Raw genomic sequence first — 112441 nt, 5'->3', positions numbered from 1 at the left:
ACCACCCAGGGTCATGACGCAGCCTCCGGAAACTGCCGCTCCAGTACCTCGCGCAGCATCTCCGCCATGGTCACGCCGCGGTCGAAGGCCGCCAGCTTGATGCGCGTGCGCAGCGCCGGTGTCACGTCCAGCGTCAGCCGCGCGCTGTAGCGCTCGGCCTTGCCATGGTCGACGGCGGCGCCCCGATGTATCCAGGCTTCGGCCTGCGGGTCGGCCAGTGGGCGTGCGCCGATACCGATGCGCTTGCCGCTCATGGCGTCCACCTCAGCAACTCGTCTACCAGGCTGCTGACCTCGCGCGCTGCGGCGCTTTCTGGTGCCAGTTCACACGCCAGGCGACCGGCCGCCACGCTCTCGGCAAAGACGATGCGCTGGCGTACTTCGGTCTGCAGTGCCGGCAGCGGTTGGTCGGCCAAGGCGCCACGTGCCTCCCGGCCGATCACCGTGGTGCTGACGCGGCGGTTGATGGCGAACGCCGCGCGCAGCGTCGGCCTGAACACCTGCGCCTCGCGGATCAGGTTGACCATTTCCTCGCTGGCCCACAGGTCGTAGGGGCTGGGCTGCACCGGGATCAACACGCGATCCGCCGCCAACAATGCCGAGCGGGTGAGGGCGGCGATGCGTGGTGGTCCGTCGATGATGATGTGATCGGCACGACGAGCCAGCTCCGGGGCTTCCTGGTGCAGCGTCTCGCGCGCCAGGCCAACGGCGCTGAACAACCTAGGCAAGCCCTGCTGGCTGCGCCGCTGCGTCCAGTCTAGTGCCGAGCCCTGCGGGTCGGCATCGAGCAGGATGACGTTCTGTCCGCGCAAGGCCAGTTCGCCGGCGACATGGGTGGCCAGGGTGGTCTTGCCCACCCCGCCTTTCTGGTTGAGCAGGGCGACGATCATGGCCGGATCTCCCGGGCCAAACCGCCCCGATCAACACCTGTCCACAATCGAGCGCTGCTCCAATAACAAGTTAGAGCTTTTAAGTTAGTTAAGTTAAGGGAGGCTGGAAGCCCCGCCAGCCGTGGACTGCAGAGGAGCTCGTGCGCCCGATGGCACGAGAGTGATGCGCCTGATAGCACGTGCCCGGTTGCGCCTGATAGCACGACGGCATTCACAGCTTTTCCAGAAGATATCCCCGTGCCGTCTACGGCACGCGCCGGAAGGCCAGCAGCTCGGTCGTTGGGGGCAGGTGAACAACCTGCAGGCGATACCCCGGAAGTGGCTGCCGGGCGACCAGCGCTCGCAGGTCGAGAGCGAAATCCGAGTAGCGCGCCGAGCTGCCGGATTTGCGGTACAGGTGGCGAAAGTCGAACTGCCAGCCGTTCTCCTGCTTGCCACCATGCTTGCGCACCAGGCGATACAGCCAGCGCTCGATGCCGCCGGTGAGGCGGAAATAGGCCGGGTCGATGGTCAGTACCAGGGCCTGATCCAGAACCCCGCTGTAGAACCAGTCCGGCAGGATCAACTCGATACCCAGCGGCCGGCCATCCGCCGCGACCAGCTCCTTCCACTCGTTGATCCAGGAATGGGGTGCAAGGGGTCGAGTGTTCGAATCACTCCGTCCCGACCAAAAAACCCTAGAAAATCCAGTTGCTTAGCGGTGACTGGATTTTTTTATGCCTGATGGTTTCGAGCGATCTTGAGTTTTGTGTCGCCGAGAATGCCTTGCTGAAAAAAGATGTAGTACTACCTACTGCTCAAGGGCGGCCCTGGCTCATGTACGAGGTGCTTCCAGTGGCTGAGGCTTATTTTTGGTTCTTCGCGGACTCTGGGGGAAGAGCGAGTTGACAGTCAGGGAAATGGGTAGATTGGCAGTCGCCAAACACACCAACTCCCAGTCCCTGCTGTCGCCGTGCATCCTATTGATCTTGCCGCTTTCTGGCCAGGCCACGAAGTCGTTGCCTCTCGCTCCGTTGCTGAAAATACCCTGCTGATTGAACTCGAGCCCCAAGCCTCCCGAGTTCCCCTGTGTGGGCGTTGTCAGCAGCCATGTCCGTTGATCCATGAGTGTCGCCTGCGCCAAGTGCGTGACCGTGACCTGCTGGATCAGCGTGTCCTCCTGCAACTGCCTGTGCGCCGCGTCGACTGGCTGACCTGTGGACGCGTGACTGAGCGGATCGACTGGTTGGCAGCGGCCTCACGCCTGACGCGACGCATGCAGACCTGGCTCGAAGGCCTGCTGCAGATCTTGCCGATCAGTCATGTCAGCCGCCTCACCGGGCTGCACTGGCACACCCTCAAAGCCATCGACAAGCGTCGCCTGGAAGCCGCGGTGGGTGCCTTCGAGCCCGGTGACGTGCGGCGCTTGGTGATGGACGAGTTCGCCCTGCACAAAGGCCACCGTTACGCCACGGTGATCATGGATGCCGAACGAACTCGCGTGCTGTGGGTCGGGCACGGCAACAGCCGCGAGGCCATTCGGCCGTTCTTCGAACGGCTCGGCGAGCGCTGCCAGCAGATTGAGGCGGTGGCGATGGACATGAACACCGCCTTCGACCTGGAGGTGAAGCGGCATTGCCCGCAGGCCGAGGTGGTGTACGACCTGTTCCATGTGGTGGCGCGCTACGGCCGCGAGGTGATCGACCGTATCCGCGTGGATCAGGCCAACCTGCTGCGCGAAGATAAACCAGCGCGGCAAGTGGTCAAGCGCAGTCGCTGGTTGCTGCTGCGCAACCGAGCCAACCTCAAGGCCGAGCAGGCGGTGCAGCTGCAGGAGCTGCTGGAAGCCAATCAGTCACTGGCCACCGTCTATCTGCTCAAGGATGCGCTCAAGGACATCTGGTACGCGCCCAGCGTGTGGGAGGGCTGGCGACGTTGGCGGGACTGGCAGCGGCACGCCCGGGACAGTGGCTTGGCGCCGCTGCAGCGCTTCGCCAAAAATCTCAGGCGCTACATCTGCGGCATCCTCGCCAGTGCCCGCTTCCCGATGCACACCAGCCTGCTGGAAGGTGTGAACAACCGCATCAAGGTCATCAAGCGCATGGCCTACGGTTTCAGGGACTCGGACTACTTCTTCCTGAAAATCAAGGCCGCCTTCCCCGGAAAAGCGCGATGAGCCTTACTTTTCGGGGAGCGGCCTGTTGCCTGAGCGGTTGGTCAGCCCCTCAGAGGTGGCATGATCCACCTTGGTTGGGAATTCGACCTTGGTGTACGCATTATTTACACCGGACATCACAGGTAGTCGGCGAAGTAGCTGTCCAGTTCCCCCGCGTACTGGTCGAGCATGTACTGGGTGTCGGCGGCCAGCAGGTCGAGGAGGATCAGGCCGTTGAGGCTGGAGTCTTCCTCGGCCGCGGCGCGCAGCCGCTGCGCGAGGCCCAGGTTGACCTTGCGCAGGTTGCCGTAGATCTCGCGCAGGCCGTCCAGCTTCCAGTCCGGTTCGAGGCCGTGCTGAGCGCGCAGGTACTGCCCCAGCAGGTAGCTGCCGAATACCCGGTAGAGCGTCTCCTCCGAGCCGCAGAACGGCCAGTGGAACCAGGCCATGGCCTTCAGCGGGCGGGTGTGGGGGCAGCCGCTGCAGGCGCTTATCGCGCCCAGCATCGAGCCGGCCGCGCGTTGCAGGGTTGTGTGCTGGCGAATTTCCCGGTCGCGCCAGAACACCTGCACATCCACCTCCTCGTAAGAGACATGCCGCGAAATCAGGCGAACCGGCCTGTGCAGGGCGGCGGCCAGGGGGCACTCCTGCACTTGCTGCGGGTCGAGCGGGCAGTGGGAGCACTGGTGGAAGTCGAGGCGGGTCCACTCCTCCGGAGGCAGCGCCTCCAGTTCGCCCTCGAGGGCGATGCTGTGCTCGGCCTGCTGGCCGTCGGCGAAGGTGAAGCGGTAGCGGATGCTGGCTGGCTTCGAGGCAGATGTCATGGTCTATCCTGAGAGCGCATGGGTGTTTGTGATGGGCGCCGTGATACCGCTCATCCTTGGTGTTCGGCGTCTCGATTCAGTCGTCTTTCCTGCACAGGAGCGTGAGATGGAAAGCACTCCCCCCCAATTACTCACCGCACTGCTCCAGCAGATGGAGCTGGGCGTTCTGGTGCTGGATGCGGACCTGCGCATCGAATACTGGAACGCCTATGTCGAACAGCGTAGCGGACAAAGCCTGGATCGGCTGCGCGGCGCCTCCTTGCTCAAGGCATTTCCCGCCGCGGCGAGTCCCTATTTCACCCAGTTGCTCGAGTGCGTGCGCCAGGGTGAGGGCACCAGCCTGTGGCACTCTGGGCTGGCGCTGCTGCCCCTGCAGCCGGGCGAGGATGCGGCGTTGCAGAGCATCATGCTGGCGCCATTCGAGGTGCCGAACGGCGAGCGCTTCTGTGCTCTGGTCCTGTTCGATGGTGGGCTCATCGCGCTGGCTAATCACCGACTGGAGGAGGAAATGGCCGCGCTGAGCGCCCGCCAGGCCGAGCAGGACCAGGTGCTGCGGCAACTGGATGCGGCCAGCAGCCAGCTGCTGCAGTCGGAGAAGATGGCCGCCATCGGCCAGTTGGCCGCGGGCGTCGCCCACGAGATCAACAACCCGGTGGGCTATGTGTTCTCCAACCTCAAGACGCTGGGCGGCTATGTGCACGACCTGTTGCGCATCATCGATGCGGTCGACAGCGTCGAGACCCTGGAGGAGCTGCGCCAACTCAAGCGCAGCCTGGAGTACGACTACATCCGCAGCGACGCCGCCGTGCTGATCAACGAGTCGGAGGAGGGCATCGACCGGGTCAAGCGCATCATCGGCGCGCTCAAGGACTTCTCCCGCACCGACGAGGAGGAGTTCCGCCTGGCGGACCTGCATCACGGCCTCGATACCACGCTGAATGTGGTGAACAACGAACTGAAGTACAAGGCCGAGGTGGTCCGCGAGTACGGTGAGCTGCCGGAGGTCGAGTGCATTCCCTCGCAGATCAATCAGGTGCTGATGAACCTGCTGGTCAACGCGGCCCAGGCGCTCGAGGAGTTCGGGCGCATCGTCGTGCGCACCGGCTGCGAGGGCGGTTGGGTCTGGGTCGAGGTCGAGGACAGCGGGCACGGCATTCCCCCCGAGCTGCTCAAGCGCATCTTCGAGCCCTTCTTCACCACCAAGCCGGTCGGCAAGGGCACGGGCCTGGGCCTCGCGCTGTCCTACAACATCGTGCAGAAGCACCATGGGCGGCTCGAGGTGGAGAGTACGGTGGGGCGTGGTAGCCGCTTCCGCCTGTGGCTGCCGCTGCAGCAGCCGGCAACGGAGCAGGGTGAGGCATGAACGATATCGCCACGCCGCCGCAGGCCACGCTGCTCCTGGTCGACGACGAGGAGAACGTGCTCAACAGCCTACGCCGTCTGCTGCGCGGCTCCCCCTATCAGGTCCTCACCGCCAGTGGCGGTGAGGCGGCCCTGGAGCTGCTCGAGCGGCAGCATGTCGACCTGATCGTGTCCGACGCGCGCATGCCCGGCATGAATGGCGCCGTGCTGCTGGCCCAGGTGCAGAAGCGCTGGCCGGAGTGCATGCGCATCATGCTCACCGGCTACGCGGACCTCGGCACTACCATTGCGGCGATCAACGAGGGGCAGATCTACCGCTATATCAGCAAGCCCTGGGACGACGAGGAGCTGCGCCTGAGCATCCGCCAGGCCCTGGCCTTCCAGTTCTCCGAGCGCGAGCGCAAACGCCTGGAGCAGCTCACCCGCGAGCAGAACGAGCGCCTGCTGGAGTTCAACGCGACCCTCGAACAGCGGGTGCGCGACCGTACCGCCGAGTTGCAGCAGACGGCCGACATGCTCGACCTGGCCTACGCTGAGCTGCGGCACGGCTACGTCACCGCCACCGAGGTGTTCGCCAACCTGGTCAATAGGCGGGTGAGCAAGGAGCGCCAGACCAACACCCAGGTCATCGCCCTGGTACGCGCCTACGCCGAGCTGCATCAGCTGGGCGGCGCCGAGGCCGACGACATGGCCATGGCCGCGGCGCTGTACAACATCGGCAAGCTGACCTGGGACGACCAGCTGCTTGGCCGCCCGGCCGACCTGCTGTACCGCGACGAGCGCGCCCGCTACCAGCAGTACCCGGCCCTGGGCGAGAGCCTGTTGATGGCGCTGGAGCCGATCAAGGACGCCGGCCGCCTGATCCTTCACCACCAGGAGCGCTGGAACGGCACCGGCTTCCCCGACAAGCTCAAGGGCGAGGCGATTCCCTTCGGCTCGCGCCTGCTCAAGCTGGCGGTCGACTTCATCGAGTTGCAGCGCGGGATGATCCTCGACCGTCGCCTGGGGCGCGTGGAGGCCATGCAGCTGATCGAGAAGTACGCCGGCCGCATCTACGATCCGCAGCTGTGCAAGGATTTCCTGCAGATGTGCCGCGAGCATGCGCCGGACCTGGCCCTGGACGATCCGGACGTGATTCCGCTGGATATCCGCCGCCTGGAGCCCGGCATGATCCTCGCGCGCAACCTGCATGCGGACAACGGCATGCTGCTGCTCAACGAGGGCAAGCAGCTGACCCGCCCGCTGATCGACAAGCTGGCGGCCTTCGAGGCCACCGAAGAGGCCCACTACACGCTGTTCGTGCGCAAACCGGAGCAGCCCGACGAGGTGGAGGTAGGGACGCGATGATCAAGATCCAACTGGTGGACGACGAGCCGCACATCCTCAGCGCCTTGCAGCGCCTGTTGCACCAGCATCGCTGGGAGGTGCACGCCTTCACCGACCCCCATGCGGCGCTGGAGGCGCTGACCGAGCACGAATATGCCGTGATCGTCTCCGATTTCCGGATGCCCAGCTTGGATGGCATCACCTACCTGCAATTCGCCAAGCAGCGCCAGCCGCACGCCATGCGCATGGTGCTCAGCGGCCACGGCGATCGCCAGTCGATGATGCAGGCGATCAACCGCGCCGAGATCTATCGCTTCCTGTCCAAGCCCTGGGAAGACTACGAGATCGAGACGGCGCTGCTGTCCGCCATCGATCTGTACATGCTGCGCCAGGAGAATCAGCGCCTGCTCGACCAGGTCAGGAATCAGCAGAGCACCCTCGATCTGCAGGAGCAGGAGCTGCGCCGGCTCGAGGCGGAACACCCGGGCATCACCCGGGTACGCCGCGACGAAGACGGCTCCGTGCTGCTCGACGAGGAACCGAACTGAGTTTCCCTCCGTGACTGGACGGCGCGCGGTGCTGAGCTAGCGTAAAGGTGAAGAGCTAGCGGCAACTGGATGCCTCTATGGACAGATTCTCAGTGCTGCCCTTTCGGCTAGCTGGGCAGCAGTTGGCGGTACCCTTGGAAAACGTCATCCGGGTGATCCCCGCGTTGAAGTGCACCCCTTTGCCAGGGGCGCCGCAAACCGTACTGGGCTTGGTAAACCTGCGCGGCCAGATGGTGCCGGTCATCGACTTGGCGCGTTGCTTCTCCTGGCCCTCGTCGCCACTTGCCCTGTGGCAGCCCTTCCTCTGGCTGCGCAGCCACCAGCGCGACCTGCTGGCTCCGGTCGATGCGGTGGAGACGGCCTGCGAATGCATCGCCGAGCACCTGTTCGAGGCCGACCGCCCGCAGGTGCCGTCCCAGCGCATACGCGGAGTGCTGCGCACCGACGAAGGCATGCTGTTGATTCAGGATGTCGAGCAGCTGCTTTCCGACGCGGAGGAGCAGCAGCTACAGCTCGCCCTGGAGACGGTGGAGAGCGGCGATGACGACGCTTGAGCCGATCTGCTCGCCGCGCGTGCTGGAGGTCCTGGCCGCCAAGGTGCTCCAGCACCTCGGCCTGGACTTCACCGGCAAGCGCACCACCGACCTGTCGCGGCGCCTGCAGCTGCTGGCCCTGGAGCAGGAGCGCGACCCCGCCGCCTGGATGGAGAGCCTGGCCTTCGGCGACTGGGACGAGACGCTGATGCGGGACCTGATTCCCGCCTTCACGGTCGGCGAGACCTATTTTCGCCGCGACGCCGAGGCCCTCGACTGGCTCGCCAGGCAGCATCTCGGGCCGCTGCTGCAGCGCCGCCGGCAGGCTGGCCATCGCCATCTGCGGTTGTGGAGCGCGGCATGCTGCACGGGTGAGGAGCCCTACAGCCTGCTGTTCCTGCTCGACGAATTGCTCAAGGAGGAGCGCGACGGCTGGAAGCTGGAGTTGATGGCGAGCGATATCAACGACGCCTTCCTCGCCCGCGCGGAGCAGGGCTGCTACGGCCCCAGTGCGTTTCGCGGCAGCGAGGAAGGTTTTCGCCGCCGCTATTTCCAGGCCGAGGGGCGGCTCTGGCGGGTACGCCCCGCCTGGCGCGGGCGCATTCGCTTCCTGCGCCACAACCTGGCCGCCGAGGCCTTGCCGGACCCGGCCAAGGGGCTGGCCGCGCTCGACGTCATCCTGTGCCGCAACGTGCTGATGTACTTCTCGGCCGAACGCGCGGCCGCCACCCTGCGCCGCCTGTTGAGCTGCCTGGCGGAGGATGGCGTCCTGCTGCTCAGCGCGGTCGAGGCCGGCCTCGCCACGCAGGCGGGGTTTAAGGGTTTCTGGGCCGGTAGCAACTACGCGCTGAGCGCGTCCGGGCAGGTCGCGGGGCCGGCGCCATTGCCACCGGCGCCCTGGGGCGAGGTGGCGCGTCCGCGCCCGCAGCCGGTGCGGCGAGCCGCATTGCCCGTCCGCCCCCAGGTGCCGCCACCGGCGCCGGTGCAGCAGGCGCCCGTGGTACCGCCGAGCGGCGATCCGCTCGCCGATATCGAACGCCTGTTGGCCTGTGCCGAGCAGGCGCAGGCGCGTGAGTCGCTGCTCGCCTACCTGGCCTTGCCCGGGCTCGGCATGGCGCAGCGCCTGGATGCCTGCCTGTTGATGGCGCGCAGTTGGGCCGACCAGCAGCGTACGGCGCAGGCCCGGGAGTGGCTGCAGCGTGCGCTGGATATCGACCCGACCGCGCTTGCCGCGCAGTGGCTGCAAGCGCTGCTGGCCAGGCAGGAGGGGGACTCGCAAGCGGCCCTGCAGGCCCTGCGCAAGGTGCTCTATCTCGACCCGGAATGCGCCATGGCGCATTTCCATAGCGGCCTGCTGCTGCGCGCCGGCGGGCGCCGTGAGGACGGCGACAGGGCCCTGCGGCAGTGCCGCCAACTGACGCTGAGGAACCCGGCGGATGCCCTGGTGCCGCTGGGCGACGGCCTCGGCTACGAGCAACTGCGCCAGCTATGCGATCAGCTACTGGAGGGAGCCACATGTCCGAGCCACTGATCGACGACAGCGCCTGGGTGAAGCTGCGCGAGCGCCTCGCCGGCCTGGAGCGGAGCCTGGAGCGCAATGCCCTGGAGGACGACCATGAGGAGCTTCTGCTGCAGCGCACCCGGCAGTGGGCGCGCAGCGAGGCGCGGGGCGACGCGGGCGAGCTGCTGGAGGTGCTGCGCTTCACCCTCGGCGAGGAGCTCTACGCGGTGGAGAGCCGCCACGTCTCGACGGTGATGCCTCTACCGCAGTTCACCCCCCTGCCGGGTACGCCATCCTTCGTGCTGGGCATCGTCAGCGTGCGTGGCCATATCGTCTCGGTGCTGGATCTGCGGGTGCTGTTCGAACTGCCCATCGAGGGCCTCTCCGATCGCAACTATCTGGTGGTGCTGCGCAGCGAGGACATGGAGTTTGGCCTGCTGGCCGACCAGATTCGTGGCATCGGCCAGCTTGCCCAGAGCAATTTGCAGCCGGAGCTGGCCAACCTGAAGGGCATCCGTGCCGACTATCTGCTCGGCGTCACGCTCGACCAGACCACTGTGCTGGACGGCGCGCGCCTGCTCGGCGACCGCAACCTGCGCATTCGCGCCGATGACTGAACAACCGGCAAGGAGGGAGTCATGCTGGCAAATCTGTTGAACCTGCGGATCGGTAGCAAGCTGATGCTGGTGTTCGCGGCGCTGATCCTGGGCTTCGCTGCGCTGCTGTACATCACCCTGGAGCGTTTCGTCGCGCTGCAGCAGCAGGAGGAACAGCAGTTCACCCGGCGCTACGAGCGGGTGAGCGACGTCAAGGATCTGCTGATCAATATCAACCGGCAGCGCATCGGGATTCAGACGGCGCTGAATGGCAAGCTGGACGGCCTGGAGGACAGCATCGACGCCTCCATGCGCAAGAATGACCTGCTACTGGAGCAGTTGGAGGCTCAAGCCCAGGATGAGCAGACGAAGGAGCTGATCGGAGAGATCAAGGGCGTGCGTGCCGCTTACGTCGCCGGCCGTGATAGCGAGCTGCTGCCGCTGCTGCGAGCCGGGCGGATGGATGAGGCTCGCGCCCTGATCGATGGGCCACAGCGCTCGCGGGTCGAGCGTTTGCATGGCTTGGCCGAACAACTGGTCGAGCGAACCAACCAAAGCATCGCCGAGAGCGCGGCACAGTCGCGCCTGGTGCTGGAGAGCCTGCGGCAGGAGATCATGCAGGCCGGTACCGTTCTGGTGTTGGTTGGTGCGCTACTGGCCTGGCTGCTCAGCCGGCATATCGCCCAGCCGCTGGCACGCATGACCGGTCTGGCCGAGCAGATCGGCCGTGGCGAGATTCCCCGCGATCTGGCCGACAATCCCCGCCAGGACGAGGTCGGCCGCCTGAATCAGGCTTTCGTCAACATGAGCCAGTACCTGCGCGAACTGGTCAAGGACCTTAACGAGAGCATCTCTGTGCTGGCCAGCGCCAGCGAGGAGATTCTCGCGGTGACCACCCAGGTGGCCTCCAGCACCCAGGAAACGGCCACGGCGATCAGCGAGATCGCCACCACGGTGGAGGAGGTCAAGCAGGCGGCGGTGCTGTCGGGCAGCCAGTCGCAGGCGGTCAGCGAGAGCACCGAGCGCACGCGCCAGGTGGCGCAGAGCGGGCTGCAGGCGGTGGAGCAGAACCTGCAGGGCATGGGGCAGATTCGCGAGCAGATGCAGGCGGTAGCCGAGAGCATCATGCGCCTGGGCGAGCAGAGCCAGACCATCGGCGAGATCGTGGCCTCGGTCAACGACCTGGCCGAGCAGTCCAACCTGCTGGGGGTCAATGCCTCGATCGAGGCGGTCAAGGCCGGCGAGGCGGGCAAGGGCTTCTCGGTGGTGGCGCAGGAGGTGAAGACCCTGGCCGAGCAGTCCAAGCAGGCCACGGCCCAGGTGCGCGGCATCCTGGGCGACATCCAGAAGGCCATGACCCGCGCGGTGATGCTGGCTGAGGAGGGCAGCAAGTCGGTGGAGGGCGGTTACCAGCGGGCGCAGAGCAGCGGCGAGGCGATCCGCACCCTGGGCAACAGTGTCGAGGAGTCCAGCGAGGTGGCGATGCAGATCGCCGCCAGCAGCCAGCAACAGATGATCGGCATGGAGCAGATCGGCGGCGCCATGGAGAACATCCGCCAGGCCAGCCAGGACAACGTGGCCGGCGCCCGTCAGGTCGATTTGGCGGCGCGCAACCTGCACGAGCTCGGGGTGAAGCTCAAGGGCCTCGCGGCCCGTTTCAAACTCTGAGTTGATACGGAGCGAGGGGAGGAAGCCCATGGGGTTCGATCTGAGCAACTTACGCACCGGCAGCAAGCTGATCCTGACTTTCGGCATGATCATCGTCGGCTTCGCCGGCCTGCTGCTCATGGCCCAGTTCAGCCTGCAGGAGATACAGGCCAAACAGCAGGATCTCTTCGATGGAGCGGTCGCGCGCGAGCTGGACCTGCGCGAACTGCGCAACGGCCTGGACGCCGTCCGCGCTGATCTATTGGCTCTGACCCTGAGCGCCGACCCACAGCAGCGCGCCGATCTGGAGGCGGGCATTCAGCAGCGTGTCACTCAGGACGAGGAACTCTTTCGCCGGCTCATGGCCCAGGCACAGGGCGAGAGTGAGGCGGCAAGCCTGCTGCGCGAGCTGCATGGCCTGTGGCAGGCCTTCAACCAGACCCGCGAGCGCAACATCTTCCCCCTGCTGCGTGCAGGGCAGGTCGATCAGGCCCGCCTCCTGATTCTCGGCATCCAGGCCGAGCGGGTGGTGAAGATCCGCGAGCTGGGGCAGAGGCTCACGGCCCAGATGCAGACGCAAACCAGCGAGCAGTTACGCGACAGCGAGGCCCTGCTGACTCGCCAGAGCGGTCTGTTTCTTGGCGTCGGCGGGCTGCTGGTCGGCCTCACGGTCTTGTTCGCCTGGGCCCTGACCCGCGACCTTGCGCGCCCCCTGGGCCAACTCACCGCCTGGGCCGAGCGGATCAGCCGCGGCGAGATTCCTCGGGAGCTGGGCTTCAGCCGGCGGCTGGACGAGGTGGGCCTGCTGGGCCAGGCCTTCACCCGCATGGGCGAGTATCTCCTGGCGCTAGCGGAAAAGGCCGAGGCGCTGGCCCGCGGCGAGCTGCCCGAGAACGCGCCGTTGTCCGAGCACGACGTGTTGGGCCAGGCCTTCGCCCGTACCGGCCAGTATTTCCAGACCCTGGCCGGCAAGGCCGAGCGCCTGGCGCGCGGTGAGCTGCAGGGTGAGTTGCAGCCCGCTTCCGAGCGCGATGTCCTGGGGCGGGCCTTCGCGGCCATGATCGGAAACCTGCGCAACCTGGTTCAGGAACTGCACGAGAGCATCTCGATGCTGGCCAGCGCCAGCGAGGAGATTCTCGCGGTGACCACCCAGGTGGCCTCCAGCACCCAGGAAACGGCCACGGCGATCAGCGAGATCGCCACCACGGTGGAGGAGGTCAAGCAGGCGGCGGTGCTGTCGGGCAGCCAGTCGCAGGCGGTCAGCGAGAGCACCGAGCGCACGCGCCAGGTGGCGCAGAGCGGGCTGCAGGCGGTGGAGCAGAACCTGCAGGGCATGGGGCAGATTCGCGAGCAGATGCAGGCGGTGGCCGAGAGCATCATGCGCCTGGGCGAGCAGAGCCAGACCATCGGCGAGATTGTGGCTTCGGTCAACGACTTGGCCGAGCAGTCCAACCTGCTGGGGGTCAATGCCTCGATCGAGGCGGTCAAGGCCGGCGAGGCGGGCAAGGGCTTCTCGGTGGTGGCGCAGGAGGTGAAGACCCTGGCCGAGCAGTCCAAGCAGGCCACGGCCCAGGTGCGCGGCATCCTGGGCGACATCCAGAAGGCCATGACCCGCGCGGTGATGCTGGCCGAGGAAGGCAGCAAGTCGGTGGAGGGCGGTTACCAGCGGGCGCAGAGCAGCGGCGAGGCGATTCGTACCCTGGGCAACAGCGTCGAGGAGTCCAGCGAGGTGGCGATGCAGATCGCCGCCAGCAGCCAGCAGCAGATGGTCGGCATGGAGCAGATCGGCGGCGCCATGGAGAGCATCCGCCAGGCCAGCCAGGACAACGTGGCCGGCGCCCGTCAGGTCGATTTGGCGGCGCGCAACCTGCACGAGCTCGGGGTGAAACTCAAGGGCCTTGCGGCCCAGTTCAAGCTGTGAAACGGCATGTTTGCCGAAGGCATCAGCACTGCGCGGATAAGGAGAAGCAAGATGCTGGACAAGCTGGTGAATCTACAGATAGGTAGCAAGCTGATGCTGGCGTTCTGCTTGCTGATTCTGGGCTTCGGTGGTGTGCAGTTCGTGACCCTGGAACGTTTCTCCAACCAGCAGAAGGCCGATGCGCTGCTGTTCCAGCGGACCTACGCGCGCGTATCCGATATCAAGGAGGTGCTGACCAACATCTTGCGCCAGCGTGCCGATCTGCTGCTGGTGATCAGCCAGACCGAGTCGGACCAGCGCCAGGCCTACCTGGATGCCGTCGAGAAGAACTCGCGACGCAACGACCTGCTGCTGCAGCAGCTGCATGCCAGCCTCGGCGATGACGCCGAAATGAGCGCCATCCTGAGTGAGTTGCAGCAGGTGCGGGCAGACTTCGTGCAGACGCGCGATACCCGCATCGCCCCATTGATCCAGGAAGGTCGGATAGACGAGGCGCGCAGCCTGGCCGTGGGCGTTCAGGCCCAGCGGATGGAGCGTATGAATACCCTCGGCGAGCAGCTGGTGGAGCTTAGCGGGCAGCGTGTCGCCGAGTCGGTCGTCCGCTCACAGCAGAACTTGGCTGCCCAGCGTGAGTTCGCCCTGCTGCTGGGGTTGGTCCTGGTCGGGCTGAGCGTGCTGCTGGCCTGGTTGTTCAGCCGGCATATCGCTCACCCGCTGGCGCGCCTGACCGATTGGGCGGAGCAGATCAGCGCTGGAGAAATTCCCCGCGACATCCGCGATGAGACACGGCGCGATGAGGTCGGGCGCCTATCCCTGGCCTTTACACGCATGGGCCACTACCTGCTGGGCCTGGCCGCCAAGGCCGAAAGCCTGGCACAGGGCCAGTTGCACGAGGACATCCAGCCCGTCACCGAGCGCGACGTCCTGGGTCGTGCCTTCACCGCCATGGTGCGCAATCTGCGCAACCTGGTCGGCGAATTGCACGAGGGTATTTCGGTGCTGGCCAGCGCCAGCGAGGAGATTCTCGCGGTGACCACCCAGGTGGCCTCCAGCACCCAGGAGACGGCCACGGCGATCAGCGAGATCGCCACCACGGTGGAGGAGGTCAAGCAGGCGGCGGTGCTGTCGGGCAACCAGTCGCAGGCGGTCAGCGAGAGCACCGAGCGCACCCGTCAGGTGGCGCAGAGCGGGCTGCAGGCGGTGGAGCAGAACCTGCAGGGCATGGGGCAGATTCGCGAGCAGATGCAGGCGGTGGCCGAGAGCATCATGCGCCTGGGCGAGCAGAGCCAGATGATTGGCGAGATCGTGGCCTCGGTCAACGACCTGGCCGAGCAGTCCAACCTGCTGGGGGTCAATGCCTCGATCGAGGCGGTCAAGGCCGGCGAGGCGGGCAAGGGCTTCTCGGTGGTGGCGCAGGAGGTGAAGACCCTGGCCGAGCAGTCCAAGCAGGCCACGGCCCAAGTGCGCGGCATCCTGGGCGACATCCAGAAGGCGATGACCCGCGCGGTGATGCTGGCCGAGGAAGGCAGCAAGGCGGTGGAGGGCGGTTACCAGCGGGCGCAGAGCAGCGGCGAGGCGATCCGCACCCTGGGTGGCAGTGTCGAGGAGTCCAGCGAGGTGGCGATGCAGATCGCCGCCAGCAGCCAGCAGCAGATGATCGGCATGGAGCAGATCGGCGGCGCCATGGAAAGCATCCGCCAGGCCAGCCAGGACAACGTGGCCGGTGCCCGCCAGGTCGACCTGGCGGCGCGCAACCTGCACGAGCTCGGCGTGAAGCTCAAGGGCCTCGCGGCCCAGTTCAAGCTGTGAGGATGCCATGAGCCTGGATCGCGAAGAACTCAGGAGAAGGCTGCTGGAGAGCTTCCGCAGCGAGGTGGCCGAGCGTCTGGCGACGCTGGGCGACACGCTGGCGAACTGGCGCGAGCGCAGCGCCGGCCAGGCCGACATCGAGTCCCTGTTTCGCGAGGTGCACAGCATCAAGGGCGCGGCGCGGGCCGCCGGAGTCGGCGAGATCGAGCAACTCTGCCATGCCTGGGAGGGCCTGCTCAGTGCCGTGCGCCACGGCGAGCTGGAGTTGACCGCGGAGCGTGTGGACCTGTGCCGTGTGGCACTGAAGGCGGTGCAGCGGCTGCATGCCGGGCAGACCCTGGACGGCGGCGAACTGGCCCAGGTGATCGACAGCCTCGGCAACAGCAGCGCGGATCGCGAGGTACGACTGCCCGTGCTGGAGACGGCACTGCCCGAGGCGCAAGCCGACCAAGCCCCGGCCGCCACAGCTGCAGGCACGGTGCGCGTGGCCACCCAGCGCCTGGACGGCCTGCTGTTCCATTGCGAGGTGTTGCTGCAACACAAGCTGGAGGCGGCCGCCCATGCCCGCGGCCTGCAGGAACATGCGCTGGCCTTCGAGGCGCAGCGCAGCAGGCGCAGGATCGGCAACGGCGCCATCAAGCGCCTGCGTGACGGTATCGAGGACTTTCCCGTCGCCGTCCGCGACGACCTCAAGGGGCTGCTCGATCATCTGGACTGGAGCCAGGACCAACTCGACCGCCTGCACTTCGGCGCGGCGCGCCTGGCGCGGGCCGGCAACCATCTGGCGCAGGGCCTGGCGCTGCTGTCCGAGGCGCTGAGCACGGAGATGCAGGGCGTGCTGCTGCTGTCCGGCCGCAGTCTGCTGGAAGGCATGCCGGCCATGGTCCAGGACCTCGCCGCCCAGGCGGGCAAGCGCGTGGAACTGCAGGTGCGCGGCGAGAGTCTGCAGATCGACAAGCGCATCCTCGAGGAGCTGCGGGTGGTGCTCACCCATTTGCTGCGCAACGCGGTGGACCATGGCCTGGAAACGCCGCAGCAGCGCGGCGCCGAGGGCAAGGGGGCCGTCGGCAAGCTGAGTGTCGAACTGCTGCAGGAGTCGGCCGATGCCTTCGAGCTGCGCGTCGCCGACGACGGGCGTGGCCTGGATACCCAGGCTCTGCGCGCCAAGGCGGTGGCCGAGGGGCGGCTGAGCGAGGAGCAGGCCGAGGGCCTGGACGAGCGCGAGGCGCGGGCCCTGATCTTCGCCTCCGGTCTCTCCACCAGCGCGATGATCACCGACATCTCCGGGCGCGGCCTCGGCATGGCCATCGTCCAGGACAGCGTGGAGCGCCTGGGCGGGCGCATCGATCTGGAGTCGAGCCCGGGGCAGGGGACCTGTTTCCATCTGCACCTGCCGCTCAGCCTGTCGACCTTCCGCGCGGTGATAGTGCGCAACGCCGAACGGGTCTTCGCCGTGCCGGCGCTCGCCGTGGAGCGCTGCCTGCGCCTGCCGGCGAGCGTCGTGCGCACCCTGGAGAACCGCCCGTCTGTGGTCTACGAAGGCGAAGTGCTGCCGCTCTGGCCGCTGGGCGACGTGCTCGGCCTAGTGCAGCCGCCGCCCGCCGGCGGCGAGCTGACCCTGTTGCTGCTCAGGGTGCGCGGCGAGCGCTTCCTGCTGCTGGTGGAGGAGTTGCTGGGCGATCAGGAGATAGTCGTCAAGGGCCTGGGGCGCCAGCTGTTGAGGGTGCGCAACCTGATGGGCGCCACGCTGCTGGGTGATGGCCAGCTGGTGCCCATCCTGCACCCCGTCGACCTCTATCACAGCGCCCAGGCGGCGCAGGGCACCAGCCTCGGCCAGCAGGCGCAGGCGCGCAAGACGGAGGCGGCGCAGCGCCTGCTGGTGGCCGAGGACTCCTTCACTTCGCGCGGCCTGCTCAAGGCGATACTCGAGGCGGCCGGCTACCGGGTCACCACCGCCAACGACGGCCTGGAGGCCTGGAATGCGTTGAAGCAGGCGCAGTTCGACCTGCTGGTATCGGACGTGGAGATGCCGCGTCTGGATGGTTTCACCCTCACCAGCCGCATCCGTGCCGACCGCGAACTGGCGGATCTGCCGGTGGTGCTGGTCACCGCGTTGCATTCCGCCGAGGACCGCGCTCGCGGGCTCGAGGCGGGGGCCAACGCCTATCTGGTCAAGAGTGGCTTCGAGCAGGACAGCCTGCTCGAGGTCATTCGCCGGCTCATCTGAGGAGTAGCGAGATGCGCGTACTGATAGTGGATGACTCGTCGGTAAGCCGCATGCTGGTGCGTGCCGTGCTCGAAGGCGAAGGCTACGAGGTGCGCGAGGCCCAGGATGGAGACGAGGCCTTGCGGCTGCTGGCGGCCTACACCCCGGACATCATCACCATGGACGTGCATATGCCGGGCATGGACGGCTACGAGACCACCGCGCGCATCCTCGAACTGTATGCCCTGCCGGTGGTGATTGTCACCGCCAGCGTCGACCACTTCGCCTCGAGCACGGCGATGCGGGCGCTGGAGGCCGGCGCGTTGGCCGTGCTGGAGAAACCGACGTCGCCGACTTCGCTGGACTTCGCCGATTGCGTCGATGAACTGTTGCGCACCCTGCGCAGCATGTCGCAGGTGAAAATCGTCCGCCGCAAGCGCAGAACCCCCGAGGATGTCGGCGAGGCTTCTCCGCTGGTGACCTTCGGCGCGGAGTGCGACCCCCAGCTGGTGGCCATCGCCGCCTCGGCCGGAGGGCCGCTGGCGCTCAAGGCCTTCCTGCAGCGGCTGGAGCCGCAGCCCTGGCCCCTGGTGCTGGTGCAGCACATAGCCCCCGGCTTCCTGCCCAGCTTCCGGGATTGGCTGGCGACCCTGACCGGCATGCAGGTACAGGTGGCCGAGCAGGGCCGGCGCCTGGTGGCGAACAATCTGTATCTGGCGCCCGATGCTCACCATCTGGGCTTTTCCGCCGACCGCCGCGTGGTGCTGGACAGCAGCCCGCCCGAGGAGCATGTGCGACCGGCCGCCAATCACCTGTTTCGCTCGGTGGCCAAGTGCTTCGGCAAGCGGGCGATCGGCATTCAGATGTCCGGCATGGGCCGCGACGGTGCCCAGGGGCTGGCCGAGCTGCATCGCTGCGGCGCCCTGACCCTGGTGCAGGAGCCCTCCAGCGCCGTGATCGATTCCATGCCCAGGGCCGCCATCGCCCTGCAGGCCGCGCGCCAGGTACTGCCACCGGAAGGCATAGCGCAGGTGCTCAACGCCATAGCCGCGCGCATGGTCGCGCCGAACGGAAGCGACAGGAGGGAATGACCATGTTCGCAAACGCAGACATCCTGGTGGTCGAGGACAGTCCGACCCAGGCCACGGAGTTGCAGTACATGCTCGAAACGGTCGGCTGCAAGGTGCGCGTGGCGCACAACGGCCGCGAGGCGCTGGAAATGGTGGCGAAGAGCAAACCGACCATCGTCATCAGCGACATCGTCATGCCGGAGATGGACGGCTACGAGCTGTGCCGCCAGCTCAAGGGCTCGGCCCAGACCGAGAGCATCCCGATCATCCTGGTCACCTCGCTGGCCGATGCCCGCGACGTGGTGCATGGCCTGGCCTCGGGCGCGGACAACTTCATCGTCAAGCCATTCGACGAGAAGTACCTGATGTCGCGCATCCGCTACTTCCTCATCAACCTCGAGCTGCGCACCCATGAGCGCGTGCAGATGGGCGTCGAGGTGGTGCTCGAGGGCGAGCGTCACTTCATCACCGCCGGGCGCCAGCAGATTCTCGACCTGCTGATTTCCACCTACGAGCAGGGCGTGCGCCTGAACCACGAGCTGCAGGCCAAGCACGAGGAGCTGACGCGCACCAACTCGCTGCTCAATTGCCTGTTCCATTTCACCAGCGGCCTGACCGACGCCAAGAGCGAGCGGCATGTCATAGATGCGGCGCTGAAGCGCATCCTCGAGTTCCCCGATGCCGTGGGCGCCTGGCTGCTGCTCGCCGACGCCAAGGACCCCAACGAAGGCGTCAGCGTGAGCGGCGCCTGTGCCCGCGTTTCGAGCTTCCCGCTCGACGCGCTCGGCGACTGCGCCAGCCGTTGTCCCTGTCGGCACGCCTGGTTCAGCGACAATCTCGACCAGCCCTGCAACATCGAGGGCTGCCCGGCGCTGGTCGGCATGTCGGAGGCGGCGGTGCATGCCAGCATCCCGTTGCAGATGGGCAGCGAGATAGTCGGCATGCTCAACGTGGTGCGGCGCGAGGCCAGCCCCTGGTCCAAGGAGGCGCTGGGCGCGTTGGCCTCCATTGGCCGGCAGCTGGCCATGGCGCTGGGCCGCGCGCGCCTGTTCGAGGGTATGGAGCTGCTGGTGGAGCAGCGCACCAAGGCGCTGAGCCAGAGCGAGGCGCTGCTGCGCAAGGTGCTGGACAGCCTGCCGGTGGGGGTGTTCGTCACCGACCAGCAGGGCCGGCTGATCATGAGCAACCCGGAGAGCAGCCTGATCTGGGGTGGCCCGCCGCCCAGCGGCGGGGAAGGCTACGCCCACTATCGCGGCTGGTGGGCCGACAGTGGGGAGCGCGTCACCGAGGATGACTGGTCGATGATGCGTGCCTTGCGCCAGGGCACGATCTCGCGCAACGAGGTCATCGACATCGAGACCTTCACCGGCGAGCGCAAGACCATCCTCAACTCGGCCGTGCCTTTTCATGACATCAACCGGGTGATCCAGGGCGCCATAGTGGTGATCCAGGACATCACCGAGCAGCGCCGCCGCGACCTGGAGAACCGCACCCGCACCCGCGCGGTGGAGGCCAGCGTCAACGCGGTGATCATCACCGACAACGAGCAGCCGGATCAGCCCATCGTCTACGTCAACCCCGCCTTCGAGCGCATCACCGGCTACTCGGCCGATGAGGTGCTGGGGCGCAACTGCCGCTTCCTGCAGGGCGAGGCGCGCGAGCAGGCGGAACTGAACAACATCCGCCGGGCACTGACGGCCCAGGAGGAGGGTGCGGCGCTGCTGCGCAACTATCGCAAGGATGGCTCGGAGTTCTGGAACGATCTGCGCGTGGCGCCGGTGGTCAACGACCGCGGCAAGGTCAGCCACTTCGTCGGCATCCTCCACGACGTGACCGAGAGCAAGCGCTACCAGGAGGAGCTGGAACACCAGGCCAACCACGACAGCCTCACCGGCCTGCCCAATCGTAACCTGCTCAACGACCGCATCGGTCAGGCCATCGTCTTCTCCAGCCGCAGTCGCGGCCAGTTCATCCTGGCCTTCATGGACATCGACCATTTCAAGGTGGTCAACGACAGCCTGGGGCACAGCGCGGGCGACCTGTTGTTGCGGGAGATCGCCGAGCGCCTGCGGGCGAGCGTGCGCGACATCGATACGGTGGCCCGCCTGGGCGGCGACGAGTTCATCGTGCTGCTGGCCGACACCGATCAGCCCAGCGAGCACATCGGCTGGCTGGAACAGCTCAAGGACAGCATCGCCAACCCGCTGATGCTGGAGGGCCAGGAGGTCCAGGTCAGCTGCAGCATAGGCTTCTGCTGCTTCCCCAGCGACGGACAGGACGTCGAGACCCTGTTGCGCAACGCCGACACCGCCATGTACCAGGCCAAGCACCAGGGGCGCAATCGCATCTGCGCCTTCATGCCGGCGATGAACGAGCAGGTGCAGATGCGCCTGGCGATGGAGCGCGAGACCCGCCATGCCCTGCAGAACCAGGAGTTCATCGTCTTCTACCAGCCTCAGCTGGACCTGCAGAGCGGCCGTATGTGCGGTTTCGAGGCGCTGATCCGCTGGAACCGCGGCGGCACCATAGTGCCGCCCGCCGAATTCATTCCCCTGGCCGAGGAGACCGGCTGGATAGTCGCCATCGACTTCTATGTGTTCGAGGTGGTGTGCAAGCAGCTGGCGATCTGGCGGGAGAGCTTCTCCCAGGACCTCTGCGTGGCGGTGAATTTCTCGGCGATCAGCTTCGCCGAGGCGGACTTCACCGAGCGAGTCCTCGCCGTGCTCAAGGCCCAGGGTATTCCACCGACCTGGGTCAAGATCGAGCTGACCGAGACCATCCTGGCCAGCGATGCCGATGTGGTGCAGCAGAAGATGCAGTCGCTGTGCGAACTGGGCGTGCGATTTTCGATCGACGACTTCGGCACCGGCTATTCCTCCCTCGGCTACCTGAAGCGCTTCCCCTTCAGCCAGCTGAAGATCGACCGCAGCTTCATCGCCGACGTGCTCACCGAACCGGACAGCGCCTCGCTGGCCCGCTCGATGATCTCCATCGGCCACAACCTGGGTATCAGGGTCATCGCCGAAGGGGTGGAACTGGCCGAGCAGATGAGCTTCCTGCGCGCCGCCGGCTGCGACGAGCTGCAGGGCTACTACTACTCGCCACCCCTGCCGCCGCAGGCCTGCAAGCAGTTCCTGCAGAGCGGTGGCTCGCTCAAGCTGCCGGAGAACTTGTTCGACGGAGTGGCGCGCCATCTGCTGATCATCGACGACGAGCCGGCCATCCTCAACTCCCTGCGCCGCGCCCTGCGCCTGGAGAACTACCAGATCCTCACTGCCAACTGCAGCGCCGACGCGCTCAACCTGATGGCCACGCACCCGGTCGACGTGGTGCTGAGCGACATGCGCCTGGCCGACATGAGTGGCGTGGATTTCCTGCGCAAGATCAAGATCATCTACCCGGACGCCATCCGCATGGTGCTCAGCGGCACCACCGAAGTCGGCAGCATTCTCAAGGCGGTCAACGAGGGGGTGATCTACCGCTTCATCACCAAGCCCTGGGAGCCCGAGGACCTGCGTAACCAGTTGCGCGAGGCCTTCCAGCAGCGCGAGCTGCACCGGGAGAACAAGCGCCTGCGCGAGCAGTTCGGCGTGGCGCACTGAGCCTTCCGAAGTCGATGGCTTCAGTGGGCGTGGGAATGGCCACGCCCCGGGGAGCCGCTTGCTGTCGCTGTGGCCGCCGCGCCGCCAGCGCGCGCGTAGGAGCGAGCTCTGCTCGCGAAACCCGCGGGTATTGCGAAGTGCCTCCCTGCCTGCGTCTCTCGCCTACTGTGGTGTGGGCGCGGCAGCGCGGCTTGCGCCGAAACGGCAACAGACCCTAAGGTGCCGGCGCGGCAATCGGGGGCAATGAGCATGCGTTGGGACATTTTCTGCAGCGTGGTGGACAACTACGGCGATATCGGCGTGACCTGGCGCCTGGCGCGTCAACTGGCGGCCGAGCACGGCCTGGCGGTGCGCCTGTGGGTGGACGATCTGCGGGCATTCCAGCGCATCCGCCCGCAGTGCGACGCGGCATCCGAGGCGCAGTGGCTGGAGGGCGTGGAGGTCCGTCACTGGTCTCAGCGCCTGCCCGAGGTGGAACCGGCCGATGTGGTGATCGAGGCCTTCGCCTGCACCCTGCCGGAGGCCTTCGTGGCGGCGATGGCGGCGCGCGCTTCCCGGCCGCTGTGGCTGAATCTGGAGTACCTCAGCGCCGAGGCCTGGGTCACCAGCTGCCATGGCCTGCCGTCGCCGCAGGCGAACGGTCTGCAGAAGTTCTTCTTCTTCCCCGGTTTCGTCGAGGGCAGTGGCGGGCTGCCGCGCGAGTCCGACCTGTTGGCGCGGCGCTCGCGTTTTCAGGCCGACCCCGAGGCGCGGCGAGCCTTTCTCGCCGGCCTGGGAGTCGAGCAGTGGACCGGCGCGCGGCTGGTCTCGCTGTTCGCCTATGAAAATGCGGCGCTGCCCGCCTGGCTCGACGCCCTGGCGCAGGCGCCCGAGCGGACCCAGCTGCTGGTGCCGCGCGGGCGCATCGAGGCCGACCTGCTGCCCTGGCTCGGCGTAGACGCGGCCGCGCAGAGGGACTGCTGGCGACGCGGCAATCTGCAGGTGCATCTGCTGCCGTTCGTCAGCCAGGACGACTACGACCGCCTGCTGTGGAGCTGCGACCTTAATGCGGTGCGTGGCGAGGACTCCTTCGTCCGCGCGCAGTGGGCCGGGCGGCCGCTGCTCTGGCATATCTACCAGCAGGAGGAGGGGGCGCACTGGGACAAGCTGGATGCCTTCCTGGCGCTCTACGGCGAGGGGCTGCCGCCCGCCGCTGGCGCGGCACTGGTCGACTGCTGGCATGCCTGGAATGGCCGGGGCGATATGGCGCAGGCCTGGCGGGCCCTCTCGAGCCAGATGGGGTTCCTGTCTGCGCATGCGCAGAGCTGGTGCGCCACGCAGGCCTCTCGTCCCGATCTCGCCGCGGCGCTGGTGCAGTTTCACCGAAATTGGCTATCATGCGCGGCCTAGAAATCTGTACCTCCATCCAAATCCGGATATTTGTATGAAAACCGCACAAGAAATGAAGGCCAACAGCGTGGCCCTGATCGACGGCCACCCGTGGCTGATTCAGAAGGCCGAATTCACCAAGTCCGGCCGCAACAGCGCCATCGTCAAGATGAAGCTGAAGAACCTGATCAACGGCTCCAAGACCGAGACCGTGTACAAGGCCGACGACAAGATGGAGCCGGTCATCCTTGAGCGCAAGGAAGTGACCCTGTCCTACATCAACGGCGAAGACTATGTCTTCATGGACACCGAGTACAATTCCTACGAACTGCGCGCCGAAGACCTGGAAAGCGTCCTGCCGTTCATCGAGGAAGGCATGACCGACGTCTGCGAAGCCGTGTTCTTCGAAGGCAAGGTGATCTCCGTCGACCTGCCGACCACCATCGTTCGCCAGATCGTCTACACCGAGAACTCCGCCCGTGGCGACACTTCCGGCAAGGTGATGAAGCCGGCCAAGCTGCGCAACGGTACCGAAGTCAAGGTTGCAGACTTCTGCAACATCGACGACTGGATCGAGATCGACACCCGCGACGGTTCCTACAAGAGCCGTACCCAGGCGCCGCAGGCCTAAGCCTTCCGCCTCGCGTAAAAAACCCGGCAGCTGCCGGGTTTTTTATTGCCTGTCTGGGCTACATCTGCCGTCTTCAGACTTTCAGCCCCTGTTCGCGCAGGCGCTTGTACAGGGTGTTGCGGCTCAGGCCCAGGCTGCGCGCCAGGTGCGAGACATTGCCGCCGCAGGCCTGGTACTGGCTGGCCAGGTCGTCGGCTTGCAGGGGCGCTTCGTGGGCGTACGGGACTTCGGTCTCGCTCTCCAGATCGGCGAAGAAGTCATCCGGCAGGTGCTCGGCGCGAATGGGCTGATCCTCGGCCATGGCCAGGGCGATCTGCATCACGCTGCTCAGCTGGCGCAGGTTGCCGGGCCAGGGGTGGCGTAGGAACAGCTCCACCACTTCGCGACTGAGACCGGCCCACTGGCTGGGCTCGCGGTGCTGTTCCCACACGCGCTGGAACAGCGCGGCCTTGTCGCTGCGCTCGCGCAGCGGCGGCAGCTCCAGGTTGAGGCCGCTGATGCGGTAGTAGAGGTCGGCGCGGAACAGTCCGGCGTCCACGTCCTGGCGCAGCGGTCGGTTGGTGGCCGAGACCAGGCGGATGTCCACCGGGTAGGGCTCGCCACCGCCCAGCGGCTGCACGCTGCGCTCCTGCAACACGCGCAGCAGGCGCGCCTGCACGGCCAGCGGCATGTCGCCGACCTCGTCGAGGAACAGGGTGCCCTTGTGCGCCTTGCGGATCAGGCCGATGCTGCCCTTCTGGCTGGCGCCGGTGAAGGCGCCTTTCTCGTAGCCGAACAGCTCCGACTCCACCAGTTCGGCGGGTATCGCCGCGCAGTTCACCGCGATCAGCGGCTGGCCGGCGCGCGAGCTGGCATTGTGCAGGGCCTTGACGAACACCTCCTTGCCGGCGCCGGTCTCACCCTGGATGAGGATCGGGATGTCCTTCTCCACCAGGCGCTCGGCCTGGCGCACGGCCTTGTCCACCCGTGGGTCGCCGAGGTTGATGTTGGCCAGGGTGAAGCCCTCCTGGCGCGGCGCCTGGGCCGGCTGCGGGCGGAAGTCGCGCGGCTGGATGCGCGGCTTGCGCGGGCGCTTGAGCAGGCCGTGGAAGCGGTAACGGCCGGTGGCGCGCAGGGCGAAGGGCAGGCTCTCAGGCTGGTTGAGCAGCTGCAGCAGCGGCACGTCGAACAGGCTCTCGATGTTCACCCGCGACAGGCCGACGCCGAGCAGGCTGTCGGCGCGGCGGTTGGCCGAGACGATCTGCCCGGCTTCGTCGAACACCAGCAGGCCGGCCCACTGGCTGTCCAGGTTGTCCAGGCTGGTGTTGAAGCTGAGCTGGAAGTAGTCGTCCTTGAACAGGTTGAGGATCAGCCGGTTCTCCACCGACTGGCTCATCATCTTGACCATGCCCAGGGTGTGTGCCGGCGGCAGGTAGCTGTCGCTGGAGACGTCGAGCACGCCGATCATCTGCCGGCTGGCGTCGAAGATCGGCGAGGCCGAACCGGTCATGAAGCGGTTGGCCTTGAGGAAGTGCTCGTCGCGCTGGATATGCACGGCCTGGCCGCAGGCCAGCGCCGTGCCGATGGCGTTGGTGCCGCTGTGGCGCTCCTGCCACCAGGCGCCGGGGGCGAAGCCGGCGGCCTGGCTGGGCTCGACGAAGCGGCGGTCGCCCCAGGACTGCAGCAGCTGGCCCTGGTTGTCGGCCAGCATGATCAGGCAGTTGGAGTTGGCCAGGATGTTCTCGTAGTAGGGCAGTACCTCCTGGTGGGTGGTCTGCACCAGGAAGTGCTGGCTCTCCAGCAGAGCGGAGACCTCGCCGGGGGCGGCCTGGCCGAAGGCCGGCTGGCTCTGGTGGGTGAGGCCGAAGTCGCGGCAGCGGCTCCAGGAGTCGCGAACGATGGCGTCGTGGCTCGGCGCCGAGGCAGTGGCAGTCATGGGGTATCGCCTGGTTCTTGTCTTTATAGGGGTACAGCTTCCGTGCTGGCGTCGCCGTTACTGCAATGGGCGGGCCGGCGGGAGCGACTCGCGCTCCCGGCCCCTGTCCGTAGGCCGGGCAGGGAAAAACCTTCGCCCAGTGTTGTTCATTGCTGTTCAAAGTCAACGGTCAAATTGTTCAGTTGTTCAGTCGATGCTGTTCAGAACTGTTCAGGACGAGTGGCGTCATTCATCGCTCTTGAGTGCTAAATTCTTGTAAATCAAAGATATGGCTGATGCATGTCGATGCTGGCACGAATGTCGCCTTATGAGCGTGCCGCTCGCGAGGCACCTTCGCGGCGGCGGGTGCAATAATCATAAGGACACGCCATGTCGTTAACGCTGGAACATGTCTGTCGCGTGGTCGACCAACAGGTCTATATCGACGATGCCTGCCTGAGCTTCGAGCCGGGGTCCTTCAACGTGCTGGTGGGGCGCACGCTCGCCGGCAAGACCTCGCTGATGCGCCTGATGGCCGGGTTGGACAGGCCCACCAGCGGCCGCATCCTGATGCACGGCGCCGATGTCACCGGCGTGCCGGTGCGCCAGCGCAACGTCTCGATGGTCTACCAGCAGTTCATCAACTATCCGAACCTGACGGTGTTCGAGAACATCGCCTCGCCGCTGCGCCAGGCCGGGGTGACCAAGGCAGAGATCGAGCGCAAGGTGCACGAGACGGCGCAGATGCTGCGCATCGACAAGTTCCTCAAGCGCTACCCGCTGGAGCTGTCCGGCGGCCAGCAGCAGCGCACGGCGATGGCCCGCGCGCTGGTCAAGGATGCCGATCTGGTGCTGTTCGACGAGCCGTTGGTCAACCTCGACTACAAGCTGCGCGAGGAACTGCGCCAGGAGATGCGCGAGCTGTTCCGCGCCCGCCGCAGCATCGCCGTGTACGCCACCACCGAGCCCAACGAGGCGCTGGCCCTGGGCGGCACCACCACCATCCTGCACGAAGGAAGGGTGATCCAGAGCGGCAAGACCACCGAGGTCTACCACCGGCCGCAGCAGGTGCTGGCCGCCGAGCTGTTCTCCGAGCCGCCGATCAACCTGATGCACGGTCGCATCAGCGACAGCGAGGTGAGCTTCGAGGATTTCGTGCACTTCCCGCTGACCGCCGAGCTGCGCGACCTGGCGGAGGGGCAGTACCGCTTCGGCGTGCGCCCCGGGCATATCGGCCTGGTGCCGTCCAACGACGACGATCTGGAACTGGCGGTCATCGTCGAGCTGGCCGAGATCAGTGGCTCGGAGACCTTCCTCCACGTGCGCAGCGAACATTTCGCCCTGGTCCTGCACCTGCAGGGCGTGCACGAGTACGACGTCGATGCGCCGATCCGCATCTACATTCCGACCCACAAGCTGTTCGTCTTCGACACCCGGGACCAGTTGGTCCTGGCACCGATCCGCCGGTCCTGAGGAGCGCACCATGGCCGAAATACGCCTGCAGAACCTGGCCCACAGTTACAGCGCCCAGCCGAGCGGGCCGGACGACTACGCCATCCGCGAGATGACCCATGTCTGGGAGCAAGGCGGCGCCTACGCGCTGCTCGGCCCCTCCGGCTGCGGCAAGTCGACCCTGCTCAACATCATCTCCGGGCTGCTCAGCCCGTCCGAGGGGCAGGTGCTGTTCGACATGCATGAGGTCAACGAGCTGCCACCGCAGGAGCGCAACATCGCCCAGGTGTTCCAGTTTCCGGTGGTCTACGACACCATGACGGTGTTCGACAATCTGGCCTTTCCGCTGCGCAACCAGGGCCTGGCCGAGTCGCGGGTGACCAGCAAGGTGCACGAGATCGCCGAGGTGCTGGACCTGCACCCGCTGCTGCACAAGAAGGCGCGCAACCTCACCGCCGACGAGAAGCAGAAGGTTTCCATGGGCCGTGGCCTGGTGCGCGACGATGTGTCGGCGATCCTCTTCGACGAACCGCTGACGGTGATCGACCCGCACCTGAAGTGGAAGCTGCGGCGCAAGCTCAAGCAGATCCACGAGCAGTTCAATATCACCATGGTCTACGTCACCCACGATCAGCTGGAGGCCTCGACCTTCGCCGACAAGATCGCGGTGATGTATGGCGGGCAGATCGTCCAGTTCGGCACGCCGCGCGAGCTGTTCGAGCGACCGAAGCACACCTTTGTAGGCTTCTTTATCGGCAGCCCGGGGATGAACCTGATCGAGGTCACGCCCTATGCCGGCGGCGTCTGCTTCGGTCAGACCCGCGTGCCGCTGGCGCCGGCCCTGTGCAAGCGCCTGGCCGAGTTGGCCGGGCGTGCGCTGAAGCTGGGCATCCGCCCGGAGTTCGTCCATGTCAGCGACGAGCCCTTCGTCGATGCCCTGCGCGGCGAGGTGCGCCACGTCGAGGACCTGGGCACCTACAAGATTCTCACCCTGGAGCTGGACGGCGTGACGCTCAAGGCGCGCCTGCAGGAAGACCTGCCGGTGCCGCACAAGGTGGCCTACATCGGCTTCCCGTCGCAGTGGCTGATGCTCTATGCCGACGAGGTGCTGGTGGAGGTGCGCCCATGAACAAGGTCAGCAACAACAAGGCCTGGTGGCTGGTCCTGCCGGTGTTCCTGCTGGTGGCCTTCAGCGCCATCCTGCCGATGATGACGGTGGTCAACTACTCGGTGCAGGACATCTTCGACGCCAGCACCCGCACCTTCGTCGGCGTGGAATGGTACGAACAGGTGCTGCAGAACGAGCGCCTGCACGACTCGCTGCTGCGCCAGTTCATCTTCTCCGCCTGCGTGCTGCTGATCGAGATTCCGCTGGGGATAGCCATCGCCCTGTGCATGCCGACCAAGGGCCGCTGGGCTTCGGCCTGCCTGATCGTCATGGCCATCCCGCTGCTGATCCCGTGGAACGTGATCGGCACCATCTGGCAGATCTTCGGCCGTGCCGACATCGGTCTGCTGGGCTGGAGCCTGAGCGAGCTGGGCGTCAGCTACAACTATGCCTCCAACACCATGGACGCCTGGGTCACGGTGCTGGTGATGGACGTCTGGCACTGGACTTCGCTGGTGGCGCTGCTGTGCTACTCGGGGCTACGCGCCATTCCTGACGTGTACTACCAGGCCGCGCGCATCGACCGCGCATCGAGCTGGGCGGTGTTCCGCCATATCCAACTGCCGAAGATGAAGAGCGTGCTGCTGATCGCCGTGATGCTGCGCTTCATGGACAGCTTCATGATCTACACCGAGCCCTTCGTGCTCACTGGCGGCGGACCGGGCAACGCCACCACCTTCCTCAGCCAGACGCTGACCAAGATGGCGGTGGGACAGTTCGACCTGGGGCCGGCGGCGGCGTTCTCGCTGGTGTACTTCCTGATCATCCTGCTGGTGTCCTGGGCCTTCTACACGGCCATGACGCACAACGACGAGAAGCGCTGAGGAGCCGCCATGACCATTCGCAAAGCCCTGGCGCTGCTGCTCTACATCCTGTTCCTGCTGGTGCCGATCTACTGGCTGCTGAACATGTCGTTCAAGAGCAACAGCGAGATCCTCGGCGGCCTGAGCCTGTGGCCGCAGGAGTTCACCCTGGCCAACTACCAGGTGATCTTCACCGACCCGAGCTGGTACGAGGGCTACCTCAACTCGCTCTACTACGTGTGCCTGAACACCCTCATCTCGCTGCTGGTGGCGCTGCCGGCGGCCTACGCCTTCTCGCGTTACCGCTTCCTCGGCGACAAGCATCTGTTCTTCTGGCTGCTGACCAACCGCATGGCGCCGCCGGCGGTGTTCCTGTTGCCGTTCTTCCAGCTGTATTCGTCCATCGGCCTGTTCGACACCCATATCGCCGTGGCCCTGGCCCACTGCCTGTTCAACGTGCCGCTGGCGGTGTGGATCCTCGAGGGCTTCATGTCCGGGGTGCCGAAGGAGATCGACGAGACGGCCTATATCGACGGCTACAGCTTCCCCAAGTTCTTCGTGAAGATCTTCATCCCGCTGATCGGCCCCGGCATCGGCGTCACGGCCTTCTTCTGCTTCATGTTCTCCTGGGTCGAGCTGTTGCTGGCGCGCACCCTGACCTCGGTCAATGCCAAGCCCATCGTCGCGGTGATGACCCGCACGGTGTCGGCCTCGGGCATCGACTGGGGGGTGCTGGCGGCGGCCGGGGTGTTGACCATCCTGCCGGGCATGCTGGTGATCTGGTTCGTCCGCAATCACGTGGCCAAGGGCTTCGCCCTGGGCCGGGTCTGAGGAGACACGACTATGGAATGGATGGCCTGGACCCCGGTCACGGCGGCCTTCTTCGGCGGCATCGCGCTGCTGCTGATCGGCATGACGGTATGGGAAATCCGCTCGCCCTGCGTGGAGCGCAAGGGCTTTCTACCGATCGCCACCACCCGCGGCGATCGCTTGTTCATCGGTTTGCTCGGCAGCGCCTACCTGCACCTGCTGGTGGTGGGCGCGACCGACTGGAGCACCTGGATAGCCTCGGCGCTGTCCGTCGTGTGGTTACTGCTGGTGATGCGTTGGGGCTGACCTGCCTGGTCGGTTTTCTATTCAAGCAAGGAGGAGTCTATGTTCGACAACAACTACAAGACCCGACATAGCATGGCGCTGGCGGCCCTGCTGACGTTGTCCGGATTGAGCGGCGCGGCCTGGGCGGATGCCTATGAAGAGGCGGCGAAGAAGTGGATCGACAGCGAGTTTTCGCCGTCCACCCTGACCAAGGAGCAGCAGCTCGCCGAGCTGCAGTGGTTCATTAAGGCGGCCGAGCCGTTCCGCGGCATGGAGATCAATGTCGCCTCGGAGACCATCGCCACCCATGAGTACGAATCCAAGGTGCTGGCCAAGGCCTTCAGCGAGATCACCGGGATCAAACTGACCCACGACCTGATGCAGGAAGGCGACGTGGTGGAGAAGCTGCAGACCCAGATGCAGTCCGGCAAGAACATCTACGACGGCTGGGTCAACGACTCGGACCTGATCGGCACCCACTTCCGCTACGGCAAGGCGGTGGCCATCAGCGACATGATGGCTAACGAGGGCAAGGACTTCACCTCGCCGACCCTGGACCTCGAGGATTTCATCGGCCTGTCCTTCACCACCGGGCCGGACAAGAAGCTGTATCAGCTGCCCGACCAGCAGTTCGCCAACCTCTACTGGTTCCGCGCCGACTGGTTCGAGCGGCCGGAGCTGAAGGCCAAGTTCAAGGAAATCTACGGCTACGAGCTGGGCGTGCCGGTCAACTGGTCGGCCTACGAGGACATCGCCCAGTTCTTCACCGAGCACGTCAAGGAAATCGACGGCAAGCGCGTCTACGGCCACATGGACTACGGCAAGAAGGACCCGTCGCTGGGCTGGCGCTTCACCGACGCCTGGTTCTCCATGGCCGGTAGCGGCGACAAGGGCCTGCCCAACGGCATGCCGGTGGACGAGTGGGGCATTCGCGTCGAAGGCTGCCGTCCGGTGGGCTCCAGCGTGGAGCGTGGCGGTGACACCAACGGCCCGGCGGCGGTCTACGCCACCACCAAGTATGTCGACTGGATGCGCCAGTACGCGCCGCCGGAGGCACAGGGCATGACCTTCTCCGAGGCCGGTCCGGTGCCTGCGCAGGGCAACATCGCCCAGCAGATCTTCTGGTACACCGCCTTCACCGCCGACATGACCAAGCCGGGGCTGGCGGTGGTCAACGAGGACGGCACGCCGAAGTGGCGCATGGCGCCTTCGCCCAAGGGGCCGTACTGGGAGGAGGGCATGAAGCTCGGCTACCAGGACGCCGGTTCCTGGACCTTCCTCAAGTCGACCCCGGAGAAGCAGCGCCTGGCGGCCTGGCTGTACGCCCAGTTCGTCACCTCCAAGACCGTGTCGCTGAAGAAGACCCTGGTCGGCCTGACGCCGATCCGCGAGTCGGACATCAACTCCCAGGCCATGACCGACGCCGCGCCCAAGCTGGGCGGTCTGGTGGAGTTCTACCGCAGCCCGGCGCGGGTGCAGTGGACGCCGACCGGCACCAACGTGCCGGACTACCCGCGTCTGGCGCAGCTGTGGTGGCAGTTCATCGCCGAGGCGGCCAGTGGCGACAAGACCCCGCAGGAGGCGCTGGATGGCCTGGCCGCCGCCCAGGACACCATGATGGGGCGTATCGAGCGCTCCGGCGTGCAGGGTGACTGCGGCCCGAAACTCAACGAGAAGAAGGATCCGCAGTACTGGCTGGACCAGCCGGGCGCGCCCAAGCCGAAGCTGGAAAACGAGAAGCCGCAAGGCGAGACCGTGAGCTACGACGAGCTGGTGAAGTCCTGGCAGAAGTCCGAGTAAGGCTGCGGTGGAAACGAAAACGGCGCCCTCGGGCGCCGTTTTTCATTGCCGGGGCGACACTCAGGCGTGCAGGTGCTCGGCCGCGTACAGGGTGTTCTCCAGCAGGCAGGCGCGGGTCATGGGGCCTACGCCGCCCGGCACCGGGGTGATCCAGCTGGCGCGCTCGGCGGCCGCCTCGTACTCCACGTCGCCGACCAGCTTGCCATCGGCCTGGCGGTTGATGCCCACGTCGATGACGATGGCACCCGGCTTGATCCACTCGCCCTTGACCAGGCCCGGCTTGCCGGCGGCCACCACTACGATGTCGGCCTGGGCCAGATGGCCCGGCAGATCCTTGGTGAAGCGGTGGGTGACGGTCACGGTGCTGCCGGCCAGCAGCAGCTCCAGGGCCATCGGCCGGCCGACGATATTGGAGGCGCCGACGATCACGGCATGCTGGCCATGCAGGTCGATGCCGGTGCTTTCCAGCAGGGTCATGATGCCCTTCGGGGTGCAGGGGCGCAGCAGCGGAATGCGCTGTGACAGGCGACCGACATTGAACGGGTGGAAGCCGTCGACGTCCTTGTCCGGGCTGATGCGCTCGAGTAGCTGCGAGGCGTCCAGGTGGGCGGGCAGGGGTAGTTGCACCAGGATGCCGTCGATGGCGTTGTCGCGGTTGAGCCGGTCGATCAGCGACAGCAGCTCGCCCTGGCTGGTGTTGGCGGGCAGGTCATGGGCCACGGAAACGAAGCCGACTTCCTCGCAGTCCTTGCGCTTGTGCGAGACATATACCTGGGAGGCGGGGTCGCTGCCGACCAGGATCACGGCCAGGCCTGGGGCGCGCAGACCTTGCTGGCGGCGTTCGGCGACGCGCTGGGCGATGTCCTGGCGAAGGTTGGCGGCAATGGCTTTGCCGTCGATCAGTTGTGCGGTCATGACGCTTGGTTAACCATGGGGAGGGTGGAAAAAGGTCGCGCATTTTCGCACGCCGGGCCGCCCGGGCAAAGGCGCGTGCGCGGCCAGTTCCCGTAACTCCTTTATCCAGCAGGATTTTTTTCATTCTCGTGTTGACGCTTGGCGGCGGCCTCTATAAGATTCGCCCCGCTTGTCGAGCACAGCCAGCCGCTGGGTAAGATGGCAACGACCGGAAGCGGTTGGAGCTGTAGCTTTAGAGTCTGTTTCGCAGATGATTAAGCGCCCGTAGCTCAGCTGGATAGAGCATCCGCCTTCTAAGCGGATGGTCGCAGGTTCGAGTCCTGCCGGGTGCGCCATTTGGCGAATCAGGCACAAGCACTGCAATATGGTGGGCGTAGCTCAGTTGGTAGAGCACAGGATTGTGGCTCCTGGTGTCGTGGGTTCGATTCCCATCGTCCACCCCATATTCGAGAAAGCGCCAGGCCCCAAGCCTGGCGTTTTCGTTTCAAGCGTTACCACGCGGACGTGGTGAAATTGGTAGACACACCAGATTTAGGTTCTGGCGCCGCAAGGTGTGAGAGTTCGAGTCTCTCCGTCCGCACCATCTCTCCTGCTATTCCTTTCCTTATATATCCCGTCATTTCTTGTGTCCGTTTGCGCAGGTGACTTCTGCCGTTCGAGCCACTAGAATGCTCGCCTTTGATTCTGGGGCCGGAACGGCCGGCTTATGTCTGTGCAACGAGGAATATCCATGCAAGTTTCTGTTGAAAGCACCTCCGCTCTCGAGCGCCGCATGACCATCGGCGTACCGGCCGAGCGCATCGAGACCGAAGTGACCAAGCGCCTGCAGCAGACTGCCCGCCGCGCCAAGGTTCCCGGCTTCCGTCCGGGCAAGGTGCCGATGAACGTCATCCGCCAGCGCTACGAGGACTCCGCCCGCCAGGAAGCCCTGGGCGACCTGATCCAGGCCACCTTCTACGAGGCCATCGTCGAGCAGAAACTGAACCCGGCCGGCGCACCGTCCGTCGAGCCGAAGACCTTCGAGAAGGGCAAGGACCTCGAGTACATCGCTACTTTCGAAGTGTTCCCGGAGATCAAGCTGGCCGGTTTCGAAGGCATCGAAGTCGAGCGCCTGCAGGCCGAGGTGAGTGACGCCGACCTCGACAACATGCTGGAAATCCTGCGCAAGCAGAACACTCGTTTCGAGGCCGTCGAGCGTGCCGCCGAGAACGGCGACCAGCTGAACATCGACTTCGTCGGCAAGATCGACGGCGAAGCCTTCGCCGGCGGCAGCGCCAAGGGCACTCCGCTGGTGCTGGGTTCCGGTCGCATGATTCCGGGCTTCGAGGATGCCCTGGTCGGCGTCAAGGCCGGCGAAGAGCGCGTGATCAACCCGACCTTCCCGGCCGACTACCAGAACCTGGACCTGGCCGGTAAGACCGCCGAGTTCACCGTCACCGTCAACAGCGTGTCCGCCCCGCAGCTGCCGGAGTTGAACGACGAGTTCTTCGCCCTGTTCGGCATCAAGGAAGGCGGCCTGGAAGGTTTCCGCGCCGAAGTGCGCAAGAACATGGAGCGCGAGCTGCGCCAGGCCATCAAGTCCAAGGTCAAGAACCAGGTGATGGAAGGCCTGCTGGCCGCCAACCCGGTCGAAGTGCCGAAGGCCCTGATCGGTAACGAAGTGAACCGCCTGCGCGTGCAGGCCGTTCAGCAGTTCGGCGGCAACATCAAGCCGGACCAACTGCCGGCCGAGCTGTTCGAGGAGCAGGCCAAGCGCCGCGTGGTGCTGGGTCTGATCGTCGCCGAGGTGGTCAAGCAGGGCGAGCTGAAGGCCGACGAGGCCCGCGTGCGCGAGCTGATCGAGGAAATGGCCTCCGCCTACCAGGAGCCGCAACAGGTCGTGGCCTGGTACTACAAGAACGACCAGCAGCTGAACGAAGTGCGTTCGGTTGTACTGGAAGAACAAGTTGTAGATACTGTCCTGCAGAAGGCCAAAGTGACCGATAAAGCGGTCTCCTACGAAGAAGCGGTCAAGCCGGCGGAAGCCCCGCAAGCTGCCTGATCCCTCGCCTCGTTAGAGCACACCATAAGCCAGCCTTCGCGCTGGCTTATGCGTCTTTAGAGACATGACTATTAGGGAGAGATCGCTAGACATGTCGCACCACTCTTTCATGAACACCATGCCCGATATCCAAGCCGCCGGCGGCCTCGTGCCGATGGTGATAGAGCAGTCCGCCCGTGGCGAACGCGCCTACGACATCTATTCCCGCCTGCTGAAGGAGCGGGTGATCTTCCTGGTCGGCCCGGTCGAGGACTACATGGCCAACCTGGTGGTGGCCCAGCTGCTGTTCCTCGAGGCCGAGAACCCGGACAAGGACGTGCACCTGTACATCAACTCCCCGGGTGGCTCGGTGACTGCCGGCATGTCGATCTACGACACCATGCAGTTCATCAAGCCCGACGTGTCCACCATCTGCATCGGCCAGGCCTGCAGCATGGGGGCCCTGCTGCTGGCCGGCGGCGCCGCCGGCAAGCGCTACTGCCTGCCGCATTCGCGGATGATGATTCACCAGCCGCTGGGCGGCTTCCAGGGCCAGGCCTCGGACATCGAGATCCACGCCCGCGAGATCCTCACCATCCGCGAGCGTCTGAACAAGATTCTGGCCGACCACTGCAAGCAGCCGATCGAGGTTATCGCCAAGGACACCGACCGCGACAACTTCATGAGCGGCGAGGAAGCGGTCAAATACGGCCTTATCGACAAGGTTCTGGACAAGCGTCCCGTCTGATCAGCGCTTCAGCGCAGCGGCCGGGCTCTCCCGGCCGTCCCGCAGGGTTGAAAATGCCCGCAATTGCCTTCATCTTGTGTTTCATGCCTACCGTATTGGATCGATCTAATGACTGACACCCGCAACGGCGAGGACAACGGCAAGCTTCTCTACTGCTCCTTCTGCGGCAAGAGCCAGCACGAAGTGCGCAAGCTGATCGCCGGTCCCTCGGTCTTTATCTGCGACGAGTGCGTCGACCTGTGCAATGACATCATCCGCGAGGAGGTGCAGGAAGCGCAGGCCGAGAGCAGCGCTCACAAGTTGCCCGCACCCAAGGAAATCAGCGGCATCCTGGATCAGTACGTGATCGGCCAGGAGCGCGCCAAGAAGGTGCTGTCGGTCGCCGTCTACAACCATTACAAACGTTTGAACCAGCGCGACAGGAAGGACGACGTCGAACTGGGCAAGAGCAACATCCTGCTGATCGGTCCGACCGGCTCCGGCAAGACCCTGCTGGCCGAGACCCTGGCCCGCCTGCTCAACGTGCCGTTCACCATCGCCGACGCCACCACCCTGACCGAGGCCGGTTACGTGGGCGAAGACGTGGAGAACATCATCCAGAAGCTGCTGCAGAAGTGCGACTACGATGTCGAGAAGGCCCAGATGGGCATCGTCTACATCGACGAGATCGACAAGATCTCGCGCAAGTCGGACAACCCGTCCATCACCCGCGACGTGTCGGGCGAGGGCGTGCAGCAGGCGCTGCTCAAGCTGATCGAGGGTACCGTCGCCTCGGTGCCGCCCCAGGGCGGGCGCAAGCACCCGCAGCAGGAGTTCCTGCAGGTCGATACCCGCAACATCCTGTTCATCTGCGGCGGCGCCTTCGCCGGCCTGGAGAAGGTCATTCAGGCCCGCTCCACCAAGGGCGGCATCGGCTTCAACGCCGAGGTGCGCAGCCCGGACCTGGGCAAGAAGGTCGGCGAGGCCCTGCGCGAGGTGGAACCGGACGATCTGGTCAAGTTCGGCCTGATCCCTGAGTTCGTCGGTCGTCTGCCGGTCATCGCCACCCTCGACGAGCTGGATGAGGCGGCGCTGATGCAGATTCTCACCGAGCCGAAGAACGCCCTGACCAAGCAGTACGCCAAGCTGTTCGAGATGGAGAGCGTGGATCTGGAGTTCCGTGCCGACGCGCTCAAGGCCGTCGCGCGCAAGGCCCTGGAGCGCAAGACCGGCGCCCGCGGCCTGCGTTCGATCCTCGAGGGCGTGCTGCTCGACACCATGTACGAGATCCCCTCGCAGTCCGACGTCAGCAAGGTGGTGATCGACGAGAGCGTGATCGACGGTGCCTCCAAACCGCTGCTGATCTACGAGAATAGCGAGCCGCCGGCCAAGGCCGCGCCTGACGCTTGATGAAACAAAGGGCCCCGCGGGGCCCTTTGCCTTTGTGCCTTTCTTGCTTGTTTTTTCCCAGGGGTGGCCCCATCTTAGGGCCAAGGGTACCCCGTCCGTTTACGGCCGAATGGCCGCCGTAGAGCTGAAATCATGAAGACAACCATCGAATTGCCTCTCTTGCCGCTGCGTGATGTCGTGGTCTATCCGCACATGGTCATCCCGCTGTTCGTCGGCCGCGAGAAGTCCATCGAGGCCCTGGAGGCCGCGATGACCGGCGACAAGCAGATTCTCCTGCTGGCGCAGCGCAACCCGGCAGACGATGATCCGGGCGAAGATGCCCTGTACCGCATGGGCACGGTGGCCACCGTGTTGCAGCTGCTGAAGCTGCCGGACGGCACCGTCAAGGTACTGGTGGAGGGCGAGCAGCGCGGCGCCATCCAGAAATTTATCGAGGTGGACGGCCATTGCCGGGCCGAGGTGAGGCTACTGGAGGAGGCCGAGGTCGCCGAGCGCGAGTCGGAAGTCTTCACTCGCAGCCTGCTCAGCCAGTTCGAACAGTACGTGCAGCTCGGCAAGAAGGTGCCGGCCGAGGTGCTGTCCTCGCTGAACGGCATCGACGAGCCGGCGCGTCTGGTCGATACCATGGCCGCGCACATGGTGCTGAGGATCGAGCAGAAGCAGGAGATCCTCGAGATCACCGGCCTGGCCGAGCGTGTCGAGCATGTGCTGGCCCTGCTGGACGCCGAGATCGACCTGCTGCAGGTCGAGAAGCGCATCCGTGGCCGGGTCAAGAAGCAGATGGAGCGCAGCCAGCGCGAGTACTACCTGAATGAGCAGATGAAGGCCATTCAGAAGGAGCTGGGCGACATCGACGAGGGCCACAACGAGATCGACGAGCTGAAGAAGCGCATCGAGAACGCCGGCCTGACCAAGGAGGCCCATGCCAAGGCCACTGCCGAGCTGAACAAGCTCAAGCAGATGTCGCCGATGTCGGCCGAGGCCACCGTGGTGCGCTCCTATATCGACTGGCTGACCAATGTGCCGTGGAAGGCCGAGAGCAAGGTGCGCCTGGACCTGGCCAAGGCCGAGGATATCCTCGAGGCCGACCACTTCGGCCTGGAGGAGGTCAAGGAGCGCATTCTCGAGTACCTCGCCGTGCAGAAGCGGGTGAAGAAGCTCAAGGGCCCGGTGCTCTGCCTGGTCGGCCCGCCCGGCGTGGGCAAGACCTCGCTGGCCGAGTCCATCGCCCGCGCCACCAACCGCAAGTTCGTGCGCATGGCCCTGGGTGGCGTGCGCGACGAGGCCGAGATTCGTGGCCACCGGCGCACCTACATCGGCTCCATGCCCGGCCGGCTGATCCAGAAGCTGACCAAGGTCGGCGTGCGCAACCCGCTGTTCCTGCTCGACGAGATCGACAAGATGGGCAGCGACATGCGTGGCGATCCGGCCTCGGCCTTGCTGGAAGTGCTCGATCCGGAGCAGAACCACAACTTCAACGACCACTACCTGGAGGTCGACTACGACCTCTCGGACGTGATGTTCATCTGCACCGCCAACTCCATGAACATCCCCGGTCCGCTGCTGGACCGCATGGAGGTGATCCGCCTGCCGGGCTACACCGAGGACGAGAAGGTCAATATCGCCATTAAGTACCTGACCCCCAAGCAGGTGCTGGCCAACGGCCTGAAGAAGGGCGAGCTGGAGTTCGACGAGGCCGCCATTCGCGACACCATTCGCTACTACACCCGCGAGGCCGGCGTGCGCAGCCTGGAGCGGCAGATCTCCAAGGTCTGCCGCAAGGTGGTCAAGGAGCATGCCAAGGACAAGCGCATCAAGGTGCAGGTGACGGCCGAGTCGCTGGAGCACTACCTGGGCGTGCGGCGCTACCGCTTCGGCCTGGCCGAGCAGCAGGACCAGATCGGCCAGGTCACCGGCCTGGCCTGGACCCAGGTCGGCGGCGAGCTGCTGACCATCGAGACCGCCGTGGTGCCGGGCAAGGGCCAGCTGATCAAGACCGGCTCGCTGGGCGACGTGATGGCCGAGTCGATGACCGCCGCCCTGACCGTGGTGCGCAGCCGCGCCAAGAGCCTGGGCATCGCGCCGGACTTCCACGAGAAACGCGACGTGCACATCCATATGCCCGAGGGCGCCACGCCCAAGGACGGCCCGAGTGCCGGCATCGGCCTATGCACCGCGCTGGTTTCCGCCCTGACCCAGATTCCGGTGCGCGCCGACGTGGCCATGACTGGCGAGATCACCCTGCGCGGACAGGTGCTGGCCATCGGCGGCCTGAAGGAGAAGTTGCTGGCCGCCCATCGCGGTGGAATTAAGACCGTGATCATCCCGGAAGAGAACGTTCGCGACCTCAAGGAAATTCCGGAAAATATTAAGCAAGACCTGACCATCAAGCCGGTTAAATGGATTGACGAGGTCCTGCAAATTGCGCTGCAATACGCCCCGGAGCCCTTGCCCGATGCGGCTCCCGAGATGGTTGCAAAGGATGATTCACGCGAGACTGATTCCAAGGAGCGAATCAGCACGCATTAGGTCGAAGGCTTCCTTGACACTTTTTTCGAGCCCTTGTTATAAAGCGGCTCCTATGTGTCGGCAGGCCCTTCGGCACCCGCTTTTGCTTACACCAAAAACTAAGAAACAAACTCAACAGAAATAAGGGGACTTAAGAGTGAACAAGTCGGAACTGATTGATGCCATCGCCGCATCCGCTGATATCCCGAAAGCTGTTGCCGGCCGCGCGCTGGACGCAGTGATCGAATCCGTCACTGGCGCTCTGAAGGCTGGTGATTCCGTGGTGCTGGTTGGCTTCGGCACCTTCGCTGTCAAAGAGCGTGCTGCCCGCACCGGCCGCAACCCGCAGACCGGCAAGCCGATCAAGATCGCCGCTGCCAAGATCCCCGGCTTCAAGGCTGGCAAGGCTCTGAAAGACGCCGTCAACTAAGCGTCTCTCCGGGCTTGGCCCATGCCGGGCCGGGGCGACCCGATCCGGCAGGAGCGGCGAAAGCGCTCCGACAGTTACGAGAAGGCGCATCTTCGGATGCGCCTTTCTTTTATCCGGATTTCTCACCCACGCTGCATGGCTGCTTGTTCAGTGCAGCCGTTTCGGGGGAAGCATGCTGCAGAACATCAGGGACAATTCCCAGGGCTGGATCGCCAAGACCATCATCGGCATCATCGTCATGCTGCTGGCGCTCACCGGCTTCGATGCCATCATCCAGTCCACCAGCAACAGCCGCAATGCGGCCGAGGTCAATGGCGAAGACATTCCCCTGACCAGTGTCAGCGCCGCGGTCGACGTCCAGCGTCGCCAGTTGATTCAGCAGTTCGGCAAGGACTTCGATGCCTCGCTGCTGGACGACAAGCTGCTGCGCAAATCCGCGCTGGATGCGCTGATTGAGCGCACCCTGCTGCTGCAGGGCGCCAAGGACAGCGGGATGGCGATCTCCGATGCCGCGCTGGATCAGCTGATCCTGCAGATGCCGGTGTTCCAGATCGATGGCAAGTTCGACTCCGCGCGCTACGATCAGATCCTGCAGCAGCAGGGCTTCACTCGCATGCAGTTCCGCGAGCGCCTCAAGCAGGATGTGCTGATCAGTCAGCTGCAGGCGGCCGTGGCCGGTAGCAACTTCATCACCGATGCCGAGTTGCAGGCCTTCGTCGCCCTGGACAAGCAGACCCGCGATTTCGCCAGCCGCAAGATCGCGGCGGCCCCTCAGGCTACCCAGCCCAAGGATGACGAGGTCGAGGCCTACTACAAGCAGCACGGCGAGCGCTTCATGAGCCCCGAGCAGGTCGTGGTCGAGTACGTCGAGCTGAAGAAGGACGTCTTCTTCGACCAGGCCGAAGCCAGCGACGAGGAACTGCAGGAGCTGTACAAGAAGGAAATCGCCAATCTGGCCGAGCAGCGCCATGCCGCGCATATCCTGCTGGAGGTCGGCGACAAGCTGAACGACGAGCAGGCCAAGGCCAAGCTGGAAGAGGTCAAGCAGCGGCTGGAGCAAGGCGAGGACTTCGCCAAGCTGGCCAAGGAAGTCTCCCAGGACCCAGGCTCGGCCGGTAATGGCGGCGATCTCGGTTTCGCCGGCCCGGGTGTCTACGATCCGGACTTCGAACAGGCCCTCTACGCGCTCAAGCAGGGCGAGGTTTCCGCGCCCGTGCGCAGCGAATTCGGCTGGCACCTGATCAAGCTGCTGGGCGTGCAGGCGCCGGAAGTGCCGAGCTTCGACAGCCTCAAGGCCAAGCTGGAGCGCGAGGTCAAGGCGCAACAGGTCGAACAGCGCTTCGTCGAGGCCGCCAAGCAGCTGGAAGAGTCCAGCTACGAGGCGTCCGATCTGTCGCAGCCGGCGGAGGAGCTTGGTCTGCAGGTGCAGACCAGCGCTGCCTTCGGTCGCGAAGGTGGTGAGGGCATCGCGGCCAACCGCCAGGTGGTACAGGCCGCCTTCAGCCCCGAGGTTCTGGAAGACCAGCGCAGCAGCAATGCCATCGAGTTGGATCCGGACACCGTCCTGGTGCTGCGGGTGAAGGAGCACAAGAAGCCCGCACTGCTGCCGTTGGAGCAGGTGTCCGCGTCGATTCGCGAGACGCTGGCCCGGGAGCAGGCGCGCGAGGCTGCCAAGGTCGAGGGTGAGACGCTGCTGGCCGGGCTGCGCAAGGGCGATGCCCAGGGCGAGGGTTGGAAGGTCGTGCAGGCCGCCAGCCGCAGCCAGGAGGGCGTCGAGCCGGAAGTGCTGCAGGCGCTGTTCCGCATGCCCAAGCCGGAGGCGGGCAAGCCGAGCTATGCCGGGGTCAGCCTGAACAATGGCGACTACGTGGTGCTGCGCCTGGATGGCGTCGGTCAGGCCCAGGCCGAGCTGAGCGAGGAGGAGAAGGTCAGCTATCGTCGCTTCCTGGCCTCCCGCGCCGGTCAGCAGGACTTCGCCGCCTACCGCGCGCAGCTGCAGGAAGAGGCCGATATCGAGCGTTTCTGAAGTCGGGCTCGACAGATGCGAAAAGGCCGCTGATCGCTCAGCGGCCTTTTCGTTTGTGCGAGGCCCGGCGGCACGCCGGGCTTGTCGCGGGGCGGATCAGTCTTCGATATTGCCCATGGCGGTGGTATTGAAGCCGCCGTCGACGTAGAGGATCTCGCCGCTGATGCCCGAGGCCAGGTCGGAGCAGAGGAAGGCGCCGGCGTTGCCGACTTCCTCGATGGTCACGTTGCGGCGCAGCGGGGTCTGCTTCTCGTTGGCAGCGAGCATCTTGCGGAAGCTCTTGATGCCGGAGGCCGCCAGGGTGCGGATGGGGCCGGCGGAGATGGCGTTGACGCGGGTGCCTTCCGGGCCGAGGCTGCCGGCCAGGTAGCGCACGCCGGCCTCCAGGCTGGCCTTGGCCATGCCCATCACGTTGTAGTTGGGCATGGTGCGCTCGGCGCCCAGGTAGGAGAGGGTGAGCAGACTGCCGTTGCGGCCCCGCATCATCTCGCGGCCGGCCTTGGCCAGGGCGACGAAGCTGTAGGCGCTGATGTCGTGGGCGATCTTGAAGCCCTCGCGGGTGGTGACTTCGGTGAAGTCGCCGTCCAGCTGGTCGCCCGGGGCGAAACCGACCGAGTGGACGATGCAGTCCAGGCCATCCCATTTCTTGCCCAGCTCCGCGAAGACCTGGGCGATCTCCTCGTCGTTGGCCACGTCGCAGGGGAAGCACAGCTCGGGACCGGAGCCCCAGCCAGCGGCGAATTCCTCGACGCGGCCCTTGAGCTTGTCGTTCTGGTAGGTGAAGGCGAGCTCGGCGCCCTCGCGGTGCATGGCGGCGGCGATGCCCGAGGCGATCGACAGTTTGCTGGCCACGCCAACGATCAGTACGCGCTTACCGGCGAGAAAACCCATGTGCATTGTTCCTCTGTTGGTTAGTCGGCGGCTGCCGGAGCCATGAATGCGGCTTCCAGCAACTGCCGGGTATAGGGGTGCTGCGGCGCGGCGAACACCTGCTCGGCCGGCCCCTGTTCAACCACCTTGCCCTCTTTCATCACCAGCAGCTGGTGGCTCAGGGCCCTGACCACCGCCAGGTCATGGCTGATGAACAGGTAGGTCAGGTTGTACTTGGCCTGCAGCGAGCGCAGCAGTTCCACCACTTGACGCTGGACCGTGCGATCGAGCGCCGAGGTGGGCTCGTCGAGCAGTATCAGCGCCGGCTTCAGCACCAGTGCTCGAGCAATGGCAATCCGCTGCCGTTGCCCGCCGGAAAACTCATGGGGGTAGCGGAACCGGGTCTCCGGATCCAGCCCCACCTCCGTGAGCGCGTCGATGACGGCCTGTTCCTGCTCCGCCGCAGTGCCCATGCCATGGATGCGCAGGCCCTCGCCGACGATCTGGCTCACGCACATGCGTGGGCTGAGACTGCCGTAGGGGTCCTGGAAGACCACCTGCATCTGCCTGCGCAGCGGCCTTACGGCGTGCTGCGACTGGCCGTCCAGCGTCTGCCCCTGGAAGCGGATGGCGCCGCGGCTGGACAGCAGCCGCAGGATCGCCATGCCGAGGGTGGATTTGCCGGAGCCGCTCTCGCCGACTATGCCCAGGGTCTGGCCCCGGAGCAGGCTGAAGTCGATTCCGTCCACCGCCTTCACATGATCGACCGTATGCCGCAGCACGCCCTTTTTGATCGGGAACCACACGCGCAGGTCGTCCACTTCCAGCAACGGCTCGCCGGGTGGGTTGCTCGCCGGCTCGCCGCTGGGCTCGGCGCCGAGCAGCTCCTGGGTGTAGGGATGCTGCGGAGCGCGGAACAATTCGTCACACGACGCCTGTTCGACGATGCGACCGCGCTGCATGACACATACGCGATGGGCGATTCTCCGAACCAGGTTGAGATCGTGGGTGATCAGCAGCATGGCCATGCCCAGGCGCGCCTGCAGCTCCTTGAGCAACTCGAGGATCTTCAGCTGCACGGTGACGTCCAGCGCGGTGGTCGGCTCGTCGGCGATCAGCAGTTCCGGCTCGTTGGCCAGGGCCATGGCGATCATCACCCGCTGGCGCTGGCCGCCGGACAGCTCGTGCGGGTAGGCCTTGAGGCGTTTGGCCGGCTCGGGAATGCCGACCAGTTCGAGCAGCTCGATGATGCGCGCCTTGGCGGCTTCGCCGGTCAGGCCCTTGTGCCAGGCCAGCACCTCGCCGATCTGCTTGCCGATGCTATGCAGCGGGTTGAGCGAGGTCATGGGCTCCTGGAACACCATGGCGATGCGGTTGCCGCGGATGCCGCGCAGCTTGTCTTGCGGCAGCTGCAGCAGGTCCTGGCCGCCGTAGTGGATGCTGCCGGCCGGGTGGCGGGCCAGCGGGTAGGGCAGCAGGCGCAGGATGGAGTGTGCGGTGACCGACTTGCCCGAGCCGCTCTCGCCGACCAGGGCGAGCGTCTCGCCCTGGCGGATATCGAAGCTGACGCCTTCGATCACCCGCTGGGCCTGGTCGCCCAGGACGAACTCGACGGCCAGGTCGCGTACTTCGATGAGGGTGTTCTGCTCGGTCATCTCATTTCCTCGGGTCGAAGGCATCGCGCGCGGCCTCGCCGATGAACACCAGCAGGCTGAGCATCAGGGCCAGCACGGCGAAGGCGCTGATGCCCAGCCAGGGGGCCTGCAGGTTGGCCTTGCCCTGGGCTACCAGCTCGCCCAGCGAGGGCTCGCCGGCCGGCAGGCCGAAGCCGAGGAAGTCCAGCGAGGTCAGGGTACCTATCGCGCCGGTCAGAATGAAGGGCATGAAGGTCATGGTCGAGACCATGGCGTTGGGCAGGATGTGGTGGTACATGATGCCGGCGTTGCCCATGCCCAGGGCGCGCGCCGCGCGCACGTACTCCAGGTTGCGGCCGCGGAGGAACTCGGCGCGCACCACGTCGACCAGGTTCATCCAGGAGAACAGCAGCATGATGCCGAGCAGCCACCAGAAGTTCGGCTGCACGAAGCTGGCCAGGATGATCAGCAGGTAGAGCACCGGCAGGCCGGACCAGACCTCCAGGAAGCGCTGGCCGGCCAGGTCGACCCAGCCGCCGTAGTAGCCCTGCAGGGCGCCGGCCAGCACGCCGATGACGGAGCTGAACAGGGTCAGGGCCAGGGCGAACAGCACCGACACGCGGAAGCCGTAGATCACCCGCGCCAGCACGTCGCGGCCCTGGTCGTCGGTGCCCAGCCAGTTCTGCGCCGAGGGCGGCGCGGGGGCCGGTACCTGCAGCTCGTAGTTGATGCTGGAGTAGTCGAAGGGGATCGGCGGCCAGAGCATCCAGCCGTCCTTCTCGGCGATCAGCCCCTGGATATAGGGGCTCTTGTAGTTGGCGGCAAGCGGGAACTCGCCGCCGAAGGTGGTCTCCGGGTAGCGCTTGAACACCGGGAAGTACCACTGGCCGTCGTAGCGCACGGCCAGCGGCTTGTCGTTGGCGACCAGTTCGGCGCCCAGGCTGAGGACGAACAGGCCGAGGAACAGCCACAGCGACCACCAGCCGCGCTTGTGGGCCTTGAACAGGGCGAAGCGCCGTTGATTGAGAGGGGAGAGCGCCATTCTCAGTGCTCCCGGGTTTCGAAGTCGATGCGCGGGTCGATCAGGGTGTACATCAGGTCGCTCAACAGCTTGGCCAGCAGGCCGAACAGGGAAAAGATGAACAGGGTGCCGAACACCACCGGGTAGTCGCGGTTGACGATGGACTCGAAGCCCAGCAGACCGAGGCCGTCGAGGGAGAAGATCACCTCGATCAGCATGGAACCGGAGAAGAAGATGCCGAGGAAGGCGGCCGGGAAGCCGGCCACGACTATCAGCATGGCATTGCGGAACACATGGCCGTAGAGCACGCGCCGGTTGGTCAGGCCCTTGGCGCGGGCGGTGACCACGTACTGCTTGCCGATCTCGTCGAGGAAGCTGTTCTTGGTCAGCAGGGTGAGGGTGGCGAAGCTGCCGATCACCAGTGCGGTCACCGGCAGGGCCAGGTGCCAGAAGTAGTCGAGAATCTTGCCGCCCAGGCTGAGCTGGTCGAAGTTGCTCGAGGTCAGCCCGCGCAGGGGGAACCAGTCCCAGTAGCTGCCGCCGGCGAACAGCACGATCAGTAGGATGGCGAAGAGGAAGCCGGGGATGGCGTAGCCGACGATGATCGCCGAGCTGGTCCAGACGTCGAAGCCGCTGCCGTGGCGGGTGGCCTTGGCGATGCCCAGGGGAATGGAGACCAGGTAGGTGATCAGGGTGCTCCACAGCCCCAAGGAGATGGATACCGGCATCTTCTCCAGGATCAGGTCGATGACGCTGGCGTCGCGGAAGAAGCTCTGGCCGAAGTCCAGCTGGGCGTAGCTGCTGATCATCAGCCAGAAGCGCTCGGGTGCCGACTTGTCGAAGCCGTACATCTTCTCGATCTCGGCGATCAGGTCGGGGTCCAGGCCCTGGGCGCCGCGATAGTTGGAGCCGGCCACCGAGACCTCGCCGCCGCCGCCTGAGACCCGCCCGGTGGCGCCGCCGGAAGCGGCGTCGAAGCCTTCCAGCTTGGCGATCATCTGCTCCACCGGCCCGCCGGGGGCGGCCTGGACGATGATGAAGTTGATCAGCAGGATGCCGAGCAGGGTGGGCAGGATCAGCAGCAGGCGGCGGACGATATAGGCCAGCATCATTCGGCGTCCTGTGCGGGCTGCGGCTCTTCGCCCTGTTCCGGCGCCTGGCCGTCGCCTTTGCCGAGTGGCGCCTCTTCCCACCAGGTCATCAGGCCGACGTCGTATTGCGGGGGGGCGGCCGGGCGGCCGAGGCGCTTCCAGTAGGCGACGCGCCAGGTGTCCACGTAGTAGTTGGGCACCACGTAGTGGCCCCAGAGCAGGGCGCGGTCCAGGGCGCGCGCATGGGTCACCAGCTCCTCGCGCGAGCCTGCGCGGATCAGGCCCTCGACCAGCTGATCGATGGCCGGGTCGCGCAGGCCCATGAGATTGCGGCTACCGGGGTTGTCGGCACTGCTGGAGTGCCAGAACTCGCGCTGCTCGTTGCCCGGCGAGCTGGACTGCGGCCAGACCGCCGAGGTCATGTCGAAGTCGCGCGAGCGCAGGCGATTGATGTACTGGGAGACGTCGACCCGGCGGATCTGCATGTCGATGCCCAGCTCGGCCAGGTTGCGCTTGAACGGCAGCAGGACCCGCTCCAGGTTGGGCTGGAAGTTGAGGAACTCGAAGGCCAGCTGCTTGCCGTCCGGGCCCATCATCTTGTCGTGGTCGATACGGTAGCCGGCCTCGGTGAGCAGTTGATAGGCCCGGCGGCTCTGCTCGCGGATCATGCCGCTGCCGTCGCTGACCGGCGGCTGGAACTCCTGGCTGAAGACCTCGGCCGGCAGCTTCTCGCGCAGCGGCTCCAGCAGCTTCAGCTCGGCTTCGCTGGGCAGGCCGCGAGCCGCCATCTCGGAGTTCTCGAAGTAACTGTGGGTGCGCTTGTAGGAGTTGTAGAACAGCTGTTTGTTGGCCCATTCGAAGTCGAACAGCTGGGCGATGGCCTCGCGCACCCGGCGGTCCTGAAACAGCGGGCGGCGCAGGTTGAACACATAGCCCTGCATGCCGGCCGGGTTGTGGTTGGTGATGGACTCCAGGATGAAGCGCCCCTCGCGCAGGGCCGGGCTGTCGTAGCCGGTGGCCCAGTCCTTGGCCGAGTACTCCAGGTTGAAGTCGAACTGCCCGGCCTTGAAGGCCTCCAGGGCGACCTGGGTGTCGCGGTAGTAGTCGATGCGGATGCGGTCGAAGTTGTACATGCCGCGGGTCACCGGCAGGTCCTTGGCCCACCAGTCCTTGACCCGCTCGAAGCGCACGCTGCTGCCTGGCGAGACCTTGCCGATACGGTAGGGGCCGCTGCCCAGCGGCGGCTCCAGGTCGGTCTTGGCGAAGTCGCGGGTGGCCCACCAGTGCTTGGGCAGTACCTGAAGCTGGCCGAGGATCAGCGGCAGCTCGCGGTTGTCCTTGTGCTTGAAGTCGAAGCGTACCGTCAGCTTGTCCTCGGCCACCACCTGCGCCACGTCGGCGTAGTAGTGGCGGTACATGGGGTCGCCTTTCTCCAGCAGGATGTTGAAGGTGAAGATCACGTCCTCCGCGGTCACCGGCGTGCCGTCGTGGAAGCGTGCCTTGGGGTTGAGGAGGAAGCGCACATGGCTGTTGTCGGCGGCGCGGTCGATCTTCTCGGCGAGCAGGCCGTACTCGGTGAAGGGCTCGTCCGGCGAGTGGTAGGTCAGGCTGTCGTAGATCAGCCCCATGCTCACGGCATTGCCCTTGGGGATGAAGGGGTTGAAGCTGTCGAAGCCACCGATGTCGCGTTGGCGCAGGAGACCACCCTTGGGCGCATCCGGACTGACGTAGTCGAAGTGCTGGAAGTCGGCCGGGTATTTCGGCGGCTCGCCATACAGGGTGATGGCATGACGCGGTTCGGCCTGGGCGGCGCCGGCCAGCATCAGCAGGGCGGCCCCCAGGGTGCGCAGGGCTGGATTCATCGGGTGCTCTCCGTGGGCTTCAGCCACCAGGCGCGCAGCCCAAGGGTATAGGGCGGCGTGGTGACGAAGGCGAAGCGATTGCGATACGCCAGGCGGTGATGGCTGATGTACCAGTTGGGAATGCTGTAGTGCTGCCAGAGCAGGACCCGGTCCATGGCCTTGGCCGCGGCGACCTGCTGTTCGCGGGTCTGCGCCGCCAGCAGCTGGTCCAGCAGCTGGTCGATCACCGGGTGGCGCACGCCCGCATAGTTCTTGCTGCCTTTCACGCCGGCCTGGCTGGAGTGGAAGTACAGCCATTGTTCCAGGCCGGGGCTGAGGCTCTGCGACAGGGTCATCAGGATCATGTCGTAATCGAAGTGGTCGAGGCGCTGCTTGTACTGGGCGCGATCCACGGTGCGCAGACGGGCGTCGATGCCGATGCTGGCAAGGTTCTCGGTATAGGGCTGGAGAATGCGCTCCAGATTGGGGTTGACCAGCAGTATCTCGAAGCGCAGTGGCTCGCCCCTGGCATTGACCAGGCGCTGGCCGGAAGGTTTCCAGCCGGCCTCGCCCAGTAGCTTCAAGGCGCGGCGCAGGGTCTCGCGCGGGATGCCGCGCCCCTGGGTGACGGGCAGGACGAAGGGTTCGCTGAACAGCTTGGCCGGCAGCTGTTTGCGATGGGGCGACAGCAGCAGCCATTCCTGCCCCTCGGGAATGCCGGTGGCGGCGAACTCGCTGTTCGGGTAATAGCTGCCGCTGCGTTGGTAGGCGCTGTTGAACAGGGTGCGGTTGGTCCACTCGAAGTCGAACATCAGCCCCAGGGCCTCGCGCACCTTGCGCTGGGCGAAGGTGTCGCGGCGGGTGTTCATGAACAGCGCCTGGGTCTGGGTGGGAATCTGGTGGGGAATCTCGGCGCGTATCACCTCGCCACGGGCGATGGCCGGGAAGCGGTAGCCGGTGGCCCAGTTCTTCGCCTGATGTTCGATATAGAAGTCGAACTCGCCGGCCTTGAAGGCCTCGAAGGCGACGCTGCTGTCGCGGTAGAACTCCACCTCGACGCGGTCGAAGTTGTACTTGCCGCGATTGATCGGCAGCTTCTCGCCCCACCAGTTCTTGACCCGTTCGAACACCAGGCTGCGTCCCGGCTCCACCTTGACGATGCGATAGGGGCCGCTGCCCAGCGGCGGCTCGAAGCTGGTGGCCTTGAAGTCGCGACTCTTCCAGTAGTGTTGGGACAGCACCGGCAGCTCGCCCAGGCGCAGGATCAGCAGCGGGTTGCCGGCGCGTTTGAAGACGAAGCGGATGCGGTGGCGATTGAGGATGTCGACCCGCTCGACCTCCTGCAGGTCGGTGCGGTACTGCGGGTGGCCATCGCGGACCAGGGTGCGGTAGGAGAAGGCGACATCGTAGGCGGTGATCGGCTTGCCGTCGTGAAAGCGTGCCTCGGGGCGCAGGTTGAACACCACCCAGCTGCGATCCTCGCTGTACTCCACGCTCTTGGCGATCAGCCCGTAACTCGCGGCCGGCTCGTCGCCCGAGGGGTCGTAGGAGCCGCTGCCAGCCATCAGCGGCTCGTTGAACTCGCTGACCCCGTAGTTCAGGAAATTGGGCGCCGCAGCCGGGCTGCTGCCCTTGAAGCTATAGGGGTTGAGGGTATCGAAGGTGCCGTAGGCCATCACCCGCAGAGTGCCGCCCTTGGGCGCGTCGGGGTTGACCCAGTCGAAATGGGTGAAGCTGGCCGGGTACTTGAGGGTCCCGAACTGGGCGTAGCCATGGCTTTCGACCAGAGTGGCGAAGGCGGGAAAGCTCATGGCCAGGCCGAAAATCAGCGAGAGCAGAGGACGCATCGGGAGGGGTCCAGTCCATGGGGCTTTCTGACCACGGGTTCAGGAACGTGCCTCAGCGCGTGTCCGCCCGTCGTCTGTTTGACTTTCAGGTACAGTAACAGCTTGTATCCGCAGGAAAAAGAGTGCCTTTTTCACGGCGTGTGCCATCAGTTTGATTACACTGAAACAAAATGAAACGGGGTTGCTGACTTGGCGGATCGCAGTATCGGTTTGCAAGCATGGATAGATCGATTGAATCAGGCCGAGCTGCCTGCCTTAGCCTCCGTGGTGCAGGACCTGCATCGGCTGTCCCAGGCCGACCGGGCCTCGGTGCAGCAGCTGGCCGACGTGCTGCTGCGCGATGCCTCCCTCACCTCCAAGGTGCTACGGGTCGGTAACAGCGTCTACTACAACCCCTCCCAGGAAAGCATCCGCACCATCTCGCGGGCCATAGTGCTGATCGGCTTCGACAATGTGCGGTTGATCGGCATGTCGGTGAGCCTGATCGACACCCTGCTGACCAAGGTGCCGCGCGAGCAGCTGCAGACGCTGCTGGCCCGCTCCTTCCACGCCGCGGTGCAGGCGCGCAACATCGCCGGCTATGTGCTGACCAAGAACCAGGAAGAGGTGTTCATCGCCGCGCTGCTGCACACGGTGGGCGAACTGGCGTTCTGGGCCTGCGGTGGCGAGCAGGCCGACGAGCTGGCCGATGCCCTGGAGCGGCCCGATGTGGATGTGGACGAGGCGGTGCGCGAGGTGCTCGGCACCAGCTTCCGCCAGCTCACGCTCGGCCTGGTGAAGAGCTGGAACCTGGGCGAGCTGGCCAGCTTCGCCCATGGCAGCGGCAACCAGCACGACCCGGCGGTGCGCTCGGTGACGCTGGGGGTGAAGATCAGCGAGGCGGCGCTGGACGGCTGGGACTCACCGGAGATGGAGAAGCTGGTGCAGCAGCTGGCGGACTTCACCGGGGTCAGCCCGGAGGATGCGCTCAAGCAGGTGCTGGAAAGCGCCGAGGAGGCCGTCGAGGTGGCTGCGACCTTCGGCGCCAGCCAGCTGTGTCGGCTGATCCCCAATACCGACCCGGAGCAGATCAAGCTGCAGCAGGAGGAACGCAAGGCACGCCTGCTGCAACCGAGCCTGTTGGTGATGCAGCAGGCGCTCCAGGACCTGGGCATGATGGTCAACCAGAAGGGCGGCGTCGGCCCGATACTCGATACCCTGCTCAAAGGTTTGCACCAGGGAGCAGGGCTGGAGCGGGTGATGCTGGCCGTACTGGCCGACGGCCAGACCAGCTTCCGTGCCAAGCGGGTGATGGGCGAGGGCACCGAAAACTGGCTGGAGGACTTCCTGCTGCCGGCCAAGCAGGCTGAGCCGCCGCATATCTTCAGCTATGTGCTGCGCAATCGCGAGGCGATCTGGATGGGGGTGCCGGCCAGCTACAACCTGGCCGAACTGGTGACCCTGCCGATGCGCCAGCTGCTTGGCCACGGCATGTTCTTCATCGCGCCGCTGATGGCCGGCACCCGCGAGATCGGCGTGCTCTACGCCGACAGCCGGGTCTCGGGGCGGGCGCTCAAGCATGAGCAGTTCGTCGCCTTCCAGCGTTTCACCCAGCTGACCGGGCGCTGCCTGGAGGCGCTGAGCAAGCGCTGACGAAAAAGCCGTCCGAGGGCGTAATGCTGTTCACTTAGCGGCATCGCACTCGGCCGAACGTTGATTGAGTCGGCACCGCGGCTGTTGTTCTCCCTCTCCCTTTGGGAGAGGGTCGGGGTGAGGGCCAGGCAACGAGTCGGCGATACCCAGCCCCTCTCCCGGCGGGAGAGGGGCGCGCTGTCAAGACACCGCGACATCCAAGCGATGGTATTGCGCAGTGTCCTTCTCTGCTGGCCAAGCCAGAAAAACGCCGCGACTCTGTCAAGAAATCGCGGCGTTTTCTTAAGTGAACAGCATACGCCCTAGGGCGACCTTTCTCTTAATTGAGGTAGAGGGCGAGCGTCTGTCCGGGTTTGAGCGAGGCCGCCGTGCTGCGCGGGTTCCAGCTCTGCAGGCGCTTGAGGTCGACCTTGAAGCGTTGGGCGATCAGGTATAGCGAGTCGCCCTGCTTGACCCGGTAGTAGGTGACCTTCTGGCGCTGTTCGCGCTTGGTTGTCGCCAGCTTGCTGGAGGTGCCGCCGCGAATTTCCAGGGTCTGGCCCAGGCTCAGTTTGCTGCGGGCGTTGAGGCCGTTCCAGCGCTGCAGGTCCTTGAGCGAGACGCCGTGGGCGTTGGCGATCTGCCACAGGGTGTCGCCACGCTTGACCTTGTAGCGCAGCGTCTGGCCGGTCGGGGCCTTGGTCGTCTGCTGGTGCAGCGCCGGCTCGCGGGCGCCGCCGGCGGCGCTCGGGATGCTCAGTACCTGGCCGACGCGCAGGTGGTTGCTGCGCAGGCGGTTGACCTCCTTGAGCAGATTCACCGTCAGCTGATGGCGGTTGGCGATGCTGTGCAGGTTGTCGCCGGACTTGACCCGGTATTCCTGCCACTGCACCGGCGCCTGGGTCTTGATCAGGGCCAGGTTGGCGTTGAACAGTTCGGCCTTGTCGATGGGCACCAGCAGGTGCTGCGGGCCGTCCAGGGTGACGCCGCGCTTGAAGGCCGGGTTGAGGCTCTCCAGCTCCTCCTCTTCCATATCGACCAGCTCGGCGATGCGCGCCAGGTCGAGACCCGGCCTGCTCGCCACCTGCTCGAAGTAGGGCTCGTTGGCGATGGGGCTGAGGCTCACGCCGTAGGCTTCCGGTGCCTGCACGATCTGTGAAAGGGCCAGCAGCTTGGGCACGTAGTTCTGGGTTTCCTGGGGCAGTGGCAGGTTCCAGTAGTCGGTCGGCAGGCCGAGCTTCTGGTTGCGCTCGATGGCCCGGCTGACCGTGCCTTCGCCGGCGTTGTAGGCGGCCAGGGCCAGCAGCCAGTCGCCGTTGAACATGTCGTGCAGGCGGCTCAGGTAGTTCAGCGCGGCGTTGGTCGAGGCGGTGATGTCGCGGCGGCCGTCGTACCAGTTGGTCTGACGCAGGTTGAAATGGCGGCCGGTGGAGGGGATGAACTGCCAGATGCCGACGGCGTGGCTGGGCGAATAGGCGTAGGGGTTGTAGGCGCTCTCGATCACCGGCAGCAGCGCCAGTTCCATCGGCATGTTGCGCTCTTCCAGGCGCTCAACCACATAGTGGATATAGCGGCTGCCACGCAGGCTGGCTTTCTCCATGAAGGAGGGGTTGGCGACGAACCACAGGCGCTGGTTCTCGATGCGCGGGTTGACGCCGATTTCGTCCTGCAGCTTGAAGCCGCCACGCATGCGCTCCCAGATGTCCCTGGGTTCCTCTTCCTGCACGCTGCCGTCGAGCCACTCCGGTTCCTGCTGGAGGCCGACGGCACGGTCGGTATCGCTGCCGATATCGTCGTGCCGCGCATTGCTCTGGCAGCCGGCTAGGCCGATGCACAACAACACCGCCAGAGCCCTTGCTCCCCGTGGCAAAGCTGCTGAATCAAGGGTTCTGAAAGGTAATAAGAACATCGGTTGGTATGTTTTCCGGCGCTAAAAATTCCCGGGATTCTAGAAATGGTCCTCCGGGCTGGTCAAGTTTTAATCAGTCCTGCTAGCCGGCGCGGAAGCCGTCCTTCCAGCGCCGCAAGCTGGCGAACACCCCTTCACCGCTGGCCTGTGAGGTGCCTTCCCGTTCGTCGATTTTTTCTTTAACGGATGTTTTGTTGCAGCGCAGGAAGGGGTTGGTGGCCTTCTCCAGGGCGATGTTCGAGGGCAGGCTGATGCGCCCGGCGGCGCGCCAGGCGCTGACCTCGGCGAAGCGGGCGGCGATCTCGGGGTTGTGCGGTTCCACCGCGCGGGCGAACTGCAGGTTGCTCAGGGTGTACTCGTGGGTGCAGTAGACTCGGGTGGTGTCCGGCAGGGCGGCCAGGCGCTGCAGGGAGTCGTGCATCTGCGCCGGCGTGCCCTCGAACAGCCGGCCGCAACCGGCGGCGAACAGGGTGTCGCCGCAGAACAGCAGCGCTTCCTCGGCCTGATGGTAGGCGATGTGCCCCAGGGTGTGGCCGGGCACCGCATATATAAGGAAGCTGCGGCCGAGCACCTCGACCCGGTCGCCTTCGTCCAGCGCCAGCTCGCGGGCGGGGATGATCTCCCGCGCCGGGCCGCAGACCCGCGCGCCTGTGGCCTGTTTGAGCTGCGTCACGCCGCCGACGTGGTCGGGATGGTGATGGGTGATCAGGATGTCGCTCAGGCGCCAGTCGGGATGGGCGGCCAGCCAGTCCAGCACCGGCCGGGCGTCGCCCGGGTCGACCACGGCGCACAGGCGCGTGGCGCTATCCTGCAGCAGCCAGATGTAGTTGTCGCTGAAGGCGGGCAGGGCATCGATCCGGAGCATATTCGGGGTCGCCAATTGGGAGTTAATGTCGCATCTTAAGCGGCAAAGACGGGTTTTTGTCACGGGAGGTCCCGATGAGCGAACAACCTTTCGCCCAGGCCGATGCCGAGTGGCTGGAGCTGACCGCGATGGCGCGCGCCTGGCTGGCTTCGCCGCTGGGCGAATTGCTGCTGGGCGAGGAGCGCCGGGCGCTGGACGAGGAGCTGGCGCGCTGCTTCGGCGGTTACCTGGTGCACTACGGGCCGGCCCAGGCCGAGCCGCCGAGGGCGCCGCAGATCCGCTGCAACGTGCGCCTGGGAGCACCGCTGGCCGGCGTGCATATCGCTTGCGAGGAGCAGGCCTGGCCGCTCGGCGAGCACGCGACCGACGTGGTGGTGCTGCAGCACGGCCTGGATTTCAGCCTGTCGCCCCACGGCCTGCTACGCGAGGCGGCGCGCAGCGTGCGCCCGGGTGGCTATCTGCTGATCACCGGGGTCAATCCCTGGAGCGCCTGGGGCCTGCGTCACTATTTCGCTCGCGACGGTTTCCGCCGGGCCCGCTGCATCGCCCCCGGCCGCCTGGCGGACTGGCTCAGCCTGCTGGGTTTCGCGCTGGAGAAACGCCGCTTCGGGTGCTATCGTCCGCCGCTTTCCGCGCCGGCCTGGCAGATGCGCCTGGCTGGCATGGAGGGCTGGGGCTCGCGTCTGCAGACCCCGGGTGGCGGCTTCTACCTGCTGGTGGCGCGCAAGTTGGTGGTCGGCTTGCGGCCGCTGCGCCCGGTGCCGCGGGCCAGCATGGGCAAGTTGCTGCCGCTGCCGGTGGCCAAGGTCAGTCGGCGCGAATCGAAGAATTGGCAAGAACGAAGCGAATGAGCGAAGAGATAGTCGAGATCTATACCGACGGTGCCTGCAAGGGCAACCCCGGCCCCGGTGGCTGGGGCGCGCTGCTGATCTACAAGGGCGCGGAGAAGGAGCTGTGGGGCGGCGAGCCCAACACCACCAACAACCGTATGGAACTGATGGCGGCGATCTGCGCGCTGATCGCCCTGACCCGGCCCTGCACGATACGCCTGACCACCGATTCGCAGTACGTGATGAAGGGCATCCAGGAGTGGCTGCCGAACTGGAAGAAGCGCGGCTGGAAGACCGCCAGCAAGGAGCCGGTGAAGAACGCCGACCTGTGGCAGGCGCTGGACGAGCAGGTCAGCCGTCACCGGGTCGAGTGGCAGTGGGTGCGCGGCCACACCGGCCACCCGGGCAACGAGAGGGCTGACCAGCTGGCCAACCGTGGCGTCGAAGAAGCGAGGGCAATGAAGCGTGCGTAGCGTCGTACTGGATACCGAAACCACCGGCATGCCGGTCACCGATGGCCACCGCATCATCGAGATCGGTTGCGTCGAGTTGGAGGGTCGGCGCCTGACCGGGCGCCACTTCCACGTCTATCTCAATCCGGATCGCGAGATCGACGAGGGTGCGATCGCCGTCCACGGCATCACCAACGAGTTCGTCGCCGACAAGCCGCGTTTCAAGGACGTGGCCGACGAGTTCTTCGAGTTCATCACTGGCGCCCAGTTGATCATCCACAACGCGGCGTTCGACGTCGGCTTCATCAACAACGAGTTCGCCCTGCTGGGGCAGAGCGAGCGCAGCGACGTCAGCGACTACTGCTCGATCCTTGACACCCTGCTGATGGCCCGCGAGCGCCATCCGGGCCAGCGCAACAACCTCGACGCACTGTGCAAGCGCTATGGTGTCGACAACTCCGGCCGCGATCTGCACGGCGCACTGCTCGACGCCGAGATCCTCGCCGACGTCTACCTGACCATGACCGGCGGTCAGACCCACCTGTCGCTGGCCGGCGAGGGTGGCGATGGCTCCGGTCGGGTGCTGCCCAGCCCGATCCGGCGTCTCGATCCGAACCGCACGCCGACCCGCGTGCTGCGCGCCAGCGAAGAAGAGCTGGCCGCCCATGCCGCGCGCCTGGCGGTGATCGAGAAGTCCGCCGGCGGCCCCTCGCTATGGACCAAGCTGGAAGAGCAGGCGTAAGCCGGTCGCCGGCAGCTACAAGCGGCAAGCCACAAGCCACAAGTAAAAGCCAGAGCAAAAGCCCAGACAGTGGGCGGGGCAGGGGCGCATGCTGGTCAGGCTTGCAGCTTGCAGCTTGCAGCTTGCAGCTTGCAGCTATTGCGACCTTTTCGTACAGCCTTCCGCACGGGGGGTTCCGCCCGTACGGGCGAACTTCTAACCTGAGGGGATAGGTGCCCGAGAGCACCATGCCCCTCAGGAAGACACAATGTATAAAGACCTGAACTTCCCCATCCTCATCGTTCACCGCGACATCAAGGCCGACACCGTTGCCGGCGAGCGCGTCCGCGCCATTGCCCAGGAGCTGGGCAAGGACGGCTTCACCATCCTCTCCACCGCCAGCTCCGCCGAGGGCCGCATCGTCGCCTCGACCCACCACGGCCTGGCCTGCATTCTGGTGGCCGCCGAAGGAGCGGGGGAGAACAGCCGCCTGCTGCAGGACATGGTCGAGCTGATCCGCGTGGCGCGGGTGCGCGCGCCGCAGCTGCCGATCTTCGCCCTCGGCGAGCAGGTCACCATCGAGAACGCGCCGGCCGACGCCATGGCCGACCTCAACCACCTGCGCGGCATCCTCTACCTGTACGAGGACACCGTGTCCTTCCTCGCCCGCCAGGTGGCGCGCGCCGCGCACAACTACCTGGACGGCCTGCTGCCGCCCTTCTTCAAGGCCCTGGTGCAGCACACCGCGCAGTCCAACTATTCCTGGCACACGCCCGGCCACGGCGGCGGCGTGGCCTATCGCAAGAGCCCGGTGGGGCAGGCCTTCCACCAGTTCTTCGGCGAGAACACCCTGCGTTCCGACCTCTCGGTATCGGTGCCCGAGCTGGGCTCGCTGCTCGACCACACCGGCCCGCTGGCCGAGGCCGAGGCGCGCGCCGCGCGCAACTTCGGCGCCGACCACACCTTCTTCGTGATCAACGGCACCTCGACGGCGAACAAGATCGTCTGGCACTCCATGGTCGGCCGCGACGACCTGGTGCTGGTCGACCGCAACTGCCACAAGTCGATCCTGCATTCGATCATCATGACCGGCGCCATCCCGCTCTACCTGTGTCCGGAGCGCAACGAGCTGGGCATCATCGGGCCCATTCCCCTGAGTGAGTTCAGCAAGGAGTCGATCCAGGCCAAGATCGACGCCAGCCCGCTGGCCCGCGGCCGCGCGCCCAAGGTCAAGCTGGCGGTGGTGACCAACTCCACCTACGACGGCCTCTGCTACAACGCCGAGATGGTCAAGCAGGCCCTGGGCGACTCGGTGGAAGTGCTGCACTTCGACGAGGCCTGGTACGCCTACGCCGCCTTCCACGAGTTCTACGCCGGGCGCTACGGCATGGGCACCCGCTGCGACGAGCACTCGCCGCTGGTGTTCAGCACCCATTCCACGCACAAGCTGCTGGCGGCCTTCAGCCAGGCCTCGATGATCCACGTGCAGGACGGCGGCGTGCGTCAGCTGGATCGTGATCGTTTCAACGAAGCCTTCATGATGCACATCTCCACCTCGCCGCAGTACGGCATCATCGCCTCGCTGGACGTGGCCTCGGCGATGATGGAGGGGCCGGCCGGGCGCTCGCTGATCCAGGAGACCTTCGACGAGGCGCTGAGCTTCCGCCGCGCCCTGGCCAACCTGCGGCAGAACCTGGCGGCCGACGACTGGTGGTTCAGTATCTGGCAGCCGGAGCAGGCCGGCGGCGAGGCGGTGCAGACCGGCGACTGGCTGCTGCAGCCCAACGCCGGCTGGCACGGCTTCGGCGAGGTGGCCGAGGACTACGTGCTGCTCGACCCGATCAAGGTCACCCTGGTGATGCCGGGGCTGTCCGCCGACGGCAAGCTGACCGAGGCCGGCATTCCCGCGGCGGTGGTCAGCAAGTTCCTCTGGGAGCGCGGCCTGGTGGTGGAGAAGACCGGCCTGTACTCCTTCCTGGTGCTGTTCTCCATGGGCATCACCAAGGGCAAGTGGAGCACCCTGCTCACCGAGCTGCTGGAGTTCAAGCGCCTGTACGACGCCAACGTGCCGTTGATGGATGCGCTGCCCTCGATCGCCCGCGAGGGCGGGGCGCGCTATGCCGGCATGGGCCTGCGTGACCTGTGCGACCAGTTGCACGGTTGCTACCGCGAGAACGCCACGGCCAAGGCGCTCAAGCGCATGTACACGGTGCTGCCGCAGGTGGCGATCAAGCCGGCCGAGGCCTATGACAAGCTGGTGCGTGGCGAGGTCGAGGCGGTGCCCATCGAGCGCCTGGAGGGGCGCCTGGCGGCGGTGATGCTGGTGCCCTATCCGCCGGGCATTCCGTTGATCATGCCGGGCGAACGCTTCACGCCCGAGACCCGCTCGATCATCGACTACCTGCACTTCGCCCGCACCTTCGACAGCCAGTTCCCCGGCTTCGATGCCGACGTGCATGGCCTGCAGCGCGAGGGGGCGAGCTATACGGTGGACTGCATCAAGGAGTAGGGGGCGGCCGCTGCGCAGCGGCGGCCTTCACCTGACGCCTTCGCGGCCTGGAACAGCATGGAAGCCTGGTGTTCCAGGCCGCCTGCTATCCGCTAGCCAGTAAGGCCGCGCTCACAGCCAGTGGCTGACCGCCCACCAACCCAGGCCGCCCATGACCAGGGTATAGGGCAGCGCCATCCACACCATGCGCCCATAGGACAGGCGGATCAGCGGGGCGATGGCCGAGGTGAGGAGGAACAGGAAGGCGGCCTGGCCATTGGGCGTGGCCACGCTGGGTAGGTTGGTGCCGGTATTGATGGCGATCGCCAGGGTGTCGAAATGCTCGCGGGTCATGTTGCCGGCCAGGAAGGCCTGCTTGACCTCGGTGATGTAGATGGTGGCGACGAACACGTTGTCGCTGATGGCCGAGAGCAGGCCGTTGGCGATGAACAGCATGCCCGGCTGCTGCTCGCCGGGCATGGCCAGCACCGCCTCGATGATGGGGCTGAACAGGTGCTGTTCGTGAATCACCGCGACCACGGCGAAGAACACCACCAGCAGTGCGGTGAACGGCAGCGCCTCCTGGAAGGCCCGGCCAATCTGGTGCTCGTCGGTGATGCCGTTGAAGGCGGTGATCAGCACGATGACCAGCAGGCCGATCAGGCCGACCTCGGCGACATGGAAGGCCAGGCCGAGGATCAGGATCAGCGCCGCAGCCCCCTGCACTAGGAGTGCCGCACGTTGGCTGTGGGTGCGGTGGCTGTCGTCTTCGCGGGCGTGGTCGGCCAGGACCTGGCGCACCGCCGATGGCAGGCGTGTGCCGTAGCCGAACCAGCGCAGTTGCTCCAGGAGCACGCAGGTCACCAGGCCGGCCGCCAGAACCGGCATGGATACCGGTGCCATGCGCGCGAAGAACTCACCGAAATGCCAGCCAGCCTCGTGGCCGATCAGCAGGTTCTGCGGTTCGCCTACCAGGGTGCAGACGCCGCCCAGTGCGGTACCGACGGCGCCATGCATGAGCAGGCTGCGCAGGAAGGCGCGGAAACGCTCCAGATCATCGCGGTGCAGCTCTACCACCTCGTTGTCGTTGTGCACGCCGCTTTCCTCGCGGGGGTTCTTGCCCGAGGCGACCCGGTGGTAGACGGAGAAGAAGCCGACGCCGACGCTGATGATCACGGCCGTCACCGTCAGTGCGTCGAGGAAGGCCGAGAGGAAGGCCGAGAACAGGCAGAACAGCAGGGACAGCAGGGCCTTGGAGCGCACGCCCAGGAGCAGGCGGGAGAAGATGAACAGCAGCAGGTCCTTCATGAAGTAGATGCCGGCCACCATGAACATCAGGAGCAGCAGCACCGGGAAGTTATGCGCCAGCTCCTCGTACAGCGACTGCGGTGTGGTCAGCTGCAGCAGCAGCGCCTGCAACACCAGCAAACCACCGGGCTGTAGCGGATAGCACTTCAGTGCCATGGCCAGGGTGAAGATGAACTCGCCGACCAGCAGCCAGCCGGTCACGGCGGGGCCGAGGCTCCATAACACCATAGGGTTGGCGATCAGAAAGAACAGGATGGTCAGCTTGTACCAGTGCGGCGAGTTGCCCAGAAAGTTGTGCATCAGGGCGCTGGAGAGTGATCTCTGCATCTGTGTTTCCCCTAGGTCAAAGGCCGAGCATCCCAGCTCAGTTCCAAAAAGATCAAGCGTTTAACGGAGATAGTCAGAATTCTTCTTAGCTTTACCAGCGTGTTCTGCATCACAGTGGACGGCATCGACTTTTATCGCGTGCTTGTTATAGTGGGCTGATCTATTCCAAAACAATACATCTGTGCGCACTCCGCTGCGCCTTGCCTTTGAGGATGATCTGCGTGTCCGATTACAAAGCCTTCCGCGTCGAGTTGCAGGACAAGATCGCCCATGTGCAGATCAACCGTCCGGAGAAGGTCAACGCGATGCACGCGGATTTCTGGACCGAGATCATCGATATCTTCCGCTGGGCCGATGACACCGACGAGGTCCGCGTGGTGGTGCTTTCCGGCGCCGGCAAACACTTCTCCTCGGGCATCGACCTGATGTTGCTGGCCCAGGCCGGCAGCGCCCTGGGCAAGGACGTCGGGCGCAATGTCGAGGCTCTGCGGCGCAAGATCCTGCAGCTGCAGGGCAGTTTCAACGCCGTCGACAACTGCCGCAAGCCGGTGCTGGCGGCCATCCAGGGCTACTGCCTGGGCGGCGCCATCGACCTGATCTCGGCCTGCGATATGCGTTATTCCACCATCGATGCGCAGTTCTCCATCAAGGAAATCGACATGGGCATGGCCGCCGACGTCGGCACCCTGCAGCGGCTGCCGCGCATCATCGGCGACGGCATGATGCGCGAACTGGCCTATACCGGGCGCACCATCGATGGCGTCGAGGCCCAGCGCATCAACCTGGTCAACCGTACCTATGCCAGCCAGGAAGAGTTGCTGGCCGGCGTGTTCGAGATCGCCCGCGACATCGCCGCCAAGTCGCCCATCGCCATTCGCGGCACCAAACACATGATTCGCTACATGCGCGACCACCGGGTCGACGATGGCCTGGAGTACGTGGCCAACTGGAACGGCGCCATGCTGCAGTCCGCCGATCTGCGCGTGGCCATGGCCGCGCACATGAGCAAGCAGAAGCCCGAATTCGCCGACTGACCTAGCCAAGAAGAGGTTCAGCAGACCCATGGTCACTGGAGCGACATCCCTGAGCCTGGTGCGTGACGAGTTGTTCACCACCATGGAGGAGACCGAGCAGAGTCTCGAACAGTTCATTGCCGAACGGAACAACGGCAGCCTGCTGCAGCAGGCGGTGGAGAACCTGCAGCAGGTGCGCGGCACCCTCAACCTGATCGAGCTGGCCGGCGCCGAGCTGCTGGCCCAGGAAGTGTTGCAGCAGGCCACCGATATCCCCGCCGGCGCCGGCGAGGAGCGCGACGGCCAGCTGGCCGCCCTGAGCAACGCCCTCTACGTGTTGCGCCGCTACCTGGAAAACGTCGACGCTCATCGCCAGGAAATGCCCGAGCTGCTGCTGCCGGCGATCAACGACCTGCGTCAGGCCGGCGCCCAGCCGCCGCTGCCGGAGAGCTTCTTCTTCAGCGTGCGCCTGGATCAGCCGCGCCCCGCCGGGGTGCCGGCGCCGGCCAGCCCCACGGATGTCCGGCGCCTGCGCCAGATGTACCAGATCGGCCTGCTCGGCCTGCTGCGCGAAGACAACGTCCAGGCCGGCCTCAAGCTGATGCTGCGTGCCCTGGTGCGCCTCGCCGGGGTGTTCGTCGACAAGCCGGCCGGGCGCCTGTATTGGGTGGGGGCCGCCGCCGTGGAATCGCAGCTGGACGGCCAACTGCTGCCGCGCAAGGCGCGCAAGCAGCTGTTTTCCCGCCTGGATCGCGAAATCAGGATGGCGCTGGGCGGCAATGGCAACTACGAGGCGCCGCGCAGCCTGCTCAAGGAGCTGTTGTACCTGGTGTCCCTGGCCGACAGCCGCGGGCCGCATGCCAGCATGGTGCGCGATGCCTTCGGTCTGGCGCCGCTGCCGTTCACCGACCATATGCTCGACGAGGAGTACCGGCGTCTGTCCGGTCCGGGGCAGGGCGTGATGCGCTCGCTGTCCACCGCCATCCGCGAGGAGCTGATCGGGGTCAAGGACCTGCTCGACCTGATCGAGCGTGGCACCGTGCAGCCGGAGAGCTTCGGCAGCCTGCACGCCCAGCTCGGCAAGCTGGCCAAGACCCTCGGCATGGTCGGCCTGAGCTCCGCGGCCAATGCGCTGCAGGTGCAGCTGGCCGTGGTCGGTGGCTGGAGCGAGAACAACCTGCCGCAGAGCGACGAGCTGCACCGGTTGGCGGAAGCGGTGCTTTATGTGGAAAGCATGGTGGCCAGCCTGGAGCGTGGCGAGCAGCGCAATCAGCGCTCGTCCCAGTCCCAGCCTGGCGACGAGGGCGAAGCTTTCGCCGCCCACCAGCTGACCGAGGCGCGCATCGTGGTGATCGACGAGGCCCAGGGCGGCCTGGCGCTGGCCAAGCGCGCCATCACCTCCTATCTGGAGGCGAGCGGCGATCGCATGCACCTGGCCAATGTCCCGATCAGCCTGCAGGCGGTACGCGGCGGCCTCTGGTTCCTCGGCCAGGAGCGGGCCGCCAAGCTGATCGGTCTGTGTGCCGACTATATCCAGGCGCAGATGATCGATGCCCGGCAGATGCCCTCCGAGCAGATGCTGGAGACCCTGGCCGACGCCCTCAGCAGCCTGGAGTACTACCTCGAAGGTGGCGCCGTGCTGCGCCCCGAGACCACGCCGAGCGTGCTCGATCTGGCCGAGGAAAGCGTGCGCGCCCTCGGCCTGTCGGTCGCTTCCTGATGGCCTCCGGCTGGCAGACCATGCCGCCGCTGGACAATGCCCAGCCCGGTGGCTGGGCATTGGTGCACGGCCCCCAGGGCTTTCTCGCCGACGCCAATGGCGTGCTGTTTCCGCGTGACTGGCTCAAACGCCAGGAGCTGCCGCTGGCGGGCGAGCAGGGCCTTGGTCAGTTCGACGGGCAGCCGGTCTGGCTGCTGCAACTGGAACAGCCGGCCGAGCTGGCGGGCTGCTTCTGGCAAGGCCTGCGGCAGTTCATGCTGCAGGCCGACTACCCGACGTTCCGCATGCTGTCCTTCGCCGAGCAGGTCGCTACCTGGCACGCTCAGCATCGCTTCTGCGGGCGTTGCGGCAGCCCGACCCGCCAGGTGCCGGGCGAGCGCTGCATGCGCTGCCCGGATTGTGGCCTGGACAGCTACGCGCGCATCTCGCCGAGCATGATAGTGCTGGTGACCCGCGGCGACGAGCTGCTGCTGGCCCGCTCGCCACGCTTCGTGCCGGGGGTCTACAGCACCCTGGCCGGCTTCGTCGAACCGGGCGAGTCGGCCGAGGAGTGCGTGGTCCGTGAGGTGCGCGAGGAGGTCGGCATCGAGGTCGGCAACCTGCAGTACCTGGGCAGCCAGGGCTGGCCCTTCCCGCACTCGCTGATGCTCGGCTTCCATGCCGAGTACGCCGGCGGCGAGATCACCCCGCAGCCGGACGAGATCGAGGACGCGCGCTGGTTCCCCATCGACCAGCTGCCACCCCTGCCGATGTCGCGCTCCATCGCCCGCTACCTGATCGACCTCTATGTGGCGCGCCGCCTGGGGCAGCCGGAACCGCAGCTGCTGCGTTAGGTGCTGATGGCGTCGGTGAAGGTCAGGCGGTTGCCGAAGGGATCGCGCACGCTCATGTCGCGACTGCCCCAGGACATGGCCTCGATGACCGGTCGCGCATAGCCGTATCCCTTCTGTTCCAGCGCCCGGTGCAGCGCGTCCAGGGCGTCGCTCTCGATCCGCAGTGCCGCACCCGGGCAGGCATCGCCATGATGCTCGGACAGGTGCAGCACGCAGCCGTCGCGCGACACCTGCGGGTACAGCGGCATGCCGGGGGCGAAGCGGTGCTCCCAGTCGATGCGGAACCCCAGATAGTCGACATAGAATTCCCGCGCCTTGTTCTCGTCGAAGATGCGCAGGATCGGGGTGGTGTTGCCGAGTCGCATGCTGAAGCTCCCTTTCAGAACCAGTGTTGCCAGGCCAGGCGCGCGGTCAGTGCCAGCACCACCAGGATGAACACCGGGCGGATGAATTTGGAACCGCCGCTGATGGCCGTGCGCGCGCCGAGGAAGGCACCCGCCATCAGCGCCAGGCCCATGCTGATGCCGAGCACCCAGGCCACCTGGCCGGCGATGATGAACACCACCAGGGCCATGCCGTTGCTGACGAAGTTCATGCTGCGCGCCACGCCGCTGGCACGCACCAGGTCCATGGGGTAGAGCAGCAGGGTGCTGACCGTCCAGAACGCGCCGGTGCCGGGGCCCGCCACGCCGTCATAGAAGCCCAGGCCGAGGCCCTGCGGCCACTGCCGGCCCTGGGCGACGGGCGCGTCCTGCTGGCCGTGGGTCTCCGGGGTCTTGCCGAACAGCAGGTACAGGCCGCAGCCGAACACCACGGCTGGCAGCATCTGGTTGAGCCAGGCGGCCGGCAGCCAGTGGGCGATGATGGCGCCGATGGCGGCGCCGATGGCCGTGGCCAGCAGCGCATTGCGCCAGGGCCTGGGGTGGAACAGCTTGCGCCGATAGAAGGTGTAGCTGGCGGTGGCCGAGCCGAAGGTGGCGCATAGCTTGTTGGTGCCCAGTACCAGATGCGGAGGCAGGCCGGCGGTGAGCAGGGCGGGAATGGTCAGCAGGCCGCCACCGCCGGCGATGGCATCGATGAAGCCGGCGGTGAAAGCGACAAGGGCGAGAATCAATAGGGTGCTCGGTTCGACGGCCAGCTCGAAGGGCAGGGGCATAAAAAACTCGAAGTGGATTCAATTGTGCGGGAGCGTTGCTGGTTCGCCGCGCGGCTGCTGAGCATAATGCCGGCAAAGAATCGCATAAGGAATCGCATTCATGCAGTACGACGGCCTGGCCTGGTTCACCGGCCTGCTGGCCCTGCTGGCCTTGATCATCGCCGCCCGCATCCTGTTCGCCCCGCACTGGTTTCTGGCCTGGCTGCGCGGCACCCTGGGCCTGGCCTTCCTGGCACTGGCCGGCCTGATCGGGGTGGTCGCCTACGACCTGCGCAGCTACGACGCCCAGGTGCTGGACAAGCCGCTGGTGACCCTGAGCTTCTCTGCCGAGGGCGAGCAGCGCTACCGGGTCAACCTGCTGGAAGGCGGCGAGGAGCGTGAGGTGCTGCTGGAGGGCGATCTGTGGCAGCTGGATGCCCGCCTGCTGGGCTGGAAGGGCCTGGCCAGGCTGATCGGCCTGCAGCCGGGCTATCGCCTGGAAAGGCTGTCCGGCCGCTTTCTGGCCATCGAGCAGCAGCAGAGTGCGCGACATGCCCAGGTACAGCTGGCGCAGAGCCCCTACGGCGTCGACCTGTGGCGCTGGCTGCGTCTGAGCCAGCGCGACCTGTTCCTGTTCGACCCGCAGGCCGTGCGGGTCACCTACCTGCCGATCGCCGACGGCGCGGTGTTCGCCGTCAGCTTGAGTCCGACCGGCCTGATGGCGCAGCCGATGAACCAGGCCGCCGAACAGGCGCTGAGGGACTGGCAGTAAGCCTATCCCCCTAAAGCAAAAGGGCCCCGTGGGGCCCTTTTGCTTTTAAGGACGAATCAGGACAGGAAGCCGCCGTCCACGTTCAGCGCCACGCCGGTGGTGTAGCTGGAGGCGTCGCTGGCCAGGTACAGCACGGCGCCGGCCATCTCGCTGGGGGCGGCCACGCGCTTGAGCGGGATGCGCTGCAGGGCCATGTTGAGGATGGCGTCGTTCTTGGTCAGGGCCGAGGCGAACTTGGTGTCGGTCAGGCCCGGCAGCAGGGCGTTGCAACGGATGCCGAACTGCGCGCACTCCTTGGCGAAGACCTTGGTCATGCTGATCACCGCGGCCTTGGTCACCGAGTAGATGCCCTGGAACTCGCCCGGGGAGACGCCGTTGATCGAGGCGACGTTGATGATACTGCCGCCACCGTTGGCCTTCATCAGCTTGCCGCCCTCGATGGACATGAAGTAGTAGCCGCGGATATTGACGTCGACGGTCTTCTGGAAGGCGCCCAGATCGGTGTCCAGCACGTTGCAGAACTGCGGGTTGGTGGCGGCGTTGTTGACCAGGATGTCGAGGCGGCCGAACTGCTCCTTGATCTGCGCGAATACGCTGGCGATCTGTTCCATCTCGCCGATATGGCAAGCGATGGCGGTGGCCTTGCCGCCGTCGGTGATGATGGCGTCGGCGACCTTCTGGCAGTCGTCGATCTTGCGGCTCGACACGATCACGTGGGCGCCCTGCTGGGCCAGCAGCTTGGCGATGGCCTCACCGATGCCGCGGCTGGCGCCGGAAACGAAAGCGATCTTGCCGTCGAGGTCGAACAGGTGGGTCTTGGACATTCTGGTTACCTTGTCTGAGCCGGGTTAGAGGGTGGATTTGCCGATGACCTGCAAGGCGGCCTGCTCCAGCAGCTTGTTCATCATGATGAACTGGGCGAAGCGCTTGTCCTTGGTCTGGCCGTGGAAGAATCGGTAGTAGATCTGCTGCACGATGCCGGCCAGGCGGAACAGACCGTAGACGTAGTAGAAGTCGAAGTTGTCGATCTGGATGCCGGCGCGCTCGGCGTAGTAGTCGACGAACTCCTGGCGGGTCAGCATGCCCGGGGCGTTGCTCGGCTGACGGCGCATCAGCTGCATGGGCTGCGGGTCGTTCGCTTCGATCCAGTAGGCCAGGGTATTGCCCAGGTCCATCAGCGGGTCGCCGATGGTGGTCAGTTCCCAGTCCAGCACGCCGATGATCTGCATCGGGTTGGTCGGGTCGAGCAGCACGTTGTCGAAACGGTAGTCGTTGTGCACGATGCCCGGCTTGTGGTGGTCGGCCGGCATCTTCTCGCGCAGCCAGGCCTTGACCGGTTCCCAGGTTGGGGCATCCGGGGTCAGGGCCTTCTCGTAGCGGTCGCTCCAGCCTTCGATCTGGCGCTTCACGTAGCCTTCCGGCTTGCCCAGGTCGGCCAGGCCGCAGGCCTGGTAGTCGACGTTGTGCAGCTCGACCAGCTTGTCGATGAAGCTCTTGCACAGCTCGCGGGTCTGCTCGGCGCCGAGGTTCAGCTCGGCCGGCATGTCGCTGCGCAGGATGATGCCCTTGACCCGCTGCATCACGTAGAACTCGGCACCGATCACCGACTCGTCGGTGCAGTGCACGTAGGCCTTGGGGCAGTAAGGGAATCCGGCGTTGAGCTGGTTGAGGATGCGGTACTCGCGGCCCATGTCGTGGGCCGACTTGGCCTTGTGGCCGAAGGGCGGGCGGCGCAGGACGAACTCCTGCTGTGGGTATTCCAGCAGATAGGTGAGGTTGGAGGCGCCGCCGGGGAATTGGCTGATGCGCGGCGTACCGGTCAGGCCCGGGATATGCGCCTTCAGGTACGGGTCGATCTGCGCGGCATCGAGTTCCTCGCCTTCGCGGATACCGGTGGACTGGTCTGTCAGCGTCATGCTTATCCCTTCTGCTGATGATGGGGGCCACTAATCATTTGTTAATCTAATGGTGCTATCGAGTGAAGCACAGCTTTATAGATGCGGCTGTTGGCCGTCGATCAAGAGGCCTGATTGCCGTCCTGTGCCTGTGGACGGGCGAAAAAAAACCGGAGCCTGGGGCTCCGGTTCTGCTCTGCTTCGCGGTGTGCCCTGGGGCTTATACCGGGAACAGCTCGGCCAGCTTCATGGCCAGCATCATGTCGCCTTCGGCGCGCAACTTGCCGCCCATGAAGGCCTGCATGCCGTCGGTTTCGCCGCTGGCGATACCGGCCAGGGTGGCGCTGTCCATGATCAGGGTGACGTTGGCGTTGGCGTTGTCGCCCTGCTGCACGTCGCAGGTGCCGTCCTTGACGATCAGCGCGTAGTTCTCACCGTCTTCGATGTTGAACTGGAATACCAGATCCAGACCGGCAGCGGCGCTGGCGTTGAACTTGGACTGCATGGTGTTGATGATGTCGGCAACGGAGCTCATGGTTTCATCCTTTGTTATCGAGGGTCTCGCGGCCTTGCGGGCCGTTTGTGGGCCGGTACTCAGCGGTAGGTGATGAGTTCCGGGGCCTTCAACAGTTCCAGGTGCACACGGCTGTTGAAGGAAGCCAGGGTCGCCTCGCTGCCGCGAAATTGCAGGCGCGACAGCGAGGTGTTGACGATCTGCCAGTTGAGTTCGAAGGCCCTGTCCGCCGGCACGCCGGTGAGCAGGTGGAGCAGGGCGGTGATGGTGCCGCCGGAGGTGAACACGGCGATGTTCTGCTTGCTCTCGGCCTGGGCCAGCAGGCGCTTCAGGCCACCCTGCACCTGTGCGACGAAGCCCAGCCAGGTCTCGTGGCCCGGTTGATCATGTTCGCCGCTGAGCCAGCGGCGGATGATGCGGGCGAACAGGTGTTGGAAGGCGGCGCGGTTCTGCGCCGGGTTGCGCAGGATGTCCAGGGCGTCCGGCTCGTCCGGCAGCATGGCCGGCAGCAGGCCGCGAATCACAGCGTCGGCGTCGAATTCGTTGAAGGCCGGGTCCACTTCCAGCTCGGGGGCGTTCAGGCCTGCGGCGATGCAGCGTTGCAGTGTGGCGCTGGCGGTATGTTGCTGGCGGCGCAGGTTGCCGCTCAGGCAGCGATCGAAGCTGATGCCGAGCTGGGCCAGATGGTCGCCGAGCACTTCGGCCTGGCGCACGCCGAGCGGCGACAGCACGTCGTAGTCGTCGGCGCCGAAAGAGGCTTGGCCATGTCGAATCAGGTAGATGCTGCCCACGTCCGCGTTACCCGGCGGGTTGAAGTTTCGCGAGGGTAGGGGCTCGGCCGGGCCCCTGTCAACGAAAAAACATACGCTTGTTTGAATTCATTCGGGGTGCCGATATAGGGCGCTTCGCGGTTGGCCGGCCGGCGCCGGCGCCGTTATGCTTGAGGCGAGCGGGCGTCTGCATGGGGCCCGTGACAGGATAGACGAGGGGGAACTGTGGAGTTTCTGATGGATTACGCGGAGTTCCTGCTCCGCACCCTGACGGTAGTGGTCGCGATCATCGTGGTGCTGCTGACCGTCGCTGCGCTGCGTGGCAAGGGCCGCGGCAAGGGCCATGGCCAGCTGCAGGTGCAGCGGCTCAATGATTTCTACAAGGGTTTGCGCCAGCGCCTGGAGCACGAGTTGCTGGACAAGGCGCAGCTCAAGGCCCGGCGCAAGGCCGAGGCCAAGCAGGCCAAACAGGAGAAGAAGGAGGGGCAGGCCAAGCCGCGGGTGTTCGTGCTCGACTTCGACGGTGACATCAAGGCTTCGGCCACCGACAACCTGCGCCACGAGGTCACCGCGCTGCTGAGCTTGGCCAACGCCCAGGACGAGGTGGTGCTGCGCCTGGAGAGTGGCGGCGGCATGGTGCACGGCTACGGGCTGGCGGCGTCGCAGCTGGCGCGCATCCGCCAGGCCGGCGTGCCGCTGACCGTGTGTGTGGACAAGGTGGCGGCCAGCGGCGGCTACATGATGGCCTGTATCGGCGACAAGGTGCTGTCCGCGCCCTTCGCCATCCTCGGCTCCATCGGTGTGGTGGCGCAGCTGCCGAACCTGCACCGCCTGCTGAAGAAGCACGATATCGACTTCGAAGTGCTCACCGCCGGCGAATACAAGCGTACCCTGACAGTGTTCGGTGAAAACACCGAGAAGGGCCGGGAGAAGTTCCAGGAGGATCTGGAGACCACCCACGAGCTGTTCAAGAACTTCGTCGCGCGCTACCGGCCGCAGTTGCTGATCGACGAGATCGCCACCGGCGAGGTCTGGCTGGGCGTCTCGGCACTGAACAAACACCTGGTCGACGAGCTCAAGACCAGTGACGAATACCTGGCCGAGCGCGCCCGCGAGGCCGAGCTGTTCCACCTGCACTACGCGGAGAAGAAGAGCCTGCCGGAACGCTTCGGCCTGGCTGCCAGCGTCACCCTGGATCGCCTGCTGCTGAACTGGTGGAGCCGGCTCAATCAACAACGTTTCTGGTAGGAGTAAGCCATGACAGCCTTCAAGGCTCTGCTGGTCGACGAGGAGAACGGCGCCTTCGTGCCGCGCGTGGTCGAGCGGGCGCTGAGCGACCTGCCCGAGGGCGAGGTGCTGATTCGTGTGCGCTATAGCTCGCTGAACTACAAGGACGCCCTGTCCGCCAGCGGCAACCGCGGCGTGACCAAGAGCTACCCGCATACCCCCGGCATCGACGCCGCCGGGGTGGTCGAGCAGTCGAGCGTGGGCGAGTTCGCCGCCGGTGACGAGGTGATCATCACCGGCTACGACCTGGGCATGAACACCGCCGGCGGCTTCGGCCAGTACGTCCGTGTGCCGGCGGCCTGGGTGATCAAGCGGCCCAAGGGGCTGAGCCTGCGCGAGGCCATGCTGCTCGGCACCGCCGGCCTGACCGCTGCGCTGTGCGTGGACAAGCTGGAGCAGGCCGGCCTGACTCCTGCCGCCGGTCCGGTGCTGGTCACCGGCGCCACCGGTGGTGTCGGCAGCATCGCCGTGGCCCTGCTGGCGCGTCTCGGCTACAACGTCGCGGCTTCCACCGGCAAGGCCGGGCAGGGCGAGTTCCTGCGCCAGCTCGGTGCCCAGCAGATAGTGCCGCGCGAAGAGCTGCAGGAGGGCGCGGACAAGGCCATGCTCAAGGAGCGCTGGGCCGGCGCGGTGGATACCGTCGGCGGCGACATTCTGTTCAACGTGGTCAAGTCGCTGCGCTACGGCGCCAGCGCCGCCTGCTGCGGTCTGACCGCCGGCATGGGCTTCAAGGGCAACGTGGCGCCCTTCATCCTGCGCGGGGTCAACCTGCTGGGCGTGGACTCGGTCGAGCTGCCCCTGGTGGTCAAGGCCTCCATGTGGGACAAGCTGTCCCTGCAATGGAAACTCGGTAGCCTGGAGAGCCTGGCCGAGGAAGTGAGCCTGGAGCAGCTGCCCCAGGCCATCGCGCAGATCCTTGCCGGCAAGCTGGTCGGGCGGGTGCTGGTCAGCCTCGACTGAGCAGCCCCGGCCGTGGGTCAGCCCAGGTCAGGCAGCAGGTACCCCGTCCACAGCGAGTCGGCGAACTGGTTGCGGAAGAATCCGAAGTGACCGATGCGCTTCGCCCCGATGTCCTGTGGGGCGATGCGCTTGGCCGTCTGCGGCGCGCTGCGATAGAAGCCATGCAGCGACTCGGTATTGCGCCTGGACATCATCTCGTCGTCGGTGAACGAGATCGAGGTGATCGGGGTGCGCACCGCCGAGTAGGCAGCGCGGACTTCCGCCCCTTCGGCGCCCACCGAGTACTCCGGGTTCAGGCACCAGCGACGCCACTGTCTGATCACGCCGCGTGGCAGATCGCCGACCATGCCCAGACGGCGCCCCGGGAAGTAGCCGGCCAGTGGCGTCACCAGTGGGGCCACGCAGTACCAGAGCAACCAGGCCTTGTGGCGCAGGCTCCTGGTGTTTTCCCGCCAGTAGCCGCTGCCGGTGGCGATGGTGAAGGCGCGCCGGATGCGTTCGCTGCCCTGCACGAAAGGCAGGATCTGCCCACCCAGGCTATGGCCTATCCAATACACCGGCAGTTCGCCGGCGGCCTCGACGACCGCGTCGAGCATGACGCTGCAGTCGTGGCGGCCCCAGCCGATCACATCCACGTCCAGTGCGCGCAGGGAGCCGTTGCGGGAGAGCCCCATGCCCACGTAGTCGAAGGTCACGGCGAGGTAGCCGTGTTCGGCCAGCCAGCGGGCAAAGGCCTCGTAGAAGCGCTGCTCGACGCCCATGGCCGGGACGATCAGCACGGCGCCGCGTGCATCGCCTGGCGGCCGATACCAGTGGCTGGACAGGCTGTGCCCGTTGCCATTGTCCAGCGAGCGAGAAAGTGGGGTGATCATGATGAGCTCCGGATGAATCAGGCCTGACTGACGTACATGGTGATCTCGGCGCGCAGCACCGGGGTGTCCTCGACATAGGCCACTACCGGCACCTTCACGTCGCCGGCCTGGCTCCAGTCGATGGCGCTACCATCGGCCACGGCGCGCACGTCGCCCTTGGCCTTGGCCAGGTACTCCACCGTCATTCCGCGCGGAATCCAGCGGTAGCCGGTTGGGATGGAGGCATCGGTCATGGTGCCGGCGACCAGTTCGGCAGCGTTGCACAGGGCTATGGCGTGTACGGTGCCGAGGTGGTTGAGCACCTCGCGGCGTTTGGGGAAAGTCACCTCGGCATAGCCCGGGCGCAGCTCGACGAACTGCGGGGCGATGCTGGCGAAGTAGGGGGCGACCTGTCCGATCATGGTGCTGAACTGGGCGGGGCCGACCTGCTGGTACATCTGCATCATCTGACTCATGGGGGCTCCTGTGGATCATTGAAGAGAAGCGCGCGCCAGGCAGTATACGTATACTAGAAAACAATTCTAGAAAATTATTCTAATCTGATCGGAGAGCCCATGGCCCGTCGTTCCCGCAAGGACGAAATCCTCCAGGCCGCCCTGGCCTGCTTCACCGAGTTCGGGGTGGATGCCACCACCATCGAGATGATCCGCGACCGCTCCGGCGCCAGCATCGGCAGCCTCTACCATCATTTCGGCAACAAGGAGCGCATCATCGGCGCGCTGTACCTGGCCGGTACTGCCGAGTACGCGGCGTTGCTGGCCGAGGGTTTCGCCACCGCCGACAGTGCCGAGGCCTGCGTGCATCTGCTGGTGACCAGCTATGTCGACTGGGTGGTGGCCAACCCGGACTGGGCACGCTTCATCCTGCACAGCCGTGGGCGGGTCGAGGCCAGCGAGATGGGGGGGGAATTGCGCGAGGCCAATCGCATGCACTACCAGCGCATCCTCGATGCCCTGGCCGGTTACCGCGAGGAGGGGCTGTTTAAGGCCATGCCGGCCGACTGCTTCGCCTCGGTGATCATCGGCCCGGCCCACGACTTCGCCCGCAACTGGCTGGCCGGACGCACCCACACCGATCTGGCCGACTGCCGCGAGCTGCTGGCGCGGGTGGCTTGGGAGTCGGTGAGGGCCTAGTAGCCAGGTGCAATCCGGGTATTTCTCCCGGACTGCACAGGGATGCTGCACACGCCCATGCGCCCGTCCGGTGCCACCTTGCTAGGTTCGAGAGACGGTGCTGGGGCCTGGAGCAAGGGCTTCTTATGTCTAGTCATAATCGATTGCCCGGCTGATTGTTGTCCTTAGGCAAAAAACCTGCCCAATCTCTCGGAATTTCCTGTATGATCCGCGCCCGGCCAAAACGGCCCCGTCAATTCCACGAAGCGCCGCTTCGCTACTGGCCTGCCTTGCGGGCTACCCTTGACGTTTCATCCATCGCGAATTCGCAAACACCCGTCGATCGGCTGCCAGGGTGACCCACAAGGTCCTTCACGGCGCGCGCAGCCTTTGTTCCTGGGTCTTTGCGGATGCACATAGAGGCATACCATGACTCAGGAAACCGGCACCTTTGCCGATCTCGGCCTTCATCCTTCCATTCTTGCCGCCATCACCGCGGTGGGTTACGAAGAGCCGTCCCCCATTCAGGCCCAGTCGATCCCGGTGATCCTCGGTGGCCACGACATGATCGGCCAGGCCCAGACCGGCACCGGCAAGACCGCCGCCTTCGCCCTGCCGATCCTGTCCAAGCTCGACCCGGCCAAGCGCGAGCCGCAGGCGCTGATCCTGGCGCCGACCCGCGAGCTGGCCCTGCAGGTGGCCACCGCCTTCGAGACCTACTCCAAGCAGATGCCGGGCGTGAACGTGGTCGCCGTGTACGGCGGCGCCCCCATGGGCCCGCAGCTCAAGGCCCTGCGCATGGGCGCACAGATCATCGTCGCCACCCCGGGCCGCCTGGTCGATCACCTGGGCCGCAATGACCAGCTGCTGTCGACCATCCGCCACCTGGTGCTGGACGAGGCCGACGAGATGCTCAAGCTCGGCTTCATGGACGACCTGGAAGTGATCTTCCAGGCCATGCCGGAAAGCCGCCAGAGCGTGCTGTTCTCCGCCACCCTGCCGCACTCCATCCGCGAGATCGCCGAGAAGCACCTGCGCGAGCCCAAGCACGTCAAGATCGCGGCCAAGACCCAGACCGTGTCGCGCATCGAGCAGGCCCATTTGATGATCCACGCCGATCAGAAGATCAATGCCGTGACCCGCCTGCTGGAAGTCGAGGACTTCGACGCGCTGATCGCCTTCGTGCGCACCAAGCAGGCCACCCTGGACCTGGCCGCCGCCCTGGAAGCCAAGGGCTACAAGGCCGCCGCGCTGAACGGCGACATCGCCCAGAACCAGCGCGAGCGGGTGATCGAGTCGCTCAAGGATGGCCGCCTGGATATCGTGGTCGCTACCGATGTGGCCGCCCGCGGTATCGACGTGCCACGCATCACCCATGTACTCAACGTCGACATGCCCTATGACCCTGAGTCCTACGTACACCGCATCGGCCGTACCGGCCGTGCCGGTCGCGACGGCCGTGCCCTGCTGCTGGTGACACCGCGCGAGCGGCGCATGCTGCAGGTGATCGAGCGCGTCACCGGGCAGAAGGTCGGCGAGGTCAAGCTGCCGACGCCGCAGCAGGTGCTGGACGCACGCATCAAAAAGCTTACCGCCAGCCTGGCACCGCTGACTGCCGAGGCCGAAGCCAGCCACGGCGAGCTGCTCGACCGCCTGGTCGGCGACATCGGCTGCAGCCCGCGCGCCCTGGCCACAGCCTTACTCAAGCTTGCCACCAAGGGTCAGGCCCTGGACCTGGCCAGCGTCGAGCGCGAGCAGCCGCTGGTACCGACTGCCGGGCCGGCGCGTGAGCGCCGCGAGCGCGACGGTGAGCGCCCGGAGCGTGGCGAGCGCTCCGAGCGCCGGCCGATGGCCGCGCCGAGCGAAGGCAAGGTGCGCTGCCGCACCGCCCTGGGCGCACGCGACGGCATCGCCGCGAAGAACCTGCTGGGCGCCATCCTCAACGAGGGCAATCTGCAGCGCGATGCCATCGGTCGCATCCAGATCCGCGAGACCTTCAGCCTAGTCGAGCTGCCGGAAGACGGCCTGGATCGCCTGCTCGGCAAGCTCAAGGACACCCGCGTCGCCGGCAAGGCCCTGAAGCTGCGCCGCTACCGCGAGGACTGAGTCCTACGCCGCTGTGCCAAGAGCCCCGCCTGTGCGGGGCTCTTTCGTTTCAGCTTTCTTTCTGCCGCTCGATAAGCACCGCGATCGCCGCCAGTGCGATAGCCAGGCTGTAGGCGAACAGGCCCAGGTTGATGCCAAAGATCATCTTTTCCGAGCCGTCGGACAGCACCATGGAGCCGTCGTACTGGCCGCGCAGGGCATAGGCGAAGAGAAAGCCGCCGGTGACGAACAGGGTGAGCAGGCTGCTCAGGCGGATCTCGTTCCTGAACCACACCAGCCACAGGCTGAAGGCGCCCAGGGCGCAGTTGGTGACCAGCTGCCAGACTTCGTGCAAGCGCGCGTGGGGCGTCCACTGCGGGTTGAATACGTGACTGGCGTTGATCTCGAAGATCGGCACCGCCAGCGCGTAGAAGGCGATGCCGACGGTGATCAGGAGCTTGGCAAGCATGGCAACTGTCCCTGTCTCGAGGAAGGTGTCGCCACTCTAGCGGAAGGTGAAGCGTAGCGCCTGCGCGGGATGCTCAGGCGCTCCTCAGCTCCAGGTGCTCGCGCAGGTCGCGCAGATCGCAGGCGTCCTGATTGAGGCGGTGGATGACATTGAACAGCTGCTGCTTGAGCAGCTCGTCGCCGCTGCGCTCGGCGGCGCGCATCACCGCCAGGGCGGCGTCTTCGTTGTGGCTGGCCACCAGATCCAGGGTCTTGCGGATGTTTCGTGTCGCGCGCATTGATGCAGGCCTGTCGGAAAAACTGCGCGTACCTTATCCGCGGTGCGTTGCTTTTTTATTGCAGCGGCCTGGGCTCAGTCGAAGCGGTAGATGTCCATCCCCAGGGCGCCATAGGTGAAGCCACGGTGTACCAGGGTGAAGCGCTCGCCGGCGCCTAGGGCGAAGTACAACGGCAACAGGTGTTCCTCGCTGGGGTGGTTGCGCGCCGCGTGCGGCGCCTGGCGCCGGTAGTCGAGCAGCGCGGCGCGGTCGTCGGCCTGCAGCCTGTCCACCATCCAGTTGCGAAACTCGGCGGCCCAGGGTTCGATGACGTCTGGGCCGGCTTGCCAGTCCAGTTCGCCGAGGTTGTGGGTGATGCTGCCGGAGCCGACCAGTAATACACCTTGGTCGCGCAGCTCGCGCAGGGCCTGGCCGACGCGTAGCTGCAACTCGGGGCCGGCCTGGCTGGGCAGCGACAGCTGCAGCACGGGGATATCGGCCTGCGGGTACATCAGCCGCAGTGGCACCCAGGCGCCGTGGTCGCGCGGGCGCCGTTCGTCCAGCGCGGCGGGCAGCCCCGCGGCGGCGAGGAGCGAGGCCGCTCGTTCAGCCAGCTCGGGCGCGCCCGGGGCCGGGTACTGCACGGCATAGAGGGGCGCGGGAAAGCCGCCGAAGTCGTGCCAGGTAGTCGGCCAGGCCGCGCTGCCGAGCAACAGCTCGCGGCTCTCCCAGTGCGCGGAGACCACCAGCACGGCGCGCGGTCGCGGCAGGGCCGCGGCCAGCGCCGCGAGCGCGGGGCCGCTGGCGCCGGGTTCGAGGGCCAGCATGGGCGAGCCATGAGAGACGAAGAGGCTGGGCAGCATGGCGTTCTCCAGTGGGGGATGGCGCCATTGTCCTACGGAGAGGTCTCGATGAATAACGCAGCTTTCCCGTCGATTCTATCGAACTGCTCGATGAGTCTGCTTCAGGGCAGCAGGGTGCCGAACGCCACCTCGATATTGATGCCCAGGCTGATCACACCGAGCAGCTCGCCGCTCTTGGGGTCGTGCAGGGGCGCCGAGGCCTTGCTCTGGAAGCTCTGGGTGGAGCCGTCGTATTCGATGTCACTGATGTGTACCTGACCCGGAGACAGCGCGATGGCCACGCTGAAGTGCTCTTCGTCGGCCTGCCAGTAGTCGCTGGTCACCCGGCTCATGGCCAGCAGCTGGCCGCTGCGATCGCTGACGAACAGCTCGTTGAACAGTGGTCGGTACTGGCGGGCGATGCTTACCAGCAGGCGAGAGGGCTGGGTACGCTGCACCCGCTTGATCAGCGGCTTCTCTTCGAGGATGCGTTCGCGTAGCCACTGCCTGTCCAGCTCGCGGATGCGCTCCTCGCTGTTGCCCAGTTGCGCGCCGCTGCGCAGTGCCGTGAGCAGGTCGGGGTGGTAGGCCCAGCGTTGCAAGTGTTGCTTGACCAGCTGTTGCAGGTAGTTGCGTTCTCCGTCGCTCAGCGGCGTTGCGTCCGGGGCGCAGTTCTCCACCTGGCGATTGAAGGCCTTGAGGAAGTCCGGATGCTCGTCGAGAAAGGCGCGGGAGAAGTACACGCCCATCGGCGAGTAGCGCACGAAGCGCTGCAGCAGCGGGCGGCGCTTCGCATCGCTCTCGACCAGGCTGTTCATGGCCGAGCTGTCGGCCAGCAATAGGTCGATGCGCTCATGGTGCAGCAACTCCACCAGTTGTTTCAGGCGGGATGCCCGTTGCGTCACCGAGATACCGCGCGACTCCAGCCAGGTCAGGGCGTTGCTGCCGAGCACGCTGCCGATGCGCAGCCGAGGGTCCCAGACCGGTCGGTTGAGCATGTGCGGGTCGAGGGCGTACCAGTACCACTTCTCAATCAGTAGTGGCGCGGAGAGCTGCGCATAGCCGTCCACCTGGTTGTCCGGCGCCGAGCTGAAGAAGCCGTCGGCGAGGCGCCGGCTGACGTTCTGCCGGGCCCTGCTGAAGGAGGTCACCTGGATTCGGTAGGGTTGCTGCATGCGGCCGAAGATGCACTCGAGTACCTTGACCGACAGCCCGCTGAGTTCGCCATCCATGACCACCTGGTAGGGCTCTTCGGTGCTGGTATCGAGACGCACGGGCTCTGCCAGCTCCGCCCTGGCATTGCCAAGGGCGAGAAGCAGCAGACAGAGAGCGGGGATTCGTGGCATGCCGGCCTCATGGCACTGCGAGCGTTAGCTGCAGTCTAGTCCAGCCCAGAACGAGCGAAGGCGGCCCTGGGGCCGCCTTCGTGGAGTGCGCTTAGGCTGGCTCAACCGCGCTGGCGCAGGGCCTCGATGCGGTCTTCCAGCGGCGGGTGGCTCATCAGCAGACCGGCCAGGCCGTTCTTCAGGCCGCCGTTGATGCCGAAGGCGGTCATGCTGCTGGGCATCTGCACCGGTACGCCCTGTTCGGCGCGCAGGCGCTGCAGGGCGGCGATCATGGCGCCGGTGCCAGCCAGGTGGGCGCCGGCCTCGTCGGCCTTGAACTCGCGGCGACGGGAGAACCACATGACGATGATGCTGGCCAGGATGCCCAGCACCAGCTCGGCGAAGATGGTCGCCAGCATGTAGCCGATACCCGGGCCGTCCTCGTTCTTCAGGATGACCTTGTCGACGAAGTTGCCGAAGATGCGCGCGAAGAACATCACGAAGGTGTTCACCACGCCCTGGATCATGGCCAGGGTGACCATGTCGCCGTTGGCCACGTGGCCGATCTCGTGGGCCAGCACCGCCTTCACCTCATCGGGCGAGAAGCGTTCCAGCAGGCCCTGGCTGACGGCCACCAGGGCGTCGTTGCGGTTCCAGCCGGTGGCGAAGGCGTTGGACTCGTAGGCCGGGAAGATGCCCACTTCCGGCATCCTGATGCCGGCCTCGCGGGACAGCTCCTCGACGGTCTGCAACAGCCACTGCTCGTGGCGGGTGCGCGGCTGGGTGATGATCTCGGTACCGGTGCTCATCTTCGCCATCCACTTGGACAGGAACAGCGAGATGAAGGAGCCGACGAAGCCGAATACGGCGCAGAAGACCAGCAGGCTGCCGTAGTTCTGGCCGGTGAAACGATCGACCCCGAGCAGTTTCAGGGTGACGCTGGCGATCAGCAGCACCGCCAGGTTGGTAGCCAGGAACAGCACGATACGCATCATGGTTTAAAGCTTCTCCTCAGGCGAGAGACGGTCTAAGTATGCGAGCTATATAAGGTTGGCCCGCGACCGCTTCAACCGAGGCACTATTTCAAACTATGTCGCTTGCCGGGTTCAGGCTGCTCTCGAACAGCAGGCGGGCGAGGCGCGCGGTACGCTCGCCGTTGTGCTGAGCCAGGGCCTCGCGCAGCTGCCAGGCGAGGGTGGCCTGCACCCTGCGCACGCTGGGCGGCAGGGCCTCGCCGGCGGGCAGGGCGTGGGGCACGCCGCGCGACAGGCGCATAAAGCCCTTCTCGGTCAGTACCGCCTGGTCCAGGGCATCGTAGGCGATGGTCGAGTCGAAGCGGATGTAGCCTTCCTCGGCCAGCCACAGCAGGGCGCCCAGACAGGCCTGGTGGCGCTTGCTGGGCAGGCCGAACTCGTCGGGCTCCTCGCGGCCGATCAGGTCTTCCACATAGAGTGCCAGTTTGCGTGGGAAGGCCTGATAGAGCATCAGCATGCCGGCGGCGGCATCCTTGTAGAACTCGTCGATCTGCAGGTCCATGCCCGGCCTATTGCTGGTAGGTCTTGAGGAAGTTGCCGATGCGGCCGATGGCCTGCTCCAGGTCGTCGACGCGGGGCAGGGTGACCACGCGGAAGTGGTCCGGCCAGGGCCAGTTGAAGGCGGTGCCCTGGACGATCAGCAGCTTCTCGGAGAGCAGCAGGTCGAGGACGAACTTCTCGTCGTTGTGGATCGGGCAGACCTTGGGGTCGATCCTGGGGAAGGCGTAGAGCGCGCCCATCGGCTTGACGCAGCTGACCCCGGGAATGTCGTTGAGCAGCTCCCAGGCGCGGTTGCGCTGCTCCAACAGGCGGCCGTTGGGCAGCACCAGATCGTTGATGCTCTGGTAGCCGCCCAGGGCGGTCTGGATCGCGTGCTGGCTGGGGACATTCGCACAGAGGCGCATATTGGCCAGCATGTCGAGGCCTTCGATATAGCTCTGCGCGCGGTGCTTGGGCCCGGAGATGGCCACCCAGCCGGAGCGGAAGCCGGCCACCCGGTAGCTCTTGGACAGGCCGTTGAAGGTCAGGCACAGCACGTCCGGCGCCAGCGAGGCGGTGGAGATGTGCACGGCCTCGTCGTAGAGGATCTTGTCGTAGATCTCGTCGGAGAACAGCACCAGGTTGTGCTGGCGCGCGACTTCCACCAGCTCTTCCAGCACTTCCTTGGAGTACACGGCGCCGGTCGGATTGTTCGGGTTGATCAGCACCAGGGCCTTGGTGTTGCTGCTGATCTTGGCCTTGATGTCGGCGATATCCGGGAACCAGCCGGCCTGCTCGTCGCACAGGTAGTGCACCGGCTTGCCGCCGGACAGCGCCACGGCGGCGGTCCACAGCGGGTAGTCGGGGGCCGGGATCAGCACTTCGTCGCCATTGTTGAGCAGCGCCTGCATGGCCATCACGATCAGCTCGGAGACGCCGTTACCGAGGTAGATGTCCTCGATGCCGACGCCTTCCACCTGCTTCTGCTGGTAGTACTGCATCACCGCCTTGCGTGCGCTGAACAGGCCCTTGGAGTCGCAGTAGCCCTGGGCGGTGGGCAGGTTGCGGATCACGTCCTGGAGGATTTCCTCGGGGGCCTCGAAACCGAACGGCGCCGGGTTGCCGATATTCAGCTTGAGGATGCGCTGGCCTTCCTCTTCCAGGCGTTTGGCGTGCTTGAGCACCGGCCCGCGGATGTCGTAGCAGACGTTGGCGAGCTTGTTCGATTTGCTGACCTGCATGATCCTGTGTCCCGATGCGGAGCCTGCGCTGTAACGCGGCAGGCAGACTGGCGTCCAAAGAGGCACGCATGATACGTGTGGCCCGGCATCCGGAAAAGGTACCGGCCGGGCATTATTCCGCCGATGAGGAGCACCCCATGGAAAAGATCGAGAAACCCCTGGAAGCCTGGCGCGACGAGCTCTCCGAGGCGCAGTTCCACGTCTGTCGGCTGGGCGGCACCGAGCGTGCCTTCACCGGCGAATACCACGACAGCAAGGTGCCCGGCATCTACCACTGCGCCTGCTGCGGCGAGGCACTGTTCGACTCGGATGCCAAGTACGATTCCGGCAGCGGCTGGCCCAGCTATTTCCAGCCGGTCAGCGGCGAAGTGATCGCCGAGAAGGAGGACTTCAGCCACGGCATGCACCGCATCGAGGTCAAGTGCGCCAAGTGCGACGCCCACCTCGGCCACGTATTCCCCGATGGGCCGCAGCCGACCGGGCTGCGTTACTGCATCAACTCGGTGGCGCTGAAGCTGGTGCCGCGCTGAGGGTTCCGCGAGGCTCGCCGACCGGCGGGCCTTCTTATTGGGCAATTAAGTTGTGTGCAAATGAATTGCTCACTATATTCTTCACTCCTTCAGCGCAACGGAGCCGCGAGCCATGAGCGACAAGCTTTTCGATATCCCCGTCACCACCATCAAGGGCGAGCAGAAGACCCTCAAGGACTTCGGCGGCAAGGCCGTACTGGTGGTCAACACCGCCAGCAAGTGCGGTTTCACCCCGCAGTACAAGGGGTTGGAGCACATCTGGCAGCAGTACAAGGACAAGGGCCTGGTGGTGCTGGGCTTTCCCTGCAACCAGTTCGGCAAGCAGGAGCCGGGCGACGAGGGTGCCATCAGCGAGTTCTGCGAGCTGAACTTCGGCGTCAGCTTCCCGCTGTTCAAGAAGATCGACGTCAATGGCGCCGACGCTCATCCGCTCTATGTGCGGCTCAAGGAGCGCGCGCCGGGGCTGCTCGGCAGCAAGGGCATCAAGTGGAACTTCACCAAGTTCCTGATCAGCGGCGACGGTTCCCAGGTCAAGCGTTTCGCCCCGACCACCAAGCCGGAGGAGCTGAGCACCGAGATCGAAGCCCTGCTGCAATGAGTGCATTCGACCAGGCCGAAGCGCAACTGCTGCTGGACAACCAGCTGTGCTTCAAGCTCTACGCCGCCTCGCGGGCGGTGATCCGCGCCTACAAGCCGATGCTCGATGAGCTCGGCCTGACCTATCCGCAGTACCTGGTCATGCTGGTGCTCTGGGAGTGGCAGGCGGCGTCGCCGCCGCAGGCCACGGTCAAAGCCCTGGGCGAGCGGCTGCAGCTCGACTCCGGCACCCTGACGCCCTTGCTCAAGCGCCTGGAGCAGCTCGGCCTGGTATGTCGCCGCCGCTCCAGTGCCGACGAACGCGAGCTGTGCCTGGCACTGAGTGAGTCGGGCGTGGCGCTGCGCGACCGGGTGTTGCCGCTCAAGCAGCGTCTGCTGTGCGAGAGCGGCGTCGATCTCGGCGCGCTGGATGGCCTGCGTCAGGGGCTCGGGCAGCTGCTGAGCCTGCTCAAGGTTCACTCGTGAGCGGTAGCCAGCTGTCCAGCAGGTTGGCCAGGTCCTCGCGGCGGAAGGGCTTGGCCAGATAGTCGTTCATCCCTGCCGCCTGGCAGCGCTCGCGTTCGTCCGGCAGGGCGTTGGCGGTCAGTGCGATGACCGGCAGGTCGGGCCAGCGTCCGCTCTGACGGATGCGCCGGGTCGCCTCGTAGCCATCCATCACCGGCATGTTGCAGTCCATCAGCACCAGATCCACCGGGTGCTGCTCCAGGTAGCCGATGGCTTCGCCGCCATGCGCGGCCACTGCCACTTCGCAACCCAGCTTGCTTAGCATGGCTTTGGCCACCATCTGGTTCACCGGGTTGTCCTCCACCAGCAGCACCCTGGCCTGCTGGCGCGTTGGCTGCTGCAGTTCCGCGTGGCTGGGCTCGGCCGTGGCGGCGAGTTGCCGCAGCAGGCGCTGCAATGCACGGTGCAGCGCGTGGCGCGCCAGCGGGCGGGCCAGCTGCTCCAGCGGAGCCAGTTCGCTGGCCAGGGCCGATGGAATGAAGGCGCCATAGGCGGAGACCAGCAGCAGCGGTACCTGCCGCTCTCGCCGCAAGGCACGCAGGCGCTCGGGGTTGGCGCAGATCAGCAGGTCGGCTTCTATGGCGTCGGCAGAGGCGCTCTCATCGAGCCGCTGGAACTGCAGCCCCCAGCTCGGCAGCCAGCTCTGCAGCTGTTCGGCAAGGCCGCTGCCGGTCGCGCAGAAGGCCGCCACGAGACCATGCAGCGGCGGCCAGCTGAGCGGCGGGGTGTGTTGCGGCAAAGGCAGCTCGGCACTGAACTGGCTGCCGACGCCTTCCCGGGATTCGAGCTGCAATTGGCCCTGCATGGCCTCGCACAGGCGACGGGTGAGGGCCAGGCCGAGGCCGGTGCCGCCGAACTGGCGGGTGATGCCAGCACCGGCCTGGAGGAAGGGCTGGAAGATGCGCTGGTGCGCATCCTCGGGGATGCCGATGCCGGTATCGCTGACCAGGATGCGTACGCCCTTGGCGCTCGGCGCCACGCGCAAATCGACGCGCCCGGCGCGGGTGAACTTGAGGGCGTTGGACAGCAGGTTGCTGATCACCTGGCGCACCCGGGTCGGATCACCGAGCACCTGGGCCGGCAGGTTCGGATCGATCAGGCAGGTCAGTTCGACCTTGGGGCCGGCGTTCTGCGACAGCAGGTTGGCGGTGTCTTCCGCCAGGGCGCCGAGGTCGAAGGGAATGCTTTCCAGCTCCAGTTGGCCGGCCTCGAATTTGGACAGGTCGAGGATATCGTTGAGCAGGTCGACCAACACCTTGCCCGAGTCATGGGCGATCGCCAGCTGTTGGCGCTGCTCGGCGTCCAGCGAGCCGTCCAGCGTCAGCTCCAGCATGCCCAGCAGGCCGTTGAGCGGGGTGCGAATCTCATGGCTCATGTTGGCCAGGAAAGAGGCCCGCGCCTGGGCCATTTCCAGCGCCGTGCTGCGGGCCTGCTCGAGCTCCCGGTTGGATTGAATCAGGCGGGCGTTGGTGGCCTTCAGTTCGGCGGTGCGCGCCGAGACGATGTTCTCCAGCTCGCCCAGGTACTGGGTCAGGCGATCCTCGGCCTCGCGCCGCTGGCTGATCTCGCGGTGGGTATTGATCAGTTGCTGGTTGGTCACGCTCACCAGGGTGCCGATCTCGTCCAGGTCGTGACCCGCAGGGCAGGGCAGCGGGGCGAAGTCGCGGCGCGGGTCGCGGTCGCTGAGCGCGTGGATAATCCCCACCAGCGGCTTGGTCAGCATGGCGTAGAACAGCACCAGCAGGATCAGCGACAGCAGCAGGCTGCGGGCGAAGCCGGTGACCAGGGTGAGCAGGGCACGGCGCAGGAAGTCGTTGCCGAAGGCGAAGGTGTCCACTTCCAGACGCAGCACGCCGAGCGACTCGTTGGGCGCATGGCTGACGAACAGCTGATCCTCGAACTGGCGGCGTTCGCCGAACAGGAAGTCGCTGAAGATGCGGTAGCGATTCCGTGCCGGCGGGCGGCCGACCGATGCCAGCACCAGGCCGCTGTTGTCGATGATCTCGGCGCGCATCACCGCCGGCGATTGCAGCAGGCCGAGCACCAGCTCCTGGGCCAGCTCGGCGTCGATGTTGTAGGAGATGCGCGCCGCCGGGTTGTGGCTGATTTCCAGCAGGGAATGGATTTCCCGGTCGATGGAGGCGTCTTCGTTGGCATAATCCAGGCTGACCTGGATCAGACTGAGCAGAGTTCCCAGGATAAAGGCCACCAGCACCGTTAGACTGGCCTGCTTGAACGACAGGCGGTGGGTGAGTGATATATCCATGTTGGTCCTGCTTTCCGAGCGCCAGCCAAGCATAGCCCATAGCACCCAGGTATCGGCAGGGCGGAATATGAGGAGTGATTCGTGGATTCCCGTTTGAACAGTTTTCTGCAGCGCGCCGAAGGTGTGCTGCAGCGTATCGAACCCCTGCTGCCGGCCGAACGCCAGGCGCTGGACTGGCAACAGGTACTGGCCGCGCGCTGGCAGCGCGAGGGGCGCGGCGGTTACTTGCAGGCGCTGCGCATCAGCCTGGATCTCAGCCTGGACGATCTGGTCGGAGTGGATGCTCAGCGCGAACAGCTGGCGCGCAACACCCGCCAGTTCGTCGCCGGGCTGCCGGCCAACCACGCTTTGCTGTGGGGGGCGCGCGGTACCGGCAAGTCGTCGCTGGTCCGCGCGCTGCTGGCCGAGCAGGCGGCGGCGGGCTTGCGCCTGATCGAGATCGAGCGCGACCATCTGGCCGATCTGCCCAGGGTGGTGGAGAGCCTGAGCGGCCTGCCGCAGCGTTTCGTGCTGTTCTGCGACGACCTGTCCTTCGAGTCCGGCGAGGGCGACTACCGGGTGCTCAAGAGTGTGCTCGACGGCTCCCTGGAACGCGCGCCGGACAACGTGCTGCTCTACGCCACCTCCAACCGTCGGCACCTGTTGCCGGAGAAGGAAAGCGACAACCTGGACAGCCGCATGGTCGATGGCGAGCTGCACCCCAGCGAGGCGATCGAGGACAAGATCGCCCTGTCCGACCGCTTCGGCCTGTGGCTGTCCTTCTACCCCTTCACCCAGGAGCACTTCCTCGCCGTGGTGCGTCACTGGGTCGGCGTGCTGGCGACGCAGGCCGGCTTGCAGTGGCAGTGGAGCCAGGAGCTGGAAATTCTGGCCGTGCGCTGGGCGCTGGGGCGCGGCAATCGCAACGGCCGCTGCGCCTACCAGTTCGCCCGCAGCTGGGTCGGACAGCAGTTGCTAGGGGCGGCGCGATGATCGACCTGCGAGAGGTGGGGCAGGGCAGCGAAGGCTATGCCCTGCTGGAGGCACAGCTGAAGGCCCTGCTGGCCGGCGAGCGCGATTTCATCGCCAATGCCGCGCAGTTCGCCGCCTTCCTGTTCCATGAGCTGGCCGAGCTGAACTGGGCCGGCTTCTACCTGAACAGGGGCGAGCAACTGGTGCTCGGCCCCTTCCAGGGCAAGGTGGCCTGCGTGCGCATTCCCTTCGAGCGCGGGGTGTGCGGCGCGGCGGCACGCACTCGGCAGACCCAGCGGGTCGAAGACGTGCATGCCTTCCCCGGCCACATCGCCTGCGACAGTGCCTCCCGCAGCGAGCTGGTGGTGCCCCTGCTCAAGGGCGCGCGCCTGATCGGCGTGCTCGACCTGGACAGTCCGCGCCAGGGCCGCTTCGGCGAGCAGGACCAGGCTGGCGTCGAGCGCCTGGCGCAGATCCTGCTCGAGGCCAGCGATTGCTGAGGGGCGGCGTCAGTGAGGGATCAGTAGCAGCACGCTGAGGATCAGCAGCACCAGCATGGTCAGGCCGTGGCTGACCTGACGCAGCAGCAACAGGCGGGCGAACAGGCCGGTGCAGTAGAGCAGACGCAGCATGACGAAGGCGAAGCCGAGGGCGGCGACCAGAGGGCCGCCGATCTGCCCGCTGGTCTCGCCGATATACAGCAGCACGATGAACAGCATCGACTGTTCCAGGCTGTTGCCATGGGCGCGCACCGCCTTGAGCAGGTCCGTCTTGCCGCCGTCGCCGAAGGCCACCTGGTGGCGCATGCGCAGGCGCGTGACGTTGAGCGACAGGCCGATCAGCAGCAGGCCCAGGATGGCGGCGATATACAGACTGTAGAGCATGGTTTCCCTTCCTCGCTGTGGGTGAGTCGGCGTCAGCCTAGGGCTTGCCGGCGCCGCAGTGAAGAGGGGGATCGGCCAAAGCCCGGCAATCGGGATAAAGCCGGTCGGTCATTGGCGCGAATGCGATTGCGCAGAGGCGTTGCCGGCATCCCGGGTGCGGCATGGGATGGAGGAGTAGGAGCGAGCTCTGCTCGCGAAACCGGTGACGCAGGCGCTTCGCGAGCAGGGCTCGCTCCTAGGTGGATATTCTGCTCGGGTTGGAACGCCACGGCCTCGTACAAGGGCGCGGCGTTCTTCTTGGGCGAACGCAGGCCAAGATTGCGGGTCAGGCCGCCGGGCGTTGCTGGCGCTGATAGAGGAACTCCAGCACGGCGGCGCGGCAGTGGTGGTAGTGCGGGTCGTTGGCCAGGGCCAGACGGTCGCGCGGGCGCGGCAGGTCGACCCTGAGGATGTCGCCGACGGTGGCGGCCGGGCCGTTGCTCATCATCACGATGCGGTCGGATAGCAGCACGGCCTCGTCGACATCATGGGTGATCATGATCACCGTGTTGCCGAGGTCACGGTGGATCTCCATCAGCGAGTCCTGCAGGTGGGCGCGGGTCAGCGCGTCGAGGGCGCCGAACGGCTCGTCCATCAGCAGCACCTTGGGCTGCATCGACAGCGCACGGGCGATGCCGATGCGCTGCTTCATGCCGCCGGAGATCTCGCCGGGGCGCTTGTCCTTGGCGTGCAGCATGTGCACCAGCTCCAGGTTGTGCAGGGTCCACTCGCGCACCTCGCGGCGCGACTTGTCGCGGAACACCTGGCGCACCGCCAGTTCGACGTTCTGGTAGCAGGTCAGCCAGGGCAGCAGGCTGTGGTTCTGGAATACCACGGCGCGCTCGGGGCCGGGTTCGTTGACTTCGCGGCCGTCGAGTATGACCCCGCCGGTGGTGGCCTGGTAGAGGCCGGCGACTATGTTGAGCACGGTCGACTTGCCGCAGCCGGAGTGGCCGATCAGCGAGACGAACTCGCCCTTGTCGATCTTCAGGTTGACGTTCTGCAGGGCACGGAACAGGCCCTTGTCGGTGGGAAAGTCGATGCCGACGGCGGACAGTTCGAGATGGGTCTGGCTCATGGCGGGTCTCCTTAGCGCAACACGGCGGTCTTGTCCCAGCTCACGCTTTTCTGCAGCAGGAGCATGAGACGGTCGAGGAGGAAGCCGATCAGGCCGATGACGATCACCGCCACCATGATCCGGCCGAGGGAGTTGGAGCTGCCGTTCTGGAATTCGTCCCAGATGAATTTGCCCAGCCCCGGGTTCTGCGCCAGCATCTCGGCGGCGATCAGCACCATCCAGCCGGTGCCCAGCGACAGGCGCAGGCCGGTGAAGATCGCCGGTACCGCCGCCGGCAGCACGATGCGCCGCACGTGCGCCAGCGGCGACAGGCGCAGCACGCGGCTGACGTTGGTCAGGTCCTTGTCCAGGCTGGCGACGCCGACCGTGGTATTCAGCACGGTGGGCCACAGGCAGCACAGCGCCACGGTGAAGGCCGAGGTGAGGAAGGACTTGGCCAGCAGCGGGTCGCTGCTGGTGTACAGGGCGCTGACCAGCATGGTCACCAGCGGCAGCCAGGCCAGCGGCGAGACCGGCTTGAACACCTGGATCAGCGGGTTGACCGCGGCATAGATGCTCTTCGACAGGCCGCAGAGAATGCCCAGCGGCACCGCCACCAGGCTGGCCAGGACGAAACCGGTGAGCACGGTATAGAGGCTGGTGACGATCTGGTCGAAGAAGGTCGGTTTGCCGGTGTAGGCGCGGACCTTCACCTGGGCGTCCGGGTTCTTGGCCAGGCGCTCGGCGTTGCGCTGCTCCTGGCGCTGATAAAAGACTTCGGCCTTGCCGCGCTCGCTGGTGTGGGCCTCGATCAGGCCGCCGAACTGTTGGCCGACCTGGATCGGTCCGGGAAACTGACCCAGGCTGGTCTGGATGCTGCCCGCGACCAGTTGCCAGATCAGCAGGAAGAAGAAAATGCCGGCCAGCGGCAGGATGATCGCAGGCGCCCAACGCTTGATCAGCGCCTGGCTGCGCGCGTTGTCGACGGTCTGCTGGATAGGGGTGGCGACGCTCGGATTGCTCATCGTCCTGTCCTCTCGTGGGTGAGGGCGGAGCCGGGGCCCCGCCTGCACGGGGGTTACTCGGCGCCTTTCAGACCGATCTGGAAGGAGTTCAGGTAGGCGTTGGGCGTACGCCCGTCGTAGGTCACGCCGTCGATGAAGTCGCTGCTCGGCGCGCGGTAGCCGTCCTCGTCGGCGGCCGGGAAGTCATCGGCCTTGGCCTTGCCTTCGCTAACCAGCTCGTTGGCCGCTTCGCGGTACAGATCCGGGCGATAGACCTGCTTGGCCACGTCGAGGTACCAGCTGTCCGGCTTGGCCTCGGCGATCTGACCCCAGCGGCGCATCTGGGTCAGGTACCAGATGGCATCCGAGTAGAAGGGGTAGGTGGCGTCGTGACGGAAGAACACGTTGAAGTCCGGTACTTCGCGCTTGTCGCCTTTCTCGTACTCGAAGGTGCCGGTCATGGAGTTGGCGATCACCTTGGCGTCGGCGCCGACGTATTCCGGACGGGAGAGGATCTCCACCGCCTCGGCGCGGTTGGCGTTGCCGTTCTCGTCCAGCCACATGGCGGCGCGGATCAGGGCCTTGACCAGGCGCTTGTGGGTTTCCGGGTTGGCCTCGGCCCAGTCCTTGGACACGCCGAAGACCTTCTCCGGGTTGTTCTTCCAGATCTCGTAATCGGTGATCACCGGCACGCCGATGCCCTTGAACACGGCCTGCTGGTTCCACGGCTCGCCCACGCAGTAGCCGTTGATGGTGCCGGCCTCCATGGTCGCCGGCATCTGCGGCGGCGGGGTGACCGAGAGCAGCGCGTCGGCATTGAGCTGGCCGCTGATATCGCCCTTCTCCGGTGCGTACAGGCCGGGGTTGATGCCGCCGGCGGCCAGCCAGTAGCGCAGTTCGTAGTTGTGGGTGGAGACCGGGAAGACCATGCCCAGGTTGAACGGCTTGCCCTTGGTCTTGAACTGCTCGATCACCGGCTTGAGCGCATCGGCCTTGATCGGGTGGACCGGCTTGCCGTCCTTCATCGGCACGTGCTTCTTCATCTCCTCCCAGACCTCGTTGGACACGGTGATGCCGTTGCCGTTGAGGTCCATGGAGAAGGCGGTGATCACCTCGGCCTTGGTGCCGAAGCCGATGGTCGCGCCCAGCGGCTGGCCGGCCAGCATATGGGCACCGTCCAGTTCGCCGTCGATCACCCGGTCCAGCAGCACCTTCCAGTTGGCCTGGGCCTCCAGGGTGACGTATAGGCCTTCTTCCTCGAAAAAGCCTTTCTCGTAGGCGATGGCCAGCGGGGCCATGTCGGTGAGCTTGATGAAACCGAGCTTGAGCTCTTCCTTCTCCGGGTCGGCGGCCAGGGCCAGCTGCGCGGCCAGCGGGGAAAGCGCCAGCAGGGCGGCACCGAACAGGGAAGCCAACGTATTACGGCGGATCATGCGCATTGCAAACTCCTCGTGGTCAGAAACGAAAAAAGACGTCGCAGCGAACCGGCCCGGAGGGCAGGTTGGCCTTGACGTCTTTGTCTATTCGTCCCGATCACCGCCGTTGGCGATCCGAAGACGGGTGTGGCTGCAGGGGCTTGTGCAAAGGCCTTGCCAGCTTTCTCCAGTCTTCTTGAGCTTGGAAGAATCTCCTTGTAAAACAGCCTGATAGCTTTGGCTTTCGATTTTTCTAGAGTGCTTTGCGAGCGATCCAGGGCAGTGCAGGAACGGTCTTTCGCAGTGCACCGACCGTGCTCAGCGCACCGCCGCCGCCCGGCTTCGCGCGGCCTCCTCGGAGAAGTCGCGTAACCAGCGCAGCACCTGTACCGCCTCCCAGCGCGCCGGATCGAACAGGGCATAGACCTCGCCCTGATAGCCGACCACATCGACCTGGCGGTGATAGCCGGCGCGCTGCAGCAGGGCCTCGATCTCGGCGAAGCAGGTGTTGAAATGCACGCGCCTGAAAGGGGTCTTGCTGCCGGTGACCAGACCTTCCAGATGCAACTCCTCCACCGTGGAGCGGATGCTCTCCAGCGGCATCTGGTTCACTTTGTTCTTCAGCTGCAGTACGTCCAGCATGATCGGACTCCTTGGATTCCATGGCGAGGCAAGGGTAAACGAAAAATACTGTACAAATAAACACTACTGGATAATAGTACAGCTCAAGTGCCGTCGGAACCTACGGAACAGGAGCTGCCTATATGCACCACAAGCTGATGACAATTCTGCTGTTGGCCGTGCTGGCGGGCTGTGCCCAGCCGCAATTGGAGCAACCCCGGGCCAATGGCGCCTATCTGGTGATCGAGGGCAACGAGGCCTGGGCCGTGCTGGTGCGTGACGGCAAGCGGGTGGCGGAGGCCGGCAAGGTGCTGGACGTGGTGCGTCTGCCGCCGCAGCACTCGGCGATCACCGCCAGCTATATGATCGACACGCCCAATTGCGGGCGCCTGCAGTGGCTGACCGAGCGTGGCGGCGAGGGCGAGATCACCCGCCTGGCGCCGAACAGCGACGCAGCGCTGCGGCGTCCGGGCTGCATGATCGCCGGCGGCCAGGGACGGGTCTGGACGGCGCTGGATTACTCGGGCTGATGACAAAGGCCCCGGCATCTGCCGGGGCCTTTGTGTCATGCCGATTCCGATTTGCCCTTGACCGTTCTCTTCGGCTTGGCGGCGGGAGGCTCGATCAGGCCGTCGGCGCGGAACATGGCCTTGATGCCGCGGATGGCCTGGCGGGTGCGGTCCAGGTTCTCGATCAGGGCGAAGCGCACGTGGTCGTCGCCGTAGTCGCCGAAGCCCAGGCCCGGCGAGACGCAGACCTTGGCCTCCAGCAGCAGCTTCTTGGCGAACTCCAGCGAGCCCAGGTGGGCGTAGGGCTCGGGGATCTTGGCCCAGATATACATGGAGGCCTTGGGCTTCTCCACCATCCAGCCGGCCTCGTGCAGGCCCTTGACCAGCATGTTGCGGCGCTCGCGGTACTGCTCGGCGATGTCGCGCACGCACTGCTGGTCGCCTTCCAGCGCGGCGATGGCCGCCACCTGCAGCGGGGTGAAGGTGCCGTAGTCGTGGTAGCTCTTGATCCGCGCTAGGGCGCCGACCAGCTCCTGGTTGCCGACCATGAAGCCGATGCGCCAGCCGGCCATGTTGTAGCTCTTGGACAGGGTGAAGAACTCCACGGCGATGTCCTTGGCGCCTTCCACCTGCATGATCGACGGCGCCTTCCAGCCGTCGTAGACGATGTCCGCGTAGGCCAGGTCGTGCACCACCAGCACGTCGTAGCGCTTGGCCAGGGCTACCACCCGCTCGAAGAAGTCCAGCTCCACGCACTGGGCGGTGGGGTTGGAGGGGAAGCCGAGGATCATCATCTTCGGCTTGGGGATGGCTTCGCGGATGGCCCGTTCCAGTTCGGCGAAGAAGTCCACGCCGGGCACCAGGGGCACCGAGCGCACCTGGGCGCCGGCGATCACCGCGCCGTAGATATGGATCGGATAGCTGGGATTGGGTACCAGCACCGTGTCGCCATGATCGAGGGTGGCCAGCATCAGGTGCGCCAGACCTTCCTTGGAGCCGATGGTGACTATGGCTTCGCTTTCCGGGTCTATCTCCACCTCATAGCGATCCTTGTACCAGCGCGAGATGGCGCGGCGCAGGCGCGGGATGCCGCGCGAGGTGGAGTAGCCGTGAGTGTCTTCACGCTGGGCGACCTGCACCAGCTTCTCGACTATGTGCGGCGGCGTGGCACCGTCCGGATTGCCCATGCTGAAGTCGATGATGTCCTCGCCACGGCGGCGTGCGGCCATCTTCAGTTCGGCGGTGATGTTGAAAACGTAGGGGGGGAGACGATCGATGCGCGCAAAGCGGCGCTTGGCGTTATCAGCCATGGCTTCCTCGAGGTACGTAAGCGCCCGGAACCGTCCGAGCGACGCTGGCCGCATGCGTGTGGCCTGGCGGCGAAGATAAGGGCAGGGCCTGCGGCTGTCCAGAGCAGTTCGCGGGCAAATGGACGGTGCAGAACCTGTTTACGAGCTTTTCACTGCTTCCTATACAGGATCGCTTTTGCGCCCTCTCCCGTTTACGGGAGAGGGCTGGGGATAGGGCAGTGGAACCATTCCCTCTCCCCCAGCCCCTCTCCCACAAGTGGGAGAGGGGCGTTTCCAAGATCCGAAACAAACGTTCAGGCGCGTTAGATCTGGCGCTTCAGGCGCAGCAGCAGTTCGGCCAGGGCCCGTACGTCCTCATCCGTGGTGCGCCAGGACGACAGGCTGAGGCGGAAGGCCGGACGGCCCTGCCAGACGGTGGGACCGAACCAGACCTCGCCGGAGGCCTGGGCCGCTTCGCGGATGGCGATCGTCTGCTCGTCCGAGTCGGCGCGTACCAGCACTTGGTTGAGCACCACCCGGTTGAGTACCCGGTAGCCGCCTTCGCGCAGCGCCTCGGCCAGCTCGAAGGCCTGGCGGATATGGCGGTCGATCATCTCGCGCAGACCATCACGACCGAGGCTGGCCAGCGCGGCCCAGATCGCCACGCCACGGGCGCGACGGGAGAACTCCAGGGTCAGGTTCTTCTGCGCGTCGCGGCTTGCGCTGGCATAGGCGGCGTCGCTGTTCATCGCCGCGGCCAGGGCATCGGCGTCGCGGCAGATGGCCATGGCGCTGTCGTAGGGCGTGTTCAGCCACTTGTGGCCGTCGCTGGTCCAGCTGTCGGCCAACTCGACGCCTTCGGCCAGATGGGCTGAAGAAGAGGCGCGAGCCCACAGGCCGAAGGCGCCGTCGACATGCACCCAGGCACCGGCGGCGCGGGCCCGGGGAATCAGCTCGGCGAAACGGTCGAACTCGCCGGTGTTGACCTCGCCGGCCTGCAGGATCAGCAGGGTGCGCTCGTCCAGTGCCGGCAGGCGCGCCGGGTCGATGCGCCCATGTTCGTCCACCGGCGCATAGTGCAGGCGGTTCATGCCGAAGCCGAGTACGCGCAGGGCCTTCTTCACCGTGATATGCGCGGTCTCGGAGAGCACCACGCGAATCTCCGGGGCGCCCACCAGACCGTCGGCGTCGAAGTCCCAGCCCTGGCGCGCCAGCAGCTTGCGCCGGGCGGCGGAGAGGCAGGCCAGGGTACAGGCGGTGGCGCTGGTGCCGAAGCCCACGGCGCTGTCCGTGGGCAGGCCCAGGGCCTGGCAGACCCAGCGCCCGGCGACTTTCTCCAGGCGGTCGGCCACCGGCGAGTTGTCGAACGACGAGGCGCACTGGTCCCAGGCCAGCACCAGGCGTTCGGCGGCCGCGGCGGCCGGCAGGGTGGCGCCGATGACGAAGCCGAAGTAGCGCGGGCCGTTGCTCGCAACTGTGGCCGGCGAGCCGATCTCGTCTAGCTCGCGCAGCACCTGTTCGGCGGCCGTGCCGTTATCCGGAAGGGCGCGGTCGAAGGCGCTCAGGGCGGCGATGGCCGCGGCGTCGGGAAATACCCGGCGTTCGGCGGTGGCATCGAAATAGGCGAGGGCGCGGCGATCGGCCTCGGCCAGCAGATGGCGTTCGTTCATGACCCATACTCGGCAGGGAAGGTCTTTCTACCCTAGCCGAGGGGCGTGAGGCGCCGGCAGATACAGGCGCCAGCCGAGTTGAACGGAACAGTAGCGCTGAGGTTTGTGGGTTGACCGATACAGTTACGGTGGCGGGCGGTACAGTCGTACCGCCCAGGTTTCAATTGCCCAGCATGTCGTGCATGGCGATGATCTGCTCGGCCACCTGGATCAGTTTCTGCTGGCGACCCATGGCCTGGCGGCGCATCAGGGTGTAGGCCTCTTCCTCGTTGCAGCTCTTCATCTTCATCAGCAGCCCCTTGGCCAGTTCGATGCGCTTGCGCTCGGCCAGCTGGGCGTCGCGCGCCTGCAATTGAGCGCGCAGGGCCTGGTCGCTCTCGAAGCGGGCCATGGCCACGTCGAGGATCGGCTGCAGGCGCTCGGCCTGGATGCCCTCGACAATGTAGGCGCTGACGCCGGACTGGATGGCCTGGCGCATCACTTGCGGGTCGTGCTCGTCGGTGAACATGACGATCGGCCGCGGCTGGTCGCGGGTCACCAGCACCACCTGCTCCATCACGTCGCGACCGGGGGACTCGGTGTCGATCAGCACCACGTCGGGGCGTACCGCCTCGACCCGCTCGGGCAGGTCGATGGTCAGCCCGGACTCGTCGACCACCTCGAATCCGGCCTCGATCAAAGCGCTCTTCAGGCGGCCGACCTTCTTCGGTGTATCGTTGATCAGGAGTATGCGTAGCATCTTGCGTATGTCTCGGTGCGTTACAGGGCGAGGGCGCTGGCGCTCTCGGCGAGCGCGTGGATGGCGAAGGAGCGGGCGTAGCCGGCCGGGTCGCTGCCATCCCAGGTGCTGCCGTCGAGCAGGGTGGAGCGGCGCATTTCCGCGTCCGGCACGGCGATGCCCAGGGCCTCGGCGGCGCTGCGATAGATGTCCAGCCGGTGGATGCGGCGGGCGATGCCGAGGTAGTCCGGATCGTCCTTGAGCAGCCCCCAGCGGCGGAACTGGGTGAGGAACCAGATGCCGTCGGACAGCCAGGGCATGTTCACCTCGCCGCCGGCGTAGAAGCGCAGCGGGTGGGCGTCCAGCCAGGCGTGGCCGAGGCCGTCCTCATACTGGCCGAGGAAGCGCGGGGCGATGGCCGAGAGCGGGGCGTCGACGTACTCGCTGCCGCTGATCAGCTGGGCGGTGCTGCGCTTGTTCTCCTCATTCTCGTCGATGAAGCGGCTGGCTTCCAGCACGGCCATGCTCAGGGCGCGGGCGGTGTTGGGGTACAGCTCGGCGAACTCGCGGGTCACGCCGAGTACCTTCTCCGGGTGGTCGGCCCAGATCTCCTGGCTGGTGGCCAGGGTGAAGCCCTGGCCCTCCTCGACCGCCAGCGCGCCCCAGGGGCCGCCGGCGCAGAAACCGTCGATGCGTGCGGCGCGCAGGTGGGCAACCATCTGCGAGGGCGGTACCACCACCGTGCTGACGTCCTCCAGCGGGTGGATGCCTTGGGCGGCCAGCCAGTAGTACAGCCACATGGCGTGGGTGCCGGTGGGGAAGGTCTGGGCGAAGGTGAGCCTTGCACCACCTTGGAGCACGCGTGAGGCCAGTGCCTCGGCGCTGGTCACGCCGGCCTGCTTGAGCGGCTGCGACAGGTTGATGGCCTGGCCGTTCTGGCACAGGCCCATGAGGATGGCCATCTCGGTGGCCGCTCCGCCGAGTCCCTGATCGATGCCGTAGACCTGGCCGTAGAGCATCTGTGCGGCATCCAGCTCGCCGCTCAGCAGGCGGTCGCGCAGGCCGGCCCAGGAAGCCTGGCGCTGCAGATTGAGGGTCAGGCCGTAGGGCTGGGCGAAGCCCTGGGTGGCCGCGACTATCAGCGAGGCGGAGTCGGTGAGGGCCATGAAGCCCAGGTTCAGTGCGCTCTTCTCCGGGGCATCGCTGCCCGCGACCCATGCCAGGGCGTCGTTACGGGTGTTGCTGCTGTCGATCATGTCTTGTTCCGCCATTGAACAAAAAGGCGTCGCCCCGGCCGCCAGGAAGGAGTGGCCAGAAACGACGCCATTGTCTATGAACTGACCCCGCCGTTGGAGAGAGTTCTACTGGTCATGTCTAAGCAAGCCATATGCCAGTACGGCGGGCGGCACGAATCGAGGCGTTTAGCGCTCCAGGATCTGCTTCACCTCGGTCTGGGGAATCTGCTGTTTGCGCCCCTCATGATCCTCGAGCTCGAACATGCCGGTGTCGTTGCCCAGATTCGGCTTGCCGTCGCTGCTGAACACTTGGCCGTCGCGGGTGACGACCAGGTATTCGCTGGCGCAGCCGGAGAGGGCGGCGAGGCACAGCAGGGTGGCTATCCAAGACTTCATGGCGGGCTCCTTGGGTGAGGTCTCCTTCCAGTGTCGGCGCGCCGCCGTGCTTGGCAAGGCGGTGCGCGGGCCTCGGGCTCTCTAGCGTTCGATGATCTGCTATACCGAGCTGCGCGGTATCTGCTGTTCGTTGCCCTCGGCGTCCTCGTAAGAGAGCAGTCCGGTCTCGTCGTCGATCTCCGGCTTGCTTTCGGCGCTGAGCATCTGGCCGTCGGTGGTGGCGATGAGGTAGTCGCTGGCGCAGCCGGTGAGGCCGAGCGCGCAGAGCAGGGCGAGAATCCAGGGTTTCATGGTGAACTCCTTCTGAGTGGTTGCCCGCGAGGGCTTCAGAGGTTCGGACCGCGATCTGCCCGATTTCGCTCCGCAAAAAGAAAGCCCCGCACTGGGCGGGGCTTCTTCTTACCGGGTAAGGCTTAGGCTTGAACGACCGGGATCTTGGCGTTCGCAGCGGCTTCCCTGTACTCGGCGATCTGATCGAAGCTCAGGTAGCGATAGATATCGGCAGACATGCTGTCGATGTTCTTCGCGTACTCCATGTACTCCTCGACGGTCGGCAGCTTGCCGATGATCGAGGCGACCGCCGCCAGTTCGGCGGAGGCCAGGTACACGTTGGTGGCGTCGCCCAGACGGTTGGGGAAGTTACGGGTGGAGGTGGAGACCACGGTGGCACCGGTCTTCACGCGTGCCTGGTTACCCATGCACAGCGAGCAGCCCGGCATTTCCATGCGCGCACCGGCCTTGCCGTAGATGCCGTAGTAGCCTTCCTCGACCAGCTGGTGTTGGTCCATCTTGGTCGGCGGAGCCAGCCACAGGGTGGTCGGAATGCCGCCCTTGACCTTGTCCAGCAGCTTGCCGGCGGCGCGGAAGTGGCCGATGTTGGTCATGCACGAACCGATGAACACTTCGTCGATCTTCTCGCCGGCAACGGTGGACAGCAGGCGGGCGTCATCCGGGTCGTTCGGGGCGCACAGGACCGGCTCCTTGACGTCGGCCAGATCGATCTCGATCACGGCGGCGTACTCGGCGTCCTTGTCGGCTTCCAGCAGTTGCGGGTTGGCCAGCCAGGCTTCCATCGCCTGGGCGCGACGCTCCAGGGTACGGGCATCGCCGTAGCCTTCGCCGATCATCCAGCGCAGCATGGTGATGTTGGACTTCAGGTACTCGGCGATGGCGCTTTCCGGCAGCTTGATGGTGCAGCCGGCGGCGGAACGCTCGGCGGAGGCGTCGGACAGCTCGAAGGCTTGTTCGACGGTCAGCTCGTCCAGACCTTCGATCTCGAGGATGCGGCCGGAGAAGATGTTCTTCTTGCCTTTCTTCTCGACGGTCAGCAGGCCGGCCTGGATCGCGTAGTAGGGGATGGCATGCACCAGGTCACGCAGGGTGATGCCCGGCTGCAGCTTGCCCTTGAAACGCACCAGTACGGATTCCGGCATGTCCAGCGGCATCACGCCGGTGGCGGCGGCGAAGGCCACCAGGCCGGAGCCGGCCGGGAAGGAGATGCCCATCGGGAAGCGGGTGTGCGAGTCGCCACCGGTACCCACGGTGTCCGGCAGCAGCATGCGGTTCAGCCAGCTGTGGATGATGCCGTCGCCCGGACGCAGGGACACGCCGCCGCGGGTCATGATGAAGTCCGGCAGGGTGTGGTGGGTGGTGACGTCGATCGGCTTCGGATAGGCCGCGGTGTGGCAGAAGGACTGCATCACCAGGTCGGCGGAGAAGCCCAGGCAGGCCAGGTCCTTCAGCTCGTCGCGGGTCATCGGGCCGGTGGTGTCCTGGGAGCCGACGGTGGTCATCTTCGGCTCGCAGTAGGTGCCCGGGCGCACGCCCTGGCCTTCCTGCAGGCCGCAGGCGCGACCGACCATCTTCTGCGCCAGGGTGAAGCCCTTGCCGCTGTCGGCCGGAGCAACCGGCTTCTTGAACAGGGTGGACGGCGCCAGGCCCAGCTCGGCGCGGGCCTTCTCGGTCAGGCCGCGGCCAACGATCAGCGGGATACGGCCGCCGGCGCGGACTTCGTCCAGCAGCACGTCGGTCTTCAGCTCGAAGCTGGTGACCAGCTCGTCGCTGCCGTTGCGGCGCACTTCACCCTTGTACGGGTACACGTCGATGACGTCGCCCATGGCCAGGTTGGTGCAGTCGAATTCGATCGGCAGGGCGCCGGCATCTTCCATGGTGTTGTAGAAGATCGGGGCGATCTTGGTGCCGAAGCAGAAGCCACCGGCGCGCTTGTTCGGCACGTTGGGGATGTCGTCGCCGAAGAACCACAGCACCGAGTTGGTGGCGGACTTACGCGAGGAGCCGGTACCGACCACGTCGCCGACGTAGGCCACCGGGAAGCCTTTGGCTTTCAGCGCTTCCATCTGCTTGATGGGGCCGACCGAGCCCGGCTGATCCGGGTTGATGCCGTCGCGGGCCATCTTCAGCATGGCCAGGGCGTGCAGCGGGATGTCCGGGCGCGACCAGGCGTCCGGGGCCGGCGACAGGTCGTCGGTGTTGGTTTCGCCGGTGACCTTGAACACGGTCAGGGTGACTTTTTCCGGAACGGCCGGACGCTTGGTGAACCACTCGCCTTCGGCCCAGGACTGCATGACGGCCTTGGCGTTGGCGTTGCCGGCCTTGGCCTTCTCGGCGACGTCGTGGAAGGCGTCGAACATCAGCAGGGTGTGCTTGAGCTGCTCGGCGGCAACGCCGGCCAGCTCGGCGCTGTCCAGCAGCTCGACCAGGGTGGCGATGTTGTAGCCGCCCTGCATGGTGCCCAGCAGCTCTACGGCATGCTTCTTGTCGACCAGCGGGGAAGTGGCTTCGCCCTTGGCGATAGCGGAGAGGAAGCCGGCCTTGACGTAGGCAGCCTCGTCGACGCCCGGCGGAACACGGTTGGTCAGCAGATCGACCAGGAAGGCTTCTTCGCCGGCGGGAGGATTCTTCAGCAGCTCGACCAGGCCTGCGGTTTGCTCGGCGTTCAGCGGCTGGGGAACGATACCCAGCGCGGCGCGCTCTTCTACGTGTTTGCGATAGGCTTCAAGCACAGTTATTACCCTCATCAGTGGTCGCGGTGGCCCGCAACGCTCATCCATAAAACCGTCGCACGTCGCGCCGCTGCGCTTTGTGAGCGCACTGGCCGGCGGGTCGACAGCCTCATACTAGAAGCTGCTTTCAAAGTTTTACGCCGCAGGAAGCGAGAGGGGATGAGGGCCGGCGCCGGGCTCTTGAGAACCCGACGCCAACGACGCTCCTGGCGGATCGACTGTGCTCGTGACGCTTTGAAAACAGCTTCTGACGGACATCGGCGCCTAAAAAGGCGGACCAATACTACTGGAACGGGACGCCAAAGTTAAGCGCAAACCCCTATCCGAACGGGCCCTTAGACTACTCTCCGTCGCTTGTCCGGCAAGTCGACAAAGGTCTGGTCGGTCATGGTGACCCTGTCGTGGGGAGTCGCTATCATGGACCGCCCGTTTCACGGCGCCCGTTTCTGCCTTCCATGTCCAATCAGCGCATCAAGACGCCCTGCGTCGGCCTCTGTTCCACCGTCTATGGCGACCAGGTGTGCCGCGGTTGCAAGCGTTTCCACCATGAGGTGGTGAACTGGAACGCCTACAACGAGGACGAGAAGCGTGCCGTGTGGCGGCGCCTCGAGGTGTTGCTGGTGCAGGTGATGCAGGGCAAGGTCGAGGTGTTCGATGCCGGTCGCCTGCGTGCCCAGCTGGAGCAGCGCCAGGTGCGCTTCGTGCCCGAGCAGTCCGAGTACTGTTGGGCCTACCAGCTGATCGCCCGCGCTTCGCGCCTGATCAATCGCCTGGATGCCTATGGCCTGGCCCTGTTGCCGGAGTTTCGCGATTGGGAGCTGCCGGCCTTGCGCGAGGCCATCGATCGCGAGTTCTTCCTGCTCTCCGAGGCGCACTACCAGCGTTACATAGCACCGCGCTTCCTGCGCGAGGGTGTGGAAAGCCGCGTCTGAGTCCATTGTCACGAAGAAGCCGCCCGAGGGCGGCTTCTTCGTCTTTGCAGGGGTCTTAGCGCTGCGCCACCAGCTCTTCCAGGTGGGCGATGATCTCATCCGGCTTGAGTACCAGCACGTCGCTCTCCAGGGCGTCCAGTACCACCTCGGCGGTATTGCCGATCAGCGCGCCGGACAGGCCGGTACGGGCCACGGTGCCGATCACCGTGACCGCCGCGCCGAGCTTGTGCGCGGTGAAGGGGATCAGCACGTCGGCCGGGCCTTCCTCCACGTGCAGGCGCTCGTCGCTAACGTCGTACTCGGCCTGGAAGGCCTTGCACTGCTCGCGATAGCGCGCCTCGATGGTCTCCTTGAGCTGGAAGGTCGGGTCGGCCGCGGAGAGCATGGGCGAGGGGTGGGCGCTGATCACGTGCAGGGTGCCTGCGGCCAGGCGGGCGATGTCGTAGCCGTGGCTGACGATGCCGGCGTGCAGGGTGCGGTGCTCGGAGTCGCTGTTGCCCACGTCCACCGCAGCGAGAATGATGCCGCCGTGCCAGGGCTTGTCGGTCTTGACCATCAGCACGGGGCCGGGGCAGTAGCGCAGCAGCTTCCAGTCCTCGGGGGTGAGGATGGCCTTCTTCAGTGGATTGTCCGGCACGTGCTGCTTGACCACCAGGTCGCAGCCCTCGGCCTGCTGCGCGGCGATGATGGTCTGGTACAGCCCTTCGTGCCAGGCCTGCTGGGTGCTGGCCTCGAAGCCTTCCTGCTGCAGGGCGGCCTGCTGCTCGGAGAGGAAGGCGCCGTGTTCGGCCTTCTTGTCGCACACCAGCAGATGCAGGCGCGACTGGGTGACCTTGGCGATCAGCTTGGCGCGCTTCAGGGCCAGGTTCTCCGGGTGTTGCGGGTCCATCACCACCAGAATGCTGCGTATGGCTTGCATGAGCGTCTCCCTGTGCTTGAAGTGCTGGAATGCAGCCCACTGTAGAGGCGGCCGCTGGCGGCGGTCTTGACCTGCATCACGGCATCGCTGGTCCCGCGCGCCTTCATCCGTATAATGGCCCGCCCCGTCCCCGCCTGCCAGCATTCGTGCCGTGAATACCGCCCTCGACATCCATGACTTTCTCGCCTGCCCGACGCCTGCTGCCTGGGTCGAGGCGGCCCTGGCCGACCAGGAAACCCTGCTGATCGACCACAAGAACAACGAGTTCAAGGCGGCCTCCACGGCCATGGCGCTGATCGCCAAGTACAACCAGGCGCTGGACCTGGTCAATTTCATGTCGCGCCTGGCCCGCGAGGAGCTGGTGCACCACGAGCAGGTGCTGCGCATCATGAAGAAGCGCCGCATCGAGCCGCGCCCGGTCTCGGCCTCGCGCTATGCCTCGGGGCTGCGCAAGCAGGTGCGCAGCAGCGAGCCGCACAAGCTGGTGGATACCCTGGTGGTCGGCGCCTTTATCGAGGCGCGCAGTTGCGAGCGCTTCGAGGCGCTGGTGCCGCATCTGGACGAGGAGCTGGGCAAGTTCTATGGCGGCCTGCTGAAGTCCGAGGCGCGCCACTTTCAGGGCTACCTGAGACTGGCCTACCAGCATGGCGAGGCGAGCGACGTGGATGCGACCGTCGAACGGGTGCGCGAGGCCGAGCGCGAGCTGATCGAGTCGCCGGATCAGGAGTTCCGCTTCCACAGCGGCGTACCGCAGCGCTGATCGCTTTCTCACGGGTATGAAAAAGCCGGACTCAAGGTCCGGCTTTTTGCTATTCGGGGAGCTTCAGGCGGCGACGAAACTGGCCGGTACGGCGAGGGCTGCCTGGCTGCTCTGTATCTCACTCAGGGTGTCGCGTACCACCTGTTTGGCCAGACAGGCGCACTTGCCGCACTGGGTGCCTACGCCGAGGCTGTCGCGCACGTCGCGATAGCTGCAGCAGCCTTCGAAGATGGCTTCGCGAATCTGACCGTCTGTCACTCCGTGGCATAGGCAAACGTACATGCTGAAGGCTCTACTCGGAAGGTTGGGAGGCTGTTGGAGAAGGATACTAATGTTAATGAGAATGCTTGTCAAAGATTGGCGAGATAATCTCACGTCCGCATTCCTTTCCTTTCCCACACCCCGTCAGCGGGCACAAAAAAACCGGCCTGGGCCGGTTTTCTCGTATCGCTCGGGCTACTGCTCGAATTCGTCCCAGCCGCCCATTTCCTTCCAGCGGTTGACGATGCCGCAGAACAGTTCGGCGGTCTTCTCGGTGTCGTAGCGCGCCGAGTGCGCCTCCTTGCCGTCGAAGTCGATGCCGGCGGCCTGGCAGGCCTTGGCCAGCACGGTCTGGCCGTAGGCGAGGCCGGCCAGGGTGGCGGTGTCGAAGCTGGAGAAGGGGTGGAAGGGGTTGCGCTTGATATCGCAACGGGCCACCGCCGCATTGAGAAAGCCCAGGTCGAAGCTGCTGTTGTGGCCGACCAGGATGGCGCGCTTGCAGCCGTTGGCCTTGATCGACTTGCGCAGGCCGCGAAAGATTTCGCCGAGCGCGTGCTCCTCGCTCACTGCCTGGCGCAGCGGGTGATCGAGCTTGATCCCGGTGAACTCCAGCGCCGCCGCCTCGATATTGGCGCCTGCGAAGGGCTCGATGCGGAAGAAGTGGGTGTGGTCCGGGTAGAGGAAGCCGTCCGCGTCCATGGCGATGGTGGTCGCGGCGATTTCCAGCAGGGCGTCGGTGGCGGCGTTGAAGCCGCCGGTCTCCACGTCCACCACCACCGGCAGGTAGCCGCGAAAGCGCGCCGCCATCGGGTGGCGCGGGCCGGACGGCAGGCTGCCGTCGAGTTCGTCGTCGAAGTGCTCCTCGCTCACGCTTGCTCCTCCAGCAGGCGCCAGCGCAGCTTCTCGCCGGCGCGCAGGGGAATCACTTCCTGTTCGCCGAAGGGCAGGCTGGCCGGGGCGACCCACTCGTCCCGCACCAGGGTGATGCGGTCGGTGTTGCGCGGCAGGCCGTAGAAGTCCGGGCCGTGCTGGCTGGCGAAGGCCTCCAGTTTGTCCAGCGCATTGCGCTGCTCGAAGGCCTCGGCGTACATCTCGATGGCGGCGTAGGCGGTGTAGCAACCGGCGCAGCCGCAGGCGGCTTCCTTAGCGTGCTTGGCGTGGGGCGCCGAATCGGTACCGAGGAAGAACTTCGGGCTGCCGCTGGTGGCCGCATCCAGCAGGGCCTCCTGATGGGTGTTGCGCTTGAGGATCGGCAGGCAATAGAAGTGCGGGCGGATGCCGCCGACCAGCATGTGATTGCGGTTGTACAGCAGGTGGTGGGCGGTGATGGTGGCGCCGACATTGGTCGGCGCGGCCTTGACGAAGGCGGCGGCATCGCCGGTGGTGATGTGCTCGAACACCACCTTGAGGGTCGGGAAGCGCTCGACCACGCGGCTGAGGTGTTCGTCGATAAAGCGCTTCTCGCGGTCGAACACGTCCACTTCGCTGCGGGTCACCTCGCCATGTACCAGCAGCGGCAGGCCGACTTCGGCCATGGCTTCGAGCACATGGAAGATGTTGTCGATGCTGGTCACCCCGGAGTCGGAGTTGGTGGTGGCGCCGGCCGGATAGAGTTTGGCGGCATGCACGAAGCCGCTGGCCTTGGCGGTGCGCACGTCGGAGGCCGAGGTGTTGTCGGTGAGATAGAGCACCATCAGCGGCTCGAAGCGGCTGCCGGCCGGGCGGGCGGCCAAGATGCGCTCGCGGTAGGCGGCGGCCTCGGCGCTATCGCGCACCGGCGGCACCAGGTTGGGCATGATGATGGCGCGAGCGAAGGTCCGCGCGACGTCGCGGACAGTGTGCTGCAGGACGGCGCCATCGCGCAGATGGATGTGCCAGTCGTCGGGGCGCAGCAGGGTAATGCGGTCGGACATGGGAATTCCCGGCAGGTGAAACGTGGGCGAATGCTACCAGTTTTGCCTCTGGGACTGTTCCCGTTTCGTCCGCTGCCGTGAGCGCAGCGGGGGCAGTTCCTTCCGGCCTATCAAGTTTCTGGTGTGGTCGCCGATATGGGCTGTGATAGCTCATATTCGCTCGGAGCCGATTTTGCGCCAGCCCAGACTCCCGCTGCTCAGCCTGCTCGTGTGCGTGCCCTGGTGCATGTCGGCGGCGGCCATCACCTTCCAGACCCGCATGGAGCGGGTGGAGTGGAGGGTCGAGGGCGATCAGTTCGAGTGCCGCCTGAGCCAGCCGATCGCCAACTTCGGCAGCGGCGAGTTCGTGCGGCGTGCGGGCGAGCAGGCGACTTTCCGCCTCAAGGTGAGCGAGCGCTGGCTGGGCGCCGGAACCGCGACCCTGCTGGCCGCCGCGGCACCCTGGCAGCCGGGGCGCGGCGACATCAACCTGGGTTCGCTCAGCGTCGGCACCGGCCCGGTGCCGCTCAACAGCAGCCAGGAGCAGGCCGGGCGCCTGCTCACCGGGCTGATGGAGGGACGCAGCCCGCTGGTGCGCCACCGTACCCTGCAGGGCGGCGATAACCTGGAAGTGCGCCTGCTGCCGATGAAGTTCAACCAGGCCTACACCGATTACCTCAAGTGCACGGCGGGCCTGCTGCCGGTCAACTTCGACCAGGTCCGCCAGACCCAGCTGGGTTTCCCCGGTGGCGGCACCGAGCTGGAGCCGCTGGTCCAGGCCAAGCTCGACATCATCCTCGACTTCGTCAGGGCCGACCCCAGCGTCAACCGCTTCCAGATCGACGGCCACTCCGACAACAGCGGCAACCGCCTGACCAATCGCGACCTGTCGCGGCGCCGTGCCCTGGCGGTGGAGGAGTACCTGCGTACCCGGGGCATTCCCGCCGAGCAGATCGTGGTGCGCTTCCATGGCGAACGTTACCCGCTGGTGCCGAACAACAGCGCGGCCAACCGGGCGAAGAACCGCCGCGCGACCCTGACCCTGTCCCGCGAGCCGGTGCCCGAGCCCGCCATCGAGCCGATGCCCAGCGCCCCGCCGGCGAGCACGGAGCCCGCATCCGCGCCGGCCACCCCCAAGGCTGCCTCCTGAGTCGCGCCGCCGAACGAATCTGTCGCTTTGTCGCTAGTGTCTGTCGCGCCCCTGTAAATTCGCCGCCTCGCTCGGTAGAATCCTCGGTTTTCCGTACAACCCCGTGGAGTTGATTGGCATGGCGGACGTCAAAAAGGTAGTTCTGGCCTATTCCGGTGGCCTGGACACCTCGGTGATCCTCAAGTGGCTGCAAGACACCTATAACTGCGAAGTGGTGACCTTCACCGCCGACCTCGGCCAGGGCGAGGAGGTCGAGCCGGCCCGCGCCAAGGCCCAGGCGATGGGCGTCAAGGAAATCTACATCGACGACCTGCGCGAAGAGTTCGTCCGCGACTTCGTCTTCCCGATGTTCCGCGCCAACACCATCTACGAGGGTGAGTACCTGCTGGGCACCTCCATCGCCCGTCCGCTGATCGCCAAGCGCCTGATCGAGATCGCCAACGAGACCGGCGCCGATGCCATCTCCCACGGCGCTACCGGCAAGGGCAACGACCAGGTACGTTTCGAGCTGGGCGCCTACGCGCTGAAGCCGGGCGTGAAAGTGATCGCGCCCTGGCGCGAGTGGGACCTGCTGTCGCGCGAGAAGCTGATGGACTACGCCGAGAAGCACGGTATTCCGATCGAGCGCCACGGCAAGAAGAAGTCGCCGTACTCCATGGACGCCAACCTGCTGCACATCTCCTACGAGGGCGGCGTGCTGGAGGACACCTGGACCGAGCACGAAGAGGACATGTGGAAGTGGAGCGTTTCTCCGGAAGCGGCTCCGGACACTCCGACCTATATCGAGCTGACCTACCGCGCCGGTGACATCGTCGCCATCGACGGCAAGGACATGACTCCGGCCCAGGTGCTGACCGAGCTGAACCGCATCGGTGGCGCCAACGGCATCGGCCGTCTCGATATCGTCGAGAACCGCTATGTCGGCATGAAGTCGCGCGGCTGCTACGAGACCCCCGGCGGCACCATCATGCTCAAGGCCCACCGCGCCATCGAGTCGATCACCCTGGACCGCGAAGTGGCTCACCTGAAAGACGAGCTGATGCCCAAGTACGCCAGCCTGATCTACACCGGCTACTGGTGGAGCCCGGAGCGCCTGATGCTGCAGCAGATGATCGACGCCTCGCAGACCAGCGTGAACGGCGTAGTGCGCCTGAAGCTGTACAAGGGCAACGTCATCGTGGTCGGCCGCAAGTCCGATGACTCGCTGTTCGACGCCAATATCGCCACCTTCGAGGAAGATGGCGGCGCCTACAACCAGGCCGATGCGGCGGGCTTCATCAAGCTCAATGCCCTGCGCATGCGCATCGCCGCCGGCAAGGGCCGCAAGCTGTTCTAGAAAGCAGCGACCAGCAACAAGCGATAAGCTGACAAACCCCGGCCACGAGCCGGGGTTTGCCATTCATAGCCATGAGGAGAGGAACGATGCGTCTACTGCACACCATGCTGCGCGTCGGCGATCTGGAAAAGTCCATCGCCTTCTACACCGAGGTGTTGGGCATGACCCTGCTGCGCCGAAAGGACTACCCGGACGGCCAGTTCACCCTGGCTTTCGTCGGCTATGGCAACGAGGCCGAGAACAGCGTGATCGAGCTCACCTATAACTGGGGCGTGGACAGCTACGAGCTGGGCACCGGCTACGGCCATATCGCCCTGGAAGTGGAGGACGTCTACAGGGCCTGCGAGGACATCCGCGGCCGCGGCGGCAAGATCACCCGCGAACCCGGCCCGATGAAGCACGGCAGCAGCATCCTGGCCTTCGTCGAGGATCCGGACGGTTACAAGATCGAGCTGCTGTCGGCCAAGCGCGGCGACTGATGCGGATGCTGTTGCGCGTGTTTTGAGAGTCTGTGCGCAAAATTTGACGCCTGCTCACATTTTGGTCATTTGCTTGACGTCTGGGGATGGTTATAGTCGCCATCCCATAAACTTTTCAGGGAAGAGAAGATGTTCAAGCAGTGGTGTCGACTCCTGCTGGTCGTGCTAAGCACGGCTGGCCTTTTCAGTGTCCCCGCGCACGCAACATTGCCGTTGCAGGGCAAATCCAGCATTTCCGGCCAAGTATTCGATGTCGATGGTCGTCCCCTGGAAGGTGTGACGGTCCAGGTGCGCCAGGGCATCATCCTCAAGCGTGGCCAAAAGGCCGTCACCAACCCTGGTGGCGTCTTCACCCTCAAGGGCATAGTGCCGGCTCAGAGTGTTTTTCTGACCTTCGAGAAGGAGGGCTATACCCCGACTCAGAGCAGCGTGCGTCTGGTCCAGAAGGTGCCCACCGGAAAGCGATTCCCTCGCCACAAGTACAAATTCCTGCGCGAGGCCGTGGTCACCAAGACCCTGCTCAAGCGTGGCGCTACCCAGTCGCTGGACCCGGCTCTGGGCGGCTCGCTGAGCGAGGCCGGTTTCAAGGTGAGCTTCAGTCCTGACAGCCTCACCGCAACTGCCGGCCAGCCGGTGCAGGTGGTGATAACTCCGGTCGATGTCTCGACTGCGGCCCTCAACGGTGCGCCGGGCGAACTCGCCGCGCGCACCGCTGCCGGCCGCCGGGAGACTCTGGAGTCCTTCAGCATGGCGGACTTCAGCCTGTATCAGGGCAGCAAAAAGGTGAATCTGAAACCCGGCGCTACCGCCGAGATTGAGCTGCTGCTGCCGGAAAACACCCGGCTGCGGGAAGATGACGTCACCCCGATGTGGTATTTCGATACGACCACCGGGCTCTGGCAGGAGGAAGGGGTGGGGCGTGTCGCGGCCTCTACATCACTGCCCAACAGGCTCGCGGTTTTCGCCAGCGTGGTGCACTTCTCCTGGTGGAACAGCGACCAGGTGATCAGCGTCGCTGAGGTCAGGGGGCGGGTGGTCGACCATGCCGGGCAGCCGGTTAGTGGCGCCTATGTTTCGGCCCGAGGCGTGGACTACGCCGGCAGCAGCTACTCGGTGCAGACCGACGCCAACGGCTACTACTGTCAGAAGGTAAAGGCCGGTTCCGTTAGCGCCCTGCAGGCCAGTCATACGATCCAGGGCCTCCATCTGCTCTCCTCCACACAGCAGGTACAGGCTGGGGGTGCGGGTAGTCTGTGTGCAAACGGCAGTGCTGCCGCCGTCGCCGATCTGGTCTTGCCGACTGCCTTGGCGTGCGTCAGCGGGACCGTTCTGGATGGAGCCGGCCAGCCCGTGTCCGGTGTGACCGTCTTCACCAACTCGGGCTCGTATACCCAGAGCGATGCACAGGGCGCATTTCAGCTGAACGTCATGGAGTCGGCGCAGGCTGTGGTCTATGCCGCAGGCTACCCGGCCAAGACGCTGATGGCACCGACAGCCGGTTCGCCTTGCGCTACTGTGACTCTGCAGCCTGGTGGCGGTGGCCCCGCTTGCGTCACAGGTTTCGCATACCAGTGCGATCTGTCGACTCGCGTGGAAGGGGCTCAGATCTATGCCAGGGATGTGCTCAACGACACGCCGCTGGGCATTTCCGCTCCCACCGATGCCAATGGCAATTACTGCATCGACAACCTGCCGGCAGGTATGCAGATCAAGGTGGGGCCGGTGAATTCCAGTATCGATGAGCATATCGAGGTCAATAGCGGCGCCGGCGGTGGTTCCTGTGCCAGCAATAGCTGTAACGCGATGCCGCCGATGGATATCTGGTGCTACTGAGATCCGTCTCAGCCCCTCCTCTCTTAGTGGGGGAGGGGCTTTCTCTTGATCTTTCTCCCCTCAATCAGGCGGCACTCCCGGGGAATTGAGGTTGTACTCAATACCAGGAGCGGTGCTGCCTGTCTCTCAGGCTTGCGCCGAGCATGGCCCTGCTGCACGCCTGGCCTTCGTCGGGCTACAAAATCGAGCTGCTCTCGGCCAAGCATAGCGACTGACAGCTGCTAAGCTTTTGTAAGTAATAACTTACGCGGCGAGTGGACTTTCAGGAGTTCCCCCATGGCTACTGACAAGCAGGCCTACCGTCTGATTCGGGCGGTGCAGGAGCTGTCGATGGCAAGGGATGCGGACCGGGTGGCGGCGATAGTCCGCCAGGCGGCCCGTGGGCTGACCGGCGCCGATGGCGCCACTTTCGTACTGCGCGACGGCGATTGCTGTTTCTATCGCGACGAGGACGCCATCTCGCCTCTGTGGAAGGGGAAACGCTTCCCCATGAGCCTATGTATCAGCGGCTGGGTCATGCTCAATCGCAGGGCTACGGTGATACCGGACATCTATCAGGACCCGCGCATTCCTCATGAGGCCTACCGCCCGACCTTCGTCAAGAGCCTGGTCATGGTGCCGATACGCATCCAGGAACCGATAGGCGCCATCGGCACCTACTGGGCGTGGCCGCACAGGGCCAACGATACCCAGGTCGAGCTGCTCCAGGCTCTGGCGGATTCCACCTCCATCGCCCTGGAGAACATCCAGCTCTATGCCGAGCTGGAACGGCGGGTGGAGGAGCGCACCGCGCAGCTGGCCGAGACCAACCGCCAACTGCAGCGCGAGATGCACGAGCGCGAGCGGATCGCGGCCGAGGTGCGCCAGCTGTCCCTGACCGACGAGCTGACCGGGCTGCGCAACAGGCGTGGATTCCTCCTGCTGGCCGAGCGCGAGCTGATGGCGGCGCGGCGGCGCAAAGGGCGCTGCCTGCTGCTGTACATCGATCTCGACTACCTCAAGCAGACCAACGACCGCTTCGGCCATGCCGCCGGTGACGGCATGCTGGTCGATGCCGCGCAGCTGCTGCGCTCGCTGTTTCGCAGCACCGATGTAGTGGCGCGCCTGGGGGGCGACGAATTCGTCGTGCTGGTCGGCGACTACAACAGCAGCGAGGAAGTGCTGAGCCGCCTGCAGGCGGCCGTGGCGGGTTTCCGGCGCAGCACTGGCAGGCCTCTGTCGCTCAGCGTCGGGATCGCCGAGTCTTCCCTGCGCGCCGACGAGGGGCTCGACGAGCTGCTGGTCCAGGCCGATGCCGCCATGTATGCCGACAAGTGTTCGCGACGACAGCTGGCGACGGCGAGTTGAACGAAAAAGCCCCGCGGAAGCGTAATGCTGTTCACTTAAGCATTTGAGCTCCGGTGGGGCTCCCCCGAAAATCTGATGCCAGATATCTGGCATCGGATTTTTATGTCTCTCCAACAGCAACTGCTCGACCTCGGCGAACGATTCAACTTCTCTGACTTGAGCACCTTCACTCAGAATGTTCCGATCGACTGGGTGGCGTCCGCGCTGAACCTATGCGCCCAAGTCAGCATACGGCGGCGGCGAAGTGCTTTAGCTGGCGCTCGGCATGGCCCTGCTCCGTGACGAGCCTGTCCATGTGGTCGCACGGCGCCTCAATATCTGCGCTCAGGGCCTGGCTTCTCATGACCTGTTGGCCAGAAGCGGTGTCACCGAGGCGCGCAAACGACTGGGTGCCGATTAGATTGAGTGGCCGTTTCGCCAGACGGCTAACCAGTGGGGCTGCGAACGCTATGAGGGCGATCCTGGCAGGGCCTGCAAGTTCTGGTTGTGGATGGTGCGCCTTCCAAGAGCCCCGGATGAACTTGCATAAACATGCCCGTCTTACACCCCACGGTCGAGCCCTTTTGGTTCAGCGTATTCACCACGGCCTGGGGGGGGGCGAGGAGGCGGCCCAGGCCGCCGGAGTGAGCGTACGAACCGCCTGCAAGTGGCTCAGGCGCTTTCGCGAGGAAGGCGAGGCAGGATTGGAGGATCGCTCGTCCCGTCCGCAGCATTGTCCCCACGCAACGCCCGATGCGCTGATTGAACGGCTGATCGAGCAGCGTCGTGCCCGCCATGCCTATCGGCAGATAGCGATCCAATTGGGCCTGGCCGTCAGCACCGTGGTTCGCCGCTTGCGACAGCTTGGCTTGCACCGGCTGACCGAACTGGAGCCGGCACCACCAGAGGTGCGCTACGAGCACCCGACGCCCGGCAATCTGCTGCACCTAGATATCAAGAAACAGGGGCGCTTCCGCCGGCCTTGCCACCGGGGGACCGGTGATCGCCAGCAAAGCTCCAATGGGGCGGACTGGGGTTCGTCCATGTGGCTGTCGACGATGCCAGCCGTGTCGCCTTTAGGGAAATTCTGAAGAAGACTTCCCGAATCTGGTGAAATACGCCGATCCCGTTGCCCGAGTTTCCCGATGAAGCAGATGACCTTCGCCGATGCCGAGTACGCCGGCAAGCGCAAGCAGACCC

The 112441-nt window shown here is 65.6% G+C and carries 100 protein-coding genes, 3 tRNA genes and 3 pseudogenes (1 of these 106 cut by a window edge); 58 read left to right on the top strand and 48 right to left on the bottom strand.

Annotation, left to right across the window (positions count from 1 at the left end; genetic code table 11):
* The 4 genes and pseudogenes from AAFN46_RS18305 to AAFN46_RS18290 all read right to left on the bottom strand — a co-directional run.
* Nucleotides 1–15, bottom strand: the beginning of a protein-coding gene (locus AAFN46_RS18305) for a S26 family signal peptidase (RefSeq protein ID WP_347810126.1). It extends 510 nt beyond the left edge of the window; 15 of the gene's 525 nt are visible here — the first part of the coding sequence; its start codon is at nt 13–15; the stop codon falls past the left edge of the window.
* Complete coding sequence (locus AAFN46_RS18300) at nt 12–254, bottom strand: hypothetical protein (protein ID WP_347810138.1); 243 nt, start codon at nt 252–254, stop codon at nt 12–14. Before AAFN46_RS18300 ends, AAFN46_RS18305 begins: the two co-directional genes overlap by 4 nt.
* Nucleotides 251–889 (bottom strand): ParA family partition ATPase, encoded by a 639-nt coding sequence (parA, locus tag AAFN46_RS18295; RefSeq protein WP_347810125.1) that lies wholly within the window; start codon nt 887–889, stop codon nt 251–253. The genes AAFN46_RS18300 and parA overlap by 4 nt, the downstream gene beginning before the upstream one ends.
* Nucleotides 890–1133: 244 nt before the next feature.
* Nucleotides 1134–1514: pseudogene (locus AAFN46_RS18290) on the bottom strand (replication initiator protein A); the annotation flags it as partial.
* 327 nt (nt 1515–1841) lie between these two features.
* Between AAFN46_RS18290 and AAFN46_RS18285 the strand changes: the two are divergent.
* Nucleotides 1842–3044 carry an ISL3 family transposase gene (locus AAFN46_RS18285; protein WP_347810124.1) on the top strand — a complete coding sequence of 401 codons (1203 nt, stop codon included), beginning with the start codon at nt 1842–1844 and terminating at the stop codon, nt 3042–3044.
* Between the two features lie 116 nt (nt 3045–3160).
* On the opposite strand, the gene AAFN46_RS18280 is transcribed toward AAFN46_RS18285, so the two are convergent.
* Entirely contained in the window at nt 3161–3847 is a 687-nt protein-coding gene (locus tag AAFN46_RS18280) for a hypothetical protein (RefSeq protein ID WP_347810123.1), read from the bottom strand.
* A gap of 106 nt (nt 3848–3953) precedes the next feature.
* Between AAFN46_RS18280 and AAFN46_RS18275 the strand changes: the two genes are divergently transcribed.
* From AAFN46_RS18275 to efp, 14 genes are all read left to right on the top strand, one after another.
* Entirely contained in the window at nt 3954–5210 is a 1257-nt protein-coding gene (locus tag AAFN46_RS18275) for an ATP-binding protein (RefSeq protein WP_347810122.1), read from the top strand.
* Nucleotides 5207–6556 (top strand): HD domain-containing phosphohydrolase, encoded by a 1350-nt coding sequence (locus AAFN46_RS18270; protein ID WP_347810121.1) that lies wholly within the window; start codon nt 5207–5209, stop codon nt 6554–6556. The genes AAFN46_RS18275 and AAFN46_RS18270 overlap by 4 nt, the downstream gene beginning before the upstream one ends.
* Nucleotides 6553–7083: a response regulator gene (locus AAFN46_RS18265; RefSeq protein WP_347810120.1), complete on the top strand. Its 531-nt coding sequence runs from the start codon at nt 6553–6555 to the stop codon at nt 7081–7083. The genes AAFN46_RS18270 and AAFN46_RS18265 overlap by 4 nt, the downstream gene beginning before the upstream one ends.
* Before the next feature lie 77 nt (nt 7084–7160).
* A complete protein-coding gene (locus AAFN46_RS18260; RefSeq protein ID WP_347810119.1) occupies nt 7161–7637 on the top strand; it encodes a chemotaxis protein CheW in 477 nt (158 codons plus the stop codon).
* Nucleotides 7624–9147: a CheR family methyltransferase gene (locus tag AAFN46_RS18255; protein WP_347810118.1), complete on the top strand. Its 1524-nt coding sequence runs from the start codon at nt 7624–7626 to the stop codon at nt 9145–9147. Before AAFN46_RS18260 ends, AAFN46_RS18255 begins: the two co-directional genes overlap by 14 nt.
* On the top strand, nt 9132–9734 hold the full coding sequence (locus AAFN46_RS18250; protein WP_347810117.1) for a chemotaxis protein CheW: 603 nt from the start codon (nt 9132–9134) through the stop codon (nt 9732–9734). Before AAFN46_RS18255 ends, AAFN46_RS18250 begins: the two co-directional genes overlap by 16 nt.
* A 21-nt stretch (nt 9735–9755) precedes the next feature.
* Entirely contained in the window at nt 9756–11381 is a 1626-nt protein-coding gene (locus AAFN46_RS18245) for a methyl-accepting chemotaxis protein (protein WP_347810116.1), read from the top strand.
* A 28-nt stretch (nt 11382–11409) separates the two neighbouring features.
* Nucleotides 11410–13281 carry a HAMP domain-containing methyl-accepting chemotaxis protein gene (locus AAFN46_RS18240; protein WP_347810115.1) on the top strand — a complete coding sequence of 624 codons (1872 nt, stop codon included), beginning with the start codon at nt 11410–11412 and terminating at the stop codon, nt 13279–13281.
* A gap of 51 nt (nt 13282–13332) precedes the next feature.
* Nucleotides 13333–15090, top strand: coding sequence for a HAMP domain-containing methyl-accepting chemotaxis protein (locus tag AAFN46_RS18235; protein ID WP_347810114.1), 1758 nt, complete (start codon nt 13333–13335; stop codon nt 15088–15090).
* A gap of 7 nt (nt 15091–15097) precedes the next feature.
* Nucleotides 15098–17317, top strand: coding sequence for a response regulator (locus tag AAFN46_RS18230; RefSeq protein ID WP_347810113.1), 2220 nt, complete (start codon nt 15098–15100; stop codon nt 17315–17317).
* A gap of 11 nt (nt 17318–17328) precedes the next feature.
* Nucleotides 17329–18387, top strand: coding sequence for a chemotaxis protein CheB (locus AAFN46_RS18225; RefSeq protein ID WP_347810112.1), 1059 nt, complete (start codon nt 17329–17331; stop codon nt 18385–18387).
* Nucleotides 18388–18389: 2 nt separating this feature from the next.
* Entirely contained in the window at nt 18390–21968 is a 3579-nt protein-coding gene (locus tag AAFN46_RS18220) for an EAL domain-containing protein (RefSeq protein WP_347810111.1), read from the top strand.
* Between the two features lie 243 nt (nt 21969–22211).
* The gene (gene earP, locus AAFN46_RS18215; protein ID WP_347810110.1) at nt 22212–23357 is read left to right on the top strand and encodes an elongation factor P maturation arginine rhamnosyltransferase EarP; all 1146 of its coding nucleotides are present in this window, start codon (nt 22212–22214) and stop codon (nt 23355–23357) included.
* A 34-nt stretch (nt 23358–23391) separates the two neighbouring features.
* Nucleotides 23392–23967, top strand: a complete 576-nt coding sequence (gene efp / locus AAFN46_RS18210) for an elongation factor P (protein ID WP_347810109.1) — start codon at nt 23392–23394, stop codon at nt 23965–23967.
* A gap of 73 nt (nt 23968–24040) precedes the next feature.
* On the opposite strand, the gene AAFN46_RS18205 is transcribed toward efp, so the two are convergent.
* On the bottom strand, nt 24041–25882 hold the full coding sequence (locus AAFN46_RS18205; protein ID WP_347810108.1) for a sigma-54-dependent Fis family transcriptional regulator: 1842 nt from the start codon (nt 25880–25882) through the stop codon (nt 24041–24043).
* 369 nt (nt 25883–26251) lie between these two features.
* Between AAFN46_RS18205 and AAFN46_RS18200 the strand changes: the two genes are divergently transcribed.
* The 6 genes from AAFN46_RS18200 to AAFN46_RS18175 are packed head-to-tail and all read left to right on the top strand — an operon-like array spanning nt 26252 to nt 32179.
* On the top strand, nt 26252–27334 hold the full coding sequence (locus AAFN46_RS18200) for an ABC transporter ATP-binding protein (protein WP_347810107.1): 1083 nt from the start codon (nt 26252–26254) through the stop codon (nt 27332–27334).
* Nucleotides 27335–27344: 10 nt separating this feature from the next.
* Entirely contained in the window at nt 27345–28442 is a 1098-nt protein-coding gene (locus tag AAFN46_RS18195) for an ABC transporter ATP-binding protein (protein ID WP_347810106.1), read from the top strand.
* Nucleotides 28439–29305: a sugar ABC transporter permease gene (locus AAFN46_RS18190; protein WP_347810105.1), complete on the top strand. Its 867-nt coding sequence runs from the start codon at nt 28439–28441 to the stop codon at nt 29303–29305. Before AAFN46_RS18195 ends, AAFN46_RS18190 begins: the two co-directional genes overlap by 4 nt.
* 9 nt (nt 29306–29314) lie before the next feature.
* Entirely contained in the window at nt 29315–30115 is an 801-nt protein-coding gene (locus tag AAFN46_RS18185; RefSeq protein WP_347810104.1) for a carbohydrate ABC transporter permease, read from the top strand.
* 12 nt (nt 30116–30127) lie between these two features.
* Nucleotides 30128–30400 carry a DUF2160 domain-containing protein gene (locus tag AAFN46_RS18180; protein WP_347810103.1) on the top strand — a complete coding sequence of 91 codons (273 nt, stop codon included), beginning with the start codon at nt 30128–30130 and terminating at the stop codon, nt 30398–30400.
* A gap of 39 nt (nt 30401–30439) precedes the next feature.
* A complete protein-coding gene (locus AAFN46_RS18175) occupies nt 30440–32179 on the top strand; it encodes an ABC transporter substrate-binding protein (RefSeq protein ID WP_347810102.1) in 1740 nt (579 codons plus the stop codon).
* 60 nt (nt 32180–32239) lie between these two features.
* Here AAFN46_RS18175 and folD read toward each other — a convergent pair whose 3' ends face one another.
* A complete protein-coding gene (folD, locus tag AAFN46_RS18170; RefSeq protein ID WP_347810101.1) occupies nt 32240–33094 on the bottom strand; it encodes a bifunctional methylenetetrahydrofolate dehydrogenase/methenyltetrahydrofolate cyclohydrolase FolD in 855 nt (284 codons plus the stop codon).
* A gap of 258 nt (nt 33095–33352) precedes the next feature.
* On the opposite strand from folD, the gene AAFN46_RS18165 reads away from it, so the two are divergent.
* The 9 genes from AAFN46_RS18165 to AAFN46_RS18125 all read left to right on the top strand — a co-directional run bounded on the left by AAFN46_RS18165 (nt 33353) and on the right by AAFN46_RS18125 (nt 42215).
* A tRNA-Arg gene (locus tag AAFN46_RS18165) sits at nt 33353–33429 on the top strand.
* A gap of 32 nt (nt 33430–33461) precedes the next feature.
* Nucleotides 33462–33537 (top strand) — tRNA-His (locus AAFN46_RS18160).
* A gap of 55 nt (nt 33538–33592) precedes the next feature.
* Nucleotides 33593–33677, top strand: a tRNA-Leu gene (locus AAFN46_RS18155).
* A 147-nt stretch (nt 33678–33824) separates the two neighbouring features.
* Nucleotides 33825–35135 carry a trigger factor gene (gene tig / locus AAFN46_RS18150; RefSeq protein WP_347810100.1) on the top strand — a complete coding sequence of 437 codons (1311 nt, stop codon included), beginning with the start codon at nt 33825–33827 and terminating at the stop codon, nt 35133–35135.
* A 91-nt stretch (nt 35136–35226) separates the two neighbouring features.
* Nucleotides 35227–35862 carry an ATP-dependent Clp endopeptidase proteolytic subunit ClpP gene (gene clpP / locus AAFN46_RS18145; RefSeq protein ID WP_347810099.1) on the top strand — a complete coding sequence of 212 codons (636 nt, stop codon included), beginning with the start codon at nt 35227–35229 and terminating at the stop codon, nt 35860–35862.
* Between the two features lie 108 nt (nt 35863–35970).
* A complete protein-coding gene (clpX, locus tag AAFN46_RS18140; RefSeq protein ID WP_347810098.1) occupies nt 35971–37251 on the top strand; it encodes an ATP-dependent Clp protease ATP-binding subunit ClpX in 1281 nt (426 codons plus the stop codon).
* A gap of 132 nt (nt 37252–37383) precedes the next feature.
* A complete protein-coding gene (gene lon, locus AAFN46_RS18135) occupies nt 37384–39780 on the top strand; it encodes an endopeptidase La (RefSeq protein ID WP_347810097.1) in 2397 nt (798 codons plus the stop codon).
* Between the two features lie 136 nt (nt 39781–39916).
* Nucleotides 39917–40189: a nucleoid-associated protein HU-beta gene (hupB, locus tag AAFN46_RS18130; protein WP_003087931.1), complete on the top strand. Its 273-nt coding sequence runs from the start codon at nt 39917–39919 to the stop codon at nt 40187–40189.
* 172 nt (nt 40190–40361) lie between these two features.
* A complete protein-coding gene (locus tag AAFN46_RS18125; RefSeq protein ID WP_347810096.1) occupies nt 40362–42215 on the top strand; it encodes a SurA N-terminal domain-containing protein in 1854 nt (617 codons plus the stop codon).
* Nucleotides 42216–42311: 96 nt separating this feature from the next.
* Here the strand turns inward: AAFN46_RS18125 and fabI are convergent, their stop codons facing one another.
* From fabI to AAFN46_RS18095, 6 genes are read right to left on the bottom strand one after another with little or no spacing between them, the layout of a single operon-like run.
* The gene (gene fabI / locus AAFN46_RS18120) at nt 42312–43106 is read right to left on the bottom strand and encodes an enoyl-ACP reductase FabI (RefSeq protein WP_347810095.1); all 795 of its coding nucleotides are present in this window, start codon (nt 43104–43106) and stop codon (nt 42312–42314) included.
* A gap of 20 nt (nt 43107–43126) precedes the next feature.
* Nucleotides 43127–44740 carry an ABC transporter ATP-binding protein gene (locus AAFN46_RS18115; RefSeq protein WP_347810094.1) on the bottom strand — a complete coding sequence of 538 codons (1614 nt, stop codon included), beginning with the start codon at nt 44738–44740 and terminating at the stop codon, nt 43127–43129.
* Nucleotide 44741: 1 nt separating this feature from the next.
* On the bottom strand, nt 44742–45761 hold the full coding sequence (locus AAFN46_RS18110; protein ID WP_347810093.1) for an ABC transporter permease: 1020 nt from the start codon (nt 45759–45761) through the stop codon (nt 44742–44744).
* A gap of 2 nt (nt 45762–45763) precedes the next feature.
* The gene (locus AAFN46_RS18105; protein WP_347810137.1) at nt 45764–46849 is read right to left on the bottom strand and encodes a microcin C ABC transporter permease YejB; all 1086 of its coding nucleotides are present in this window, start codon (nt 46847–46849) and stop codon (nt 45764–45766) included.
* Nucleotides 46849–48654, bottom strand: a complete 1806-nt coding sequence (locus AAFN46_RS18100) for an extracellular solute-binding protein (protein WP_347810136.1) — start codon at nt 48652–48654, stop codon at nt 46849–46851. The genes AAFN46_RS18105 and AAFN46_RS18100 overlap by 1 nt, the downstream gene beginning before the upstream one ends.
* A gap of 35 nt (nt 48655–48689) precedes the next feature.
* Nucleotides 48690–50519 carry an extracellular solute-binding protein gene (locus AAFN46_RS18095; protein WP_347810092.1) on the bottom strand — a complete coding sequence of 610 codons (1830 nt, stop codon included), beginning with the start codon at nt 50517–50519 and terminating at the stop codon, nt 48690–48692.
* A 189-nt stretch (nt 50520–50708) separates the two neighbouring features.
* Here AAFN46_RS18095 and AAFN46_RS18090 point away from each other — a divergent pair, with 189 nt between their 5' ends.
* Nucleotides 50709–52151: an HDOD domain-containing protein gene (locus AAFN46_RS18090; protein ID WP_347810091.1), complete on the top strand. Its 1443-nt coding sequence runs from the start codon at nt 50709–50711 to the stop codon at nt 52149–52151.
* 319 nt (nt 52152–52470) lie between these two features.
* Here the strand turns inward: AAFN46_RS18090 and AAFN46_RS18085 are convergent, their stop codons facing one another.
* Entirely contained in the window at nt 52471–54039 is a 1569-nt protein-coding gene (locus AAFN46_RS18085; protein ID WP_347810090.1) for a LysM peptidoglycan-binding domain-containing protein, read from the bottom strand.
* An 82-nt stretch (nt 54040–54121) separates the two neighbouring features.
* A complete protein-coding gene (gene gloB, locus AAFN46_RS18080) occupies nt 54122–54904 on the bottom strand; it encodes a hydroxyacylglutathione hydrolase (RefSeq protein WP_347810089.1) in 783 nt (260 codons plus the stop codon).
* Nucleotides 54905–54978: 74 nt separating this feature from the next.
* On the opposite strand from gloB, the gene AAFN46_RS18075 reads away from it, so the two are divergent.
* From AAFN46_RS18075 to AAFN46_RS18060, 4 genes are all read left to right on the top strand, one after another.
* Nucleotides 54979–55755: a methyltransferase domain-containing protein gene (locus AAFN46_RS18075; RefSeq protein WP_347810088.1), complete on the top strand. Its 777-nt coding sequence runs from the start codon at nt 54979–54981 to the stop codon at nt 55753–55755.
* Nucleotides 55752–56207 carry a ribonuclease HI gene (rnhA, locus tag AAFN46_RS18070; RefSeq protein WP_347810087.1) on the top strand — a complete coding sequence of 152 codons (456 nt, stop codon included), beginning with the start codon at nt 55752–55754 and terminating at the stop codon, nt 56205–56207. Before AAFN46_RS18075 ends, rnhA begins: the two co-directional genes overlap by 4 nt.
* Nucleotides 56200–56928 carry a DNA polymerase III subunit epsilon gene (gene dnaQ / locus AAFN46_RS18065; protein WP_347810086.1) on the top strand — a complete coding sequence of 243 codons (729 nt, stop codon included), beginning with the start codon at nt 56200–56202 and terminating at the stop codon, nt 56926–56928. Before rnhA ends, dnaQ begins: the two co-directional genes overlap by 8 nt.
* Before the next feature lie 247 nt (nt 56929–57175).
* Nucleotides 57176–59416, top strand: a complete 2241-nt coding sequence (locus tag AAFN46_RS18060; RefSeq protein ID WP_347810085.1) for an Orn/Lys/Arg decarboxylase N-terminal domain-containing protein — start codon at nt 57176–57178, stop codon at nt 59414–59416.
* 111 nt (nt 59417–59527) lie between these two features.
* Here the strand turns inward: AAFN46_RS18060 and nhaB are convergent, their stop codons facing one another.
* On the bottom strand, nt 59528–61030 hold the full coding sequence (gene nhaB, locus AAFN46_RS18055; RefSeq protein WP_347810084.1) for a sodium/proton antiporter NhaB: 1503 nt from the start codon (nt 61028–61030) through the stop codon (nt 59528–59530).
* Between the two features lie 221 nt (nt 61031–61251).
* Here nhaB and AAFN46_RS18050 point away from each other — a divergent pair, with 221 nt between their 5' ends.
* The 3 genes from AAFN46_RS18050 to nudC are packed head-to-tail and all read left to right on the top strand — an operon-like array spanning nt 61252 to nt 64596.
* Nucleotides 61252–62064 (top strand): crotonase/enoyl-CoA hydratase family protein, encoded by an 813-nt coding sequence (locus AAFN46_RS18050; protein ID WP_347810083.1) that lies wholly within the window; start codon nt 61252–61254, stop codon nt 62062–62064.
* 28 nt (nt 62065–62092) lie between these two features.
* On the top strand, nt 62093–63763 hold the full coding sequence (locus AAFN46_RS18045) for a ferrous iron transporter B (RefSeq protein WP_347810082.1): 1671 nt from the start codon (nt 62093–62095) through the stop codon (nt 63761–63763).
* Nucleotides 63763–64596, top strand: a complete 834-nt coding sequence (gene nudC, locus AAFN46_RS18040) for an NAD(+) diphosphatase (RefSeq protein WP_347810081.1) — start codon at nt 63763–63765, stop codon at nt 64594–64596. Before AAFN46_RS18045 ends, nudC begins: the two co-directional genes overlap by 1 nt.
* Here nudC and AAFN46_RS18035 read toward each other — a convergent pair.
* Both AAFN46_RS18035 and AAFN46_RS18030 read right to left on the bottom strand, forming a co-directional pair.
* Complete coding sequence (locus tag AAFN46_RS18035; RefSeq protein WP_347810080.1) at nt 64593–64961, bottom strand: glyoxalase superfamily protein; 369 nt, start codon at nt 64959–64961, stop codon at nt 64593–64595. The genes nudC and AAFN46_RS18035 overlap by 4 nt on opposite strands.
* A gap of 14 nt (nt 64962–64975) precedes the next feature.
* A complete protein-coding gene (locus tag AAFN46_RS18030) occupies nt 64976–65746 on the bottom strand; it encodes a TSUP family transporter (RefSeq protein WP_347810135.1) in 771 nt (256 codons plus the stop codon).
* A 106-nt stretch (nt 65747–65852) separates the two neighbouring features.
* On the opposite strand from AAFN46_RS18030, the gene AAFN46_RS18025 reads away from it, so the two are divergent.
* Nucleotides 65853–66503 (top strand): hypothetical protein, encoded by a 651-nt coding sequence (locus tag AAFN46_RS18025; protein WP_347810079.1) that lies wholly within the window; start codon nt 65853–65855, stop codon nt 66501–66503.
* Between the two features lie 56 nt (nt 66504–66559).
* On the opposite strand, the gene AAFN46_RS18020 is transcribed toward AAFN46_RS18025, so the two are convergent.
* From AAFN46_RS18020 to AAFN46_RS18005, 4 genes are all read right to left on the bottom strand, one after another.
* A complete protein-coding gene (locus AAFN46_RS18020; RefSeq protein ID WP_347810078.1) occupies nt 66560–67327 on the bottom strand; it encodes an SDR family oxidoreductase in 768 nt (255 codons plus the stop codon).
* A 24-nt stretch (nt 67328–67351) separates the two neighbouring features.
* Nucleotides 67352–68419, bottom strand: a complete 1068-nt coding sequence (locus tag AAFN46_RS18015; protein ID WP_347810077.1) for a phosphotransferase family protein — start codon at nt 68417–68419, stop codon at nt 67352–67354.
* A gap of 199 nt (nt 68420–68618) precedes the next feature.
* Nucleotides 68619–68933: an SCP2 sterol-binding domain-containing protein gene (locus AAFN46_RS18010; RefSeq protein WP_347810076.1), complete on the bottom strand. Its 315-nt coding sequence runs from the start codon at nt 68931–68933 to the stop codon at nt 68619–68621.
* A gap of 59 nt (nt 68934–68992) precedes the next feature.
* On the bottom strand, nt 68993–69703 hold the full coding sequence (locus AAFN46_RS18005) for a histidine phosphatase family protein (protein ID WP_347810075.1): 711 nt from the start codon (nt 69701–69703) through the stop codon (nt 68993–68995).
* 204 nt (nt 69704–69907) lie between these two features.
* Between AAFN46_RS18005 and sohB the strand changes: the two genes are divergently transcribed.
* Nucleotides 69908–70930: a protease SohB gene (gene sohB / locus AAFN46_RS18000; protein ID WP_347810074.1), complete on the top strand. Its 1023-nt coding sequence runs from the start codon at nt 69908–69910 to the stop codon at nt 70928–70930.
* A gap of 9 nt (nt 70931–70939) precedes the next feature.
* Nucleotides 70940–71929: a YhdH/YhfP family quinone oxidoreductase gene (locus AAFN46_RS17995; RefSeq protein ID WP_347810073.1), complete on the top strand. Its 990-nt coding sequence runs from the start codon at nt 70940–70942 to the stop codon at nt 71927–71929.
* A 17-nt stretch (nt 71930–71946) separates the two neighbouring features.
* Here AAFN46_RS17995 and AAFN46_RS17990 read toward each other — a convergent pair whose 3' ends face one another.
* Nucleotides 71947–72801 (bottom strand): alpha/beta fold hydrolase, encoded by an 855-nt coding sequence (locus AAFN46_RS17990; protein ID WP_347810072.1) that lies wholly within the window; start codon nt 72799–72801, stop codon nt 71947–71949.
* A gap of 17 nt (nt 72802–72818) precedes the next feature.
* Entirely contained in the window at nt 72819–73256 is a 438-nt protein-coding gene (locus AAFN46_RS17985) for a hotdog fold domain-containing protein (RefSeq protein WP_347810071.1), read from the bottom strand.
* A 99-nt stretch (nt 73257–73355) separates the two neighbouring features.
* Between AAFN46_RS17985 and AAFN46_RS17980 the strand changes: the two genes are divergently transcribed.
* Nucleotides 73356–73934 carry a TetR/AcrR family transcriptional regulator gene (locus tag AAFN46_RS17980; protein WP_347810070.1) on the top strand — a complete coding sequence of 193 codons (579 nt, stop codon included), beginning with the start codon at nt 73356–73358 and terminating at the stop codon, nt 73932–73934.
* A 408-nt stretch (nt 73935–74342) separates the two neighbouring features.
* On the top strand, nt 74343–76019 hold the full coding sequence (locus AAFN46_RS17975) for a DEAD/DEAH box helicase (RefSeq protein ID WP_347810069.1): 1677 nt from the start codon (nt 74343–74345) through the stop codon (nt 76017–76019).
* Between the two features lie 49 nt (nt 76020–76068).
* On the opposite strand, the gene AAFN46_RS17970 is transcribed toward AAFN46_RS17975, so the two are convergent.
* From AAFN46_RS17970 to AAFN46_RS17940, 7 genes are all read right to left on the bottom strand, one after another.
* Complete coding sequence (locus tag AAFN46_RS17970) at nt 76069–76467, bottom strand: hypothetical protein (RefSeq protein WP_347810068.1); 399 nt, start codon at nt 76465–76467, stop codon at nt 76069–76071.
* 73 nt (nt 76468–76540) lie between these two features.
* Nucleotides 76541–76744: a hypothetical protein gene (locus tag AAFN46_RS17965; RefSeq protein ID WP_347810067.1), complete on the bottom strand. Its 204-nt coding sequence runs from the start codon at nt 76742–76744 to the stop codon at nt 76541–76543.
* Nucleotides 76745–76818: 74 nt separating this feature from the next.
* Complete coding sequence (locus tag AAFN46_RS17960) at nt 76819–77586, bottom strand: class III extradiol ring-cleavage dioxygenase (protein WP_347810066.1); 768 nt, start codon at nt 77584–77586, stop codon at nt 76819–76821.
* A 101-nt stretch (nt 77587–77687) separates the two neighbouring features.
* Nucleotides 77688–78911, bottom strand: a complete 1224-nt coding sequence (locus AAFN46_RS17955) for a PDC sensor domain-containing protein (protein ID WP_347810065.1) — start codon at nt 78909–78911, stop codon at nt 77688–77690.
* A gap of 101 nt (nt 78912–79012) precedes the next feature.
* Nucleotides 79013–79885, bottom strand: coding sequence for a protease HtpX (htpX, locus tag AAFN46_RS17950; RefSeq protein WP_347810064.1), 873 nt, complete (start codon nt 79883–79885; stop codon nt 79013–79015).
* A gap of 88 nt (nt 79886–79973) precedes the next feature.
* A complete protein-coding gene (locus AAFN46_RS17945) occupies nt 79974–80426 on the bottom strand; it encodes a hypothetical protein (protein ID WP_347810063.1) in 453 nt (150 codons plus the stop codon).
* A gap of 7 nt (nt 80427–80433) precedes the next feature.
* A complete protein-coding gene (locus AAFN46_RS17940) occupies nt 80434–81645 on the bottom strand; it encodes a pyridoxal phosphate-dependent aminotransferase (RefSeq protein ID WP_347810062.1) in 1212 nt (403 codons plus the stop codon).
* Between the two features lie 137 nt (nt 81646–81782).
* Between AAFN46_RS17940 and msrB the strand changes: the two genes are divergently transcribed.
* From msrB to AAFN46_RS17925, 3 genes are all read left to right on the top strand, one after another.
* Nucleotides 81783–82175 carry a peptide-methionine (R)-S-oxide reductase MsrB gene (msrB, locus tag AAFN46_RS17935; RefSeq protein WP_347810061.1) on the top strand — a complete coding sequence of 131 codons (393 nt, stop codon included), beginning with the start codon at nt 81783–81785 and terminating at the stop codon, nt 82173–82175.
* Nucleotides 82176–82287: 112 nt separating this feature from the next.
* Complete coding sequence (locus AAFN46_RS17930; RefSeq protein WP_347810060.1) at nt 82288–82773, top strand: glutathione peroxidase; 486 nt, start codon at nt 82288–82290, stop codon at nt 82771–82773.
* Nucleotides 82770–83237: a MarR family transcriptional regulator gene (locus tag AAFN46_RS17925; protein ID WP_347810059.1), complete on the top strand. Its 468-nt coding sequence runs from the start codon at nt 82770–82772 to the stop codon at nt 83235–83237. Before AAFN46_RS17930 ends, AAFN46_RS17925 begins: the two co-directional genes overlap by 4 nt.
* On the opposite strand, the gene AAFN46_RS17920 is transcribed toward AAFN46_RS17925, so the two are convergent.
* Complete coding sequence (locus AAFN46_RS17920) at nt 83221–85542, bottom strand: response regulator (protein WP_347810058.1); 2322 nt, start codon at nt 85540–85542, stop codon at nt 83221–83223. The two genes, AAFN46_RS17925 and AAFN46_RS17920, sit on opposite strands and share 17 nt — an antisense overlap.
* Nucleotides 85543–85623: 81 nt before the next feature.
* Here AAFN46_RS17920 and AAFN46_RS17915 point away from each other — a divergent pair, with 81 nt between their 5' ends.
* Both AAFN46_RS17915 and AAFN46_RS17910 read left to right on the top strand, forming a co-directional pair.
* Nucleotides 85624–86514: an ATP-binding protein gene (locus AAFN46_RS17915; RefSeq protein WP_347810057.1), complete on the top strand. Its 891-nt coding sequence runs from the start codon at nt 85624–85626 to the stop codon at nt 86512–86514.
* Nucleotides 86511–86993, top strand: a complete 483-nt coding sequence (locus AAFN46_RS17910) for a GAF domain-containing protein (RefSeq protein WP_347810056.1) — start codon at nt 86511–86513, stop codon at nt 86991–86993. Before AAFN46_RS17915 ends, AAFN46_RS17910 begins: the two co-directional genes overlap by 4 nt.
* A 9-nt stretch (nt 86994–87002) precedes the next feature.
* On the opposite strand, the gene AAFN46_RS17905 is transcribed toward AAFN46_RS17910, so the two are convergent.
* The 5 genes from AAFN46_RS17905 to AAFN46_RS17885 all read right to left on the bottom strand — a co-directional run bounded on the left by AAFN46_RS17905 (nt 87003) and on the right by AAFN46_RS17885 (nt 91534).
* Entirely contained in the window at nt 87003–87377 is a 375-nt protein-coding gene (locus tag AAFN46_RS17905; protein WP_347810055.1) for an MAPEG family protein, read from the bottom strand.
* A gap of 325 nt (nt 87378–87702) precedes the next feature.
* Nucleotides 87703–88494: an ABC transporter ATP-binding protein gene (locus AAFN46_RS17900; RefSeq protein ID WP_347810054.1), complete on the bottom strand. Its 792-nt coding sequence runs from the start codon at nt 88492–88494 to the stop codon at nt 87703–87705.
* Between the two features lie 11 nt (nt 88495–88505).
* Nucleotides 88506–89498 (bottom strand): ABC transporter permease, encoded by a 993-nt coding sequence (locus AAFN46_RS17895; protein ID WP_347810053.1) that lies wholly within the window; start codon nt 89496–89498, stop codon nt 88506–88508.
* A 53-nt stretch (nt 89499–89551) separates the two neighbouring features.
* On the bottom strand, nt 89552–90916 hold the full coding sequence (locus tag AAFN46_RS17890; protein ID WP_347810052.1) for a CmpA/NrtA family ABC transporter substrate-binding protein: 1365 nt from the start codon (nt 90914–90916) through the stop codon (nt 89552–89554).
* A gap of 294 nt (nt 90917–91210) precedes the next feature.
* Complete coding sequence (locus tag AAFN46_RS17885; RefSeq protein ID WP_347810051.1) at nt 91211–91534, bottom strand: transcriptional regulator; 324 nt, start codon at nt 91532–91534, stop codon at nt 91211–91213.
* Between the two features lie 122 nt (nt 91535–91656).
* Here AAFN46_RS17885 and AAFN46_RS17880 point away from each other — a divergent pair, with 122 nt between their 5' ends.
* Complete coding sequence (locus AAFN46_RS17880) at nt 91657–92043, top strand: hypothetical protein (protein ID WP_347810050.1); 387 nt, start codon at nt 91657–91659, stop codon at nt 92041–92043.
* 35 nt (nt 92044–92078) lie between these two features.
* Here AAFN46_RS17880 and alaC read toward each other — a convergent pair whose 3' ends face one another.
* The 7 genes from alaC to acnB form a co-directional block, all read right to left on the bottom strand.
* On the bottom strand, nt 92079–93332 hold the full coding sequence (gene alaC / locus AAFN46_RS17875; RefSeq protein WP_347810049.1) for an alanine transaminase: 1254 nt from the start codon (nt 93330–93332) through the stop codon (nt 92079–92081).
* Nucleotides 93333–93634: 302 nt separating this feature from the next.
* Nucleotides 93635–94981 carry a pyridoxal-dependent decarboxylase gene (locus tag AAFN46_RS17870; RefSeq protein ID WP_347810048.1) on the bottom strand — a complete coding sequence of 449 codons (1347 nt, stop codon included), beginning with the start codon at nt 94979–94981 and terminating at the stop codon, nt 93635–93637.
* Between the two features lie 160 nt (nt 94982–95141).
* Nucleotides 95142–95720, bottom strand: a complete 579-nt coding sequence (locus AAFN46_RS17865) for an ANTAR domain-containing response regulator (RefSeq protein WP_347810047.1) — start codon at nt 95718–95720, stop codon at nt 95142–95144.
* 20 nt (nt 95721–95740) lie between these two features.
* Nucleotides 95741–96955 carry a CmpA/NrtA family ABC transporter substrate-binding protein gene (locus tag AAFN46_RS17860; protein ID WP_347810046.1) on the bottom strand — a complete coding sequence of 405 codons (1215 nt, stop codon included), beginning with the start codon at nt 96953–96955 and terminating at the stop codon, nt 95741–95743.
* Between the two features lie 165 nt (nt 96956–97120).
* Nucleotides 97121–97330, bottom strand: a complete 210-nt coding sequence (locus tag AAFN46_RS17855) for a YgdI/YgdR family lipoprotein (RefSeq protein WP_347810045.1) — start codon at nt 97328–97330, stop codon at nt 97121–97123.
* 99 nt (nt 97331–97429) lie between these two features.
* A complete protein-coding gene (locus AAFN46_RS17850) occupies nt 97430–97621 on the bottom strand; it encodes a YgdI/YgdR family lipoprotein (RefSeq protein WP_347810044.1) in 192 nt (63 codons plus the stop codon).
* 122 nt (nt 97622–97743) lie between these two features.
* Complete coding sequence (gene acnB / locus AAFN46_RS17845) at nt 97744–100353, bottom strand: bifunctional aconitate hydratase 2/2-methylisocitrate dehydratase (protein ID WP_347810043.1); 2610 nt, start codon at nt 100351–100353, stop codon at nt 97744–97746.
* 455 nt (nt 100354–100808) lie between these two features.
* On the opposite strand from acnB, the gene AAFN46_RS17840 reads away from it, so the two are divergent.
* Complete coding sequence (locus AAFN46_RS17840) at nt 100809–101285, top strand: DUF1289 domain-containing protein (RefSeq protein WP_347810042.1); 477 nt, start codon at nt 100809–100811, stop codon at nt 101283–101285.
* 55 nt (nt 101286–101340) lie between these two features.
* On the opposite strand, the gene AAFN46_RS17835 is transcribed toward AAFN46_RS17840, so the two are convergent.
* Complete coding sequence (locus AAFN46_RS17835; protein WP_347810041.1) at nt 101341–102204, bottom strand: universal stress protein; 864 nt, start codon at nt 102202–102204, stop codon at nt 101341–101343.
* Nucleotides 102205–102355: 151 nt separating this feature from the next.
* Here AAFN46_RS17835 and miaE point away from each other — a divergent pair, with 151 nt between their 5' ends.
* A complete protein-coding gene (gene miaE / locus AAFN46_RS17830; RefSeq protein WP_347810040.1) occupies nt 102356–102964 on the top strand; it encodes a tRNA isopentenyl-2-thiomethyl-A-37 hydroxylase MiaE in 609 nt (202 codons plus the stop codon).
* 63 nt (nt 102965–103027) lie between these two features.
* Here miaE and AAFN46_RS17825 read toward each other — a convergent pair whose 3' ends face one another.
* From AAFN46_RS17825 to pyrC, 3 genes are all read right to left on the bottom strand, one after another.
* Nucleotides 103028–103246 carry a bacterioferritin-associated ferredoxin gene (locus AAFN46_RS17825; protein WP_347810039.1) on the bottom strand — a complete coding sequence of 73 codons (219 nt, stop codon included), beginning with the start codon at nt 103244–103246 and terminating at the stop codon, nt 103028–103030.
* A 174-nt stretch (nt 103247–103420) separates the two neighbouring features.
* The gene (gene rnt / locus AAFN46_RS17820) at nt 103421–104095 is read right to left on the bottom strand and encodes a ribonuclease T (protein ID WP_347810038.1); all 675 of its coding nucleotides are present in this window, start codon (nt 104093–104095) and stop codon (nt 103421–103423) included.
* Nucleotides 104092–105138, bottom strand: a complete 1047-nt coding sequence (pyrC, locus tag AAFN46_RS17815) for a dihydroorotase (RefSeq protein WP_347810037.1) — start codon at nt 105136–105138, stop codon at nt 104092–104094. The genes rnt and pyrC overlap by 4 nt, the downstream gene beginning before the upstream one ends.
* Before the next feature lie 226 nt (nt 105139–105364).
* Here pyrC and AAFN46_RS17810 point away from each other — a divergent pair, with 226 nt between their 5' ends.
* The 7 genes and pseudogenes from AAFN46_RS17810 to AAFN46_RS17780 form a co-directional block, all read left to right on the top strand.
* The gene (locus AAFN46_RS17810; protein ID WP_347810134.1) at nt 105365–106267 is read left to right on the top strand and encodes an OmpA family protein; all 903 of its coding nucleotides are present in this window, start codon (nt 105365–105367) and stop codon (nt 106265–106267) included.
* A gap of 118 nt (nt 106268–106385) precedes the next feature.
* Nucleotides 106386–107603 (top strand): argininosuccinate synthase, encoded by a 1218-nt coding sequence (locus tag AAFN46_RS17805; RefSeq protein WP_347810036.1) that lies wholly within the window; start codon nt 106386–106388, stop codon nt 107601–107603.
* An 86-nt stretch (nt 107604–107689) separates the two neighbouring features.
* A complete protein-coding gene (gene gloA / locus AAFN46_RS17800; protein WP_347810035.1) occupies nt 107690–108082 on the top strand; it encodes a lactoylglutathione lyase in 393 nt (130 codons plus the stop codon).
* A gap of 129 nt (nt 108083–108211) precedes the next feature.
* Nucleotides 108212–109915, top strand: coding sequence for a carboxypeptidase-like regulatory domain-containing protein (locus AAFN46_RS17795; RefSeq protein WP_347810034.1), 1704 nt, complete (start codon nt 108212–108214; stop codon nt 109913–109915).
* A gap of 276 nt (nt 109916–110191) precedes the next feature.
* Nucleotides 110192–111262 carry a diguanylate cyclase gene (locus AAFN46_RS17790; protein ID WP_347810033.1) on the top strand — a complete coding sequence of 357 codons (1071 nt, stop codon included), beginning with the start codon at nt 110192–110194 and terminating at the stop codon, nt 111260–111262.
* 102 nt (nt 111263–111364) lie between these two features.
* Nucleotides 111365–111775, top strand: a pseudogene (locus tag AAFN46_RS17785) (transposase domain-containing protein); the annotation flags it as partial.
* Nucleotides 111776–111777: 2 nt separating this feature from the next.
* Nucleotides 111778–112319 (top strand): annotated as a pseudogene (locus tag AAFN46_RS17780) (leucine zipper domain-containing protein); the annotation flags it as partial.
* Between the last annotated feature and the right edge of the window lie 122 nt (nt 112320–112441).

Origin of the sequence: Pseudomonas sp. CAU 1711 (assembly GCF_039888625.1) — a bacterium.
Lineage (GTDB): Bacteria > Pseudomonadota > Gammaproteobacteria > Pseudomonadales > Pseudomonadaceae > Aquipseudomonas.
The sequence above is the reverse complement of the archived record's forward strand: the minus strand, read 5'-3'. Positions and strand labels throughout refer to the sequence as shown.

What these genes read in the sequence shown, in the direction of transcription:
- AAFN46_RS18300 (WP_347810138.1), bottom strand. Translation starts at nt 254, where the DNA reads ATGAGCGGCAAGCGCATCGGTATCGGCGCACGCCCACTGGCCGACCCG.
- parA (WP_347810125.1), bottom strand. Translation starts at nt 889, where the DNA reads ATGATCGTCGCCCTGCTCAACCAGAAAGGCGGGGTGGGCAAGACCACC.
- AAFN46_RS18280 (WP_347810123.1), bottom strand. Translation starts at nt 3,847, where the DNA reads ATGACATCTGCCTCGAAGCCAGCCAGCATCCGCTACCGCTTCACCTTC.
- AAFN46_RS18275 (WP_347810122.1), top strand. Translation starts at nt 3,954, where the DNA reads ATGGAAAGCACTCCCCCCCAATTACTCACCGCACTGCTCCAGCAGATG.
- AAFN46_RS18270 (WP_347810121.1), top strand. Translation starts at nt 5,207, where the DNA reads ATGAACGATATCGCCACGCCGCCGCAGGCCACGCTGCTCCTGGTCGAC.
- AAFN46_RS18265 (WP_347810120.1), top strand. Translation starts at nt 6,553, where the DNA reads ATGATCAAGATCCAACTGGTGGACGACGAGCCGCACATCCTCAGCGCC.
- AAFN46_RS18260 (WP_347810119.1), top strand. Translation starts at nt 7,161, where the DNA reads ATGGACAGATTCTCAGTGCTGCCCTTTCGGCTAGCTGGGCAGCAGTTG.
- AAFN46_RS18255 (WP_347810118.1), top strand. Translation starts at nt 7,624, where the DNA reads ATGACGACGCTTGAGCCGATCTGCTCGCCGCGCGTGCTGGAGGTCCTG.
- AAFN46_RS18250 (WP_347810117.1), top strand. Translation starts at nt 9,132, where the DNA reads ATGTCCGAGCCACTGATCGACGACAGCGCCTGGGTGAAGCTGCGCGAG.
- AAFN46_RS18245 (WP_347810116.1), top strand. Translation starts at nt 9,756, where the DNA reads ATGCTGGCAAATCTGTTGAACCTGCGGATCGGTAGCAAGCTGATGCTG.
- AAFN46_RS18240 (WP_347810115.1), top strand. Translation starts at nt 11,410, where the DNA reads ATGGGGTTCGATCTGAGCAACTTACGCACCGGCAGCAAGCTGATCCTG.
- AAFN46_RS18235 (WP_347810114.1), top strand. Translation starts at nt 13,333, where the DNA reads ATGCTGGACAAGCTGGTGAATCTACAGATAGGTAGCAAGCTGATGCTG.
- AAFN46_RS18230 (WP_347810113.1), top strand. Translation starts at nt 15,098, where the DNA reads ATGAGCCTGGATCGCGAAGAACTCAGGAGAAGGCTGCTGGAGAGCTTC.
- AAFN46_RS18225 (WP_347810112.1), top strand. Translation starts at nt 17,329, where the DNA reads ATGCGCGTACTGATAGTGGATGACTCGTCGGTAAGCCGCATGCTGGTG.
- AAFN46_RS18220 (WP_347810111.1), top strand. Translation starts at nt 18,390, where the DNA reads ATGTTCGCAAACGCAGACATCCTGGTGGTCGAGGACAGTCCGACCCAG.
- earP (WP_347810110.1), top strand. Translation starts at nt 22,212, where the DNA reads ATGAGCATGCGTTGGGACATTTTCTGCAGCGTGGTGGACAACTACGGC.
- efp (WP_347810109.1), top strand. Translation starts at nt 23,392, where the DNA reads ATGAAAACCGCACAAGAAATGAAGGCCAACAGCGTGGCCCTGATCGAC.
- AAFN46_RS18205 (WP_347810108.1), bottom strand. Translation starts at nt 25,882, where the DNA reads ATGACTGCCACTGCCTCGGCGCCGAGCCACGACGCCATCGTTCGCGAC.
- AAFN46_RS18200 (WP_347810107.1), top strand. Translation starts at nt 26,252, where the DNA reads ATGTCGTTAACGCTGGAACATGTCTGTCGCGTGGTCGACCAACAGGTC.
- AAFN46_RS18195 (WP_347810106.1), top strand. Translation starts at nt 27,345, where the DNA reads ATGGCCGAAATACGCCTGCAGAACCTGGCCCACAGTTACAGCGCCCAG.
- AAFN46_RS18190 (WP_347810105.1), top strand. Translation starts at nt 28,439, where the DNA reads ATGAACAAGGTCAGCAACAACAAGGCCTGGTGGCTGGTCCTGCCGGTG.
- AAFN46_RS18185 (WP_347810104.1), top strand. Translation starts at nt 29,315, where the DNA reads ATGACCATTCGCAAAGCCCTGGCGCTGCTGCTCTACATCCTGTTCCTG.
- AAFN46_RS18180 (WP_347810103.1), top strand. Translation starts at nt 30,128, where the DNA reads ATGGAATGGATGGCCTGGACCCCGGTCACGGCGGCCTTCTTCGGCGGC.
- AAFN46_RS18175 (WP_347810102.1), top strand. Translation starts at nt 30,440, where the DNA reads ATGTTCGACAACAACTACAAGACCCGACATAGCATGGCGCTGGCGGCC.
- folD (WP_347810101.1), bottom strand. Translation starts at nt 33,094, where the DNA reads ATGACCGCACAACTGATCGACGGCAAAGCCATTGCCGCCAACCTTCGC.
- tig (WP_347810100.1), top strand. Translation starts at nt 33,825, where the DNA reads ATGCAAGTTTCTGTTGAAAGCACCTCCGCTCTCGAGCGCCGCATGACC.
- clpP (WP_347810099.1), top strand. Translation starts at nt 35,227, where the DNA reads ATGTCGCACCACTCTTTCATGAACACCATGCCCGATATCCAAGCCGCC.
- clpX (WP_347810098.1), top strand. Translation starts at nt 35,971, where the DNA reads ATGACTGACACCCGCAACGGCGAGGACAACGGCAAGCTTCTCTACTGC.
- lon (WP_347810097.1), top strand. Translation starts at nt 37,384, where the DNA reads ATGAAGACAACCATCGAATTGCCTCTCTTGCCGCTGCGTGATGTCGTG.
- AAFN46_RS18125 (WP_347810096.1), top strand. Translation starts at nt 40,362, where the DNA reads ATGCTGCAGAACATCAGGGACAATTCCCAGGGCTGGATCGCCAAGACC.
- fabI (WP_347810095.1), bottom strand. Translation starts at nt 43,106, where the DNA reads ATGGGTTTTCTCGCCGGTAAGCGCGTACTGATCGTTGGCGTGGCCAGC.
- AAFN46_RS18115 (WP_347810094.1), bottom strand. Translation starts at nt 44,740, where the DNA reads ATGACCGAGCAGAACACCCTCATCGAAGTACGCGACCTGGCCGTCGAG.
- AAFN46_RS18110 (WP_347810093.1), bottom strand. Translation starts at nt 45,761, where the DNA reads ATGGCGCTCTCCCCTCTCAATCAACGGCGCTTCGCCCTGTTCAAGGCC.
- AAFN46_RS18105 (WP_347810137.1), bottom strand. Translation starts at nt 46,849, where the DNA reads ATGCTGGCCTATATCGTCCGCCGCCTGCTGCTGATCCTGCCCACCCTG.
- AAFN46_RS18100 (WP_347810136.1), bottom strand. Translation starts at nt 48,654, where the DNA reads ATGCTGGCCGGCGCCGCCCAGGCCGAACCGCGTCATGCCATCACCCTG.
- AAFN46_RS18095 (WP_347810092.1), bottom strand. Translation starts at nt 50,519, where the DNA reads ATGCGTCCTCTGCTCTCGCTGATTTTCGGCCTGGCCATGAGCTTTCCC.
- AAFN46_RS18085 (WP_347810090.1), bottom strand. Translation starts at nt 54,039, where the DNA reads ATGTTCTTATTACCTTTCAGAACCCTTGATTCAGCAGCTTTGCCACGG.
- gloB (WP_347810089.1), bottom strand. Translation starts at nt 54,904, where the DNA reads ATGCTCCGGATCGATGCCCTGCCCGCCTTCAGCGACAACTACATCTGG.
- AAFN46_RS18075 (WP_347810088.1), top strand. Translation starts at nt 54,979, where the DNA reads ATGAGCGAACAACCTTTCGCCCAGGCCGATGCCGAGTGGCTGGAGCTG.
- rnhA (WP_347810087.1), top strand. Translation starts at nt 55,752, where the DNA reads ATGAGCGAAGAGATAGTCGAGATCTATACCGACGGTGCCTGCAAGGGC.
- AAFN46_RS18060 (WP_347810085.1), top strand. Translation starts at nt 57,176, where the DNA reads ATGTATAAAGACCTGAACTTCCCCATCCTCATCGTTCACCGCGACATC.
- nhaB (WP_347810084.1), bottom strand. Translation starts at nt 61,030, where the DNA reads ATGCAGAGATCACTCTCCAGCGCCCTGATGCACAACTTTCTGGGCAAC.
- AAFN46_RS18045 (WP_347810082.1), top strand. Translation starts at nt 62,093, where the DNA reads ATGGTCACTGGAGCGACATCCCTGAGCCTGGTGCGTGACGAGTTGTTC.
- nudC (WP_347810081.1), top strand. Translation starts at nt 63,763, where the DNA reads ATGGCCTCCGGCTGGCAGACCATGCCGCCGCTGGACAATGCCCAGCCC.
- AAFN46_RS18035 (WP_347810080.1), bottom strand. Translation starts at nt 64,961, where the DNA reads ATGCGACTCGGCAACACCACCCCGATCCTGCGCATCTTCGACGAGAAC.
- AAFN46_RS18025 (WP_347810079.1), top strand. Translation starts at nt 65,853, where the DNA reads ATGCAGTACGACGGCCTGGCCTGGTTCACCGGCCTGCTGGCCCTGCTG.
- AAFN46_RS18020 (WP_347810078.1), bottom strand. Translation starts at nt 67,327, where the DNA reads ATGTCCAAGACCCACCTGTTCGACCTCGACGGCAAGATCGCTTTCGTT.
- AAFN46_RS18015 (WP_347810077.1), bottom strand. Translation starts at nt 68,419, where the DNA reads ATGACGCTGACAGACCAGTCCACCGGTATCCGCGAAGGCGAGGAACTC.
- AAFN46_RS18010 (WP_347810076.1), bottom strand. Translation starts at nt 68,933, where the DNA reads ATGAGCTCCGTTGCCGACATCATCAACACCATGCAGTCCAAGTTCAAC.
- AAFN46_RS17995 (WP_347810073.1), top strand. Translation starts at nt 70,940, where the DNA reads ATGACAGCCTTCAAGGCTCTGCTGGTCGACGAGGAGAACGGCGCCTTC.
- AAFN46_RS17990 (WP_347810072.1), bottom strand. Translation starts at nt 72,801, where the DNA reads ATGATCACCCCACTTTCTCGCTCGCTGGACAATGGCAACGGGCACAGC.
- AAFN46_RS17985 (WP_347810071.1), bottom strand. Translation starts at nt 73,256, where the DNA reads ATGAGTCAGATGATGCAGATGTACCAGCAGGTCGGCCCCGCCCAGTTC.
- AAFN46_RS17980 (WP_347810070.1), top strand. Translation starts at nt 73,356, where the DNA reads ATGGCCCGTCGTTCCCGCAAGGACGAAATCCTCCAGGCCGCCCTGGCC.
- AAFN46_RS17975 (WP_347810069.1), top strand. Translation starts at nt 74,343, where the DNA reads ATGACTCAGGAAACCGGCACCTTTGCCGATCTCGGCCTTCATCCTTCC.
- AAFN46_RS17970 (WP_347810068.1), bottom strand. Translation starts at nt 76,467, where the DNA reads ATGCTTGCCAAGCTCCTGATCACCGTCGGCATCGCCTTCTACGCGCTG.
- AAFN46_RS17965 (WP_347810067.1), bottom strand. Translation starts at nt 76,744, where the DNA reads ATGCGCGCGACACGAAACATCCGCAAGACCCTGGATCTGGTGGCCAGC.
- AAFN46_RS17960 (WP_347810066.1), bottom strand. Translation starts at nt 77,586, where the DNA reads ATGCTGCCCAGCCTCTTCGTCTCTCATGGCTCGCCCATGCTGGCCCTC.
- AAFN46_RS17955 (WP_347810065.1), bottom strand. Translation starts at nt 78,911, where the DNA reads ATGCCACGAATCCCCGCTCTCTGTCTGCTGCTTCTCGCCCTTGGCAAT.
- htpX (WP_347810064.1), bottom strand. Translation starts at nt 79,885, where the DNA reads ATGATGCGTATCGTGCTGTTCCTGGCTACCAACCTGGCGGTGCTGCTG.
- AAFN46_RS17945 (WP_347810063.1), bottom strand. Translation starts at nt 80,426, where the DNA reads ATGGACCTGCAGATCGACGAGTTCTACAAGGATGCCGCCGCCGGCATG.
- AAFN46_RS17940 (WP_347810062.1), bottom strand. Translation starts at nt 81,645, where the DNA reads ATGCAGGTCAGCAAATCGAACAAGCTCGCCAACGTCTGCTACGACATC.
- msrB (WP_347810061.1), top strand. Translation starts at nt 81,783, where the DNA reads ATGGAAAAGATCGAGAAACCCCTGGAAGCCTGGCGCGACGAGCTCTCC.
- AAFN46_RS17930 (WP_347810060.1), top strand. Translation starts at nt 82,288, where the DNA reads ATGAGCGACAAGCTTTTCGATATCCCCGTCACCACCATCAAGGGCGAG.
- AAFN46_RS17925 (WP_347810059.1), top strand. Translation starts at nt 82,770, where the DNA reads ATGAGTGCATTCGACCAGGCCGAAGCGCAACTGCTGCTGGACAACCAG.
- AAFN46_RS17920 (WP_347810058.1), bottom strand. Translation starts at nt 85,542, where the DNA reads ATGGATATATCACTCACCCACCGCCTGTCGTTCAAGCAGGCCAGTCTA.
- AAFN46_RS17910 (WP_347810056.1), top strand. Translation starts at nt 86,511, where the DNA reads ATGATCGACCTGCGAGAGGTGGGGCAGGGCAGCGAAGGCTATGCCCTG.
- AAFN46_RS17905 (WP_347810055.1), bottom strand. Translation starts at nt 87,377, where the DNA reads ATGCTCTACAGTCTGTATATCGCCGCCATCCTGGGCCTGCTGCTGATC.
- AAFN46_RS17900 (WP_347810054.1), bottom strand. Translation starts at nt 88,494, where the DNA reads ATGAGCCAGACCCATCTCGAACTGTCCGCCGTCGGCATCGACTTTCCC.
- AAFN46_RS17895 (WP_347810053.1), bottom strand. Translation starts at nt 89,498, where the DNA reads ATGAGCAATCCGAGCGTCGCCACCCCTATCCAGCAGACCGTCGACAAC.
- AAFN46_RS17890 (WP_347810052.1), bottom strand. Translation starts at nt 90,916, where the DNA reads ATGCGCATGATCCGCCGTAATACGTTGGCTTCCCTGTTCGGTGCCGCC.
- AAFN46_RS17885 (WP_347810051.1), bottom strand. Translation starts at nt 91,534, where the DNA reads ATGCTGGACGTACTGCAGCTGAAGAACAAAGTGAACCAGATGCCGCTG.
- AAFN46_RS17880 (WP_347810050.1), top strand. Translation starts at nt 91,657, where the DNA reads ATGCACCACAAGCTGATGACAATTCTGCTGTTGGCCGTGCTGGCGGGC.
- alaC (WP_347810049.1), bottom strand. Translation starts at nt 93,332, where the DNA reads ATGGCTGATAACGCCAAGCGCCGCTTTGCGCGCATCGATCGTCTCCCC.
- AAFN46_RS17870 (WP_347810048.1), bottom strand. Translation starts at nt 94,981, where the DNA reads ATGAACGAACGCCATCTGCTGGCCGAGGCCGATCGCCGCGCCCTCGCC.
- AAFN46_RS17865 (WP_347810047.1), bottom strand. Translation starts at nt 95,720, where the DNA reads ATGCTACGCATACTCCTGATCAACGATACACCGAAGAAGGTCGGCCGC.
- AAFN46_RS17860 (WP_347810046.1), bottom strand. Translation starts at nt 96,955, where the DNA reads ATGATCGACAGCAGCAACACCCGTAACGACGCCCTGGCATGGGTCGCG.
- AAFN46_RS17855 (WP_347810045.1), bottom strand. Translation starts at nt 97,330, where the DNA reads ATGAAGTCTTGGATAGCCACCCTGCTGTGCCTCGCCGCCCTCTCCGGC.
- AAFN46_RS17850 (WP_347810044.1), bottom strand. Translation starts at nt 97,621, where the DNA reads ATGAAACCCTGGATTCTCGCCCTGCTCTGCGCGCTCGGCCTCACCGGC.
- AAFN46_RS17840 (WP_347810042.1), top strand. Translation starts at nt 100,809, where the DNA reads ATGTCCAATCAGCGCATCAAGACGCCCTGCGTCGGCCTCTGTTCCACC.
- AAFN46_RS17835 (WP_347810041.1), bottom strand. Translation starts at nt 102,204, where the DNA reads ATGCAAGCCATACGCAGCATTCTGGTGGTGATGGACCCGCAACACCCG.
- AAFN46_RS17825 (WP_347810039.1), bottom strand. Translation starts at nt 103,246, where the DNA reads ATGTACGTTTGCCTATGCCACGGAGTGACAGACGGTCAGATTCGCGAA.
- pyrC (WP_347810037.1), bottom strand. Translation starts at nt 105,138, where the DNA reads ATGTCCGACCGCATTACCCTGCTGCGCCCCGACGACTGGCACATCCAT.
- AAFN46_RS17810 (WP_347810134.1), top strand. Translation starts at nt 105,365, where the DNA reads ATGTCGGCGGCGGCCATCACCTTCCAGACCCGCATGGAGCGGGTGGAG.
- AAFN46_RS17805 (WP_347810036.1), top strand. Translation starts at nt 106,386, where the DNA reads ATGGCGGACGTCAAAAAGGTAGTTCTGGCCTATTCCGGTGGCCTGGAC.
- gloA (WP_347810035.1), top strand. Translation starts at nt 107,690, where the DNA reads ATGCGTCTACTGCACACCATGCTGCGCGTCGGCGATCTGGAAAAGTCC.
- AAFN46_RS17795 (WP_347810034.1), top strand. Translation starts at nt 108,212, where the DNA reads ATGTTCAAGCAGTGGTGTCGACTCCTGCTGGTCGTGCTAAGCACGGCT.
- AAFN46_RS17790 (WP_347810033.1), top strand. Translation starts at nt 110,192, where the DNA reads ATGGCTACTGACAAGCAGGCCTACCGTCTGATTCGGGCGGTGCAGGAG.